Below are 115,343 nucleotides of genomic sequence, written 5' to 3' on the forward strand. Positions count from 1 at the left end.
CTGCAGCTTGATGAGGATATTTCAGGCTGGGATAAGGTGGCATAATTAATTCAATTAAGAAGTTTGTATAGGGATAGTTCTTAGCACTTATATATAGTGCAGGACTGTCCCTTATTCTTTATTTAAAATGATCAGCCATTAGCTTAGAAACATCGAGATTTTATGCTAATATGAAAGTAAAATATATACTGTTTAGCTTAGGAGGGATGTTACAATGTTAGACCAAACCATCATCTATCTCGTATCTGGTCCAATCGGGGTTGGAAAATCAACAACATCTAAAGAACTTGCTCAAAATGTTTCGAACTGTGTTCTTATTCATGGTGACTCGTTTCTGCAAATGTTTGATTATCGTTCAGATACTTCATGGGAACATCGATTAAGACTAACGTGGGAGAATATCCTTGCCATAACGAAGAACTTTACTCACCATGGCTTTAACATCGTCATTGACTTTGTAGTGGAAGATGAGCTCGAGTGGTTTTGTCAGCAGATAAACGACCTGCCAGTAACATTGAAATATATTGTCTTAAGGGCAGATAAAGAAAAACTCATCGAACGTATCCATTCGCGTGGAGATCACGAGTCAATCGACCGCTCTTTATTTTTATTAAAGAAACTGGAATCGCTTCCTTCTAATAAATCATTTTTATATGATACGACTCTAAAACATACAGGAGAAATCGTAGATACCATCCTAAACGACAATCGTTTTTCTGTTAATATATAGAGAAAAAATGGGCTTCCTTCTATATGAAAAAAGCCCATTTTTCATTATTAAATCAGTTTTATAGGTGTATCCAAATTATCATTGCGATACGATCGATACGAGACGAATTCTTTTCCGTTTAAATAACCATCCATTTGTAAGATACGTTCATTATTGGTTTCTAAATAGAAATGTTTGTCGTTAGTTTTCAGCCTGAAAAATGTATAAGTATTACCAAGCAAATTTTTCGTGCTTATCTTTGTGTCAGGGTGCATCTGAATGAACTCAGCCAGCTGCTGTACGGAAGAATAAGGGATTTCAGCCATATCATAAAAGGTTCCCTTCATATTATCTTTCAACCTACTAAATGCTGTTATGGCTTTTTCTTTTATTTTGTTCCCATCAAACTCCATAAAATCTCTCCTTGTAAGTAAGACTATTAAGAATAATCCCCAATAACCAATAAAATAAACAGAGATTTTATACAACACCATCCAAGCAACTTGATTTTCCCTGCCAATTACTTCGGATTCCACCCATTTAACACATTCTCAACAGTATAAAGTTCAGCCTCTTCATCCGTTAATTGAGGGCGTGAAAGATTTGCTCCAGGTCCCTCGTTTTGATACTCATAAAACCTCGCATCTTTTGCACTGAAGCCTGACATATCAGTCCACCCATTCTGGTGAATATGCGGTCCAAGTTCACTGTTTTTGAAGACCACACTTGCAATCGCATTCGGGTCACCTCCAGGGTGCCAAGGTCTTCCTAAATAAACCGTTCCATCTGCGGCTTCGCTTACTAATTTGCTATTGATAAACAGAAAACCATATGGTTTGTTGATGTCCGTACTTGCGGCTGTGATATAGCCATTATTTGTTTTAGAGCCTCTGTCAACTGAGACAATCTCACACTCTTCAAAAACAGCTCTTGCTCCACCAAAAATAAAATCAACATCACCTTCTATATAGCATTGACTAAAGTATTGAGTTCCATCATTTACATAAAGTGTATCCTGATTCCCTATGAAGCGTACATTATGAAACTTCATTCTTTCGCCACGTGTATAAACAGCAACCGCTTGAGAGCCACCCTCTACTAACCGTTCATCAAAGGAATTTTCCATTGTCATATTTTTGGCAGTAAAGTCATTTGCGTACAGATATACACTTGCACTGCCACTTGTGCCATATGTTCCACCTTCAGGCCTTTCCTTTTTTGCGTAGTTATCATACGTTAAAACCGTGTTCTCTGCACTTTCTCCTACTAATGTAATAAATGGTTTATTTGCCGGTACTTTTATGACCTCTTTATAAATACCGTTTTTCACAAAGATCTTAACCGGGTCTGTATTATTGGCAGGTACAGCATCAATAGCTGCTTGGACTGTTTGATAATCTCCGCTCTCATCCTTTGAAACTGTCAATTTGACATGTAGTTTCTTTAATTCCTCTGTCGCATCTTCCACTCTACTTACCTCCCCTTCAACAAGTTTTCTACCATAGGTATCCTTTAATTCATTAGGTAGAACCTCCACATAAACACGGTTTTCAAAGTATCCTGTTGTTTTTGCTATTTCTAATAGCCGCTTTGCATAGCTTCCGCCCCACGAATAGCCATCACGACGTTCTTTTTCAATTTCTTGAATGGATCGTTTAATGACACCATCTCTTCCGGAGAAAATTGGTTCATTCGTTCCAATTTCGTAAAATCGGTACCATGTCACTGCTTCCGGATCTTCAACAAAATAAACTCCATTTGGGTCCCCGCTTACGTAGCGAATTCCTTCAAGTTTTACTTCTTCAAACCATTGAAGCGCACTTAAAACCGCATGTTGTATCTCGGGAGTTTGATTAGGACGTGACATTAAAAATTTCACAATCCCCACCGATTCACTTCCAGATATCGATGGATGTTCATAAACCCTGGCATGCTGTGCTTCATACGTAGTAGGATCATGCTGCGCACACCAGGCCGTCAGTTTTCCATCTACTTTAATTTGAGATTTTAAAATATAGTCAATCCCTTTATTCATAGATCCTTCAAGCTTACTCCTTAAAGAATCATCTACTATGTTTTGATCAAAAGGATATTTTTTATTTACTATATCATCCATCAGTTGTAAAACATTAATCATCGCATTATCGTTAAATGTAACATAATTAGAATAATACACAGAGCTCTCCGGAGAATCGCCTCGCTGTGGATAAACTTGCGGCCAGCCGCCTGTTTCATATTGCATCGTAAGTAAGAAATCAATGCCTTTTAACATACTTTCTTTCAACATTTCATCATCTGTTTCCCTGTAAACCTCAGCAATATATCGTATTTCCTTTATCGTTGCATTATTGTCAATGGAACCTAATTCTTCACCATTAGGTCCAAATTGCGTTGAGCGCTTTTCCTGTCCATCCCACGGCCTGCTATACTCTTCATCCATGCTTTTAGTCCATCCGCCATGATCCATCTGCCATGACACAAGGTTTTTCGCACGTTTCGTTGCTTCTTCAAGATCTCCAGTAAACTCATTATTTTCTTCTTTCGCAATCTTTCCATCTTTTAATGGCTGCTGAAGTTCATATAAAACAACAGTATCACCAAATTTATTTTCCCCAACTGCCGCACGTGTCGGGTATACATTTTCCAAGGAAGGATTTAATCCGTTAAAAGTTCCAGTTGCGGCTTTTATTGCGAATGCTTTCACATCAAAATTCTCTACTTGTCCATCCAACATCACAACAACTAATTGAGGTGTAACAGACAATGAATTCACAACATGAATCTCGTTTGACTGCGGATTTGTTACTTTTTCTATTTTTTCAAAGATTCTCGCTGCCTCACCGATTGTGACATAATCTTTTTTACCGAAACCCGGCTTCCCTGACATGATCCCTTTGGAAACCACTGCACCTACTGCATTGTTATTGTTTCCTTTTCCAGGTGATAAGTCCAAAATTTCACTTATAATACCTGCAGCTTCTCGTCTTGTTATCTTCTCTTCTGCCTTTATGTTTTCAACTTGGTCTTGTGTGACATACCCCTCATGTGATGCTGCTTCTAATACATAGCTCCACCACGTGTTTGTTGAGAAATCTCCCTCAATGTTTTTGTAAGTTTCTTCCTTATAGAAGCCCATAACACGATTGATGGCTGCGAAAAATGCCAGTTTTGACATCTGATCGCCTTCCGTATGTGTAGAAGTATCAACCATACCTGCAGCATTTAATTTCTTCAGGGTTACTCCATTCACTAATTCCTGTAATTCTACTTGTTCTACTTCAATAGGTTTAGGGCTATCATCATCTGGATCTTCAGTAGAATTGTGAATACGCAGATGATCGATATTTGCCCCGCCGCTTGGACCTACCCCTTTTGCTACAATGGTATTATCACCAGCATTTAGGTCCACTTTAATTGAAACGGTTTGCCAATTTGTCCACTCCCCAGTTGAGTGAAAAGCCAGTTCCTCACGAACAATTTGGTCATTAACGGTGATTTCAACAGGTCTATTTTCTGCTGAACCATTTGCATAGCGGAAGACGAAAGAATATTCTCCATCGGCCTGAATATCCGGAATGGTCCATGTGATCGTCCCTCCTGGTGCATTCGGTTTATAATCAACAAAACCTGTACCAGTATAGCCTGGATGTTGGTTGTCAATGATCGCTTCTTTAATCGTAGCTTCTTCTGCTTCATAGATCGAATCAAATACACTTTCCTCACTCGCGAAAGCCCTTTCATTTTGTGGGATGCCTACTAAAGATGAGACAACCAAGGCACATGTCAATAAAATAAAAAATACCCGTCGATAACTCCCTCTCCCCTTCTTCAAAAGCTTCCTTCCTTTCTAAAGTAGATTTTGTTGCCCCCTGATTATAGGCCAAGTATTTTATCGATCGATATAATCAGTTTCTTAGAGCAGGGTATTTAGACCCTAAAAATAAGAAGAAGTAGAGAAAGTGAGCATAAAAATAAAAATGATTATAACTTTTCAGCTATTCTTCTTGTCCTATTCGAAGGTTTTAAAGGTTGTTATAAAATGAAAATAAGCGATCCTTCTGAATGAAGAATCGCCCTCATATTAAACATTACTGGATATAATATGTCGCATCTTTGAAAACTAAGATAAAGTAAAACAGTAATAGGTGATCATTGTTTTTCACCCCAAAAGTGGAGGATACAGGTATTCTTTCAGCTGCAAACCCCTTCATCAACTCAAAAAAGACCACAAGCAGCTTTTCAATTATAAAACCGATCTATCGAAAACTGAGAAATATCTATTTCATTCTTACCTGAAACAATCAAGTTGCTTAAAGCTTGTCCAACTGCACTGCTAAATTTGAATCCATGTCCTGAGAATCCCGCTGCAATGGCAACGTTGGAATACTTAGGATGTACATCAATTACAAATTTATCATCTGGAGTAAGTGTATACATACAGGTTTTCCCATACTTCAGCTGGCCAATTTCAGGGAGATATTGATTTAAAAATTGAATCAAATCCTCTCTATCTTCTACTATTTCACCAAACTGCTTCATCACTTCATCTGGATTGATACGTTCTCCTCCATCATGACGGCCTACCTTCAAACCTGCGCCATCAACACTTGGAAAGCCATAATAAAGTCCTTGCGAAGTCTCAAATGCAAAGGCCGGGAAATCGTTAGAGTTGTAGATTTTTTCAATAGTATCAAACCAGGCAAATGTCTTTCTTACCGGTGTAAGAGGAAGATCCAAATCCAGCATCGAAAGGAGATGGCCGGACCATGCTCCTGCAGCAACAACCAATGAATCCGAGTAAAAGGTCTTATCGATAGTCTTAATCGTTACCTTCTCTTCTTGAATATGAATCTCTTTCACTCTGCTATTTGAAAGAATCGTAGCACCATTCATTTCAGCAAGCTTTTGATACGCTTTTATACTTTCTTCACATTTTAGAACACCTGAAGTTGGTTCAAAACAGCCAACAAAATCATTTGGCATTGTGATACCGGACCACCGATTTTGCACTTCTTCCGGATCCATCACTTCTAGTGGCAACGAATACGTAGTAGAGCTTGAGATCGTATTTTGAATAAAATTAGACTCTTTATTCCCAACACTGAGCACTCCTGTCGGGATAAATAATGGCTTTCCTGTATCTCTTTCTAATTCATTCCATAATTCCTGTGCTTTAAGGATAAAAGGTACATATTCTTCACCCTCGGCATACGCATATCGAATGATCCGCGTTTCTCCATGATGACTACCTTTGTTGTGAGGTGGATGAAAAGAGTCTAGCAATAACGTTTTCTTTCCACTTTTTGATAGGTAATAACCTGCTGCCATCCCCATTGAACCCGCACCAATTATAATTACATCATAGTTCATATCCTTTAACCTCCATCTCCATGCATAACGATGTCATAGTTTATTAAAGTATAATGGATATTCAAACCTTGGGAAATGAATTTGTTGATAACTATGGTGAGTCTATAAGGAGAATAATGCATTACCTGTGAATTGTTTATCTTAAGACTATTTGTGGCCTAAACATCGAAGAAAAATATATACAAAAGGATGTCCAAACAACTAACGTTTAGGACACCCTTAATAAAAAACAGTCAGAATTTATCGTTTATCCAACTTATATTGTACTTGTGTCGATCACAAAACGATATTTAACATCTGAAGTTAATACTCGTTTGTAGGCTTCGTCAATTTCATCAGCTGAAATCACTTCAATCTGAGGTACAATATTATGTTTTCCACAGAAATCCAACATTTCCTGAGTCTCACGAATACCGCCAATCATTGAACCTGCAAATGAGCGGCGATGACCGATAAGAGAGAATACATTTACTGCCAATGGCTCTGCAGGAGCACCAACATTTACCAACGTACCATCTAATGTTAATAGCGAGAGGTACGCACTAATATCAATACTTGCACTTACTGTATTAATGATTAAGTCAAAAGAACCGGCAAGTTTCGTAAATGTCTCAGGATCACTTGTTGCATAGTAGTCACTGGCACCAAATTGCAGGCCATCTTCTTTTTTCTTCAATGATTGAGAAAGAACAGTAACCTCAGCACCCATGGCATGTGCAATTTTGACAGCCATATGACCAAGACCACCCAAGCCGACAACCGCTACTTTTTTACCTGGCCCGGCTCCCCAATGGTTTAATGGCGAATATGTTGTAATACCCGCACAAAGTAATGGTGCTGCTGCATCAAGTTCAATGTTGTCAGGAATTTTCACAACGAAACCTTCTGTTACAACAATGTGAGTCGAATAGCCACCTTGAGTTGGCTCACCATATTTGTCAACACCAGCGTATGTAGGGATATTTCCTTTTAAACAGTATTGTTCTTCACCTTTACGGCAGTTCTCACAGTCCCCGCAAGAGTCAACCATACATCCAACTCCTACTCTGTCACCAACCTTGTACTTTGTAACTTCTGGGCCTACATCCGTCACAATACCCGCAATCTCATGTCCGGGAACAAGCGGATAATTCACAGGACCCCATTCCCCGTGAGCAGTATGAATATCAGAATGGCATATGCCTGCAAATTTAATTTCAATTAAAACATCATGTGAATCAAGGTCACGCCGTTCAATTTCAGCTGCTCTGAATGGTTTGTCAGGACCTTCAACAGCTCTTGCTTTAGCAGTTATCATAATAAATGCCTCCTATAAATTGAATTTCCAAGAGAATGAACGTTTATTTTTTCTCTTGCAAAACAATGGTAAGCCTTATAGTTAACTCTAGGTCAAGTAATATATATAATTCTTTTTGAAAATTTCAACATTCACTTTAAATGGACTTTGACATCCACTAAATCCCGTGATAAACTTCACAAAATATAAAGTTAACTCGAGGTTCATATCCTTTAATAATAGGGGAGAGATATGATGAAAACATATTCTATCAGTGAAGTAGCAAAAGAATTAGATCTAACAGTGTATACCTTGCGTTACTATGACAAAGAGGGGCTTATGCCTTTTGTAGAACGGTCATCAAGCGGAACAAGGATTTTCAAAGACTCTGATATCAGTGCTTTAAAGGTTATTGAATGTCTTAAGTCGACAGGAATGCCTATTAAGGAAATTAAACATTTCATCGATTGGTGTTCTGACGGGGATTCCACATTACAACAAAGATATGACATGTTTATAGAACGAAAAGCCACTGTAGAAGCACAGATGGAGGAACTGAAAAAAACAATGGAGCTGATCGAACATAAATGCACTTATTACAAGACTGCGTTGGATGCCGGGACTGAAGATATTCATAAAAAGGGAAAAATAGAGATTACTAATTAACAGAAAACAAGCTGGATTTCATAGACATTGATGAAACACAGCTTGTTTTCTGCTTTATTGAGCTACTATTTTTTGTTATGTTTCAGAAAGACAGTTGGATGAAGAAAAAACAATTTATTTATTTCCCGATAATTCCTTTCCCAACGACCGTTTTCTTGTCCAAATCAACAAACACCACAAGGCTTTCGGAAGAATTCGTTTGGGAATGATTAAATGATACAGAATAAACTTCGTCCTTTTGATAGTTATCATCAATGAATGGTTCTATATCACCCGATACAGTTACTTTCTTTACAATTGAGTCTTTCGGGCTCACTGGGATTAAATCTTGTTCTTCATCTGTAAGGCTATTAAATGCAACCATCTCAATTGGTACATTTTCTTTTGATTGACAACCAAGTAAAATCATAGATAAAGAAATGAACAGTGGTAGAAGAATGAATTTGTACAATGAATACCTCCTCTTTTTAAAATTTGACGTTGATTCTTTATATTAGTTTCATCTTTCGAATTAATTAATAAATTACCTTTTCCAAGTACCCGAACATTCTCTTCTACCACAAAGCAAGTGGCTGTTTCATACTAGGTTTTGGATAGACTGAGTCTATTTGCCTCAAATCCTGCTGTGTTAAATGAATCTCAGCAGCTTTCACATTATCTATTACATGAGCAGTTTTACTAGATTGTGGGATAGCAATTGTTTTTCCATTTCGAATACACCATGCCAATAAAATTTGAAAAATAGTTGCATGATGTTTTTCAGCAATTTCCTTTAAAACTTTTTGTTTCGTTAGATTAGTACCCAATCGATCACCACGAGCAACTGGAGCATACGCGATTAATGGCATTTCAAGTTTGCTCATCATAGGTACTAAATCGAATTCAATCCCTCGATCTCCTAAATTATAACGGACTTGATTTGATTCACATTTTATTCCATCAGGTAATTTCATTATTTTTTCTAAGTCATCAACATCTAAATTAGAAACACCCCATGACTTAATTTTACCCTGACTTTTTACTTTCTCCAAGGCTTCAATCGTTTCTTCAATAGGTATAGGTCCCTTCCAATGGAGTAAGTATTGATCTACATAATCTGTATTTAATCTTTTTAAGCTATTTTCTACACTAACGGGTATTTGCTTTTTTGAGGCATTTGAAGGAAGAACTTTTGAAATGAGAAATAATTCTTCACGGTTATAAGGCTTAATAGCATGTGCAACTAATCTCTCCGCATTTCCATCTCCATACATTTCAGCAGTATCAATAACTTGAACGCCATGATCAAGACCCACTCTTATTGCTTCTACTTCTTGTTCAAATGTATCTGCTTTGTCTCCCATATTATACGTGCCTAAGCCTATGGGAAAAACTTTTCTTCCTGAAATTTTTACTTTATTCATTTTTTCACTCCTTCTAATCTCGGACCAGTACAGATTTAGAAACTTGTTTTGAAAGATTAAAACTGTAGTTTCTAAGTAAAATAATGACCAAACTTAGAATCAATGATAAGATTCCCACTAATACAACGTATTGTGTACCCATTTCTGATATAAGTAACCCACCTGCAGCTGCGCCAACTGTTGTACCTACGTTACAGGCAGATATAAATAAACCATTCGCGAAATCAGGAGCTTCTGGAGCTGAAGAAGAGATCAAATATTGATTAATATTAGCCATAATCCCTCCAGCCAATATTCCCCAAAGGAACGTGATGATGACCATAAGCACGGCAAACTCTCCAATGAAGAATAAAAGGATGTAAACGATACTCAATAATAAAGGAAAAGATAAGATGGACTTAATTGGATGATTAGTAAGCATCTTCCCAGCAACGATGTTTCCAATAATATTTGCCCCACCGAATATGAATAATGTTAAACTGATCATATTTGGAGACATTTGGGTAACAATTTCCAAGTACTCGGCAATATAACTATATACCCCAAATACGGAGGCATTTAGTAAAATGACTGCTGCTATAGAAACCCATATAATAGATTTTTTTAATACAGCAAGTTGTTCACCGTAAGATTGTCTCTCTTCAACTGGCATAGATGGTACAAAAATCAATGTAGCGACCAATACAAATACATTTACTATAGCAAAGAAGGCCATCGCCATTTCATACGAAACAGCAATATCGATAAAACTTGCAATCGGGACGCCTGCTACCATTCCAGCAGATATTCCTATGAATACTTTCGAAACAGCTTTTGGAGCTTCTTCAGGTTTTACTGAGGAAGCGGCTACTGTAAATGCCATGGAACAGTAAACAGGATGGAAAAGAGCTAGTGCGACCCGGATGATTAATAGAAAGGTAAAGTTCGTTACAAAAACGGATGCGATGTTTCCGACAACAAAAACACTTAGTACAAGTAACATGACCTTCTTCCGATTGATCCCGGATAACAATAACGGCATCGTTGGTCCGGATATAGCAATTGCTAAAGCAAAAAGACTTACCGTTAATCCTGCTGTTGCTATGCTGACATTGAAGTTGTCAGCAATGGAAGGCAATAATCCAATCACCCCCATCTCTGTATTTAAGATGCCAAAAACACCGATGGTTAATATGAAAATCAACAATTTATTACCTTTTATTAAAAATAACTCCTATCTCAAAATAAAATGCTCCCAAAAAGCATAGAGAGCATTTTATTAAAATTTTCTTTTCGAGGAATTACTCAAATATAGTAGATAACATCCTATCTTACTGTTACCTTCACCCTTCATTATTTATTCTAGCTGGGCATATTCCTTATAGCCAATACCTATATCTTATATCATGATATGCTTGATAAGCATTTGTAAAGAATTTATACTAAAACTGATAAAGGAGGAGCGTTTGGATGGAATTTAGAGTTTTGCGATATTTCCTTACGGTTGCAAGAGAAGGAAGCATTACGGGTGCTGCTGATTTTTTGCATGTTACACAACCAACATTGTCAAGACAATTAAAAGATCTTGAACAAGAGTTAGGAAAAAAACTATTTACTCGCAGTAGTCACAGTATCATCCTCACAGATGAGGGAATGCTCCTGCGAAAAAGAGCAGAAGAAATCGTTAATATGGTCGAAAAATTAGAGGCTGAATTTCATTCCATGGAAGAAACTATAAGTGGTGATGTTTACATAGGTAGTGGGGAAACAAAAGCCATGAAACAGATTGCACGGGTAGCAAAAGATTTACAAGTACGGTACCCAAATATACGGTATCACCTCTACAGTGGAAATGAAGATGATGTGACGGAACGTCTTGACAAGGGATTGCTTGATTTTTGTATTCTAATTGAACCAGCTGATTTATCAAAATACAATTATATCAATATTCCCGCCAAAGATGTTTGGGGTGTTGTGATGAGAAAAGACAGTCCTCTTGCTTCCAAAGATACTATTGGAGTAGCTGATTTATTAAATATTCCGCTAATCTTTTCACGACAGGCTATAAAACAGACCTTATCTAAGAATGAATTTGTGGATTGGTTTGGTGAAGATTTTGATAGATTAAACGTCGTGACAACATACAACCTTGCCTATAATGCTGCCATTATGGTTGATGAAGGCATAGGTTATGCAGTAACCCTTGATAAACTAGTGAATACATCTAGTGACAGTAACCTTTGTTTTAGACCGCTAAAGCCACGACTTGAAGCTGGCTTAAATATTGCTTGGAAGAAACATCAGGTTTTTTCTGCAGCAGCAGATATGTTTTTAAAAGAAATTCAGTCGAAATTTACGAATTTCTTATGATGTTTCTTCATGATAAAAAGACGCCTTATTCCTATACTACCAAGGAATGAAGGCGTCAATATCACGGTCTATTAATAAAATAAATGAATTAAATCTGCTTTTTCAATATTCCCGAAATATTTTTTAACATCAATGTTATCAAATACTGCTTTAATCGCTTCTTTTTCATAACGTGCACCAATTAATCTATTTTCCACTTCTTCAACATCAACGGCACCGAAAAAGTCACCATATATTTTACAATTTTCTATGATTCCCTTTTGTACTTCAAGTCGAATATCAATTTGACCAACTGGAAACCGGTGTGAGTGCTGATAGTTAAATTTCGGTGATTTCCCATAATTCCAATCCCAATTTTGATAACGTTCCTCTGAGATTTGATTAATTTTTTTCCAATCATCTTCTGTAAGGTCATAAGTTGGAACCGAATCAGTTCCGTCGAATATATAGCGAAGCAAAAGCTCTCTAAATTGTTCAATCGTAATGCGTTCGTTTAAATATTCGCTAATATTTGCTACTCGACTCCGAATGGATTTAATCCCCTTTGACTCAATTTTATCTTTTTTAACTTTTAACGCAGCAACGACACTATCAATTTCTGAGTCAAATAATAATGTACCATGGGAAAACATTCTTCCTTTGGTTGAAAACTGGGCATTCCCGGAAATCTTACGACCATCTCCTGCTATGATATCGTTTCTTCCACTCAACTCTGCTTTTACACCGAGTTTTCCAAGCGCTTGTACGACAGGTTCAGTAAACTTTTTAAAGTTATGAAAACTGTCTCCATCATCTTTCGTAATAAAACTAAAATTCAAATTCCCTTCATCATGGTAAACAGCACCGCCACCTGACAGCCTTCTCACAACATGAATATGATTTTCTTCCACATAAGAAGTATTAATTTCTTCAATGGTGTTTTGATTTTTCCCAATAATGATTGAAGGTTCATTTATGTAAAATAATAAATAGGTTTGATTTGGATCTAAATGTTTAACTGCATACTCCTCAATAGCTAAATTTATTCTTGGGTCTGTGATTCCTTTATTATCTATAAAAAGCATCCTATGTCCTCCATCAAGTTTATTCCAATAGTATCGGTGCCTTTGAACACAATCTTCCCTTGCTTTCTTAAATTGGTTGGCAGTATTCATATCCGTTCTACTTGTTGCCTCATTTACCGCTCCAACAATTGCACATAAAGAACGTCTTACGCAAATCTGTTTCCTTAAGTACCCTTAAGGATTCACCTTAAAGATACTGCATAATTGTACTTGGAGCAAATTTTAGAAACAGACTATTAAGAAAAGATCTTGGTGGATAAAGGAAAACTGGACGAGGAAAAGCCATTTTGCAAGACGGTAACCTTAAATTTTAAATCGTCCAACTTGTTTGAATAACGTTTCAGCTGATTTGGCTAATCGATCAGAACTTGTAGCTACTTGCTCCATTGAGGTACTTGTTTGTTGTACCGATGCAGCCGTTTGCTCAATCCCTGCTGCTGCTCCTTCCGAAACTGTTGCAATTTCTTCAATCGAATTATTGATTTCATCACTATTGTCCTCTATCGTGCTAAGATTTCCTGAGATAAATTGTACTCCTTTAGTCATTTCCAATAAGGCCTGATTAATTTTCTCGAATGTCTCGCCAGTAGATTTAATTTGATTTGTTCCCTTTTCCACTTCCCTATAACCGGACTGTAAAGAGTCTGTCATAATAGTAGATTCAGATTGAATATTCCTTACAATGAGAGTAATATCCTCCACAGACAAGGAAACTTGTTCTGCAAGTCTTCTCACTTCATTAGCAACTACTGAGAATCCCTTACCATGTTCTCCTGCTCTTGCTGCTTCTATTGCGGCATTTAGGGCAAGTAGGTTCGTTTGGTCAGCGATATCCTTAATAACTCCAACAAGTTTGGTAATTTCTTCTGACTGCTTTTCTAGTGTTTTCACTTTTTCTACTGCATCTTTTACAATAGAATGGATCATGCCCATTTGCTCAATAGAAGCGAACATTAATTTACTTCCCGTGTCTGTCAATTCAATTACATGTTGAGAAGATTGAAAAACTTCTTTCCCACTTTGGCTTGCTTCGTTTATCTTACCGGAAAAAACCTTCATTGCAGACGCTAAATCGCTTGTGGTATTAGCTTGTCCTTCCGATTCTGAAGACAGTACCTGCATAGTTAAGGCAATTTGACTGCTTCCCTCTTTTACTTCAAATGCAGATTGTGTAAGTTCTTCACTTTGTGCTGATACGGATTCTGAAACGAATTGAATCTCTTGTAACAATCCCTTAATGTTCTCACTCATTTGGTTAGTTGCAGCAAATAAACGTCCAATTTCATCGAGGGATTTCGTCTCAATTGGCTTTTGACTTAGATCTCCTTTAGCAAGTAACCCCACTCGATTTGTAACGGTTTGAATAGGCTTTGAAATAATAGATGACATGAAAAAAGCGATAATAATACCTATAAAAGCAACAACAACAGAAACCGTCAAGCCCATCTTAATGTTTGTTTCATTATTAGTAAGTAAGTTGTTCCCAGCCCCTTGGATCATTTTTTCTCGATTATTAATTTGATATCGATAACCATTCATGATTTCATCAGCAGCTACCCGAACTGCTCCCTCTAAATTCTCCTCCGCTAGCTCTTCTTTTCCACTTTTATAAACAGCAAACACTTCTTCATTAACAAGTTGTTCCCAATCTAAGCTTTTTGCTACTAATTGTTCAAAATCCTCTGAGTCATTGATTTTTAATGCTGTTTCCTCCACTGCTCGACTTTTTTCTGTATAAATATTAAATTGATCAATATACTCTTGTTTTCCTGTTAAAATATATCCTCTTACTAGCCCAATTCTTTCTGACATGTTTTGGCCTAATGTTTCATCAGCAATTAACAAAGGGATTTGGTGGTTAATGATATTCTTGGCATCGAAATTAATAGATTTAGATGCCATAAAATTATAGGCTCCAAAAGCAATCGTTAACAAAATGACAAATGAGAATCCAATTAGTATCTTTGCTCTTATTGACTTTAACTTAAATCTGTAAAAAGGATTCTTCTTCATACTAACACCTCTTTCCCTATCTATAGAAAAACCCCTTGTCCCTCATGGACAAGGGGTTTTCCCCAGCATTTATTAAATTAAGCTCTTTGTTTACGTGTCATTACGTCGAAGATTACTGCAAGCGCAAGTACTCCACCACGAATCATATATTGAGGTGCGATTCCAACACCTAATAAATTCATACCGTTTGTTAAAGTCGCCATAACGATTGCACCAATAACTGCTCCTGTTACTTTACCAACACCACCCGCAGCGGAAACCCCACCAACGAATGCTGCGGCAATCGCATCAAGCTCAAATAATGTACCAGCTGTTGTAGTAGCTGATTGTAAACGTGCTGTGAATAAAATACCAGATAAAGCCGAAAGCATACCCATTGAACCAAATACTAAAAACGTAATTTTACTTACATTAATACCAGTAAGATGTGCCGCTTCTGGGTTACTACCTACTGAATAAATATGACGGCCAATTACTGTTTTTGTTGTAATAAAGTGATAGACAAGAACAACCACGAGAATAATAATAACAGTCCATGAGAAACCATTATATCCAGCTAGTAGCCAAGTAATATAAGCCATTATTCCTGAAACAAAAAGTAATTGCAAAATAAAAATAGGTTTTGATACAACATCGAATTCGTATTTGATTTTATTTTTACGATTTGTTATCGCACTATAGATGTAAAATAAAATTCCAACTAAACCTAGAAGTAGTGATAGTAAATGAAAGCCTCCCACTTCAGCAATTGAAGGGATATATCCATTACCAATTGCATTAAACGCATCATTATCAACGATAATTGTACCTGATTTTTCTGTTGCTAATAAAATCGCACCACGATAAATTAACCAACCAGCTAAGGTAGCAACGAACGCTGGAATTCCAACTTTAGCTACTAAGAAACCTGTAACCGAACCAGCACAAATACCTAGAATTAGAATGATTGGGATGACGATAAAGACTGGCATTCCAAACTGCATTAACAAAATAGCGGCTAATGCTCCAAGAAAGCCGGCTAAAAATCCAATCGATAAGTCAATATGTCGAATAACGATAACGAGCATAACACCGACAGCTAGAACAGCAATATATCCTGCTGAATCTAGTAAATTACTAATATTTCGAGAGGACATGAAAAGTCCATTTGTAAGTATTTGAAACGTGATCATAATGACAATTAATGCGATATACATCCCATAATCACGAATATTATGCTTTACTAATCCCTTTAGCTCATTAATATATTTCATATCTTTTGCCTCCTATTGCGTCGCAAGTTCCATGATCTTTTCTTGGCTGGCTTCCTCTGAAGATAATTCACCTTTAATTTCACCTTCAGCCATTACATAAACGCGATCGCTCATACCAAGGACTTCACCAAGCTCTGATGAAATCATAATGATACTCATACCCTTATTAATCAGTTCATTCATAACTGTATAAATTTCAAATTTAGCACCAACATCAATTCCTCGTGTTGGCTCATCTAAGATTAGTAATTTTGGACCTACAAATAACCATTTTCCTAATGACACCTTCTGTTGGTTACCACCACTTAAGTTACCAACTAGCTGTAGTAAAGAAGGTGTTTTAATCCCTAGGGATTCTCTATATTCTTGTGCAATCACATTTTCTTCGTTTTCATTAACGACTCCATTTGAGGAGATCTCTTTCAAGTTTCCGATTGAAATGTTGCTTTTGATATCCTGTTGTAAAAACAGTCCGTCACCTTTTCGATCTTCGGTAACATAAGCAATTCCTGCTTTTATAGCTTCACTTGGATGTTTAAATTTTCCAGGTTGCCCTTCTATAAATAAATCACCTTGAATTTTATATTTTGCTGCATTTCCAAAAATACTTAATGCAAGTTCTGTTCTCCCTGAGCCCATTAGTCCAGCAATACCAACGATTTCCCCTTGCTTTACATGCATATTCACATTGTTGGCAACGTTTCGTCCAAGCTTTGAATCATAGGCCGTCCAGTTCGATAATTCAAGAACCTTTTCACCTAGAACTTTCTTTGGCCGTTTTGGATAAATATCTTCAATTTCACGCCCAACCATGTTTTTGATAATGGCTTCTTCGGTAATTTCTCCTTTTGATCTTTCTAACGTACAGATGGTTTGCCCATCACGTAAGACAGTTGCCTTATCCGCGATCGCGGTAACTTCTTTCAACTTGTGAGAAATCATGATGGATGTGATTCCTTGTTTTTTTAATTCTAGTAATAATTGCAGAAGGTTTTCACTATCATCTTCATTTAGTGCTGCTGTTGGTTCATCTAGAATCAATAATTTAACTTTCTTACTTAACGCTTTCGCAATTTCCACTAATTGCTGTTTCCCTACACCTAAATCTTTAATTAAGGTTTCCGGATTTACTTTCAAGCCTACTTTATCTAACATTTTCTTTGCTTCAACGATGGCTTTATTCCAATTTAAAACGCCACCTTTTTGAATCTCATTACCAGCAAATATATTTTCGTAAACAGAAAGATCAGGGAATAGCGCCAATTCTTGATAAATAATAACAATTCCCACATCTACGCTATCACTTATTTTGTTAAACTTTTGGACTTCATTATTAAAAACGATATCTCCAGAGTAGGTTCCATATGGATAAACACCACTAAGCACCTTCATAAGAGTAGACTTACCAGCTCCATTTTCTCCTACTAAAAAGTGGATTTCTCCTCTTTCCACTTTAAAATTGACATTAGAGAGCGCCTTCACACCTGTAAATTCTTTTGATATCTGGTTCATCTCTAAAATATAATCGCTCATCTTTCTGCCTCCTTAACCAGACAACTTTACAAATGAGTGTTAGACATAAGTCTAACACTCATTTCTTAAACATCTATTTTTCTATTATTCTAGTCCAGTGAATTCACTAGCATCATAGTAACTTGAATCAATTAATTCCGCTTTCACGTTTTCTTTGTTAACGACGATAACGTCTGTTTGTTTTGCATTTACATCAACACTACCGTTGTTGTAAGTACCAGTCGTTTCTGGAGTTTTTCCATCAAGAATGTCTACAGCCATACCCATAGCATCTTCAACAAGTGTACGAACATCTTTAAACACCGTCATAGATTGTTTTTCATCAATGATGTATTGGATTGAGGCTTTTTCAGCATCCTGACCAGTTATGACATAGCTAGATACAGCACTGTCTGATGCAAATACGTCAGCGATTGAACGAGAAGTACCATCGTTTGGAGCTAGAACTGCTACGTCACCTTTTAAGTCAGCACCTGCAGCTGTTAAGTTTGTTTGCGCTTTATTTTTAGCTTCGTTTGGATCCCAGTTTGTTGTAACCTGACCTAAAATTTTCCCTAATTCATCACGACTAAGAGTTGCTTTATCTTTTAAAGCTTCTGCTTCACTAGAGTTAGCGATTACAAAAGTACCATCAGCAATTTTGGGTTGAAGAACTTTCCAAGCACCTTCGAAGAATAGGAATGCATTGTTATCAGACGCTGCACCAGCAAATAAGTAAAGCGGAACACCAGTACCTTCTACATTGTCAACTAAATATTGACCCTGTGCTTCACCTACAGCAATACTGTCAAATGTTACATAATAGTCAACTGCATCTGTATCAGTAATTAAACGATCATAAGAAATAACTTTTATTCCTTCTTTTTTTGCTGCTTCTACTGCTGAACCAGCTGCTGGTCCATCATGAGGTGCGATGATTAGAACATCGATTCCTTTACTAATTAACGTTTCTACGTTTTCTTTCTCTTTTGCAGAAGAACCTTGGCTAAACAAGATTTCAGTTGTATATTCAGAGTCTGCTAGAGCTGCTTTAAATCTTTCTTCATCTTGAACCCATCTTGGCTCATCCTTTGTTGGTAATACGATCCCAACACTTACTTCACTACTTCCACCGCCTCCAGTGCTATCACTGCTACAAGCTGCTACGAAAGTAAATAAAATACCTACTAATAAGGCCGAAACTAACTTAAAACCTTTTTTCATACTTTTTCCCCCTCACATCTCTTTTGATAGTGCTTACATACAAAAGATACCATTCGTAATTAATCATGAAAACACTTACTTATAGTACTTTTTTAGTATCCATCTGTACTTTTTTAACATGACAAATAGGTAGATTATCACCTCAAACCAAAGAGGCAAGCACTTTAGTCATCCTTGATCACCATCTAACTCTTAAAAAGAGCTGGTAATCACTTTATCTTCGATTTTAGATAGTTCATCTTCGACTATTAAAATTTTTCTACGATTATTGCCTTTCAATCAACATTTCTACAAATTACTACATAATTCGCCCCCAATGTCTATATACTTAACGTACAAAAATAGAGCTTGGAAAACACTCCAAGCTCCTACTCTTTCAAACTATTTTTTTATCATCTAATTTTACTTATCCTTATTCAAGTAAACATCTTCTTTCATATGAAAACCATCCGCAATGATTGTTTCATCAACATTTGAATGATTAACAACAGTGGGGGATAAAAGAATTGAAGGTACCTCCATTTTACCGTTGTTTACTTTTACGATCTCTCCAAGCTCCCCAATCTCCTCATCCTTTGCTAGCTTTATTGCAAGTTCTGCAGCTAGCTCGGTTAACTCATTAATCGGTTTATAAATGGTCATCGCCTGTTTTCCCTCAATGATACGTTGAATGGCTGCTAGATCTGCATCTTGGCCAGCAACTGGAACTTTCCCTGCAAGTCCTTGCTCCTCCAGCGCTTCTATTACTGCACCAGCCGTTGCATCATTCGCCGCAATTACTGCATCAATATCCTGGTGATTAGCATTTAAGGCAATTTCCATATTTTCTTTTGCATTTGATGGCACCCAGTCTTTTGTCCACTGATCAAAAACAACTGTTATATCTCCCTTATCAATAAGAGGCTGGAGCACTTCAAATACCCCTTTTTTAAACATATGTGCATTATTATCCGTTTCTGCTCCACCAATATAGACATACTTTCCTTTTGGAACAAGCTTTGTAATTGCCTGTGCTTGAAGTACTCCAACCCGCTCATTATCATAGGAAACATACATTTCAACTTCTGCATTTTTCACCAGGCGATCATATGATAATACTTTAATACCAGCAGAGTGAGCTTTTTCAACAATAGCTGCAGTCGATTCAGCGTTATGTGGAACAATGACAAGCAAATCAATTCCATTGCTAATCATCGTTTCCGCTTGCCAAATTTGCAAGGCATCATCACCATGTGAAGCCATCACCTCCACCTCTGCCCCTAATGCTTCAACCGATTGTTTGAAATGATCTCTATCTTTCACCCACCGTTCCTCCGTTAATGTATCCATAGCAAATCCAATTTTGATTGGCTCATCTAAAACCTGTTTATCATTTGAGTTATAGCTGCTCGTCTTTGATTGTGCTATTGAGTCGCTGTTTCGTATCTGCGGTTCTTCACAACCAAGGAGAAATATGAATAATACGAGCATCAACAAGCCTAAGTTAGTATTAGTAAATAACTGTCTGATTTTAATCGCTCCAATACAATTGTATTATTCTACTTTTGATAACAACTTTTTACGGTACTCTTTTGGAGAAGAATGACAGATTTTTTTGAATACCTTGCTAAAATAATTCGGATCATGGTAACCAACTTCGAATGTGATTTCTTTTAAGCTTTTTAATGGATCTCTCATTAGTCTCTTCGCTTTCTCAATGCGACACTCTGTTAAAAAATTTATATAATTAATTCCTAGCTGCTCTTTAAATATTTTACTAATATATATAGGACTCAAGCCTACTTGTTGACCAACCGCTTCCAATGAGATATCCTCATGTGCATGGTCAATGATGTATTGTTTCATTTGTTGAATGGTATCCACTTCCATGTTAGCAAGATGCTTCTCATATGACTCTTGCATTCGATCTAACAGGTGCCGTGCTTCGGCTCGCAGTTGTCTATAATCGGTCGATTTGAAGGAGTACAACGGTACATCTGATTCTACTCCCATCTCGCTTAATATACGGGTGGCAATCCAAAACAGCTCCATTACTCTTTGTTGCGTTTGCTTCACCATTGTTCCTTCTTGTTCTAAACGATCGATAATATGTGCAATTCGTTGAAAAATCTCATCCCATTCTCCATTACGGATATGATCAAAATATTGCTGTTCACTTTGTTTTGTTGTTTCCTCATCAATTCCTGAAACAAGCGCGGGCAACTCTTCATAAAATTGGAATTTTCGTGGAATTGATGTATCTCTCGTCGCAATTAGTGATTCTTGATATGACTGTCTAATTTGACTCAAAGATTTGTATACGGTTCCAATTCCAACAAACCAGCCAGTAGCTTCACCGGCTGTGTTTAAGGACAAAATCTCTTTAGCCAACATGATAGCTTGAGAACGGAACGATTGATCTTGCTTTCGAAAGACAATGATAGGAAGTTGCCTGCCATATAACGCACCTACCAAACCACTACCTGTTTGATTCAACTTTTCTCTAACCTTGGAATAAGAGGCTTCAAAACCATCAGGCACAATGAGGCTAATCACAAATTTTTCTTCCGTGGCCTGTATGTCTAACATTTCTAGTAGCTTTTCCAAATGAACTTCATGAACATGGTCAAATAATAGTTGTGTTACAACATCGGTCTCAAATAAGGACATGGCTATTTGCAAAGTATTTTCCTGCTGCTTCATAGCCTCAACTCTTTGTTGTTCTCCCTTTATCTGGTTAAGCACTTTCTCAACAGTTTCCACGATCTCCTTAATTCGACTTGGTTTTACCAAATAATCGACAACACCCAGCCTCATGGCTTCCTTAGCGTAATCAAAAGTTGCGTATGCAGTTACTAATATAAATTTCATACGAGGATAATAGGACTTCATTTTTTCAATTACTTCAATACCAGTCATACCTGGCATTTGAATATCCATGAACACTAAGTCTGGTTGAAAATCTGAGGCTATCTCTATTGCCAGCCTCCCATTTTTCGCTTGTTGAATGACAATATCCGTAAAGTTCTTCTTAAGAATCATTTCTAACCCATCACGTTCGACCTCTTCATCATCTACAATAAGTATGTTAGTCATTTGTCTCGAGTCTCCTTTCCTTCAAAAGCTTTATCATCACTTTCGTACCACTTCCTTGGCTACTTTCAATCTTCATCACATCTTCCATCCCATTGAAAAGTCGAAGACGCTTCATCACATTACTTAAACCAATACCTGAGGAGTGTCCATTTGCCGTGTTTACCTTCTCTTCATATATTTCTTGAATTTTTTCTTCTGTCATACCAGGACCATTGTCTTCCACTTCTATCATGACTAGGTCTCCCTCATCTTTGATTCGAAACCAAATAATACCACCTTCTTCATGTGGCTCAACCGCATATATGACGGCATTTTCCACGAGCGGCTGCAAGGTTAGGCCAGGGATCGGGATAGGAAGACAAGATTCATCTATCTCCATTAGAAAGGTAAGTCTGTCTGTGTATCTTGTTTTTTGAATATCAATATATTGTTTCATTACATTTACTTCATCATTAAGTGTCATAGGCTTATCTAAATGTTTTAGGTTATAGCGTAATAAGCCTGCGATGCTAACTAGCAAATCACTCGTTTCTTCTGATCCTTCCATATAGGCTTTTTTAGAAAGTGTATTTAGCGTGTTAAATAAAAAATGTGGATTTATTTGACTCTGTAGATTACGCAATTGACTTTCCTTTAATAGAAGCCTATTTTGCTGTAATTCATTTTCCAGCTGTGCTTGATGATGTATTTCTGATATTAATTTATTTATATTCACACGCATTCGATCAAACATCTTTGCCAGAAATGCAATTTCATCACTCGAATTCACTTCAACTTTTAAATCAAACCGCCCTTTGGAAAGCTCATTTGCTGCATGTGTCAATTTTTCAACTGGTTTCGTAATCCGTTGAGAAAACCAATAAGTAAAGAGTAAGAGACCTACCGTAATTAAAAGGAGCAACCAAATTCCAAGCTGCTTTAGCTCTTCTGACTGACTAATCATATCTCGATAAAACATATCATATGTTTGAAGCTCTAAATCTATTAATGTCAAAGCCATTTCCGAGATATAGTTAGAAATATGAGTCGCTTCATTAAATGCTGTCATTGAGTACTCTGTTTCATCCTCAGACTGAAAAGAAATTGATAAATCAACTGACTCTACAAAACTATCAACTAAGTTCACATAATTTGTTAATGCTAATTCATTCTCCACATTTTTATATGTAGCTACTTCATTTTTCATCTTTTGAATGTCTTTCTTATTCTGAGTAATTGCTTTAAAGTTATCTTCAGATGGAAGGAGTAAATAGTTATTTAATGCTGTTACTGTATTTTCACTTTTTATCGTTATTTCATTCAATATTAAGTATCGTTCAAGGATGTTGTTATACTGATCTAACATTTTTTGATTATAGTAAGTAAGCGAAAACCAAGTTGCTGCCATTATCAAGAGAGCCACTAACACAAGGCCCCAAATTTTCTTCTGTATACTGTTCATTCGTCGTCCACCTGTTTCACCATTTGAATGTCAGTAAGATAGCCATCTAAATTAAGTGGTAATACCTCTCTGTTCAGCCAGTTCATCATTAATTCCACACTAAGCTCCCCCATCATTGATGGAGACTGCTCGATCATTCCATCTATTTTTCCTTCCTCCAATAAAGATAATGAACTAGGGTCATCGTCAAAAGAATAGATATAAAACGCTTCAACATTCGAGCGTCTATCAATTTCCTCTACCAAATCATCTGCAAATTTTGCATTTAGTGTAATAAAAGCATCAACGTCAGGTATCCGGTTTAATAAATCCTTTGTGGTGGCAATAACCTGCTCTCGTGTATCTTCCGTCTCTGCTTCAATCAGCTTAATTTCTGGATAATTGGAGAGGTATTCTTGAATTCCTTTTAATCTCTGTGCTTGATAGAATTCCTGTGTACGGTCAATCACTAAAACAACCTCGCCAGATTCTCCCATATCCTCTACCAATTGTTCCGCAATCATTCTACCAGCCAAAATCTGATCGGACCCTACATACGTCCTACGAAGGCTTTCTGCCATCGGAACATCATTGGCCACCGTGATAACTGGCACTCCATATGAAGAAGCTTTTACTTTTGTCAGCTCCTTAAATTCCTCTGTATCCACTCCCTGAACGATAATACCATCTACTTTTGAATAAATCGCTATTTCTATTTGTTTTAAGAAATCCTCTTGATTGTTGCCATAACTTCCCAATATCTCAAGCCTTGCACCAGCCTGTTCTGCCTGTTGCTTCGCTCCTGCACTAACTGAATCCCAAAATGGAGTCTCCAACTCATGAGTAATCAAGACGATTCTCTTGTCAGTAAGCTTTTCCTTTAACTCCTCTGGCAACTTCCAATTTGTATTAAATACTTTCACAGCAGAATCTAATGTAAAATAAAAAAGAATAATACATGTGATAACGCTTACAAACTTAACAATCTTTCCCATGAAGCTAACTCCTTTAAAGTAATAAACTAGTCTTATTATAGCAGACTATTAATTAATGATAATATCTTTAATACACATATTACTCCTTAGCTGTTGGTTACTACTTCCTTTAAAGAAACCAGTAAATGAGCGGGTTTCTCAAAAACCAAGAATATTTACAACCCCTTTTTTGCAAAAATGTATAGAGATCATTTTTAACAAATGGATTAGAAATATATTAACCTTGTAGTTCATCTGAGCATTTATCCATAATATATTGAAGTTCCTCTTCTGTTTCAACTCCCTCACAGACGACTTTTATATTGAGGTCGTGTGCATTAATCATAGCTGAGGTAATAGGTACATTTTCTATAGCATTAGGTACTCCCGTTACAAAAGAACGATCAATTTTGATAATAACTACTTCCAATTGTTTTAGTTAGGTAATGGATGAATTCCTTGTTCCAAAGTCGTCAATACCAAGTTTGATACAGGAAATTAATATCATCGCCGAGGCAGTAGCTTACGCTTACGTAAATATTAAAGCATTAGGTTCTGATATGCAGAAGCATTAAAAGATAATTACCAAAGTTCCAAAACTTAATTCACTGATGTTTAGATCTGTATCACCAGGTTACCGATTATTTAGCTTCTCCACCATCCCGTTATGTAACCTTATCGTTTTTGGTTGCGGTTTTGTTATATATTTTCTTATATCGGAATATAACAGGTTTTCGGGTATGGCATATGGCCGCATTTGTGTAAAAAGAAAAAGGATGACCGCCATGGTCATCCTTTTTCTTTAATTTAATTTCTCAGCTTGATAAACATCCGCTTCCAATGGAGCACCTAGCATCGCCTTAGCAGCTGCGCTGAATTTTTGGAAGTGACTGCTTGCATTATGGGCCTGGACAGCCTCCATGTCCTTCCAACTTTCAACCATAACAAAGCTGTTAGCATCTTTTGGATCCTGGAATAGGTCGTAGCTGTTATTACCAGCTTCTGCACGGCTCCCCTCCATAACTGCTTCAATTTCTTGAAGGAATTCTTCCTTTTTCTCTGGTTTAACTGACATTCTAGCATGGATGATAATCATAGTTTCTCTCTCCTTATTTCCATTCTGTAATTTGTTCTACCGGCATACGATAGGACTTGTAGCCTGTATCTACTGCTTTACCTATAGAAAGCAGCATGACTGGAACATAACGGCCCTTATCCAAATCAAATGCTTCTGCGATTTTATCTTTCTCATATCCGCCAATCGGACATGTATCGTAACCATATGCCTTTGCAGTCAGCATTAGCTGCATCGATACTAAACCACTATCAATTAAAATTGTTTCCCTATTTGCCTGTTCCGTAATAGATGAAAGCAGGTTACGGATAGAGGGTACTTGCTGATCTTTTACTTCTTGGGGCATTAGACCATGCTCTACCGCTTTACCATAAATTTCTTCCAAGTAGTCAAGGTTATTCATATCAGCAAAAACAGCTATTACTGCTGACGAGGTTTTCACTTGCTGCTGATTGAACTTGGCAAGCGGTGCAAGCTTTGCTTTTGCTTCAGGGCTTTCAATAACAACAAAACGCCAAGGCTGTAAATTGACTGATGATGGCGCCTTAGTTGCTGCTGTAAGTATTTCAGACATTTCTTCCTGACTAATTTTTACGTTTTCATCATACGTACGGATGGCACGGCGATCCTGTACGATTTGTAAAAAAGCTTCTTTATTATATATAGGTGTTTGATTCATTTGGTTTCTCCTCCTAGTTGATTCTTTGTGACACTGGACACATTTACCCTAACTTTATTCAGCATCTTCAAAAATTGTTCTAGCTCTGCTTCTGAAAAGTCAGCAAGAGTCTCATTCACGAACTGACTTTTTTCCTGATATGATTGCTCGATGTGACGCTTCGCTTCTTCCTCCAGCTTCACCCATGTAGCTCGTTGATCATCTGACTTCTTATAACGCACAATCGTACCGGCAGCTTCAAGTTGCTTTAAATGTCTGGTAACAGCTGCGGCATCTATATTGACTTCCCCTTGCAATGCTGATTGGGTAACTTCCTCATGCTGCAATAAATAATGAAGAATCTCCACACGAGAAGGGCTGGCTCCTAAGCATGACTCGAACTTTGAGCAGAGCTCCTTATTCACAGCCTGCAACTCCAAGAAAATCTGCAAACGGACGGAACAATTAGCCATCGGCATAACCTCTTTCTATATAGTTGATACCTCAATAATTGATAGATCAATGTTTGATAGGTCAATAATACATCTGAGCAATAAGTATGTCAATTCTATTGCTTCATAATATATTTCTTCACCTCATAATTCTTGAAGCTCGTCCACAGTCACAAATTTATACCCTTCGTTCGTAAGCTCCCTTAAAATATCTTCAATCGCTTGCATTTCCTCACCTGTTTGATCGTACATTGGATGCAGCAAGATTATCGATCCTGGTTTAATGTTCTCCACCACATACTTTACTTTTTCATCAGCACTTGTGTAATATGTATCCGGTTCTAAAGACCACATAATAGTTTCTTTGTTGTGCTTATTTAAATAATAAGGTAATCCCACAAATTTTTTCCCATAGGGAGGTCGAAAGTCAATTTCGCTCTTATATCCAGACTTTCTAATCAACTCATCGGTTTTTTCAATTTCTTCTTTAATAAAAGCGGGAGATTTTAAAACCATTCTTTTGTGTGAATAGGTGTGATTTCCAATTTGATGCCCTGCTTCTACCAATTTTTTTGCTTCTTCAGGGTATTTTTCAATATCATTTCCAATAAGAAAAAAAGTAGCCTTTGCCTCGTATTTATCTAATAAAGGCAGAATCTGATCCACTTTCTTTGTCGGACCGTCGTCAAATGTTAAAGCTAGAACCTTGTTTTCCGTTTCAACTTGGTATGTTAGCCCTCCAAAAAATTGAAAGGTTCTTAATTTTGTAACTTTAAAAGTTCCTGCGAATAAAAGAGCTATTAACAATAATCCAATTCCAAAAAATAATAATTTCTTTTTCATCTGTGTTTCCTTCCTTTCGAAGCCTATTATATAACGCTTGGTATTTTAACATATGCAAAATAGTTGCAGATCCATACTCCAGAAATGCACCCGATTATGAGAGATTATATATCTATCTTATTTAAGATAAGCACCTGTTAATTCAAGAAGCACCTACAAGGAAAATTAGTCATGTTATTTTTGAAGATTCTCAAAAAAGACGATCCTATTTCCGAATCGGTCTCCAATGCAAACTTCCCGAGAGTTCCAAGGAATTGTTTCGATGTCAGGACGCGCAAATTTGTATTTCTTAAATAAAATTTGAAATTATGTCGCTCTTTTGTTCAAGGTCACCTTGCTAATGCACAGTATATTTGTACTCCGCATTAAAATCAGTAGTAAAATAATTTTTTTCGGAAAAAATATCCTTATCTTTAATTTGGGAGGTGGTAAATTGAATAGCAAAACTAAATCTTTGTATGACATTTCGATCTTTGGAGTGCTTTTAACTACTATTTACACTGCAATACTCGCATCACAACTTATGGCCACTAAGCATAAGGTTGATTACCTATATTTCAAAGATAAATTCTCTGGAAATAAGTACTAATCTGATAAGACGATGTATTTTCATCGTCTTTTTTTTAAGCAAAATTCACTTCCTTTATCTCGTTTTTTAGCGAACTACGACATAACAGACCTCAACTAATTTGTATTTTATTGGAATTTTTGATCTTTTCAATCGTAAAAGTTAACGAATACAATTGTTAGGAGTTGGTATCCATTAACACGCAAATGATATGTAAGACCTGCGGTAATCAAAGTTTCTCTGAAGGATAATTAGGTAATGGTTATTCAAATTTGAACCCCACAGATAATCCCTTTTCTATTGGCTCACCTCTAATAATTACATTTTGTAAAAACTGTGGTGAAGTAGCTTCTATAAAAGTCAAAAAACCGAACAAATTTTGATCTTGTATTTTTACAGGTTTTTTTATTACTTCGCAATATCCATCTACTACGTAATAAAGAGTTACTCCACAATCTGGTCCAAAACTAAAATAAGCACTTTTCCTTGTTCCAGAAAAGCGCTTCGTAAAAGAACACAATTAATTACTATTAGCTGGTTTTGTTGAAGATTGAACTTAAACTATAGCTCTCCGTTAACTAAAGAAGCAGTAAATATTAAGCATTATTTTTAATAAGGATTTGGTTGTTAATATGATGTTCCATATGTTTAAGATAATCTTTTACAAGCCATTCTAATGTTTTCTGTTGATTATTTCCTATATCACAAAGATTTGATAATCTCTCTTTTGGAATATTCGATATAATATTTATGATTTGCTTATTTAATGCTAAAAAAAGGTCTAATATCTCATCAAGTGGTCTTTCCTGATAATTCTGAAGTATGACCCATTGGTTTTGATTATATGATTGGATAACAAATGGTTGTTCTTCGTACTGAATCTTTATAAACCTATTAATATTATTTATTGCTGAGTCGCATAAATGGCCTAAAATCTCTTTTTTGGACCATTTATTTGGTAATGGACGATTTGATATTTCTGTTTTTGACAGTGAGTTATATACCTTTGGTAATGTTTGTATCCAGTGGTTTATTCCATTAATTATATCCTCCACAAGCCTTCACCCCTTCAATATATATCTAAAAAACACTATTCGTCTAAGGCATTAATATCCCTTCTTAAGGTGATAGATTCTATCACCTTAACCTTATAAATCCTATTCCTCTATTTCAAAAATGGAATCAATGATAATCGGTAGATTGTCTCTTACAGAAACTGCACCTAAAACCGAACGAGCATGATTTCCTTTTTCTCCGAATACTTGTAACATTAATTCAGAGCAACCATTTAAAACTTTATGATGCTCTTCGAACTCAGGCGTTGCATTAACAAATCCTTGAATTTTTACTACTCTTTTAATTTTATCTAAAGAACCTAATGCCTGTTTTAATACAGCAAGGATTTCAATTCCAGTCTCACGTGCATATTCATATCCTTCCACTGTTGTAAAATCCTTACCTAACTTTCCCTTTGGATTACCCGTAGGCCCTTTTCCAGACACAAACATTAATCCATTTACTATAACAAAGTTAGAATATTTTGCTTTAGGGTTACTAGCCTCAGGCAAATTAATACCCAAGCTCTCTAGTGTTTTTGAAGCAGTCATTTCTGTCATAAAACCCCTCCTTGTCATTGGTATTAATATCCAATTTATATAGTGAATTTTAACATATATTCACAAAGATATATCTCATTTTTTGAATTTTATTAACTAATTATGCTGATCTCGATCTTTTTCAATCTTGCCCTAAAACTGAAATAAGCACTTTTCCTTGTTCCAGAAAAGCGCTCGATTGCTGAAGATGGTTATTTAATTAACGAACCCTTTTCTTGATAAATTAAAATAAATAAAGGTATGAATTTATGGATGACGATTATCTTAGTTATTTTAACCCTAACTTTGCACATAATCGATACAAAAAATATAACCCATGTAACTGTTCTTGATTACGTTTATTTAAATGCTGTTGGCACTCCTCGACAATGCTTTTTGCCCCTTGAATATCGTATTCCTCCAAATTTCTAATAAATTTTTTTAATTGAATAACTTCGAGAGAATACACAGCGTTTTGCGTAAGCTTCATGAGCAAAATTTTAATATACTGATACGAATTAAAGTAGCGATAATTATTTTCACCTCTCTTTGAATGAACATATCCTTCCTTCTCCCAATATCGAAGAGTTGATGTAGGTATATTTGTCTGAAGTGATACTTCTCCTGTAGTCATAAAATGTTCATGAGTCAATCTTTCCAGGTGTTTATACACTTGTTCAATAATCATTTTGTCTTCATAATTAGCTACTTGCGCTTTATTTATTATCCAAAGAGCAGCATCTAGTTCTTTTCGTTGCAACTTTTTTAAAGCAGCTGATGTTATGTCCATTCCAAACCCAGGAGACATAGCTACAATACACTCAAAATAGGCTATATGTTCCTCTGTATATATTCTATACCCAGTAGATGACCGTTTAGGTTTCGGTACAATTCCTCTTTCTTCATAGCTTCTTAAAGTGCTTGTACTAATATTTAATTTTTTAGCAATATCGATAGGTCTTATTTTTTTCAATGAGCACACTCCTATCTTTGATATCTGCACCTTCATGTAAAGTTTATCATATTAAACACTGTGAAATTCAGACATCTTTTCTAAAAACTTTAGAATTAGCTTTAATGTTGTAAGCTTAATTTGTACGATGAAAAATATGGAGGGATTCATATGACAACAGTAAATATTCATCCTCAGATGACCATCTATGAGTTAGGAGAAGTACTTTCCACTTATATAAAAGGTCACTGGAAGGACCTATTGAACAAGAATATCAAAGAGCTTGAACAGTTATTTCCGGAATATGAAGATGCAACATATGGCATGTATTTAGATAAACTTCTTCCGCCAATTTGGAAACTAATAAAAGAAAATGGGTTTCGATCTACAGAAAAAACGAAAGAGGATGACTTTGTTATTGGAGAGTGTCTACATTTTAGAAATTCAATGGAAAAGGCTAAATGTGGCACACCTCATCATGAAAAACGCGTGTTTTGGATTGTGATTGAAAATCAACATAAAGATAAGATAGGAACTTTACTGTTTGAGCTATCTCATTCACATATTGAGTTTAACTTGCCAGCGCCGCCAAGGTTTCTTCCTTTAGAGGAAATTAATCGAGAAGAAATCATTAAAAAAATTATTCAATTAGAAGTGAACTTGTCATGATCAAATAGACCACTTAACTAATTAGTTAAGTGGTCTATATAAAAAACTTCCAATTATTCTCTATCGAATGACTAAAACATTTTCTATAAAGAAAAGGAGGAGTTACGTGATTATAAAAATCGAAGAATACGAACTTCTTGACATAGATTCAGGCCCTTATGGAATAACCACAGGAAATGATGGTGCACTATGGTTTACACAGCATAAAGCCAATCAAATTGGACGAATGACGGTTAACGGCGAAGTCACTACTTTTGTTGTTCCTACACCCGATGCAGGTGTGCTGTCTATCGTCTCCACAGCCCAGGGGGCTTACCGCTAACTGGGGTCTTGCCCCCGTTGCCTTAAAGTGCTGAAGTTCATGCTTTCCTTTTTGCTGGGTATCCGATTAGGATAGCAATGATTCCGCAGATTCCAATGAGGATTGGATAGAATGAGTATTGCAGGATGCTCACCGGCGATATTCCGGCGACGCTTGCGGCTGCCAGAAGTTGGGCTCCGTATGGCAGAAGGCCTTGAATCGCACAGGAGAAAATATCTAATATACTTGCGGACTTTCGCGGCTCAATCCCATACTTTTCAGCAATATTTTTTGCAAGCGGGCCGGCAATCAAAATAGCAATTGTATTATTGGCCGTGGATAAACCAGTTAGGCCCACAAGACCGGCAATCCCAAATTCCGCACCCTTTTTCGATTTAATCCTTCGTGTCGCAAGATGAAGCAGAAAGTCAACTCCTCCGTTAAATTTAATAACCTCCACCATTCCAGCTATTAATATTGCAAGAAAGGCGATTTCATACATGCCTGCCATTCCTTCGCCAACCTTTTGCAAAAGGCTCATTAAATGATAGCTGCCATCCGCTAAGCCAACAACCCCGGCGAGAACAATCCCTAATGCCAGAACAAGGAAAACATTCATTCCAGCTAACGCAAAAATAATGACCAAAATATAGGGAACAATTTTTACCCAACTATAGCCTAAATGCTCCACCTGTGCCGTTTCACCCATTGTGATGACACCTAAAATAATGCCTGTTACAACAGCTGCAGGCAACACAATCCAAAAATTCACCTTAAATTTATCCTTCATTTGTACACCTTGTGAACGAACAGCTGTAATGGTTGTATCTGAAATAAAGGATAAATTATCGCCAAACATCGAACCGCCAATAATCGCCGCCATTACTAAAGCAATTGAAAGATCGGTATGCCCGCTTATCCCAACTCCAATTGGAGCCAATGCCACAATCGTTCCCATCGAAGTACCCATTGATAGGGAGATAAAGCAGGCAATAATGAACAAGCCAACAACAAGCAAGTTCTGTGGAACAACCGATAAAGCAAAGTTAACAGTGGAGTCTACTGCCCCCATGCCTTTTGCTGTTTCTGAAAAAGCCCCAGCCAAGAGAAAAATAACAACCATCAACATGACATTTAAATTACCTGCGCCTTGGCAAAAAATATCAACCTTTCGCTCAAACGATTCTTTTCGATTCATCGCCAGAGCAACAGCACCCGAAATGGCAATAGCTACAACAACAGGAAAGGCATAAAAATCACCTGTAATAACTCCTGAACCAATAAATAAAATTAAAAAAACAACAAATGGGATTAACGCCCATGGATTTCCTTTTTTCATTGTTCCACCTCCAAAAAAATAAATGGGACAGGTATGTAGACCATTCTTTGCCCCCAAAAAAGGCCTCATCTTATAACAACAAGAAGAGGCCTTATATCTATAAAACACTCTTCTCATCTATCAAGCCACTGCTTGCTGGAATTGGCACAGCAACTTAATCACTAAGTTCCGCTGCCGAGATCTCATCGGGCCAGTCCCTCCATCTCTCATAATAAGAAGAAAAATCTATTTTTTTGTCACAGTATAAAAGATTACATGATTTTTATTACTATATCAACAAAATTTTTATGGATATTTTCAGCGTCAGATAAAAACCACCCATGATGTGGTGACCCCCTAAAAGTTAGAGTTTTATATTAAGCAGCTATTTGGCTGGTATGGATACGTTTGAAAAGAAAATAAGGTTTATCTCACTTTTATTTCCCTTATTAACTCAATACGGTTAGATGAATCACATCTTATCCTATATACTCTTTATTATAGTAATCTCAATCGATACAATAAAAAGTAAGTTCGTTGCTTTAATTTACTATTGTCATATTTTCTCACATCATCATTGAAAGGATAATAGGTTACCATTTATAGTCAAATTGGAGGTTTTTTTATGGAGATTAAAAAAGATGATTTAACTGGAGTTAAAGTAGCCGAATTAATAAGGGAGCATCTTCATGGTATGACGTTGAACTCTCCCCCTGAAAGCATTCATGCTTTAAACATAGAAAAGCTAAGACAACCAAATATTACATTTTGGACGGCATGGGATGGTTCTGAATTAGCCGGAATGGGAGCATTAAAAGAACTCGACAGCTCTCATGGTGAGATTAAATCAATGAGAACTTCATCCACATATCTGCGAAAGGGTGTTGCCAGAAAATTGCTCCAGCATATCCTTGACGAAGCCAAAAATCGAGGGTATACACAACTGAGTTTAGAGACAGGATCAATGGCTGCATTTGAACCGGCAAGAAAACTATATGCAGATTTCGGATTTAAAGATTGTGAACCCTTTTCAGACTACAAGGAAGACCCGAATAGCATTTATATGACAAAGAAACTTGGGTAAGTTCTGTTATGGAATTTACCTTTTTTTCATGCGAGCAACTACTAGATCTTCCACCCCCTCTCTCTCAATTTTTCAAGAACATACAATTGGTCAATTCTTTTTAGAAAGGTTCTCTTTTATTTCATCTAACTTCTTTTCTATCATATTTAACCTATTTTTCGTATCGTTAAAGAAGTGAGCAACTCTTGAGATCAAATAAACAACAAGAACGAAAAAGAAAATAGTAAAAATAGCTCCAACAGCATCCATAGTTTCTCTCCTTTATTTTTCTAAATAACAATTCTCTCTTCAAGCACAATGTCCTCCAAAAATTCATTTTCATCAATCTATCTAAAAAGGAAAAGTGTTCTCTTTGTTAAAAGCAACACACATCTTAATGGCATTAAAAGTTTAAATAGAAAAAAAACGGGAAAGAAAAAACTAATACCATATATCAAATTCAAATTAGTATAGGGAGATGATTTTTATGACACAAGCAGTTTCTTATAAAAATACGAATGTCTCATTAAACGAAGAAGAAAAGAACGGAAAGCTAGTAAAAGGAATGGTTTTGGGAGCAGTAATTGGTGGAGCGCTAGCCATGCTTGACTCAAACACCAGACAAAAAGTCGCTTCCAATACGAAGAGTATGAAAGACTCCACAATGGAAATGGTTGGACAAGTGAAAAATGATCCATCCGGCGTTAAAAACGACTTGCAAGATCGAATGAAATCAGCTGTAACTATTTTAAAGGAAGCTATCAACGATGCTCAAAACTTATATGAAAAGGTAAATGACGATATTGTCGGCCAGGTCAACCAAGTCAAAGAGGGGTCAACTGAAATTCTTTCTTCTGCCAAAGAAGCTACTTCTGACCTTAAAGACATCGGCGGAAAGGTAAAGGAAGCTGGTGAAGAAGTTATGGATGAAAACAATAACCAATCAAGTGGCAACATGAATAGCGATTCTACTTCAAATAATAGTACTCGCTTTAACAGCTCTTCATCAGAAAGGAACGACAGCAAAATACCAGGGCAACTTGGATCATAAAACCGACCATTATTACCGGTTTCATTTGAAAAATAGAGGAAATACAAAAAGCCTAATTTCAATCAAATGCAAAGAAATTAGGCTTTTTGTATTTTTCTCTTATTAAGCATCCTCTTGTTGAATTACATACAATTCCTTCAATGCCCCGCTTTAACTGTCTGTTTTCATTTGTATGTTAAGAACTAAAGTGCCTTTTTCTTTACCTGAACTGCATCTTCTTTGCTTGGCTCCTCATCGGAAACCAAGTCCCTCGTGGATTTTTTAAATTCTTTTAATGTAGAACCAACAGCACGACCTAATTCCGGCAGTTTTGCTGGACCGAAAATAATTAATGCTAAAACAAGGACAAGGATTAATCCGGGAATGCCTATATTTGAAAGCATTTATACAGCTCCTTTAATTTGGGAATTAATTAGTGACTTTTTGTTTTTTCTTTTGTTTCTGTTTCTCATGTGCACGGTTATGTGCCCGGGTTCTGTCTTCTTCCACTTCATTCGTCTTTTGGACCCCTTCAGACACTAGTGCAGAAGAAACCTTCTTAAGGCCTGATTGATCTTTATCATAAACAAATGAAGCTCTTGTTGATATGTCTGCTCCTGGCTCGGTTACAAATGGAACAACACGGTAATCCGTCCTCCATTGCTCCGGTGTTACTGTACATCTCACATAGCCACGGTAATCATTAAAGAATTTAATGTGAGGATTCTGAGCTAAGATTTTATCAGTATCCGCACGCTTATCAGCTCCATTGCCTCCAGATGTTATGGAAGTACCGACAAATTCGACACCCACAGTTTTGGAATTAGGGTCTGAATAATCCTCTTTTAAGTTTGATGCCCAGCTTGCATGAACATCTCCTGTTAGGACAACCAAGTTTGTTATGTCATTGGAGTTTACCACTTCCATTACCCTTTCACGTGCTGCCGGATAACCGTCCCACGAATCCATACTATAGCGCGGTTCAGTTGGTGTTCCATAGTTTCTTTCAGCAAAAAAGATTTGCTGTGGTAGAACATTCCACTTAGAATTTGAATTTGACAATCCATCAACAAGCCAGTTTTCCTGTTCTGCACCGAGGAGAGTCCTGCTAGGATCCAATGATTCCTCTGTCTGCGGAGAACTTGTATCTCCGTTTGCCTGGTCATCGCGATATTGGCGGGAATCTAATACAAAGAAATTAGCAAGATCTCCATATGAGAAGCTTCGATAAAGCCTCATATCAGCCCCTTCAGGAAGTGAAGATTTCCGGAGCGGCATATGTTCATAATAAGCCTGATAAGCTGCTGCCCTGCGTTTTACAAATGCTTCAACAGATTGTCCTTTTTCCGGTATCAGATTGGCATAATTATTTTCCACCTCATGATCATCCCAGGTTACTACCCAAGGGAAAGCAGCATGGGCAGCGCGCAGGTGGACATCCGAGCGGTATTGAGCATATCTGTTTCGATAGTCTTCAATACTCATAATCTCTGGCCCACTGTGAACCCGAACATTGCCAGTCGATGAAATATATTCATTTGGTCCGTACTCATATATGTAATCGCCTAGGTGAAAGACGATATCAAGATCTTCCTTTGCCATATGCTTGTAAGCCGTAAAATAACCATGTTCAAATTGCTGGCAGGATGCAAAAGCAAATGTGAGATTCTTTACACTCGAACCCTCTGCCGGCAATGTTTTTGTTTTACCAGTCTGGCTGACCTCTCCTCCGCATATAAAACGATAGTAATAGACTTGATTTGGTTTCAAACCATCCACTTCTACATGAACACTATGTCCGAGTTCAGGTACTGCCGCCACTTTTCCTTTCTGAACCATTTTGCGGAAATTCTCATCCTTAGCCACTTCCCATTTCACTTTTACCGCTTCATTTGGCATGCCGCCACCATTTAGCGGATCTGGAGCAAGCCTTGTCCATAAAACGACACTGTCGGATAACGGATCACCAGATGCTACACCAAGAGAAAAAGGGTAATCATTGAATTTCGGAGCAGCATTAATAACCTCAAGGCCTGTTACGGATTGGGTAAGAGCAAGTCCAAGTGATAAACCGGCAAGCTTGCTGGCACCCGAGATAAAGTTCTTGCGGTCCATATTCTTCTCTAAAGCTGTCTCACTCCACCTTTTTATTAACTCATCAAAAGATCCTTCATTTGTCATTGATATCCCTCCACAAATTGAGTTACAGGGAAATTATAAAAAAAATATTTGAAGGTAGTGTTAAGAAATGTAAAGATGCAAATTCCGTTTCAGGTAAATTTATCCGGACCTATTGTAATGGTTAAATATAGATCAAAAGAAATTTAATAAATTGTAAGAGAAAATGGTTCAGTCAAACTATTTTAAATCCCGACATTTTCCCCAGAAAAAGTAATAGTAAAGTAAACAAATGTTTACATTTCAGATTTTACGTTTATTTTCACAACCTGTGTTTTGCCTTTACTTTTGAACTTTGGCGTATACTGTGGAATTAGAAATGCCTTAAGTCTATTTCGGCCAAGAGTAATAGGGAGTTTCCTCCCTCTCTTCAAAACTGTTCATTATTATATCCAACTGGAAAAGCATTAAAATACGAAATATAAAAAGAATCCATTAATAAAAATGGATTCTTTTCCTTTTTGAACCGGCTATTATACTATCGCGCTTGAATAGCTAGTTTAAAAGCTTCAATGAACTATCAAGTGTTTCCTGGATGCGTATTAAGCAGCACTATCTCCACGTAAGCGATCTAGTAATACAGCTGCAATAATAACTCCCCCTTTTACAACTAATTGCCAATAATAATTAACATCCATTAGTGTAAGTCCGTTACTAATCACTCCCATAATTAAAACCCCAATAATAGTTCCTTGAATCTTACCTCTTCCACCTACTAAACTTGTCCCTCCGAGAATAACAGCTGCAATCGCATCAAGCTCATACATTTGTCCAGCAGTCGGCTGACCAGAATATAATCTTCCAGCTAAGACAACCCCACCTAAGCCTGCTAATAATCCGCTAATTGAATAAACATTAATTAAAGATTTTTCTACTTTTATACCTGTTAATCGAGCTGCCTCTTCATTGCCACCAATTGCATAAATATGACGACCAAACATTGTATACTTCAGTATAAAAAACATCACAACATAAACTAAAAGCATAATATAGATTGGAGTTGGGATACCTATAATTGAGCCTCCTCCAATAAACTTAAACGTCTCATTTTCCAAAACAATTGGGTATCCACCACTAATAACATAAGCCAGACCACGTACATATGTGAAACTTCCAAGTGTTACAATGAAAGCTGGCAGTTTTGTCTTAGCTGTAAAAAATCCATTAATTAATCCTACTGCATAACCTACTGCTGCTCCCGATAACATGGCAATATAAGGGTTAACACCTGCAGAGGAAACCATAACTGAAATAACTCCAGATAAAGCCACTGTCGACCCTACCGATAAGTCAATACCGCCTGTTAAAATAACAATTGTCATCCCAGCAGCTAAAATAGCGATAATAGATACTTGTTTTAATACATTTAATAGATTTGCAGTATCTAAAAAGTTTGGAGCTGTGAAAGAAAGCACGATACATAATAATAATAAAATCATAATCATTCCTAAACGATTCCATAATGCATGAATAATATTCCCTATGTTTAGACCTTGAGATTGATTAGCTGTTTGAACATTTGCTTTCATTTTGTTACTCCCCTTTTGTAGCAAAGTACATGATTTTTTCTTGTGTAGCTTCTTTTCTTGATAGTTCACCAGTTAATCTTCCTTCACTCATCACAAGAATTCTATCACTTATTCCTAGCACCTCTGGTAATTCTGAAGAAATCATTAAAACGGCTAAACCTTCGTCAGCTAACTTAGAAATAATCTTATGAATCTCTGTCTTAGCACCAATATCAACTCCTCTAGTTGGTTCATCTAGTAGGAGTACTTTTGGTGAAATAGACAGCCACCGTGCAATTACTGCTTTTTGCTGATTTCCTCCACTCAGATTGGAAACAGGCTGTTCAGGAGAAGCAATTTTAATACTTAATTCCTTGATATAACGATCTGCAGTAGCATTAACGTCTTTCCAACGAACTACTCCAGATTTTGAGTGCTTCTTAAGTTCTGCCATTAAGATATTCTCTTTTACAGACATAGATAAAAATAACCCTTGTTCTTTTCTACTTTCTGGTACATGTGCAATACCATTGGATATTGCATCAATTGGTGAGTTGATTTTCACTAATTTATCATCTACATAGATTTCTCCGCTTGTTAGATTGGATGCACCGAATATGGCCCTCACTAATTCTGTTCTTCCTGCACCTACAAGTCCTGCAAGACCAACAATTTCACCTGGGTAAACCTTAAATGACACATTTTTAACTACCTTTTTATCAGATATATTTCTGAGTTCTAATACGGGTATATCCTTCTTTCGATAAGGATTAAATGCCTTGGTACGATTAAATAAATCTTTAAGGTCACGTCCAACCATAAGTTTGACAAGATGATCTGGATCAGTTTCTTCTATAGGACCACTCGCGATCCATTCACCATCTCGTAATACTGTATATCGGTTTGATATCTTAAAAATTTCTTCCATTCTGTGAGAGATATAGACAATGGCTACCCCTTGTTTTTTTAAATCATGAATAATGTCAAATAGTTTTATAATTTCTTTAACTGTTAATGAAGCTGTCGGTTCATCCATAATAAGAACCTCTGCCTTAAAGGATAGGGCACGAGCAATTTCAACCATCTGTTGCTGGGCAACACTAAGAGTTGATACTAATTGGCGTGGGTTAAGACTGGATCCCATTGAATCCAGAACCCTTTGAGCACGTTCATGAACTTCATCCCACTTTACCATTCCTAAACTATTTCTAGGAAACTTTGTACCCATTAAAATATTTTCACTGATCGTTAGGTTCGGAGAAAGATTTAATTCCTGATGAATGACACTTATTCCTTTATTTCTCGCATCGATAGGATCCTTCCACAAGACAGGTTGGCCTTTATAATAGATTTCCCCTCCATTTTGATCCGGTTGATGAATCCCTGCTAAAATCTTCATGAATGTAGATTTTCCGGCACCATTCTCTCCCATTAGTGCATGGACTTCGCCTGGATATAACTCAATTTTCACATTCTTTAATACAGTGACTCTTGAGAAGGTTTTACTTATTCCCTGCATATTCAAAACAGGGTGTTTTAGGTTAGATCGCTGCTTTACTTCTTCTTTGACAACCATAGCTTATATCATCCCTTCTATATTTGAAGAAGACTGATGAAGGAATAAAATCCTTATCAGCCTATATAAGTTTGGAGGTTTACCATCCTTTGTAAGAATCTAAAGTCTCTTGAGTTACTAGCTCAACTGGAACTTTGATTAAATCTTCTACTTCTTCTCCATTTTTCACTTTCATACCAATTTCTGCTGCTTTTTTCACCATTTCACTAGGTGATTGTGCTGAGGTTGCATAAATAGAACTGTCTTCTTTTGCCATTGCTTCTGTTGCTTCAGGGGCTCCATCTACACCTACAATGAAGAATTCATCCTTGCGTCCTGCTTGTTCTTGAGCAATTTCTACCCCGATTGCTTCTGGATCGTTAATAGCAAATACGGCATTAATTGTTCCAGATGGATTAGCTTGTAAGATGCCCTCCATAACCGTTAATGCTTTTTCACGACTTCCTTCACCATTTTGTTTTGCTACCACTTTAATATCAGATCCTTTGATTGCGTCCTCAAATCCCTTAATACGGTCTGCTACAGCAGAAACAGGAGGTCCATCGATAATAGCAATATTGCCCTTTCCACCTAATTGTTCGATTACATACTCACCAGCTAGTTGACCTGCCTGATAGTTATCTGAAGTAACGGTTGCATCCACACCTCCATCTGCATTTACATCAACTGCAATAACAGGAATTCCCGCTTCTTTTGCCTGCAGAACAGCTGCAGCTATACCTTTTGTATCAACGGCATTAAGTAAAATGACATCTACCTTTTGGGTAATAAAGTTTTCGATTTGTGATGTTTGCTTCGCCAAGTCATATTCTGCACTTTCAACAATAACTTCTGCTCCCAACTCTTTCCCTGCTTCCTCTGCACCTTTTCCCATCGCAACAAAGAAAGGATTTGCAAGTGTACCCACTGATAAAGCTATAGTTAGTTTTTCATCCTCTTTAGATTCACTACTATCACTAGAACCACTGTTTGAGCTACCGCTGCTTGTTGATTTACTTGCTCCACTACATGCTGTCATCAAAGCTAGTATTAACATCAAAACAAATACCATGAATCTCTTTGAATTACTTTTCATTATGATCCCCCTAAAACAATTTGGTTTTTTCCAAGCACAAATTAACCACTTGTAAGATTCACCAGCCGTGAAAACGCTAACATATTTGTATTTATATCACCACCTTAAAGATAGATTTCTATTAAATTATCAGTCTCAAAAAGTTAGTGGTAACGCTGTCATTTCAGATAAATAAAAATGCTGATGAAATACACTGATCATTAGTGGGAGTTTTTTTAAATTAAATATGATTATTATTGATCACTTTTGATTGATTTTGATTATATTATGTTGGGTTTATTTTGTCAATTAAACCAAAATTTGTAATTTATTATTTTAATAATCTTAAAATTTATCTAATATCTTGGAAAAATCTTAATTTATTAACATTAATAAGTATTGTTTTCTATAAGCATGTTATATCAGCACACTAATCAAAAAAATCACAAAAAATTTTTTTGAAAAAGTTCACCTCATCTTTTGATGTAAGTTACGTTTAAATTCATTAGTATGATGCTAAAAAACCCCATTTTTCAATGGGGTTGGATGCTGGCTGCTATTATTTAATTTCTTTTATCCATTCAGAAGTAACACTCACCATTTCATCTTGTTGTATCTTGATAGATATACCTGCCTCATTGTCTCCTTTCTGTTTACCGTAAACACCGAATTGAGCATGATTGCCACCTTTTATTTCATGCACTGTAGCATTTTTGGACAAAAACTTCTTAGTTTCGTTAATTTTTTCTACTGTGGTTAGGCCGTCCATTTCTGCATAGATTGATAGCATCGGAGTCTTCATTTTTGAGAAATCATTCACTTCACTAGGATAGGAACCTAATAGAAAAACTCCATCTACTTTTTTAGGATGATCATAAGCAAATTTCGCCGCTGCAACTCCTCCTAATGAATGTCCACCTATTATCCACTTTTCAACTGATGGGTAGTTCTCTATTATCTTAGTAGCTTTGTTGGAATCAAATAGTGCAAAATTAAAATGAACTTTAGGTATGGCAACCAAATACCCTTTGTTTGCTAACTGTTTTCCATAGTAGCTGTATGCTTCAGGCTCTACTTTTGCACCAGGGTATAACACAATCCCTAATTTACTTGAGTGCTGATTGAAAATGATCCAATCTTCCTCATATTGAATTTCACTTTTATCTAATAGTGTATCAAGCTCTGAAGAGGGTTTATAGGTTAGTTGTGACCATGTGAAAAAACCAAGAAATAACACGACCAGTAATAAAAAAAAGCTGAGTAGAATGTATTTCAATTTTCTATTCATCCGTGGATTCACTTCCTTTATGAAATGATAAAGGATGTGCAAAAATTCAGGCATATCCTTTTTGTTTAATTCTCTTTTTCTTGTACCCTTTTCAATTTACCTGGCCAAAAAGCAAATTTTCCTAACACGGTCGTAATCGCAGGTACAAGGAATGGACGAACAATAAATGTATCTAAAAGAACACCTAACGCAGTGATAATTCCAAACTGCACTAGAACTTGAATTGGTAATGTTGCTAAAACCGCGAAGGTAGCCGCTAGAATGATACCAGCCGAAGTGATAACACCACTTGTTTCACTTACCCCTTCTTTAATCGCTTGTTTCAACGGCATATACTTTCTTTTCTTCCAAATGCTTGAGATCATGAAGATATTATAATCTTCTCCAAGAGCTACTAGAAAAACAAACGCATATAAAGGAATGGCTCCTTGTATAGCATCCACACCCATTACATTGTGGATAATAAACCATCCTAACCCTAAAGCTGCACTATAAGATAAAACAACTGTTCCAACCAAATACAGCATGGCTACAATGGAACGTAAGTAAGCTAAGAGCAGAATCGATATGAAGACAATAATTAATGGAACAATAAGATCAGTGTCTTCATTACTGGTGATCATGGTGTCATATTGTGTTGCCGTTTGACCTCCGATCCATACTTTTGACTCTGCAGAAGAAATATCTGATTGTGTTAATGCCTGTTCCGCTGCATCTCTGAACTCCGGAATAGCTTCCATCGCCTCTGCGCTATATGGATTCACATTAAACGTAACATCATATACCTTTAAATTTTCATGATCAACACCATTTTGCGGAGCTGATACTGTATCAACAAGATTATGTTTCTGTAACTCTTTTACTACGTCTACTTCTTTTCCTTCCGTATCAATAACGACTTGAACCGGCGCTAATTCACCAGGGGAATAAGCATCAGAAATAACCTGAAAACCTTCCCTTGATGGCATATCTTCAGGGAAAGAAGATAATAAATCATAGGTATACTTGATTTGACTGGAATACATGGAGAAAGCCCCAAAGAAAACGAGACAAGCAATAATAATTATCCACGGTTTCGTTGTAACAATCGTTCCAACCCAATTTCCAAAACGACTTTTTTCTTTACGTATACGTACCGGCTTCCCTTTCTTTTTAGCCATCTCTTCCTCCATTTCAGGAGTACGGGGAATGAACGGATAAAAAGAAGCTCTTCCCATAACAGATAATAAAGCCGGAATAAGCGTTAAACTTGCTATTCCCATAACAAAAATAGATAAGCTAAATGGGATCGCAAAACGATGGTAAGCTCCATATTTCGCTACGATTAAAACAAGCAGAGCAATCACAACAGTCAACCCGCTCATCGCGATTGCACCTGAAGCTTCTTTAAATGCGTGAATAAGTGCTTTTCTTTTATCTTTTACTTTTCGAAGTTCATCGCGGTATTGAGAAATTAAAAACAAGCAGTAATCTGTTCCAGCTCCAAATAATAATACGGTCATAATGGCTATAGCTTGCGAGTCAACCGTAATCCACCCTTTATCCGCTAAAAGACCCAGAATCGGACTAAGAACCATATAGGCAAAACCTACACCAATTAAAGGAATAATCGCTAAAATTGGGGAACGGTAAATGACAAGAAGGAGAATTAATACTAATAAAACTGTTGCAATTAGTAATGTTACATCTGCTCCTTCAAAAAGGCTTGTAGCATCTACTTGTATCCCTACTGGACCTGTCACTCGAGTGCTTAATTTATCTGGATCATCGATATCTGTAGCAAAAGAATCGTAAGAAACCTTCTCTTCTACTTGCTCTTTGATCTTCTCTAAATTTTTTTCCAAGACACCAGTCTCAATGTTTTCTTCAAAGAAGATTGGTTGTACGAGTGTGGTGCCATCTTCAGAAATCATCTCTTGCAAGGCAGGTATTGGCATTTTATGCAAAGGCGGTGTAGATGATTGTCCTTCTAACGGTTTATTAGATAAATCCTCTGACAATTCTTGGACAGCTTTTAAATTTTCTTCGTTTAAACCTGCTTCATTATGCCATGTAAGCAACGCCGGCACTCCTGAAGAATTAGGGAATTCTTCTTTAATTAGATTTTCTGCCTCTACAGAAGGTGAATCTTCACTTAAGTTCGGGGCATTATTAACCTCAGTTTCGCTAACAGGCGGCCAGGCAATGGTTAATACCACAGTTACTATAATCCAGGCGGCAATAACAATCCAGCGACTTACTTTCCCTGTCATATACTGGCTGAATGTTGTTAAAGGCGATTTCTTCACATAAACTCCCTCATTTCAATGTTTGTTTGTTTTTATAATTTACATTAAAATTAATATAGAACTAAGGATAATTATATATACCGGAAGGTTAATTAATCAACTAGATTAATTGTGGCAATTTCTTGAACTAAGGAGGAACATCATGCATGACGAATAAGAGAACACCTGGCAGACCAAAAGTTAAAACTGAAATGAATATAACTAGGGAGCGAATTTCTACAACAGCCGCTCACCTATTTTTGACATATGGATACGAGAGTGTTTCAATGCAACAAGTTGCTGAAGCCAGCAATGTAACAAAAGCAAGTGTTTATTACTACTTTAAAGACAAAGCAACACTATTCACTAAAGCTGTGTCAAGCATGTTTCAGCGTATTACAGAACGTGTCGAGGAACTATTACAAAGTACAAAAGGATTAGAGAGCAGATTATATGAAGTTACGTTAGAACATCTAAAGAGACCTCATATTGATTTTGAAACATTATTACAGGAAGCTGGTTCTTCCCTCTCAAAAGATCATATCCGTGAAATTCGCGAATCAGAACAAGACATCCATAAAGCATTGGAAAATATATTTAAACAAGCAATGGAAAATGGAGAGATCGTTACAACAAGCCCATTGTTGCTTGCACATGCGTTTTCTACCGTAACAATGATTCGAAATAAAACTGAATTAATAACCGAATTAGGAGGATATGAAAAAACAGCTCGATCTTTAGTAGATCTTTTTTGGACAGGAATAGCACCTAAATAAAGCAGTGAAGGCTCCATCCCTTTTCTACAAAAGGATTGGAGCCTTCAACTTTTATGTTCTGAGACGAATTTAGCCTCTCGTCTTCTCAACGACAGATTCTTCATTATGAAAGTACTGCCTTATTCAAATAACGGATCTCAGGTGATAAGGTTTGTAGATCGTCTGATCTTAAACTGTAAGAAACTACTTTACTTTTAAACTGTTTAACTACATCAATATGATCTTCATAACAGAAAACATATAATATAATCGTTTTTTTCCCTCTTTCCATATTGACAACAATCGGAGATACATCTGTCTCTGGACTCAAGAATAACTGTTCGTTTCCAGGAAATATATAATATTTTTTCAAAAATGTGGCTTCATTAAAATAATCGGTAAATTTCATTTTCTCTTCAGATTCCAAATGTTTACCGTTATATGTCACTTTGACCTCTTTTGAATTTAACTTTGGATGTAGGGCAAACTTACTTAAAATCCAATCTACTAGATCAGATGGCATACAAGTTAACACAATTTTAATTGCAGCTAGTAAAAATGAAACAATAAAAGCAGATATCATCTACTTTTCAACTCCTTATAATGAAAACATCCATTTTTTTCAATTTTAACATCAGCTCATTCCTTATTAATTGCAAGCTGATTTAACATCCTATTTTATAAAAATATACGCACCAATAACTAAGATAGAAAGAAAAATCACAACAGCATAAATAGCTGTTAATCTACCAATATTACTTTTTGTATTTTTCCCATAACTAACCTCTGTATCTTTTGCTGCAAAGATTGTTCCAACTAATGCCAGTATGGCTAAAACAATAATTAGAATGACTGCAAATGCCATTTATATATCTCCTCTTAGAATGGATTAAGAATAGTGATCGTTCTTTTTATATAGTAACTTATGAAAGTTATAAGTTAACCATCCAATTTGCAACTATTTAACCCATCCAATTCATAAGGAAACGATTTTCCCAGGGGGCATAAAGATCGGATACGAAGCGTTTAATAACTTAATGAATGTTCTTAAACGCTTCAGCAAACCGCGAAATACCCTCTCGAATTGAGTGTTTGTTCTCTCGTCCAAACGTAAAGCGAACATAGCCTTTTTCCGTTCCGAAAATACTTCCCGGGATAAAGGCTACCCCCTTTTTCACTGATTCTTCGAGTAATTTATATTCATTAAGAGAATCATTTAATTTGCACCACATATGGATTCCTCCCTTAGGGATGAGAAACTCCATTTTGTTACCTAATAATGTTGTTAGACTATTTGTTAATTCATCTCTTTGATGTTTTAACTCTTTTCGGAGCATCGTAATGTGGGAAGTGAATTCTGTTGATCCTAAAAACTCGTTGGCTACCCATTGCGGAAAAACACTATGACCAAAGTCAACCTGTTGTTTCGCATCAGCCAGACGTTGAATAACTTTTGAGGGACCAATAATCCAGCCAATTCGTAAACCTGATGCAACAATTTTAGATAATGAACTTATATATAAAACATTTCCGTTAAGATCCATTGATTTCAAGGTAGGATTCACACTACCGTCAAAAGACGTTAAACTGTAGGGATCATCTTCAATGATTGGAATGCCAAATTCCGCAGACAGCTCTAACACACGCTTTCGACGTTCCAAAGATAGAATTGTCCCTGTTGGATTGTGATGGTCAGGATTTAAAAAGACCATTCGAATTCTATGCTTTTTATGTAAAGATACAAGATCTTCGGGATTCATCCCATTCTCATCAACAGGTAACAAAAAGGTCCTCAGTCCGGCAGATTGAAAGATCGGAAGAGAGAAGCAATATGACGGATTCTCTATAGCAACAGCATCTCCCGGCTTGAGAAGACATTGAACAATCAGATGCAGAGCCTGCTGGGCACCCGATGTAATGAGGATAGAAGAAGAACTAGTATCAATATTTTTATATTCTCTTACATGTGTGGAAATGGTCTCCCTTAAATCAGCATTTCCTTGAGGATGATCATAACCAAGATAGCCTGTGAAGGTACGGTCAGACAAAATCTTTTGAAATTGTTCAGTAGGAAATAACTGAGCTGTTAACTCACCGCTAGCCAAATTTATCAAATCATTCTTTTCTGTCTCCATCCGAATTCGTTGTACTAAAGGAAGATTCGGCACAAAGGAACCATCTTCTACATATCTGCCCCAATTCGGAATACGTTTGTGTGATAACCCCCAAATGTCTGTACTAACTCGGGTTCCGCTTCCTTTCTTTCTGCTCACAATTCCAAGTGACTGTAACTCTTCATATGCAGCGACTACTGTGCTGCGATTCACTTGTAATTCCTTTGCAAGAGTCCGTTCCGAAGGCAACATACTGTCTGGCAGAAAAATCCCTGCTGAAATCCCTTGTTCAATATAGCTGGCAATTTGTTTATAAATAGGCATTTTATCGGCCCGGTTCGGTTTCCATTCCATTTCATCAAAACCCTTTCCGTTGTCTTCATTATCGATAATTATAGAGAATTTGATTATGACAGTAAAATTTTAAAACGTTAATAAGCAATGACAATTTAGTTTCGTTGACGTGCTTAATAGACTTATGTTGGTAAAGAAAATACATAATTTAGAAAAACAATCAAAAGCTAACAACAAAGTCATTATCCGGTGGTGTGTCCATGCTTTTTTCAAGAACTCAATTATTTTTTGTCCTTATCCTTTTTATAGGAATTTCCAATCATGTGCTTCTCATGCCTCACTTGCTAGCAACAGGAAAACGTGATGCATGGGTATGTGTTTTGGTTTCTTATACCATCTTATTGTTTTGGGGATATATCCTCTATCTGATTATGAAGAAGAATCATCAGCGCTTATGTCTATATGACTGGATAAAAGCACGTACCGGAGGTTTGATTTCTCGTCTTTTGATCAGCATTTTTTCGTTTTATATTTTCGCCATTAGTGCGATTTCATTTTATGATTTAATTCAATCCATAAATATATATTTTCTGCCTCGAACACCATCCTTTGTGGTGATGCTGCCTTTTCTGCTAATCAGCGCTTGGTCGGCCTATAGTGGTTTAAAATCAATTGTCTATGTTTCAGCTGTTCTATTGCCATTTGTTTGGATGCTTGGGATATTTGTCTCTGTGTTTACTATGAAAGAAAAGGATTACTCCTATCTTTTCCCAGTCCTAGTTGATGGCTATCACCCTATTTTAAAAGGGACTATCATTATTCTTGGCGGGAGTGCAGATTTGCTTGTCCTTTTACTCCTTCAACACCATTCAAAAAAGAAATTTACATTATTGAACCTTTTCGTTCTCATTACCATTTTAGCCGGGTTAATTATAGGTCCTACTATGGGTTCTTTGTCTTCTTTTGGACCAGCTGTTGCATCTAATATGCGGTTTCCAGCTTTTGAACAATGGAGACTTATTACCTTGGGAGAATATATCTCACATGTTGACTTTTTGGCGGTATTCCAATTATTAAGCGGCGAGATTATTCGGATTTCATTAGGCCTCTATCTGCTTTGGGATATGGTTAAAGGATTTTCAAAGGTGTCTAAGAAAAAGCATGTGTTTGCTGTCTCACCACTGCTTTTAGGTTTATTCACGATCATTCCGCTAAGTGATATTTGGGTCCAAACAATCATTGGGAAATATTTTTATCCAGCTGTTTTCATAGGTGCTATGTTATTCTCATTTGCGTTACTGATTATTGGCTACCTGCCAATGAAGAAAGGAATTCAGAACATATGAGCATGAAACAATTGGAGCATTTTTTAACAAAAGGAACGTTGACTAGCCATGAGGTAGAAAAATTTTTCCTTCCATATGGAGATATTACCTTTATTCAAAATGGTAATGATGAGACTCTGCAAGTTTTTTATTGCAAAGGAATGATAGATTCAACACAGCTAAATGAGTATTATAATCAGATTATTATGTACCTTGTTAAGGGAGAAACGCGCAATCATACTGAAATACTTCCACCATTCCAGCATGTTGAAAAAATGAATAAAACAGTGAATCTTTTGTTTTCAGGATCTCTTATTGTGTTTCGAGAAGGAACTCCCTTTTTCTATGCATTTGATCTAAGCAAAATACCACAACGAAGCCCACAGGAATCAAGTACAGAGGTTTCAATTAAAGGACCAAAGGATAGTTTTACTGAGGAAATGAATGTAAACATTTCCTTGATTCGAAAACGAATGAAGTCTGAGCATCTTTATTGTGAAAGCTACACCTTAGGTTCGATGAGTCAAACAGAAGTGTCTCTTCTTTATATGAATAATAAAGCCAATCAAACGATCATTCAGGAAATAAGTAAGCGTCTTAAGACATTTCAAGGTGAAAGTGTTGTTAGCAGTGGTCAATTGGAGCAATGGCTATCAGATCGATCCTTTTCTCTATTTCCGTTACTAGATTATGTAACACGCCCGGATTTTGCCATTGAAAGCATGATGCGCGGAAGGTTTATTTTAATCGTTAATGGATCTCCTTCGGTATTGATAGGACCGATTAATATTTTCGAGTTAATTAAATCACCTGAGGATGTCCACTTTCCATTCTATCTTGTTATATTTGGTCGTTTTATTCGGATTATTGGTTTGGCTATAGCTATTTTTCTCCCGGGGTTCTGGGTTTCTCTATCAGCTGTAAATATTGATCAAATCCCTTTTGCCCTTTTGGCTACTGTTGTGGTCTCACGGGAAGGTTTGCCTTTACCAATTGGAGTTGAATCTATATTTATTCTTGCATTGTTTGAGTTGTTAAGAGAAGCGGGAGTTCGTATGCCAACTGTTCTTGGACAAACCATCTCTATTGTCGGAGGTATCATTATCGGAGATGCGGCGATTCGAGCTGGGCTTGCTTCCCCAACGATGATCGTTATCATTGCGTTAACAGCCGTTGCAAGTTATACACTTGTCAATCAATCATTGGTTGGAACTGTAAGTATTCTTCGTCTTTATACCTTGCTGTTAGCCATTTTTTTAGGAGTATACGGGGTTATTATAGGATTTTTAAGTGTACTTATTTACCTTTCTAATTTGGACTCCTTTAAAGTTGCTTATCTTGAACCAATTGCCTCGTTAACATTCAAAGAATACTTATCAGCCTTATTTACAAACCCTTTTGATCGAAAAAAATTCGGCATTTCATTTATTCAGAAGAGGAGAAAGTAGTATGAAGCAAAATCCTATTATGGTTTTCCACGCTATTCTTTTTCTTTGTTGCTTCTTTATGACCGCTTGTGAAAATGATATCAGTGAAATCGAAAAACAAAACTTCGCAACAGCTATTGGTGTGGATTATCGAGATGGGGAATATTATGTTTATATTCAGTCGATAGGGTTGAGTTCTGTTGCTAAAAGTGAAGGTGGTGAAAAAGCTCCACCTGAAGTGTATGTTTCCGAGACGAGGGGAAAAACATTTATTGATGGGTTCTTTAAAGCATATCAGACATCACAGGAACGATTTGTATGGGCAAATGTATCTGCCATTGTGTTGAGCGAAAATGTTCTGCAAAAAGGACTGGGTAGTGTTTTTGATGGTTTGACGCGTTATTATGAGTTCCGACCAACTCCGTGGATTTTTGGAACAAAGGATTCAATTGTTGATATTCTTTCAACTACAGGATTTTATAATCAAAACTCATTGGATACAATCCTCCATAATCCCAAAAGTTCCTATGAACAAAGTTCAACCATCATGCCTATAAAATTAAACCAATTTGCACGTGAGTTTTTTGAACCTGCTCACACCACTTATATTCCCTCGCTTACGATTGTAACCACACAGTGGAAGAAAAATGGAATGGAAGAGCCGAAATTAGCAATAGATGGAGCATTTTTTCTAAAAAATCATAAGTATAAGAGCTATTTTCCGTATGAGAAAATTAAAGGAATGCGTTGGCTGAATTCAGATTCCATACGAGCTTCTATATTATTACCAAATGAAAATAAATCTGAATTTCTTGCGGTGCTTGAGGACCAGATGGTTAAAATCCAACCAGAGAAGAAAAACGGAAACTTTCGCTTTACCATTCTCTACTACGCAAATGGAATAATAAGTAATCGCATGAAAAACAACACAATTAATGTGAATGCTATGGAAGAGTTCGTAAAAAAAGGGATTGCTTCAGAAGTAAGACAATTATACGAATTAGGCTTAGAACATCATATCGATTTTCTAAATTTGGAGCATCTGCTTTATAGAAAGTATCATTCCGATTGGAAAAAGTTAAAAGATCAAGATACTCTGCTTCGGGAAGACAGCATAAAATCAATTGAATCACATATTACTTTGGAGCACTCCGGGTCATTTAAAAATAGAAAAATAAAGATCAAGGAGTGATAATATATAGTAAGGTGCTTAATGGTCAATCTTTCACAATCATGATAGGAACATTTATACTATAGTTGGAGGTGTGTTCCGTTGGAGTTAAAACAATTACAATATTTTTTAGAAGCTGCAAAATATAAAAATTTTACGAAGGCATCTGAAGTCCTTCATATTTCACAACCGGCTTTAAGCAAGATGATTAAAAGTCTTGAAGATGAATTGGATATGACATTAATGGTTCGGTCCAATAAAACAAGCGAAATAACAGATGCCGGTTTTATCGTTATGCAATATGCTCAGAAAATTTTTTCGCAAATTGGTGAAATGACGACGATTTTGAATGATTTAACAGAATTACAACGAGGTACTATTAGGGTAGGAATTCCGCCGATTATTGGCAGTTTATATTTTCCAAGTGTCATGGCTGAGTTTCATAAGCAGTATCCGAATATCTCCATTAACATTACCGAATATGGCGGTGCAAAGGTTGTGAAATCTGTAGTGGAAGGTGAAATTGAATTAGGCGTTGCTGTTTTACCTGTTGACGAAGAGATGTTTAATATTTATCCGATTGTGGAAGATCAGATGAAGTTATTACTACATCATCAGCACCCATTAGCAGATCGTGACCTTATTCACCTAAAGGAACTGAAGGATGAAGAGTTTATTTTTTACCACGAGGATTTTGCCCTTCATGATATTATGTGGAACAATTTTATTAGAGAAGGATTTCAGCCAAAAATTTTATTTAAAACCTCGCAATGGGATTTAATGTCTGAAATGGTTGGGGCCGATTTAGGCGTAACCATCTTACCTGAATCGATTTGTAACCGTGTAGAAAATAAACATGTGAATATCATTGATATTGAACCCTTTACACCATGGAACTTAGCTGTCATAACAAAAAAGGATAAGTATCTCTCATTTGCTGCGAAACGGTTAATTGAATTTTTCCTTTAATTTCATTATAACTTTTAGTTATCACTTTCATAGTTATTATGTATTTTACGAATGGTAAAAAGCGTAGTACCATGTTCCATAGACTAGGATTTAAACCGGTCTAAAGAGGGGCTTGGTTTGCTCCTTCCTACACAAGGGAGGGTTATCATAAATGAAACTATTAACGATTTTTATGCAAATATTATTTATCTCTTTATTCTTTTTTCTAGGTGCAGGGATAAAAGAAATCATTTCAATTCCTCTTCCTGCTTCAATGATTGGGTTAGCATGTTTATTACTTGCTTTATTTACAGGTGTCGTGAAGTTGAAATGGATTGAAAAAGGCGGCAATTGGCTATTGGCAGAACTATTGCTTTTCTTCATTCCCTCCGCAGTCGGAATTGTCAATTATAATGAAATCATTAGCTGGCAAGGGATTGAATTGGTGTTAATTATTGCTGCCAGTACATTTATTGTCATGGCCGTAACAGCCTTTACCGCAGACTTTATTCAGAAAAGACAAAGTAGTGCTGCCAAATGAAAATTATTCTATTGACAGTGTTAACGATCATTATTTATAAGCTAATAAAGCTAACGAATAAAAAGTGGACGTTAGCTTTTTTACATCCTTTATTACTTTGTCCTATTGTCATTATTTTGTTGATTCAAGTGCTCGGTATTTCGGCTGATACGTATATGGATTCTGCAAAAGTGCTAACAGATTTACTAGGACCCGCAACAGTTGCATTTGCGATTCCAATTTACAAGCATTTTCATTTAGTTAAAAAATATATGGGTACAATTATTGTCAGTATTACAATCGGGACATTAGTTGCTATTTCCTCTACTTTTATTTTATCGATTGTTTTGCATTTAAATACAAATTTCCTAATTAGTATTTTGCCAAGGTCGATTACCACCCCGATTGCCATCGAAGTATCAAAGGAAATTGGCGGGACCCCTACATTAACAACAATCTTTGTGATTATTACAGGAATAAGCGGAGGAATTATTGGTCCCTTTACACTGAAATGGTTGGCCATTAAATCACCGATTGCAAAAGGATTATCACTTGGTATGAGTGCACATGGTGTCGGTACTTCTAAAGCAATGGAATATGGTGAACAAGAGGCTACTTTCTCCTCCCTGGCGATGATTTTCGCAGCGATTTTGACGATGGGATGGGGAAGCTTTCTCATTCCACTGTTAATGGATATGGCACATATTTAACTTGAAAAGCCAAAACTGTGGTGAATATAAATAAGAATAGATCTAACACAAAAACGCATGAATGATCCGTTCATGCGTTTTACATTTACTTGCTTTTTTCTACATAAAGCCTCGCTTATTTTAACTCTTTTATATACCAAGCATCACAAGCATTATGATCTGACCCATCCAGTGCCTTATCAAGCTGTTGGAAACCAAATTTGAGGTAAAGATGATTTGCTGTTTGGAGTTTCTTCAACGTTTCTAAATAACAGTATGTATAGTGTTCCTTGGCGAAGTCGAGTGCTACTTTCATTAACTTTTTCGATAGTCCTACTCCTTGAGCTTCAGGTGATATGTATAACTTTTGCAACTCGCAAATCCCGCTCCCCTGTCCAAATGGTGCAATACCTACACCACCTACCACTTCATTTTTATCATTCACAGCAACCCAATATTTCGCATTTGTTTGGTGCATGTAGTATTGTGCAAGAGTACTTAACTGGGGATCAAAGTAGGCTGTCCCTGGAATATTTAAGTGATATGATTCTAATGAGTGCTTAATAATTTGCTCTATTTTTTGATTGTCCTTTTCTTCCATTTCACGAATATGCATTGCTCTTCCCCTATCTTCATTATTAATATATTCTACTATTATTTTCATGTCATAAGGAACCTAGTCTTAAGCCATAATGTCATATATCTACTTTAAGATCCAATATGCACAATCAACTTCTGTTACTAGATTACGATCTCTACAAGTGAATATTCTTGTTTCCTTAAAACACCATTTAATGTATAATAATTACAAATTTGGGCGTAATTATTAAAATGATATTTGTTATATAAGGTGGTATCCCCTCATGAGTACAGCTCTTAATCTAATCGGAAGCATGCTATTCGTTATGATAGGTTTTTTTTCTTATCTTCGGTCATTAAGAATCTCCAATAAGGATTGGAGAGAATTAGCAATGATTTCTTCTTTGATTTTCATTGTTTTTGGGTTATCTACTTATATCTATTTAACGATCTCACACTGAGGTTTAGAGATGAAACGATAACCTTTTAAGGTTTTCCTGACAGTATTTAAAAATCATAAACTCTCTGAAAACATAAAAAAGACGCTACTGATTAGCGCCTTATTTACAGTGTTATTCGGTTACCAATTCTCCCTGAATGATATACCGATCAGGGGCAGAACCAATAAAGTCAAACGGATAGCAGGTCGTAAGTGTCAAAGTTGGTTTATCTTTTTTCACAATAACAGTTCGGTCATTTTCATCTGTAACCCAGATTTTTTTTATCTCATAATCGAAAGATTCACCTTCATATTCAACTGTCATGATATCTCCCTGTTCAAGCTCACCCAATTCTGTAAAAACGGTATCCCGATGTCCGCTTAAAACAGTATGACCTCCGATATCATTTGGGATTGTTGTCCATTCACTCACATACATCCCGACACCTTTATCAAGTGTTGATTCATCTGTATTCCAAAAAACATCAAAGCTTGAATCTATTTTTGGAATTTGTAAACTCGCTACATTTTTTCCATTCTCTACAGAATAGTTTAATGTTGACATATCTTCTATTGTTTTTTCATTCTTTTTTTCAAGCGCCTTTTTAGGCTGTAACTCGGTACTTTTTGTTGTAATGGCTTGGGTCTCATTCATGGCTTTTACAGATTTTTTACTGTCATTCCATTGATATAAATTCCAAGCAGAATAGGAGATTCCGCCAATAACGAATACAGCTGCAATAAATCCAATGATTCGGGACATTGTTACCCTCCCAATCTAAAAATCTTAAAGAGGACGAAAATCGCCCTCTTCACTTATTTATGTTGAAATAATCTCTTTCTCACTGCAAGTAAGGCTGCACCAAATGCTGCGATTGCCCCGCCCATTAATACACCAACAGGGTTCGTTCCAGCTGTTTTTGGCAGTTTACCACCTTGTTCACTATCTGAATCATCATCATTATCAGCCGGTGTTACTTTAAGATCGCTATCATTGTTATCATTAGCTTTTCCACTATTATTACTGTTGTTAGATGAATTGTTACCTTTATCAGAGTTAGTTGGAGTTGGCTTATTTACAACAGGTGTTGTACCACCATCATTGTCTGAACCGTTATCTGTGTCACCTGAATCGTTGCCTGATCCATTGTCCGAGTCATCATCATTACCTTCATATTTTACTAATTCAATTGGTGTTGTAAATGATTCAACTGCTTCATTACCGCTAAATAAGGTAATTTTCACTTTCAAGTTTTTAATATCTTCAAAGCTTAAACTGCTTTCCCCAATTGCTGAGAAGAAGCCTTGATAACCGCCAGCTGCTTCTATTGCACCAATATCAACAAAAGCGGTATTTCCATTCCAATCAAGATTTAATCGGCTGGATCCAAGTCCCAAACTTCCACCACCTAAGAAATCATCAAGCGCGTCAGGGATTTCACCCTCTTGATAGCTATCAGGTTCATGAATGGTTACACCGTTTGGTACGATAAACTCAATTTTAACGTTATCAATGCTTTCAATTTGTAAATTTTGAACTTTAAAACCAAATTGCATACCAAATTGATTATCCGCTAAACCTGGAAAATCAGTCACTGCCTGTGCTCTTCCTTCAAAGAATGTTGCTTCACTCATTGTGCTGAATGATAGATTGCTTGATCCGGAAATTTGACCAACTGGTGAGTAACTTCCATCAATCACATATGCATTTAAGGTTTGAAGTAAATTAGCTCCAGCTGTTTTTCCGATAACAGGGATGTTAATGGAAACATTTTTTGTTTCTCCAGCTTTCACTTCGCCAAATGGAATGGCTAATTCTGTTTCTTCACCTGATAAAAGATAAATATCCTGAGGAGTTTCGTCCGTATCAAGCACCATAATATCATCAGGAATATCTACACCTGTATAAAAGTTCGCTATTGCTTGTTCAGAATCATTTGTAACAGTGGCATTAATTGTTAATGTATAGTAGCCTTTTTCTTTATCAAACTCAGAAACTTGTCCATTTACTGATCCTTCCATTTGTGCAACGATTTCTTCAGACGTTAAACCAGGCAGCTGTTCTTCTTCATCCTCATCAACAACATCCTCTTCATTTGCTGATGAATCCTCTTCTGTTCCCTCTTCTTCACCTGCTACTGGATCTTCTTCTGATCCTTCTTCTTCATTTGCTGCTGGATCTTCTTCTACTACCTCTTCTTCACCTGCTACTGGATTTTCTTCTACTACTACTTCTTCACCTGCTGCTGGATCTTCTTCTATTACTTCTTCTTCACTAGCTGCTGGATCCTCTTCTGTTGGGGTTTCGCTCGGTTCGCTTGAAGTTGGCTCGTCGGCTACAGCTTCTGAATCACTAGTTTCATCTGCTGGAACAACGACATTGGCAGCGTCTGTTGCAGTTTCTTCACTTGCTTTATCTACAACGGCTTGTTGCTTAACACTTTCACTACCTTCTTCAGCTGCTACTGAGATTCCTGGAGTAATTGCTACTGCTAATCCTAATGTGACGATTGATGCTTTTCTTAACAAAAAATCCACTCCCTTTTGACTATGTGTTTTTGTACCATTTCCGGTTTTTCATACTTTTTATTCAATAAAGTAATAATATTTATCTATCACTTAACTTCAAAATATTAGTATAAAAGCCTGAATATGGTAGTTTAAGATATCCAAAAAACATCATAAGCCATTCGCAATATGCATATCAATTGGCTCAAAGGAAAATGGCTATTTGGTCACAGGTTGCAAAACTATCTTTTCTACAATATTTTACAATTTCAAACAAAAGGAAAACATTGTCATTTCAAGGTTAACTAAATAATTAAAGATCTGGAATATTTATTTCACTATAGTAAAAACAGCTATTATATCCTAACTACTTCTAAACCTTTTTACTTAATGTTAAGAATTCATGGGTGAAAGGTGTTGTTTTGTGATTATTACACACCCTCAAAAATACCTAATAAGGGCGTGGTATCTAGATGAATAACACTTTTCATCCATCTTTAAATAAAACTACTTTTTACCTATTTTCGAACTCCCTCTTAATAAGACTTTTTTCGCACTAATTCTTTTATAAAAAATAGCTATTTGTTATTCGCTACATGTAAAAAAACACGAATGAATCATTTCTGTGACATTCTTCCATAATGATAGATATCTACTCCTAAAATCATATATGATTATATACAATATCATTGTTTTATTAGAGCACTCATTAAATAAATACGCCTCTAGAAAGGAGAGCATCTTCATATTGAAATTATTAACCGTTGAACATTTGGTTCAAAAATTTGCATTAAAGGTTCTTGCTGGTGAAGAACAACTCCAAAAAGCTATTACACAACCTAGATCTCATCGTCCTGGTTTAGAGTTCGTTGGTCACTTTGATTTTTTTCCAACAGAACGAGTTCAAATACTAGGAAGCAAAGAGATTACCTATTTACATAAATTAAGCTTGGATGAGCGTCAATTTCGGATAGGGAATATTGTAAAATATCACCCACCTTGTTTCATTGTTACGGCTGGTGAAGAAGGACTAACCTACTTAACACAATACTGTCTTGAAGAGGGAATCCCTCTATTATGTACGGATACACCACAACCAACCTCTGAATTTATTACAAAACTTGATGCTTATATGGTTAAAGCATTAGCACCTGAAACTGCGATCCATGGAGTTTGTATTAATGTCTATGGAATGGGGATTTTAATTCGAGGAAAATCCGGTGTTGGGAAAAGTGAAACAGCACATACGTTGATTGGGCGGGGACATCGACTTGTTGCAGATGATATTGTCGTGTTAAAAAAGCTTAGTCCGACCACCATTCTTGGCACACATGACGAGAAAACAAAGGAATTTCTTTCACTGCGAAGTATTGGGCTTTTAAATGTTGTCCGATTATATGGAAGAAAAGCGTTTCAAGATGAAACAAGAATTGCGTTAGATATTGAATTGACTAAATGGCAAAAAGATACCCTAAATAATGAATTAGAGCAGGAATCGAAATTCACAGAATATATGGGGGTAAAAATTCCTCATATTGAAATCCAATTGCAGCCTGGACGTGATGTTGCAGGGTTAATTGAAGCAGCTGCTAATAATTGGCTTTTGAAACAACAAGGATATAGTGCTGCAGAAGAATTTATCAAACGCCTTGAATCTGAGTTTTGATGTAAACTTACATAATGCAATTTTCTAAGAGTCGCTGTACTTTACCTAAAAAGTATAGCGACTCTTTTGACGCAGCCAAATACCACATCATTACTTACTTATAATAATCGTTAATTTATAGTTCGCATGTTGATTCAAATCTTCTAAAAATTGATTTAACACTTCATTAGATGGAAACTTACACTCAAGCAGGTAACAACCATCCCCACTAATTTTATAATTGTTTAAAACAAATGATTTCTGAGCTTTAATAAATGAAAGATATGAATCATGATGAGGACTTTTTGTATAAATATTGATCATCGCATGAATCAGGCAGCCTAATTTTGTCTGGTTCATTCTAATTGTATACCCCTCAATAACTCCATTATCCTCTAACTTTGCTACTCTTGTGGCAGCTGCTTGGCCAGTCAAATGAACCTTCTCACCCAATTCCTTCATCGTGATCCGACTGTTCTTGGATAGTTCTTCAAGGATACGCATATCTGTGTGATCTAACATTTATTCAACTCCTTTCAATAATCAAGTTAAACCGCCAAAAGACTTGATTTTATCTATGTAAATGATAGCTGGTCATCATTTAAACTATATCTAATTCAAAGAAAAGGAGCAAAAAAAATGAAGATACAACAAATTCGCAACGCGACGATCGTTGTTCAATATGCAGGAAAGAAATTTTTAGTTGATCCATTTTTAGCAGAAAAAGGGACTTATCCTCCTTTCCCTAATTCATTAAGACAAAATCAGCAAAATCCATTAGTCAGTTTACCAGTTTCCATTGACGAACTGATTCATGAAGTGGATGCTGTTATTGTCACACATCTCCATTTAGATCATTACGATGATACAGCGAAAAATGTCATACCGAAACACATAACAATGTTTGTGCAAAATGAAGATGATGCTGCAGTTGTTAAAAGTGACGGCTTTCAACATGTTGAAGTTTTAACAGAAGACACGACACTTGAAGGGATTCAAATAATCAAAACGAAAGGCGAGCATGGCAGAGGAGACATTTTAAAAATGGCCGGAGACGTTTGTGGTGTTGTTTTTAAGCACCCTTCTGAAAAAACATTATACATTGCAGGTGATACGGTTTGGTATGAAGGAACACAGGAAGTGATCAATACTCATAATCCTGAAATTATAGTTGTAAACGGTGGAGATAACCAATTCCTAGAAGGCGGATCTTTAGTTATGGGGAAAGAAGATATCTTTGAAGTGTATAAAGCTGCCCCTAACGCAACGATTGTTTCTGTCCATATGGAAGCCGTTAATCATTGGACATTATCCAGAAAAGAATTAAAAAGCTTTGTTCAGGAAAAAGAAATCTCATCTCAGGTACTCGTTCCTGATGACGGTGAATCTTATACATTTTAACAGCTCATAAAACATATTTTTCAAAAAATCTTTTTCATTTTCAATTTTGACCATTAACAGTAATATATTGGTAAGGGCTCATGAATGTATTGTTCTTCTCATGAGCTCTTTCTAATTAGGATGAAGCATTTTAAGGAGGTGCAAAGGATGAAAAATGAAACACAACAGCATCCAAGTTGGGTGCAGGAATACATTGATTCACCTGAGAAACAACAAATGCTTTACAAAAAAACATTAAAAATCGTGATCTTGTCACAAATTTTTGGTGGAGCAGGGCTTGCTGCAGGGATAACAGTTGGTGCCCTTCTAGCCCAGGATATGATTGGGACAGAAAGTGCTGCAGGCCTTCCGGTTGCATTGCTCACATTAGGATCTGCAGGGGCTGCATTGCTAGTTGGCCGACTTTCACAGCGTTTTGGACGGAGAATAGGTCTTGCAGCAGGTTTCTTCGCTGGTGGTCTTGGAGCCATTGGTATTATCACAGCCTCTTTACTTAACAGTATTTTGCTATTATTCCTATCTCTTCTTATTTATGGAGCTGGTACCGCTACAAATCTATTAGCCAGATATGCTGGTACAGACTTAGCAACACCTAAACAAAGGGCCACTGCTGTGAGCATGGCAATGGTATCAACTACTTTTGGTGCTGTAGCAGGTCCAAACCTTGTTGATGTAATGGGAAATTTTGCACAATCAATTGGTATTCCTCCATTAGCAGGTCCTTTTATCTTAGCTGCTGCTGCCTTTATTCTCGCCGGAACAGTTCTCTTCATTTTTCTTCGTCCGGATCCATTGATTGTATCGACAGCTGTTGCGAAGGCACAGGAAAAAGCGAATCGTGTACAGAAAAAGCAAACTTTAGATAACCCGAACACAAATAAAAGCGGCATCGTCGTTGGTGCAACCATTATGGTGTTAACGCAGCTCGTGATGGTGGCAATTATGACGATGACACCTATCCATATGGAACACTATGGTCATGGGCTCAGAGCAGTAGGGTTAGTCATCGGATTCCATATAGGTGCTATGTATCTACCTTCACTTTTCACCGGAGTATTAGTAGATAAAGTGGGACGCACGGCTATGGCGATTGCTTCCGGTGCCACTCTATTATTCTCAGGCTTGGTTGCAGCTTTTGCACCTGGCCATTCAATGGGATTACTTATTTTTGCACTCATTTTGCTTGGGGTTGGTTGGAACTTTGGCTTAATAAGTGGAACAGCCCTAATCATTGATGCCACACATCCAACTACCCGTGCCAAAACACAAGGATCTGTTGATGTATTGGTTGCACTATCAGGGGCCTCCGGCAGTGCGTTATCAGGAATGGTCGTCGCACATTCCAGTTATACTGCGCTATCTCTTTCCGGAGCTGTACTCTCACTTTTACTTATACCTGTCGTTGCTTGGTCTCATGCGATTCAAAGGAAAGAAAAGGTCAACTCGTTAAGCTAACGTAAAAAGACAAGATCTCTAATCGAAGATCTTGTCTTTTTTTAAAATTTTATACACTTACTACCTTAGTAGATTTAACATATTTAACAAATAAAAAGCGAACCAGCGGTCCCATAATAATGATCTGTAGAGGCAATGCCATCATAAAGTTCTTACCGAATACAGATAAATAATCTGACAAAATTGAACTCGCAGTAAATCCGTTGTGAATATACGTTGTAACAAGGCCATAAATAGACATAAAGAAAGCCATCCCTATCACCATACAGATAGAAATTGATAGAATTGTATAAACCTTATTATTCGTCTTAGCTGTTATTTTCAAAGCTATTTTTTTGGCATTTGGCCCAACGATAAACAAATCTAGTATGAATGCAATAACAAACCCAATAAGAAAATCAGAAATCCCCTCTATAAGTGTAAGTTCCCCTATCATTCCATTGAGATAAAAATTATAGATCGTCATAAAGAATACCATTCCAAAACACATCATAAAACCAAATTGAACACTTTCCTTCTTTGTTGTTGGCATTTTTTGTTCCTCCTTTTTCATACCTCTGTATTATAGAGAGTATAAAAATCCCTCGTAAGTGAACATTTTGTGAACCTTGTTTTAAAGGGTGGAGGAACAACCAACTCTTAACCTCTAATGCGTAAAGTAACAATATAGTTGTTTAATTTTTGATATTAGATCCTTCACCGTGCTTAAAAATATATCAATAAAGTCGTTTAAAAATCTAATTTGGCGTAGTTAGCAAGTGTTTTGTCGCAATTTGCTAGTTACAAGGCATCATTGGAGAGATACTATTAAACTGTACCATTAGTAAAGAAGGACACAAATTACGCTTAAAAATACTTATGTAAATAGATAAAGGAGGCATATATATGACGTTGAATACCTCTGATCGTATTAAAATTCCGGCAGGATTTTGGGCAGGATTACGTCAATTGGGGATTGTCGCCCACGAGGTGGTTCGAAAAGCACAATTGCCAATCACCATTATTTCTGATCCAGTTGTCACCACAGCTCAATATTTCGCGATCTGGCAGGCTTATTCCGATCTCATTGATGACACTGCCACAGGAATCATCAAGCTCGCGACATCCTTTGAAACAGATCATTTCCCCCCGACTGTCTTAGCAACTTACCATGCTCGTGACTACCGTGATGCTTTAAAGCGAATGGCCAGGTACAAACAACTGTGCCCTCCTGAAAGCATACATATCACCGAGGAAGGTGAACACTGCACAATTGAAATAAAATCATTGCATAGTGAACAACCCGGTCTGCCCATTCTAATTGGTATTACGTTGGCATTTCTACTCGAGCTTGGACGCAGGGGCACAGGTCAACCACTGGCAGCAAAGTTCGTCGAATTTTCTCCCGATTCTATTGGCGACCTACAGATACTTGAAGATTACTTCGGCTGCCGAATTCAGATCGGTACAAATTGTAACCGGTTGACTTTACATCGAGCAGATCTGGATCGTCCCTTTGTCTCGTACAATGCAGAATTGCTGGAGATACTGACTCCCGTACTGGAACAGTCGTTGAATGAGCAGGCACGCAGCACATCAATTACTGAGACGGTCAAGTGGATCATGAAATGTAGTCTAACAGGAGGTCGCCCTGACATTCAGACTATTGCGAGCGAGTTAGGGATAAGCGATCGTACCTTGCAGCGGCGTCTTACTGAAGAAGGCACGAGCTTCAAGCATTTGTTAACAAAAGTTCGACATGAGCAGGCAAGAGAGTACCTGGCAGACCCGTCACTTGATATTAAAGAGGTCGCCTTTTTGATTGGATATGAAGACCAAAACTCATTCTACCGCGCCTTTCACCTTTGGGAAGGTGCTACCCCTTTAAAATGGCGTACTAAACATCTCGGTTTAAACTTGATTAATTGACTAGTTTACTTTTTGACACTGTATGAACAGCCGGATAACTTAATAATAACTAACACAATAAAAGGATTATTTTTTTAAACTAAAAGGAGCAATGTATTATGGATATGGATTTGAAAAATAAAACAGCTTTAGTCACTGGATCAACAAGAGGGATCGGTAAAGCAATTGCCATTGAACTTGCAAAAGAAGGTGTTAATGTACTAATTAATGGGCGAAATGACGAAGAGGTAGAACGAACCGTAAAAGAAATTAAGTTAGAGTTCCCTGATACCGTCCCTCAAAATGCTACTGCCGATATTGTAGATATTCAACAAAGGGAAGCATTATTTAAAAAACATCCCCAAATCGATATCTTAGTTAACAATATGGGGATTTATGAAATTATGAAATATGAGGAAGTCGACGATGAAGTATGGGAAAAGTATATCCGTACTAATGTTCTTTCCGCAAATGGATTATCTAAATTTTACTTACCTAAAATGATAAAAAATAATTTTGGTCGAATTATCTTTATTGCGAGTGAGGAAGCAGTTATGCCTTCGGGACAAATGCCTCAATATTGTATGACAAAATCAATGCTATTATCATTGTCAAAAAGCCTCTCTAAATTAACAATAGGAAAAGAAGTTACTGTCAATACGATTATGCCGGGACCATCACTCTCCGAAAATGTGCAACAAATAATTGAGAGGATATACCCTAATGAAAATATGACTTTTTCAGAAAAAGAGAAAGAATTTATGACTACAAATCTACCTCAGTCTGAAATCCAACGATTTATCAAGCCAACTGAGATAGGTAGATTAACTGCCTTTATATGTAGCCCTTATGCATCCGCTTTTAAAGGTTCTCCGATTCGTATGGATGGAGGCATGGTACCGACTATTTTCTAGCACTTTTTCTTTTACTTTTATGGTGCTTTAGATGCATCACTGTGCATACTTGCTGATAAAATATTCTGTTCAGTTTGTAAAAAATAAGGTGAGTCATTAACTCATCTTTTTTCATCTCCTTATGTCGTAATTTATTTTAATTCAATATTTTCTAAAGCAGAAATAAGCACTTTTCATTGTTCTGGATTTTTCTGGACTCTTCGTTCCGAAACCTCTATACTAATTTATATAAATGGGGGTGTTGTAAATTGGGTAGAAAGATTAGTTTTAACAAAGAACATGCTTTGAATAAAGCTATGTATTTATTTTGGGAGAAAGGTTATGACGCTACATATATCTCAGATCTTATTGAAACGATGGGAATAAGTCGATCTACTCTCTACGATAGTTTTGGAGATAAGGATGAACTATTTAAACTGGTTTTAGAACATTATAAAAACTATGGCTATCGAAGAAGAAATTTACTTTTTAGTGGTATAAACACTAAAGCATCACTTAAATCCTTTTTTTATCAACAAATTGAAAAATGCTATTCAGATGACATTCCCAAAAGTTGTATTATCACTAATTCTTCACTGCTTATTGGACATATTGATCCTTCCATAGAAGAAATACTTATAAATGATTTTAATGAACTTGAAAAAGTGTTTAAGAAAGTCATTGAAGAAGGGAAAAAGAAAGGAGAAATTTCACAAGAGGCTAACTCTGAATTAGTTGCATATTCTTTATTAAGTTTAAATCATAGCATTAATTTAATGTCCAGATACAAAAAAGAGAAAAATCTAGCCTATCATCTAGTGGATAAGACTATTGCAGACCTATAGTCTTTCTTTTTTAAGTATTTCGGAACGAACGTACCAAAAAGATAAAAATAAACAAAAGGAATGATAACGTTGACTAAAAAGACAAATTTTTTAATTTTTATTTTGGCAATTAGTTGCGGATCACTTGCTACTAATATTTATTATGCTCAACCAATTGTACAATTTATTGCAAAAGATCTGAACATCTCTTCTGGTTTATCTGGATTGCTCACTACTTTGACCCAAATTGGGTATGGATTGGGATTATTTTTTATCGTACCCATGGCTGACTTATTTAAAAGTAAGAAAATAATTATTATTCTTATCGGGCTTTCTATCTTTTCATTAATTGGTGCTCTTATTTCCACAAATGGAATTGTTTTTTTACTATTAACAACCATAATTGGCATTGGAGCCTGTGCGGCTCAAATATTAGTTCCACTAACAATGAGGGTTGTGCCCATTGAAGAGACAGGTAAATATGTAGGGAAAGTGATGAGTGGTTTATTGATTGGGATTATGATTGCTCGCCCATTATCTATCGGAATTACTGACTGGTTCGGCTGGAGGATGGTATTTCTATTTTCATTAATAACGCTAGTTGCCGTATTACTGTTAATTATAAAATTTTTGCCTAACTATGAAGTTGTCTCAAATAGTAACATGTCATATTCACATTTAATTGCTTCTATGGTGAAGCTACTAATAAATACATCTCCTTTACAACAAAGAGCTTTTTATCACGCATGTTTATTTGCAGCATTTAGTCTTTATTGGACAGTACTCCCAATTTTATTAAGGTCTGAACCATTACATTTTTCAAATAATGAAATTGCATTAATTGGATTTGTTGCAATAGCTGGAGCTTTATTAACTCCTACTATTGGTAAAATTGCAGATAAAGGTTATATTTTTTCAATGACTAATGTATCAATGGCGCTCGTACTTCTATCTATTGTACTTTTATTCTTTGTTCAAGATCATTCACTATTGAGTGTAATTTTAATCCTTATCTCTGGAATTAGCATCGATATTGGGGTATCAGGAAATTTATTATTAGGTCAAAAAGTTATCTTTGGGTTAAATCCCGAGATAAGAAACAGACTTAATGGATTATATATGACTATTTTCTTTTTTGGAGGAGCCTTTGGTTCTTGGATTGGAAGTTATTCTTACTATAAAATTAATAGTGAAGTAACTTTACTCATTGGAGCAGCTTTGCCTTTAATTTCCTTATTAGTTCATTTAATAAAAAATAATACAAAAAATTTATCAAAAACCACCAAAAGTAAATACATGTTATAAATATTAATGTACCCCAAAGGTTAGAGTGAAATTTTCGGGTACATACAGTAGCATTATTATATACATTAGGAGCAAAATCGTTTATCTTTATACGTTTTGGCCTATGCTAAAAATATGATTATAACCAATACACCTCATACATCTCTCCAATGCCTTATTGCAGAATATAGTAACTGGAGCTTTTAGCCTTAATACTTTTTTAAAAAATAGTATTTGATATACAAATGCTGTAACAAAACGATCGTTTTTTGTTACAGCCAGTCAGATAAATACCTAATGAGAGCAAGGGGGTTATATGATTCCAGTTTCTTATTGCAGTTCATAGTAGCTTCGCTGGTATTTTGCCTTATTGGATGTCCTGCAAGAAAGTATTAATTTATATAATGAGGTATTATCAGAAATAAAAATGGAGATGTAATTTTGCTACTTTTCCAAGGTAACAAATCACTAATATTTGTGGTTCCTTAATATCATATGTTTAAATTCATTTATTGAAATGGACATGTGTTGCTTTTGTTTATAGGTATTGGGAATGGATTGGTACAAGCTTAAACTGTATATATATTTTATAAGAATTTAGTTCACATAAGTGAAGTTATCGGTAATTAACAAGGTTAATTATTTTTTGTCTCTACCTTTTTAAGGAGGTTGCAAAAACAACCTCCCACTTTCCCTTTGTTAAAGGGGAAATGTGAGGTTATGTTCCAAGTAAACGTTTAATCTACGACATTCACGTTCATTTCAACGCAAGCTCTATAAATATATTAATGGTTTGGGAACATGGATGTTTTTATTTTTATCTGTGCTAGTTTCTTTTTCATCCATTACAAGAGAAGTACAGGTATTTGAGAAGTCGAAAGAAATAAACTGATTGTAATCGTCAGGAAAAATATCTGCATTTAGGAAATTTTCAAATGGATGATCGATGGGTTTTAGATCACTATCACGTTGTGTTTTTAGGTGATTCACAATAACTGTTCCAATAAACCTCCCTAATTTTAGTCCTTCATCGTTATCTGCAGGAAAATGAACACCTGCATACAAACGACTAAGAGCATTGTCGTTAGCAATTTCCCGAAGCTTTTTTGCTTCCTTTGGAAAGAAGTAGCTTAGCACGACTTGTGCACATCCTGACATAGTGGCATGACCGGATGGATAAGTTGGAAAACGAGGTGTGCATAATAATGTTCTCATTTTTGGGTCATATTGATTTGGCCTTGCTACATCCCATCGATATTTTAAGTTCCACACTATGATCATTGTGTCATTTACAGCACCCTGTACAGTAGCTAATATCCTTGCTGCATCTGTTGGACCAACTCCATACGTATCAATTAAGCGATCGATAACAGGAGTCCACTGTTTGGTAGGGACCCCTGTTCCATAATAAATCCCAATCTTTTTTTGATTAGGGGTAAGTCTCTTTAAAGTATTTTGGACGATAAGTAACTCTCTATTGAAGTCAATCAGGTTGGGATGTGTGATAGGAAGTTTCATTTTCCTTCCGTTAGGGTTAAGAAAATTTCCGTTCCTGTCTCTTTTTAAATAAACCAGAGGCCATGAGCCTGCCAAAGGGGTAACCGAATTAGAAGGTTGTTTCGCTTCTCCCGCATAAGGCACCTCAGACCATCGTAAATATTTTGTGCTCATCACTAAATTACCTCACATTCTTAATTTCTAAATAATTCATAGTATGAGAGAAAAGAAGAAAAGTATAGGCAAATAGGAACTAGACAGTAACTTAATTACCTCGCTTTCTTGTTCCATTTTTTCTAATTGTTTTTTATATACCTATTAGTTAACATAACAATTCCGAGAATAATGGAATAACCAACTGATGTTTTTAAACAACTTTAAAATGTTTTAAAAGACTTTAATATCACTTAATTTAATGGTGGCCTTCATGACCACCACTCTGTGGTTTTTCATGACTTTCTAAAAATTTCACATCTTTCTCAGTTAACTTTCCAACAACAAATTGCTTTTGCGGCATGATGATGGAACCCTCGTTACTTGCATGAACTTGTACAAAATAAAGACCATCTTCATTAAAATCTTTCCTTACACTGTATATCCCATTTTTCTCTTTCTTAGCTTGCTCCATTTCATAATGAACAGTACCTTCTTGATTCCAAATTTCAAAATGGACATAATCCGCATCTTCCACCGGCTCTCCTGCTTGTGTAAGCTTTACTTTTATCGTCTCTTGTTGATTGTCAGTAAATGTTTCCGGTATATAAATGTCCAGATGAATAGGTTTTTCTTGTTTATATAATGTCACGACATCCTGTTCATTTGAACATGCCGTTAAGATCATGACAAACAAAGCAGCGATTGAATAACTAAAACTTTTTCTCATTCTACCTCTCCCCTTAAGCATGAAAGAACTGCTTTAATTTTGGGATTCTTTGAATGAAAAGCCAATCAATCAGCCAAACAACAATGATCGATACCCCGACCAACGGGAAAATAATACCTAATATAATTAATAGAATCAGAAATCCTTTTACTTTCCTTGCGCTGGGTGCTTTTGGCGCACTAAGATCATGTTTCCTTTTTCGAATTAGCCACAAATAATAGCCGCTAAATGCCACAAAGATAATTCCCCAGCAAATGATAAGACTAATTAATTGATTGAACCAGCCAAACTGTGTCCCTTTATGAAGAGTAACTCCCAAAGCCACTACTTTGCCAATGAATCCATAATTATCAAACCGATAGTCCGTTAAAACTGCACCCGTATATTGATCCACATGCATCGTTAACTCATCCTGTGCTTTTGGTGGATAAGCTGATAATGTATAAACTCCAGTTGAATCACTTGGCATATAGATCGTATAGCTTGGATGAATTCCTTCACGTTCTGCAACTGTAACCACTTCATCAATCGGTATTGGAATAAATCCCTCTACTTCTGAAGAGGGGATTTCAAGGTTTTCAGCGGCCCATGGTACGTCTGCAATCTCCTTTGTTTGGATCGTTGAAGTTGGCGCACTTCCGAAATAAATGGAAGGCGGGTATCCTACACCTGTTTGTGTGGCGAAGTTTTGGAAATGACCTCCCCAGAACCCTGACCAAGGCAGTCCTGTCAAGATTAAGAACAGCATACCAGCTGTGATCCAGAATCCTGGCACAGCATGCAAGTCCCTCACGAGGATCTTTTTGCCCTTTTTAAATCGGGGAATAACAACTCCTGAAATGGTGAATTTTTTCTTAGGCATCCACAAATAAAAACCAGTAATAACAAGGATAACAGCCCAACATGCCACTAACTCAACGATTCGGTCACCAACTGTACCTGCCATTAATTCACCATGGAACTCTTCTATTTTATCCATGATTCGATCTTCGTTGTTCAATTCTCCGATAACGTTTCCTGTATAAGGGTCACTAAAAATGGTAAGTGATTCATCATGATTCATAATGCCAACTTCACTCGAACGATTTTCTGACTCTCCAGGTCGAAATGTTGTTACAACCGCATCAGGATAGTGTTTTTTCACTTCCTCAATCTGAGAAGTTGGTGAAATTCTCTCATCCTGCGGAGTTACCTCATAAAGGTCTTTATAGAGAAAATTCTCAATCTGTGGCTTATATAAATAAATCGAACCCGTAACTGCTAGAATAATAAGAAACGGGGCAATGAGCAGCCCTGCATAAAAATGCCATCTCCACACCGTCTTATACAGAGAAGGTCGTGTTTGCTTATCTGTTTTCATCACTTCTGTAACTCCTCTTCCATTATTTTTTTCTTTAGATATCATAATAAAAGAAAAATGTGTGGGAATTGTGAAGAAAACTATTTTCTGAACAGTAGACTATTAAAACTCACAAAAACTTCACAACTTAAAAGTAAAATGATATGTATGATAGATAATCATAGTGTAAATAAGTGAGGGACATCGGATGAGTGTAACCATAATGATTATTGAAGACGAAGACCAAATGAGACAACTGGTCAAAACCTTTCTACTAAAAGAAGGATACTCGGTACTAGAAGCCTCAAATGGAATTGATGCACTTTCCAAAATCAAACACAATATACCTGACCTTTTACTAGTCGATGTCATGATGCCCTATATGGACGGATTCACATTTGCAAATGAAGTGAAAAAAACCCATGACATTCCACTGATCTTTTTAACCGCAAAAGGAGAAGAATGGGATAAAATCCATGGGTTAAAATTAGGCGGTGATGACTATATTGTAAAGCCGTTCCATCCCGGAGAATTATTAGCAAGAATCGAATCGGTTTTAAGAAGGGCAAAAGTAGCCACTACACCAGCTTCCAGAAAATCAATCGGTCCGCTTACATTAGATTTAGATTCACACTCTGCTATGATAGATGGTCAATCCCTATCTTTAACATTAAAGGAATATGAGCTATTGCTTCTGCTTGCAACAAATAACGGGAAAGTTTTTTCGAGAGAACAGCTATTACAATCCATTTGGGGTTATTCTTATACTGGCAGTGAACGAACAGTTGATACACATATTAAGACACTTCGTTTGAAACTAAAGCAACATGGCACTCTTATTCAAACTGTTTGGGGAAAAGGCTATAAAGTAAGACTTCCATAAGTGGGGGTTTTCTTCATCCCCCACTTATGGTTAGCGAAACTTATCACGCCCAAAGCGCCACATCCTGTGGCTCCGCCTGACTTGGACGTCCTGTCCTTCGTCGGATCTTTACGGGCAGTCTCCCACTTATATTCTTTGGTTTCTCTCGAATCTTGAAGTCGGAGTCATACTGCCCGTTAAGAATGGGATAAAGTAGAGGTGTAAAGGTGAGAACTTTATCTTTAAGTCAGAAAGTATTTTTACTAATTTTAATCAGTATTGGGAGCACCATTTTGTTTTCATTTTTCTTTTTACATTTTTTATACAAAGATCTATACCTGGACAGCATCCGTGAATCTGTTATTTACCAAGGAGAAAACACTGCCTCCCATTATCATTACGGCTCATTAAACGAAGAAATTATCGAAAAGATCCATTGGTTTAATATTGTATCAGAATATGAAGTATTAGTTGTTGATACATTTGATGAGCTTCAGGAGTATTTTCCTTATCAAATTGGTAATGAGTCGTTGATAAATTATGAGGATAAAGAAACATTATCTCAAGGAAATTATATTTTAAAAGAAGGCTATGTAAAAGAATTTGACCGGAATATCGTTGGTGCTATGTTTCCTATTCAAAACGAAACAGAACTAATCGGAATTGTCTATATCTATGTCCCGTTAGCCGCGATGCAGGAAGTATTTGAAGGCAGTTTACCTATTCTTATTTTAGCAGGAATGATCTTTTTCATTTTGTTGTTAATTATCGTCAATAGAATCAGGCATTCACTCTTCAAGCCGTTAACAGATATGCAGGTATTATCCAAAGAGGTGGCAAAAGGAAATTACTCAAGCAGGCTTCCATTAACAAGTTCTGATGAAGTTGGACAACTAGCCGATGCATTCAATCTTATGAGTTCATCACTGGAAGAGCAGGAAAAAAGAAAAAAGGAGTTTCTTTCAAATGTTGTCCATGAACTCAGGACACCTCTCACCTATATTGCCGGCTATACACAAGCATTAAAGCAGCAGCTATATTCTTCTAAGGAAGAAGCAGACAGCTATTTAACAACGATCGAAAAAGAAACAGATCGACTGAACAAAATTGTTCACGACCTTATTGAACTCAGTCATTTAGAAGCAAATTTATATGTGTTAGAACAAGAACCTATTGCTATGGCACAATTGCTGTATGATACGGTTGACCTTTTTAAAATTCGCTTGGCCCAAAAAAAGATTCAATACTCAACAAAAGTTCAAGAAGATGTAATCATCGTTGGCGATATTAAACGGATTGAACAAGTCTTGTATAACGTGATTGATAATGCGATCAAATACTCACCTTTACATAGCGAAGTATTGATTGATTTAGGGACGGATCATGACAAGATGGTCCTTACTGTTACTAATAAGGGGCATGTGATTGACAAGGAGGATATTCAAAGAATCGGCGAGCGTTTCTTCCGCACGGATAAAGCAAGAAATCGTTCGACAGGTGGAACAGGCTTAGGTCTCTCAATCGTCAAACAAATCGTCACCTTGCATAACGGCACCTTTTCGATCACAAGTGACAATCAAACCGGTACAGTTGTAACTGTCCGAATTCCATTATTATCTGAGGAGAACACATCATGAAAAAAGTTTCCCTTTTCGTCATCATATGCTGTATGTTTTTATCGGCATGCAGCGCGAAAGACGAGCCATCTTTTCAAATGAAATCTTTTTCATATACAGATCAAAATGGACAACCCTTCGGATCCGAAAACCTAAAAGATAAGGTTTGGATCGCGAACTTTATTTTTACAAGTTGTGAGACGGTTTGTCCTCCAATGACAGCAAGCATGTCTGCCCTGCAAAAGGAACTAAAAAACCAAAATCTTGACGTTGAACTTGTTTCCTTCAGTGTTGATCCAACGATTGATACTGTGGATGTCTTAAAAACTTTTATGGAGAAATTCACAGTAGATTCATCAAACTGGCATATGCTGACAGGCTACAGTCAAAAAGAAATAGAGGAATTTGCAAGAGAGGAATTTCAAACTCTTGTTCAAAAGCCGTCATCATCTGACCAGGTGATTCATTCAACAAGCTTTTATGTAGTCGATAAAAATGGAGAAGTTGTGAGCAACTTTGGGTTTCAGCAGAGTCATTTTGATGAGTTAATTCCGGAAGTAAAGAAACTACTGAAGTCATAAATGAATGTTTTCATTTAGCATACTAAGGAGTAAACCCTAATTAGATTAAAAATATCTGGACGAAATTTGCTGATCTACTAACCAATTTCGATTATTATTGGGCTAGAGAGGTTCGATACCATGTACTATCCAGCTTCATTTAGTAAAGAATTCTAACAAACATTTAGATTTTAGGATCTTTATCACAACAGTGAACAAGCATTAATTTTAGTAGTAAAGATGGAGGCAAAAACATGAGATTTCTAAGTTTTCAATGCATTTTTATTTTCCATATGGACACAACCCTTAAGGTAGAAACATGTTAATACTTAACTAAGTTGTGTCCAAAACCATACTAGCTTTATTCCGCACCTACATTTATGTTCGAAATAGGAACAATAAAGCCAAGGCGTGATATGTTGATGAATAATATTTTTGTGATCTTAAGAAATAGAACCATACAAACAAAAAACTAATCCTCATCCTCAGTATAAGTGTGTTTGCTATTAATTAGTGTCTGTAAATCTGATCTAAAGAATATATCTTTCAATTCCTCTAGTTTAAATGGAATCACCGGGGACAGAAAGGGAACTCCAATTGATTTAAGACTCACCATATAAATAATTTGAATAGTTGCAGCAATGATCATTCCGCTAAATCCAAAAAAATTAGCAACTATCATAAAAAGAAATCTTAAAATATTTTCAGCCGCTAGCGTTCCTCTGTTAGCGAGTAAATAACTACAAATAGCTGTTATACCTACTATTATGAGGCTAACTGGATGAACTAATTTTGCCGTAACAGCCGTTTCGCCTACTACAATGGTTCCAATTAAGGAAAGCAAAATCACAGCACTCTTAGGAATCCGAAATGAAGAATCGAATAATATTCTTATGAAGAATAATAGAAACACCATTTCCCAAAAGGTTGGCATTAACTCATCCTTAGTTATTAAAGCCTTTGAAACATTGTTAGGTAACCCCTTTTTGTGAAAATTTGCTATCGCAATATATACACCAGGTAAGTATACAGCTAAGATAAAGGCAATCATTCTTATGATTCGATTTGTAAACCATCCCATTTTTATATGGAATTCATCTGGCGACTGAAACATCTCCATAAAAAGTGTGGGTGCAATGATAGCATGAGGGATACCATCTACTATAATAGCTACTCTTCCCTCATATAATGAAGATGTTACTCCATCAATTCGTACTGTAGTTCTTACTAGATTGAAAAATGTTTTTGGTTTACCTTCCAATGCATCTTCCACAACTTTTGAATTGAGTAAATATTTTACTTTAAGGTTTTTTAACCGTTTACGTACTTCCATTAAGATCCCTTTATCAACAGTACCTTCTATAAATAATATTGAAACAGCGCTCTTCGAAATTGTTCCAAATTCCATTGCCTCTACGCATAAGTCCGGCGTTTTTATTGAACTTCTTATTAAATTAATATTTGTTTTCATTTGCTCTGTTAGCCCAACAACCGGCCCCCTTGGTGACCGTTCTCCTAGTGATTCTTCCAGGCTTCGTTCCTTCCACTTTGCGGAAGGAACGATAATTCCTTTCTGATACCCATTAATCAAAATAACGGTATTTCCTTGTACGATAGCATCTATTAAGTCATTATACTGATTTGTGATATTCACATCCGCTGCTTCAATAAATCTTTCGATCATTTCGTCAATAAGTGATTCATTAAACTCTACAGTTTTAAAAGGCTTTAATAAAGGTTTGACTACATATTCCTGTATGCAGTCTGTATCAATAATTCCGTCTAAATAGACAATACTGATTTCGAAAGAACTTTTGATATCAGTTTTTATTTTTCTTGCGATAAGGTCAGAGGTATGATGAAATGTATTTTTTATATTGCTAATATTTTCTTGAAGGCAATCTTTCAATTCTTGCTTAACCATAAATTTCACCCTTAAAGTTTTTTTCTCTATTTTAGTTTGTGGAAATATCTAAAATTTCATCCATATTTGTGAATATAAAAAGCACTATTCTTATTCAAGAACAGTGCTCGATTGCTTATAAACAAAGAAATTCATTTATTATTGTCTGGTATTACTTTTTAAACTTGTATTGAAAACTAATCTTGATATACTTTTTGTGTTTCATATTTAAATCCATGATACTGATAGTTTTGTTTTTTGTATATTTCTCTAGGGGTATCTTTTCCGTCGGCTACTAATATGACAATTTTCTCGGGAAATGATTCCATTACAAATCTTTGTAACCTGCTCCCTATTCCTTTGTTTTGATTATCAATTTCTGCTGTCCCTCAAATAAGCTTCAGCATCTTGAAATTCAGTTAAAGATGCTGAAGTTTTTTTGATACGTCTAGACCTACGAATTTTATGGTATCCTTCATAATAACTAGCTCCTTCCGTAATGTAGCTCTAATTTGGTTTTTTGTTTACTTACCAATAAACATTCTTACAAAATTAACCTACGAATTTACGAGTAAGGAGCTAGTTTCGTTCATGATAACTCGTCTTTCGCCTACGTGGTCTCAGCCTTTCCTCGACTCCCACAGAAGTCGAGTGTCTTCCGCTACATTCCACTATAGAGTTGAAACAATTGTATTAAACAACAATATTTGCGGATATAGAGGAAGAAAAATATCAAATTTAATATTCTTCATTCAGCCTCTGCATTCTGATACATAAGAGGAATCAATGTTCTATTAAAAAGTCTATCATCCTGTTATATGCATTTTTTGAAGATTCACTATGATAGTTTGTAGAGTATGGATCACTAAAACCATGATAACCGTTAAATTTATATGTAGGTATCTTCTTTTCTTCTAAGCTGCTTATCAATTTATCAACATCAAAAGATTGCTCTTCTTGAGGGAAAATTAGGATGGTAGGACAAAGTGGGACTACATCTAAAAAGTCTCGAATTCGTGATCCATAATAACCTACAACACCGCTAACAGATTCTTTATCACTGCACAACCATGCAATAGTTGCTCCTACACTAAAACCGACAATGAAGACTTTTTGATAGTTGCCTTTTACTTCTACTAATAATTTTGTCATGATATCTGAAGCTTTAGAAAATCCAATGTTGCTTATAAAATTTCTATAAGCTTCATCCGCCTGTGAATATTCAAAAGCTTCTTCTTGACCTAGCAAGTCAGGGCAAATAACATCGTATCCTGCTTTATAAAGTGATTTGCACACTTCCTCTATATGGAGATTAATCCCATATATCTCATGAATAACTATAATAACAGCCTCTGAATTTTGATGTTTTAATCTCACGTTAAACCTCACATATTTTTTATTGATTATAACAAAAAAGCACATTCCTTTTAATGAAATTCGGTCTCGATTGTTGGAAGTTTTTATTCTTACCATAAAATAAATAGGGTTATACTTTATAGCAATTTAAGTTAGATAATTTTGACATATGTAAATGAACGCCATGATAAAATAAAGTAGACTAATAGTGAAATTTTTCATCAATATTGGGGTGAGATGGTTGGAGATTAATTGGGATATTGAGCTAAATACAATTGGGTTGGCTTGTACAATTCTTGCCTGGATGCTCCTTGCCTTTTGGTTATGGCGTACATACAATTTACAACATATCGAGGAAAGGCCGGATCTTTGGAAAGTAATGATTACTGTGTTTATTGGACTTTTTTCTTTTTCTCTTAACCTACCATTATTTGATGAGGTTCTTTCTTTAGCTGTTCTTCCTCTCGGGGTTTGGATTTCATATGGGATATTAAAGAGAAATGAGCGCTGGCAAGCGTATCGAAAATATGCTTGGATAGGCTTCCTTGGGAACTATATCTTTTTCGGAGCTGCGATACTGGCAATTGGATTATCAGGACTGTTTTATCCGAAAGATTCAATCGAGACATATCTTGCTGATGTTTCCAAAGTTGTGTTAATACCTATACACCCGTCAGGAAAAGAAGTTGACCTTAACATAACGAAACTAGAAGAATCTTTAGTTTCTTTTGAACGTGAACATGCGAATGTTGTTCAGTGGTATGAAGAAATTAGAGAGCAAAAATTGCCGACCGAGGAGAACATAGAACCGGAGAAAGCCCAAGAAAAGTTTCCCTATCTGTTAACAGGTGTGGAAGCAAAAGCAGGAGAACATGTTCAGGTATATGTAGAATTAGATGGAAAAGGGTTACTGGTTACAACTGAAGATCGCCAATACTATTTTCGTTCTAACACAGCCTCCTTCCTGAAGGAAAGGGGGAGTGAAGAATGAGAAAAAAGATGCTAGCGCTTCTTGTCATTATTGTTGGATTTGTTGCAGTAAGTACGTATATTATTTACAGATTGATCGTTCCTCAAGATTTTTATACAAAAGAAGAGCTTTTAGAGAAAATCCCAATATCAACATCTGAAAAGGAGATTCAAGACATTGTCCAACTAGATGAGGAAACCCATTTTGTTCCTTTTTTATCCGAAGATGGTTCTTATGGTTTGAGTATATGGGTATGGAGAATTGGAAAATGGGAATGTGTAGGGGCGGATTCTGCTTCTGGTCCTCAAATCGTAACGAATAACGGAAACTCCTATGTTTATTGGAATGTCCATCCTCAAGATAAGGTTCAGAAGTGGGATATCTATTTAACTTCTGAGAGAAATTATTCTGTAACCAATGGAAATCGTGCGGAACAATTGGAGGTTTACTTTCCGAAAATACAAGTGAAACACTCGATAGAAGTTGGGAAAGAGAGCTACGGATATGTTGAGATGCCATCGCAGTGGAAGGAAGTAATCGGTTCATTTGACCTAAATCCGGCAGAAACAGGGCTCTTGCCATCTAGTCATTCCTTTCTATTTCAATGGCAGGCATATAATGGTAACCAAGAACCGATAAACCTTGAACATACGTTTCGTAACGGTGGAGGCGGTACTTATACAGGAGATTATATTCAACACATGCAACAGTTGAATCCTGGAGAATTAGAATAATAGATGGCTTATTCACTTAATTACACAGTAGTTTCTCTTGTGACCTGTTTATAAGATAGAGCGTTTTACTCTTCATCTTGTAAACAGGTTAATTTTTATTCCATTCCATCAAAAACTCCGGCATATCAGTCTGCTCATCTATCAGTTCTTCTTTGATAACAAAGCCGTTATTTTGATAAAAACGCAGTGCAGATGAGTTATCCTTATATACCTTCAATTCGATCACTTCTCTTTGATCTTGTATAAAGTGCAACAATTCTCTTCCTGCCCCATTATTTTGAAAAGATACATCAACAAAAAGAGCTGCTAAATAGTTGTCCAGCATTGAAATAAAACCTATGACCCTTGATTGGTGAGTCTTCACATATGTCTCAGACATCGGAATATATTTTTCTTTCATCTCACTCAATTGAGATCTCCAGTAATTTGGTTGAATAAAACTGTGTGATTGTAATGAACCTTTGTACCAAATATCGACCAATGTATCAATATCTGTACGTTTATATTTTCTTATCATAATATTCTCCTCTTTTTTTAACTGACATCTTCTAAATAATAGTTTAAATATATAACAGAAACACGTTAAAAAGAAATAAGTCTGGGTAAATGAGGGACTTGCTAAAATTATAGAACAAATTGATCATACTAAAGGTGAAAACTTTACTTTAGAAAACAGCTCCTATATTTGTAATTAGTTAAACACAAAATCATATTTATACCTTCTCTTACTAACAGAAATTCCCTTTATTTTATTACAAATTTATAAAATGACATCCGATAGATAAAAAAAAGTATTAACAAGAACGTTAATACTTTTTTGAGTTTACTTATTATTATTAAATATTAAATAAATTTCTCAATATCTCCTTTTTATCACATTCATCAAAATCAACATACTAAACGAAATGAATAAAATCACAAAAACCCAGGACCACGCTAACTTCATATTTCCCGAATCCATCGCAACATAAATCGCCGTAGGAATGGTCTGTGTTTTTCCAGGGATATTTCCGGCAAACATAAGTGTCGCACCGAATTCACCAAGTGCCCGAGCAAAGCTTAATATAGCTCCCGTAATGATAGCATTTGAAGCTAATGGCAGGGTGATTAATGTGAAAACTCTAAATTCATTTGCTCCATCCACTCGTGAAGCATCTTCAATATCCGAGTCAATTGTTTCAAACCCTGTTTTAGCTGATTGATACATAAGGGGAAAAGCGACAACTACCGCAGAAATAACAGCTGCCCACCAGGTGAAAATGATGGATTGAGTAAAGACCTGCTCAATTGCCTGTCCTAAGAATGATCTGTTCCCAAATATAACGATCAATAAAAACCCAACAACAGAAGGAGGTAAAACCAGTGGTAATAGCAATATTGTTTCAATAATTGATTTCCCTTTAAATGTTTTATTAGCCATGAATTTTGCGGCTACTATTCCAACAATGAGTACGATGAAGAGTGAAAAAGAAGCAACTTCTAATGAAAGTTTAACAGGTGACCAAAACGTATCATTTCCGATCATTTTACTAAATTTGAAAACCCGTATTCTTCTAGAATGGCTAACGCTTTTTCAGATTGCATATAGTCATAAAATACTTTTGCTTCTTTTTGATGGTCACTCTCATTCAGGATGCCTAATGGATAATCAATTGGCGTGTGTGTCCCTTCTTCTGCTGTTTCGATCACATTTACTTTAGATGAAATGAAAGCATCTGTATTATACACAATACCTGCATCCACATTTCCTGTTTCTACATATGTTAAAACTTGTCTTACGTCTTTAGCAAAAACCATTTTATCCTTAACCTCATCCCACTCATCTATATTTTCCAACATCTCTTGAGCATATTTTCCGGCAGGAACTGTCTCAGGGGTACCGATCGAAATCTTTTGGACCTTATCTAGATCTTGAAATGATTGAATATCATTTTTGCCTTCTTTGGAAGTTATTAAAACAAGTTGATTTCCGACTAAATTGATTCCATTCTTCTCATCAATCAAGCCTTCACTTACCAACACATCAAACTTATCCTCTGCTGCTGAGAAAAAAAGATCAGCCGGTGCTCCCTGCAGGATTTGTTGCTGCAATGTACCGGAGCTTCCGAAGTTATATATAACCTTAATGTTAGGATATTCTTTTTCAAATGATGCTGTAATGTCATGTAAGGCATCCGTTAAACTAGCTGCTGCTGACACGGTTATGTCTACATTTTTAGGTTCTGCTGTATCCTGTCCCGAAGATGTACATCCTGCGGCAAATAACATGATGATAGATACAAGTATCAAAAGAGATAACTTTTTCATTAAATCTGATCCCTTTCTATATTAATTAGAATTAGTTATAACTAAATATATCTAATTATAACGAATATTCATTTTTATTGTTAGATTTATTTCCATTCTTTTTTATACTTGTTTTCTAATGAGCGATTTATCGTTACAATAACTTTGAGGTGGTTAACGAATGACAAGTCAAATTTCCTATACAGTTGAAGAAGTAGCAAACCTATTAAAAGTTTCAAAACTTACGGTTTATGATCTGTTAAAAAAAGGGGAAATCCCTTCATTCAAGGTTGGAAGACAAATGAGAATCAATTCGAAGGATTTAGATTCTTTTATTAGTGGAAAAAAGACAGAACCGCCTGCTGAAACACTGCCTCCTTCTACTTCAAGAAAAAATCAGGTAAACGATACAGGGACACGAAATCTCTTAATTAGTGGTCAAGATATGGTGTTGGACATTCTAGGAAAACATTTGGAAAGTAAAGGCAATTATAAAGCCTTAAGATCGTATGAGGGAAGTTTAAACAGTCTTCTTGCGATGTATAAAGGGGAATGTGATATTGTCAGTTTACATATATTCGATGGTGATACAAACGAATACAATGTACCCTATGTTAGAAAAATATTAATTGGTTATCAGTATACTATCATAAATTTAATCTCCCGAAAAGCGGGGTTTATGGTACAAAAGGGAAATCCCCTTAACATCACAAATTGGCCTGATTTAAACAAGAAAAATATTCGCTTAATCAACCGTGAAATAGGTTCAGGAGCAAGAATACTTCTAGAAGAACAATTAAGAATTCATCACTTATCAGGTTCAGATATTGCAGGATATGATCGTATAGAAACAAGCCATTTGAGTGTTGCATCATCTATTTCTTCAGGTGAAGCAGATGTAGGGGTAGGCACGGAAAAAGCCGCAAAAATTGTGGGATTGGATTTCATCCCTTTAATTACTGAAAGATACGACCTTGTCATGATAAACAATAAAGAGAATAATGAAATACTTAACATCTTAACAGACGTTTTAAATTCAGCATCATTCAAAAAGGAAATTCAAGCTTTAGGAGATTATGATATCTCACAAACTGGACAAATCATCTATAAGACAAGCTAGGGAGCTGTGTTATTTTCCAGAACCCTAGCTTTGTGGCTCTATAAATCTTCAGGTAAATGTTGCGTATATAGCTCGTATGCATCATGATTTTCTTTTAATGCAGCTACTGTTTTTTCGTTCGGCTTTAGATAAATCATTGGATAGTCCTTCTCATCAACTTCTTCATTTACCGAAAACGCTAATTTTTCTTGATCGATCGAAAATTGAGCATCAACACCCGGTTTATTTCCGCGAGCATCTAACCGTACCCATTTTCCTAAAGATTTAAGATAAACAGCATTCAATGCATGAAGTGAATATCCCTTTTCAGGTGTATCAAACAACATTAATCGCTGATAACAAAAACCTGTTGGAATTCCTTGGGAGCGCAATAATGCCGCTAATAAATTGGATTTTGCATAACAAATTCCTTCACCATATGTTAATACATCTGACGCTATACACGTAACGCGTGTTCCTTGGATATCCCAGGAATGTGGAATTTCATCGCGAACAAATTCAAAAGCAGTTCTTGCTTTTTCTACATCTGATTGAGTAGGACTAAAAAGTTCCTCCGCTTTCTCTTTAATTATATGATGAGAAAAGTCGACATCCTCTAATTCTAGTAAATAATCTTCCAATTTGTCAGATTCACAAACTAAATTCATTAACCATTTTCCTCCTGGCCCTAATAAAATTTTTGCTGTTTTCGTGTACATTGTTGTTATTTTAATGCAGGTAAAGGTGAAAATTAGTTCGCTCCATTCCGCTATCGAGTGAAAAATTTGTTTTCAAGAACAACACCCCATTGTGAAAACAGCCTAAGTACTTAATTTATATCCTTTATAAACTACATCCAAATTAAGAGGCCTAGCCATTCTATTTTCAACCTCCCCTAATGGCTTAAAGCCAAATTGACTATAAAGAGAGTGTGCATCTTTGGTTGCAAGTTGAAAACTGGTTCCTTTTAATTTAGGGTGTTCTGTAATGACATGTAATAACCATTTGCTAAGTCCACGCCCTCTATATTCTGGAATGACAAAGACATCACCTAGCCAGGAAAAGCGAACAAGGTCAGATACAACTCTTGCAAAACCAACCTGTTTAGCCGGACCATTATTTGGATTACCCTCATACACTCCATAGCAGAGAATCGAACTTTCAATTGATGCTTCTACTAATTCTTTAGCCATTCCCTTTACCCAATAAGATTCATTACTAAGAAAATGATAGATTAGTTCAATATCTAAAAACCTTTTATTGATACTAATGGTAAACCCTTCATTATTTGTCCAAATTGTTTGTTCACTATCTAGCATTTCACTTCCTCCAATAATTTAACTATGTATATTTATACCACCAATTGGTTATTTATTCAATCCCTGGTTTTTTATGTTAGGCGCAAATATGGCGCTTCAATATAAAAAGCACTATTCTAATTCAAGAACAGTGCTCGATTGCTTGTAAACAATGAAATTCATTTTTTGCTGGTATTACTTGTTAAACCTTGTATTGAAAACTAAACTTGATATACTTTTTGAGTTTCATATCTAAATCCATGGTAGTAATAGTTTTGTTTTTTGTACATTTCTCTTGGGGTATCTTCTCCGTCGGCTACTAATATGACAGTTTTCTCAGGAAATGATTCCATTACATATTTTTGTAATCTGCTCCCTATTCCTTTTTTTTGATAAAGCTCATCAACAGTTAGATTATCGATTTCTGCTGTTTCACTAGAAATAATGACATCTACAAAACCTGCTGGAGTCCCCTTATAAAAGGCTAAAAGCTGCTGAATATTTTGATCTTCAAAGTGACGTTTTATAAGATCGGCCTTCTGACCAGCAAATTCACTTCCATAGTTTAAGTCATGTTTGTAGTGTAGAGCAAGAAGAGCTTCTAAACTTTTATCCGTCACTACTTGAATGTCTATATCCGGGTTGTCTTTCACTTCAGGAAAGTGTTCCGGCTGAATAGCATATAGTTCTAGAAAACCTACTTCATACCCCATATCAGTCAGGTAAGCAACTAGTTCTCCTGTTGGCTTTATATTTGCAGGAAAATAGAACTTCACATGTTTTTGGCCCTTCCTCAGATGATATTCCCTCAAATAAGCTTCAGCATCTTGAAATTCAGGTAAAGATGGTAAATTTTTAAATTCAATGAAATTACTATCATACCTAGTTAGCATCTTAGGATAATGATAGTGTCTATATAGATCATTTTCAGCGACTATTATTCCTAGCTTATAAATGTGTTCAAATGTAATTTGCTTCATTATGCTTCTCCTCTTATTCTTAGTTTTGAAGCCCCATTGAAGATGTAATAGTTCCAAATATGGATTGATAATTATTTCTCTACTTCTTCCACACCATTTCTTGCTGCTTATTAAACACTAACCACCCTTTTCCGAGAATTCATTATTAGCAATATAGCAGGTAATTTAACAATATAGTCATTGATTTTAAAAGGAGTTAAAAGTAATGATCTAACATTAGTATAATAGTAATTTTGTTAAAGATTATTACTAAAGTAAATTCAAATAGGTCATACCTCACTGAAATATTTACAATCCTCTAACATTACCCGGACCAATTTTCTTATTTTTTTCGATTAATCCATTGATTTTACAATATTCATCTCTTTAAAAAAGCCTTCATAAATACTAAATGTGTCATTAATAAAGTGTTTACATAGTAGAGTTATACTTTTTATGTAATACATAACAAGGAGGAGATTGAGTTGAAAAAAGTATTAAATCCAGTTTTTTTATTGGCAATTGTAACCCTGTTGATTGCCAGTGTCTTTTCATCAACATCAAGTGTGTCAGCTTCTGAAAAAGCAGGACAAGTCACTGAGGTAGATTTAAAGGTGATGACTTATAATTTAAGGTATTTAAATAACAATGATCCCTCACCTCATACCTGGGCAGAAAGAGTTCCGGCTATCAAAAAACTTATTCGCAAGGAACGACCTGATATTTTTGGTACTCAGGAAGTTTTATACCAACAACTTAAGGACCTTGAAACGAATCTAAAAAATTATGCCTGGATTGGCTTAGGTCGTGAGGGAGGAAGCAAAGGCGAATACTCAGCTATTTTTTATAATGAAAAGCAATTTACTCCTCTAGAGTACGATCACTTCTGGCTATCTGATACTCCAGATGTGATTGGATCCAAGTCATGGGGTAACAATATTCCTCGAATGGTAACGTGGGCAAAATTCCTTGATAATAAGAGCAAGGAAAGCTTTTATGTTGTGAATACTCATTTCGACCATCAATCTGCAAATGCTAGAGAAAAGAGTGCAGAATTAATTATTGAAAAAATAAATGAATTTGATCCAGAACTTCCAATTATCTTAACAGGAGATTTTAATACAAGCCCTGATAGTGTCCCACATCAAACACTAACAAGTGAAGAAGCTTTTGTTGATTTATGGAATACTGCTGAGGTTAGAATCAATGAAATCCTCGGAACCTTTAACGGATTCAATGATCCGACTGGTGGCGGGCCCGAAAAGCGAATTGATTGGGTTCTTGCGAAAGGAAACGTATTTACACATAAAATTGAGATTTTAAATGATTATAAAAATGGACAATTCCCTAGTGATCATTACCCAGTTAGTGCAGATGTAACATTGTCATACTAATACCTCATCAAGAGTCTCAATCCACTTTTTTAAAAGGGTTGAGACTCTTTTCTTTTGGCTATTTTCGTACACTTTGTTGTTTTTAATCAGGAAAGGGTAAGTATTAGTTCGTTCCATTGCGCTTCAGACACTCCATGCGCCGGGGAGGAAGCTGAGCCTCTTCGGCTTCGCCTGTGGGGTCTCAGCCTTTCCTCTACTTCCCGCAGGAGTCGAGTGTCTTCCACTTCATTCCACTATAGATTTAAAATAGTATCCAAAAGTACCCATCCTTACGAAAGCAGCATTTTTTAACGGTTAACACATAATATTATCTCTCTTTTTTTGCAATATCATATTTAACAAATCATTATACTTCTATTATTGTACCTAGTCTTAAGTATTCTCTCCATTTAAAAGTTCACCTCTTCTATTCTTTTCAGTTGGTTGGCTTCATTTTGTTAGAGTTAGTTTAGTAATTCGTCACACCTGATTAAAAATTGGTGTAAAGGGTAGTATACCTCTATAAACATTAATGAGGTGATGGAAATGTCTAACATGATGAATCAAGAAGAAATGGAAACATTAAGAGAGTTAATCAAAGACGTAGACACCGCCATGCTGACTACGGTTACTGAAGAAGGGCTTATTTCTCGTCCTATGAAAACACAAGAAGTTGAGTTTGATGGTGACTTATGGTTTTTCACTAAAAAAGAGACGAATAAATATGAAGAAATTTTACATGATCATGATGTTAATGTGTCTTATGCAGGTAAATCCTATGTCTCCGTTCGTGGGAGAGCGGAAATCGTTGAGGATTTAGACAAGAAAAAGGAATTGTGGAATAAAGCATATGAGAAATTTTTGCAAACTTCTTATGATGATCCTAACGTTGTCTTGATTAAGATAAAAGCAGAAGCAGCCGAATATTGGGAAACCGGTAATTTCACCAAGAAAATCGCCTTTTTCTATAAACGCATGACAGGACAAAGTTCTAAATCGACAGATATTAATGAAACGATTGAATTGAATAAATAGCAGCAAAAATGGATTGTCTGGTTATAGGACAATCCATTTTTGTATGTACACAAATGTTAAAATAAGTAAAATTATGTTAAAATAAAAATAAAAGGGGTGTAAAGATGATTTGGTTTTTAATTGCCTTATTACCTGTAATGATCATAGGTGGTATTTGCGTTTATTTTGAAAAGAAGTCCGGTATGGGTGTTCCGGATGATAGTAAACAATCAATTAGTCCAATAGGACATACATTTAAATCAAATTAATGGAATAGCTCATTTATTTTCTTTTAAACACTGCAACTTTGACCCACACCATGGGCAATAATCAATCCCTATCCTTGAAGAACCTCCATCATGAATAATTAATCCATAGTCATCATTGCTTACATCATAAATAATGATTTGATCAGGACAGTCAAATGGATTATTATGAAGATTGCATTTGAAATTAGCATGATAATCCATATCGTCACAACAATGATTTTTCATATTTTCATTTTTTCTCCTTATAGATTTCAAGCTCTAGTGAATAAGTACATTATTTTTTATTACTCTCTATTACTTCACGTAATTTTTTTATCTCTTCTGTTTGGTCCAATATATTGTTATTAACTTTTCTTAAAGCATCAAACACGGCAAAAATTCCTGCAAATATTAAAATACCAAAAAGGATCATCATTTTTACACCTTCTTACATTGAATTGAATATAGTTATAAACAAAAGAAGTAATACAGACATTCTTGAAGAATTGCTCACGATTGTAGAAAGAAATAAAGCTTCTAATAAGATTGATATCTATTATTCTTTACTTATGAATCTTAATCTTGTATCCATTGTTCATTAGGATATTGCTGCTTAAGTCTTTTTAGTAATTCTATTTTTATTTCTTTGTGATCAATTAATTCCTCGTTAAGTAATTCTTTATAAATAATTACAGGTTCAGAACGATTATTTCGAATTGCATCAGCAAATTCAGATGTATAATGAGTTTCCCCATTGTACTTTCTAATTGCCTCTTCTGCCATTTCTGCATATTTTAAGGAATCCTCAAGGCTTTTTAATAGAGATAACTCTGACATCATATAAAGTTCACTAATATCAGTTTCCTTCATTTTTTTAAGCGTATCCATTGCCTTCTCGAATTCACCTTGTTTTATATATACATAAGATAAGCTTCGCTCAACATACACATCGTACGGATCCAAACTAGCAATCTTTAAATATAAATTCTCAGCAACTTTAAATTCCTTCTTTATTTCTGCTTCACCTGCTTGTTCGAATAGAACGTTTATCTCTTCTCGTCTATTTAAAAATGTTGTTTGAAACTCTTTTATTTTCATGCCTGTTGTTTCTTGGAAGGCTGCATAGAAATCCTTATCATTTTTTGTACGGATGAGAATGCTTGGGATAACGTCCTTTCCATGTTCAAGAACAAGTTCTCTGACTGCAAAATAACTTTGAAGATATGGTTCAAACCCATCTCGTCTTGCTTCATGAAAATCGTTATTCGTATCAATATCTTTAAAATTTATCTCTTTATTAAGATCTATGTCGACAAACGTATGCATGTTCATAACATATTCTGATATACCTTCATTAAACCATTGTGGAATACTTGTACTTGAAATATGATGATGTTTTAAAAATTGATCTGTACGATAATGAGTATATTCATGAGTAAAGGAATCTTGAAATTCGTAGGGTGCACCACTTTTCTCACTTACTATATGAATGGATTGGTTACTTGGAAGATAAAATCCACTTAACTTCTCCTTATTTGTTCGAGAATTTAGTTCATCAACACTTTCATAAATCATGATGGTTAAATCGACTGGGTTATCAGCACCGTATAGTAGATCTAGTTCTTCTTTTACTTTTGGATATAAACTCTTTATTGTATCAATGGATGTCTCTTCCCCTTTAGGAAAGCGAAAAGTAATTCCATTATATTCTTCAGTAAGTAACCCTTCTTTATATGCAATTGGAATAAAGACATTTGTTACAGCAAGAACACTTTCTTTTAAACTCGGAACTTCATCTTTAGACGTTTCTTCTAGAATAATATTTAATAATCCTAACGCAATTACAAACAAAAGATAAAAAATAGAAACAGCAAATAGTACAAAGGAACCTATTCTCTTCCGAATCTTCAACATAGCAATATTTCCTTTAATCATTCCATACAAACTGATACTAATAGGAATAATAAGTAACATACTTATTACGAAACTAATTGCTAAGCCCTCTACGTCATTTAGTGATAACACAATAAAATACAATACTATCGCTAGGGAAATTAAGAGAGATAATAACGAGATAACTTTTAAAAATGCCTTCATTTATAACTCCTCAAAACATTTTTTTGTACCAATGGTTCAGCAAATCTTCAAGAACTTTACTAAATACCTGACACATTAAAATCTATCGTTTTATTTTTTGTATAAAAACCCTATATCTTCCTAATTTTAACATAAATTTTGATCATTGTTGTTCAACTATGTCGCCTACAACATGAAAAAAGGCGCAATTCCCCATATGAGCGCCCCCCTTATTGAAAATTCATGTCCATTCTGATCCATATTTACGGATAAATGTAATATCCTTTTCATAGTGTTCAAGATGTCCTTCATCTATCATCTTTTGGAACGCAAGGTCCCCTTCACTAGCCTTTCTATTAATTGTTTTACATAACCCTTCTACTCTTTTTATTACCATTTCTAAATAATCTTCTTCTCGTTCCTCACCATAAGCTTCAAAAAACAATCTGATTCTTTGTTTTATTCGATTAGCATGCCGTTGTGTTTGATAATGGATTTCCTCACCTGTTTCAGAAAGGTAGAATCTGCTTAAGGGTACACACGTATAGAGAGTATAGGCTATATCCCAAATTCTAGGACCAGGTGCAGCAACATCGAAGTCAATAATACCTACTGGTTTTTCTTTATTAAAAATAATATTGTATCTAGCAAAATCATTGTGGCATAATACTTCCACTTTATTTGGTGTATTGTCTAACGGTTTCCATTCTTCAGTCAATGGGAAATCACTTACAGCTTCATGATAGAAACGGAGCATTTTAGCTATATCTATTAAGGCATCATCAGACCACATATATTCTTTTAAAGGATCGTTCCCAGCTTCTCCTTCAATAAAGGACAATATTTCTCTTCCTTTTTCATCAATACCTAAAAACTTTGGCGCGTAATTAAATCTCTTTTTCTCCAAGTGCTTTAGCAGCTTGTGGACTCTAGAGCTTTCAGGCTTTAAGTCTCGTCGAACAGTATCCCCCGAACGATAAATGCTGGAGACATTGCCCCCTTTTAGCTTTTCTTCGCTTTCCTGATCGTTCATTTACCATCACCCCTTCTCATCTAATAACTATCTTATCAATTGTATCTATTTATTGTTCTTCCTTTATCTACACCTTATATGGAATGTCTTATCATTTGCCTAGTGAGAACCCCTCAAACAAACGTCCACCATGCGGTTCTAATACCTTATCAACTAATTGAACAACTTTATCTTTCTCACCTGTTAGATAAAAGGCATTAAAGGCTTCTACAAACTCTTCTGTAAATTTCTCATCATATTGATTCAGAGCGCGAATAATCCATTTCGAAGAACCAATCCACTGACGATTTGTCCTTAAAACAAACTCGTGAACTTGATCAGCTATGGTATTAGCTATAAATATTTCTTCAGCTCGGTTCATACTCCCTAAAAAATCATCAAGTGCATCCGTTATAAAATATCGCTTCGTCCTTATCATTTCTTCAGACCATATTTCAGGGCCCTTCTCTAGTATATCTTTTGCTTCCTTTTTTATAGATTTTAAGATTCCTTCATCTTTTATAATAATTCCTTCAGAAATCATTCTTGGCATAGAAGGCCTCGCTGCTTTGCAGTCCATTTCAATAAAGTATTTATAAGAAGATAAATTATGGACAAAAATCTCTATTGCCCAACCAAAATCAATCATTGACTCCCTATATGATGAAGGAAGTCTTTTATCAAAAATAACGATATCTAGATCAGATGTTTCTGTTGCCTCTCCCCTCACTACACTTCCTGCTAATATAGCCCCTTGGCAATTTGAAAAGTACTTATCAACAAATTGATTCGCTGCTTTTATTGGATCTAATTTCTCTCGCTGCACAGCAAGCACCACCTTAATCACAATCTTTTCCTAATTTTAACATATCCTTCTTGCTAGTTATTCAATATATTGGTCGTCGCTGAGGAAGAAAGAATGGTTTTACTAAAAAAATTGCGGAATAGAAAAGAGACTAACTCAGGGTGCCAGATAACCTTAAGTTAGTCTCTTTTTTAAATGGAGTGAAAAATTATATCATATACATAATAAAGTCAGAGCATTTTGGCCATATAAAAAAATAACACTTGCAGTTGCTTTTTATTGATTATAAATTTGTAATGACTTATAAAGTTGTTAAGCAATTATATTTGTAGAATGATCATGAAGAATACATTATTTAGTTAAAAGGAGTTTATACATGAACAAAAATAATAAGACATTCCGAATGGTCCTATTAGGGATGCTTTCTGCCATCATCATTATTCAAACGACAATCCCGTTTTTAGGATATATCCCGATTGGACCGCTTAGCTTGACGATTATTCAGGTAACCGTCATTATTGCAGCAATCGTCCTCGGAACGAAGGAAGGAGCCATTGTAGGCGGCATATGGGGAATCATCACGTTTATAAGGGCCTTTATCGCTCCGACAAGCGTAATAGCACCAATTGTTTTCACGAATCCGCTTGTGTCCGTTTTGCCTCGTATTTTAATTGGTGTGGTTGCGGCATATGTGTTCCACAGAATACTCAACGGGAAGCTCAATGAAACAGTAAGAATGAGCGTTGCCGGTGTGCTGGGCTCATTAACAAATACTGTGTTAGTGCTTGGATTCATTTATTTATTTTATCGGGAGCCTTATGCAAACTTTTTGGAGTTGGACATGGAGCAGCTCTTGCCTGCGCTGATGACCATTGTAGCCACTAATGGAATTACTGAAGCGATTCTTTCAGGTGTATTGGCGCCGATTATTTCAAAACCGTTACTAAAATCGATAAAAAAATAGCGCCATTGGCGGCTTAAGGCTGCCGAAAAACTTAAATGTATTAAAGTTTTTCGGCAGTCTTTTATCTCGGTTGATATCAGGAAAGGAAACCACCTCAATTACTAAAAACGGGAGAAATGGTGAATATTCTGCCAACTTATTTCGTTCACAAAGATTATATACTTCTATATTAAAACTTCAAATTTCCTTTCCTCAATTACATAGCAATGTACCATTATAAATGAAAAAGAGCACCATCCTTATTCAAGAATGGGCTTGTTCGTGTAAGATTGCATTACACCAAAATAAATATAAACAGTTAAATATTTACTTTACAATACCATGTTGAACAATTTCCGCATTGACATTGGTAATAAATTTTATCTCTTGAAAATATTTATCTTGCTCTTTCCTTTTCCAAACATCATTGTGAAAGGCAAATAGTTGTCTTCCTATTCCGAATCCATCACAATTTGCTTCTTGAAGTTGTTTAATTATTTTATTGGCGTTTTCACTTAAAACATTAGATAGTTTTTTATTCAATTCATTTCTATCCTTCGGAACATTTCCTTTAGGGTATTCTTCAACTATTAATCTAAGCCCTAAATTTAAATCAACAGTAATATCACCAGATTGATTCACCTTAACTTTTAGCTTACGGTCAGATTTTTCAACATTGACAGTAATATAATTGTTCATATCATACTCTTCATCATCATCCACTTTTAACGTGAACCTAGCCTCTTTTCCCATTTTATCAGCTAGTAATAAAAAAAGTGTTGTATCTTCTGATGATAAGTCTCCGGTTACTTTTCTCTCATTAAATAATGCAAGACCTGTAATATCTATTGTTCCTTCAGTTTCTGAAAAACTGAGCAATGGCAAGACAAAGTCCTCACCAGGATCTAAAATTTCCGAAGCAAGGGTTTGGATACTTTGTTTTGGAATAATTGTTGTTACTTCATTACTAGTTATTAAACTCAAAATATTCAGGCTTATATCTGATTCAGCCCTCACTTTTATATTGAGGATATTCCGTGCACTTCCCTTTACAACAGCAAGTTTAGCACTTAATGAGCTTCTAGGATCTCTCCATATTACGTCTAATGGTGGGTAAATATCACCTTTTGCAAATTCCTCTCCAAATAGTATTAATTTGTTTTTTGATGCATCTAAACGACCAGGTATCTCTCTATTTAGCTTCATCCTGCCTTCGCGGGGTGTATTAGATACTGATGATAAGATTATACTTTGGGTGTTCATTTGGCTTGAGTCATTTTGAGACTTATTGTAAGTTGGCAGTAAAACACCCAATTCCATTTTTTCATCCTCTGTATTATCAAACGTTATGGTTCTGATTAAGATAGCATCTTTCATTAAATGTTGGTCCCAGCAGCCTACCAAGACGAATGAAGTTAATATAATATATAAGTATTTTTTCACTCTTTCATCTCTCCAACTTTTATTTTAGATAAACCAAAGGAGATAACTAATAAAAAAAAAGGAAAAATAACAAGAAAAAAGTAATGAGCAGGATTTAATAACTTATTAAACGTTTCAATATTAGTCTCATTTATAGGAAATAGTGTTATTAAGAAAAAAGATAAACCCATATATGGAATATATTTGTTGTGATTTGGTTTTTGTAAAATAGTTTTTAACGCATTTGCAGATAGCAATAGCCAACTTCCAATCGATGTTGCTACGCATACAATCCAAATAGATAAAAAGAATAGATCAGTTCGCTCAAGTATTTGAAAAGAATAAGCTTTAATCATATACAATAATGGTTGAGGAGTTAAAAATAGGTCCTGGCTTGTTTCAAAATAAATTAAGCTGGAAAAAACAAGGTAACTGTATAGCAATGTAACAATAATGTTTGCAACACTCATCCCTTTAAGCTTTTTCGAATTAGACTCTCTTAATAAGGGATAAAGAAGAAAGACGATTTCAAAACCAATCATTGCAAATGTTGCTTCTTTTGACCCTTTTATAATATTAGAGAAACCATTTATCCCTATAGGGAAGATATAAAGTATATTTGAATCTTTTAATGAGTAGGTGATTAAAGCCACAAATATTAGGAGTAAAGGAGTAACAAAAACATAAAATCGTGCGATGGCTCTGAAAGACCCTTTTACAATATACATGCAAACAATAATCATTAATAAGATCATTACCCACTTAGGTGTTTTTTGTAGAATCCATATATTAATTACCTGGCTATACCTAATGAGAACAAAACTTCCTGTGAGAACAAAATAGGCGATGTAAAACAAAATAAATAATTTCCCTATTTTCTTTCCTAATAATTCAATGATAATTTCGTAAAAAGTTAGATTGGGAAACCTCTTAAAAAGGCTCCAGAGGATGAAAATGATTACCTGAACAACCACACCTGCTATTAAAGTGGAAATCCATCCATCATTCTTTGAAACTAGAGCAACATCATGAGGAAGTGATAAGATACCTACCCCAATTTGAGTCTGAACAATCATACATATTAATTGGAGATATGATATTTTATCTTTTTTTTCTTTGCCCATATTTCCATCCCCTTTTTACGAAACTCTGAATCATATCTTTTGGTTTGGGATCAAGAGGTCTTGTGTTCATTTTCCAAATTGGTAGGCGCATAAAAGTATCTTTTAAGTCTTTCATTCTAAATGGTGCAAAAGGTGCAAAGTATGGCGTGCCAAAGGATTCCAATTTGCACAAATGAGCTAACACCACAATAAAACCAAATGATATTCCAATAAACCCAAACGATGATGCAAGTAGCATAAATGGGAATCTTAATAGACGAACAGCATCACTCATTCCATGTGAAGGTACAGAATATGAGGAGATTGCTGTTAAGGCTACTACTACTATCATTGTTGTAGATATTAATCCTGCTTGAACGATTGCATCACCTATAACTAGTCCTCCTACAATTCCAATTGTTTGACCAATTCTAGAGGGAAGACGTATACCTGCTTCTCGTATTAGTTCAATTGTTAATTCCATAAACAAAGCTTCAATTAAAGGAGGGAAAGGTATGTTCTCTATAGAACTTCCTACCGGACTAACTAGTTCATCAGGTAATACTTCAAAATGAAATCCAATCACGGCAATATAATATGCTGGCAATAGTATAGAAATTAAAAAACTAGCATGTCTTATTGCTCTTATAAATGTTCCCATTAACCAACGAGAATTATAATCATCTGGTGATTGATAGAAAGCTGAAAAGGTTACTGGCAATATCAATGCAGTAGGATTCCCTTCTATAAATAATGCAATCCTGCCTTCATTTAGGTGCCCAATAACACGGTCAACTCTCTCAGTATTTAATATTTGGGGAAATGGGGTAATAGATGAATCCTCAATGAGTTCCTCTAAAAAACTCATATTTAAAACCATTTCCATGGAGATATTTTTTAACCTTCTTTCTACTTCAACAATAATTTCCTCATTTGTAAGATCAATTAAATAAGTTAGCGCAACCTTTGTTTTGATTTTTTCTCCGACTGGAAAATACTTAATATTAAGTTTTGAGCTTTGTAGTCTTTTTCTTAAAAGATAAAGATTTGTTGAAAGGTTCTCTATAAAACCGTCATGTGCACCTTGTACGGTCTTTTCATTCTCTGGTTCAGTTACAGCTCTTTCCTTAGAATTTGAAATATCTTGGGCAAAAAATAAATCGCAACCCTCAATAAAGATAATACATGACCCTGATAATAGATTTTTTTCTATTCTTCCTATTTCTGACGAACCATTAGCTTGAATAGCTAAAAATTCAGTTACACTTTGATCACTTTTTTGATTTATCGTTAAAATAAACTTTTGTAATTTTTCTATTTCAACTATGTTTTCTATATAGAGAACAGCATACCTTTCGGATCCTTTATGAACTTCTCTTATAATCAAATCATCTGTGTTAGAAAACTGTTGCCTTATTAATGAAATATTATCATCTAAGTTTTTTTGGACAAACTTTGGAAGAGGTTTTTGGAAGGAAGAAATATCATTAATAGGTTTATTATTAGACGAATTCATTACTAACTCCCTAACAATTGTTTTTTAATAAATTGTCCTAAAAAAGAAAATAATACTCAGAATTCACTTAATATCATTTTTTATATTAAAATAAATCATACATAAAACTCCCATATCCTAATTTCTAATTCAACATATTAGAAAAACCCCTTACAATAAAAACATAGCTATTTTCAGAACAAAAGCACAAGCGCCTGATCAGCCTCAGGCAAATAAAACGATTTAGAGTAGAAGGTGTTCTTTGCCTTCAATTCTAAATTGGCTTATGACATCGATGCAGTCAAAAGAGCGACGTCCTGTCCGCAAAAACTGCACTTGCACATCCTGTGCTTCGGAGCTGGATGTCGATCGCTTATCCACAGTTCAAAGAATTTTATAGTTTCTTAAACAATAAAAAAACACAAATGTTATTAACATTTGCGCTTCTATTATGGAGGATCACCTCAACTGCTATTTTCAATATTTCACCTACACATTCCTGAGAATGAGGAACATCAATTGGTTTTTGTTCAAATTCTTCTCTCCTTTCCAGAATAATCCTTATAAAAAGCCACTCCTATTTTAGAGTTAATAGAAGTGGCTCTTATTAATGAAATTAAAAATTATAGATAACTTTATACTACCTCTTTAGAAAGACTAGAAATTCTCTAAAACAACTTTCCCAATCATTTGGCCAGTTTCCACCATTGCATGAGCCTTACGAAGATTATAGGCATTAATTGGAGAGATTGTTTCTTTTAATGTAGTACGAAACTTACCTTCTTCAATTAACTGGCTTAATGAGGTTAATAATTCATGCTGTTTAACCATATCAGCAGTATGATACATTGCTCTTGTAAACATGAACTCCCAAACAAATGTAGCACTTTTACTTTTTAAAACGTTTAGATCAAGTGGTTTACTGTTTTCAACAATTGAACAAATTTTACCTTGAGGAATAATGGCGTCACCCATACTTTCCCAGTGTTGATCAGTATTATTTAAGCAAAAGATATAGTCAACTTCTCTATAACCAAACTTTTCTAATTGGAATCGGAATGATTGATGATGATTAATCACTAAATCTGATCCTAGTTCTTTAACCCATTTTGTGCTTTCTTCTCTAGAAGCTGTTGAGATAACTGTTAGCCCAGCCAATTTAGCCAACTGAATAGCAGCAGACCCCACTCCACCAGCTCCACCAATAATTAGAATAGTCTTGTTCGTATTCTCTTGTTTGTAATTCAAATCAATACCTAATCGATCAAAAAGACCTTCCCATGCGGTAATGGCAGTTAAAGGTAAAGCAGCTGCTTCTGCATCACTTAATGTTTCTGGTTTTTTTCCAACAATTCTTTCGTCTACTAACTGAAATTCACTATAACTTCCTGGTCTAGTGATACTACCTGCATAATAAACCTTATCTCCCGGTTTAAAGATTGAGCAATCCGGACCCATCTCTTCAACTACACCACAAGCATCCCAACCAAGAATTTTCAGAGCTTCTTCTTCCTTTTCTTTAGGTGAACGAAACCTTACATCAACTGGGTTAATGGAAATTGCGTTGATTTTTACAAGTAAGTCACGCTGAGTAGGTACTGGTCTATCGATATTTTCCTCAATAAGACTCTCCTTATGTTCAATCGGTAAGTATTTGTATAAACCTATAGCTTTCATTGTAAGTGCCTCCCATATAAGTAATTTCAGCTTCAATTATAGTAATTAAGGTGGTGACACGTAAGTAGGCACAATTATGTGAGATAGTTACATTAATGTTAGTTATGGTAAAACCTTAGGAGTAAGCAGTTACTAAAGCTTTTAAGGAACGGAAGTAATAAAAGAGTGGATAAATTGGAAGAAAATATAAAATGAGTTTTATTTTTTCCTTGATTATAATTATTAATTAAATTTTGCAAAACTAAAGAATTAAATGAGAAGGTAGAAAGTGAGCTGGAGTTACTTGTAAAAGAGTTCCCTAATTTAGAGGAATTTCAAATCATGTAGGATAGTATCACTTTTTTATACATAAGCAAATTTTCATTAATTAATAAGCCCTAAATCGATATGTACTCACTTTGTTTTGGGAGATTTTATTAAATATGGTAAAATTAGTATGTTCTAAAACAGTATTATGTATCTAATAGATTGAGAGAAAAACTATTGTTGTAGGAGTGACAGAGAAATGAGAAATAGAAAAAGTGGATATGGTTGTCCTGAAGGATGTCCCGTAGAAGCAACTCTGGATGTAATTGGGGGAAAATGGAAAGGTGTTATCTTATTCCACCTTATTGATGAAAAGAAACGTTTTAATAAACTTAGATCATTAATGCCAGGTATTACTCAAAGAATGTTATCGTTACAGTTAAGGGAATTGGAAAATGATAGGATTATCCATAGAGAAGTGTACCCAGAAATTCCCCCTAAAGTTGAATATTCTTTAACAGACTTTGGGAGAACGTTAGAACCAATTATTGTCTTAATGAAAGACTGGGGAGAAAATTATAAAAAACATATGGGAGAGGATAAACAGAAGAATACTAATTAGAGTGTAAAAATCTTAAATTGTTCTTCAAAAAAGCCTTCTTTGAGCGAGTTTTTACAATTTAATCCAATTACTCATAACCTTTGTAGAATTTTTACTACACAGGTATTTTTTATAATTTTTTTGGAGGTTAAAAATTATGGATACATAGCATGGAACCAAGTTTTTCTTCACTTCAAAAACGTGTTAATAACACGTTTCGTTCTTTACAGATATAATGAGAAAAACGTCTCATTCCATTATTAACAAGGAATTCAGACGTTTATATCACTCTGGCAATGGTGCCATTTACGCTTATACAGTACCTAAACAAATGGGATGTTATATTTTATTCTCATATCTGCTTCACTAGTAACTGCTGAAGTAATTCCCGCACCTCACTTCCATCTCTCTTCAACACATCCTTCACATTCCCTCCAAACCATTCTAACGAAGCGTTAATATCCATTGTATCAATAGCTTCGCTTAAAAACTCAAGGTAGTCTACCTGGCCGTGAAATAGAGGCACCATTCCTTCTCTTGACCCTGCAGCAGCGTAGACATTGTCTGGTGCAAATACTGATAGCTTTTCACGTGACGAGATGTTTTTCAGATGAAAATGGGAGATATAAGGCTGAAGCTCTCTCAATGCATGAATCGGATGTATCCCAGATTCCCACATATGAAGAACATCAAAGTTAATCCGTAGTGCCGGATGATGAACCTCTTGTAATAGTTTTAGCGTTGAAGCGAGTTGATCTGCCAGTGTATTTGGATGAGTTTCTACTAGAAGATATTGTCCTTTCGTGTGTAGTTCTTCACAAATAAGGCGGATTTTTTGCACAAGTTCTTTTCGCTCTTGATGGCTTGTTTGTTCACTTCCCTTTTGTCCGACAAATGTTCGAATTTTGTTTGTGCCCCAATGCTTCGCGATGTTTGAAAGATTGTTTGTCTCCTTGATCAACGTGTCAATATTGGCATCTAAAGGAAGGTAATCACTTATCATACTTGTTTCCAAACCGTAGGCGCTGAGCCATTCTTCGCCATAGTGGGAATCGTCTCGCAAATTTTTCGCATGTACTCCCCAAAGTTCTATTCCGTCAAACTGTTGTGACTTTGCCCAATGAGCAATTTGATCAATTGAATAAAGATGATGTCGAAAAGAAATGGTACAAATTGAAAGCTTCATCGTACAGGTTCACCTTCTTTTTGAGAAAGGTTTTGCATTTGTAACCATTTGTTGAAACAAACCTGTAAACCTTTCTTTATTTTAAATTCCAGTTCATTTTGTTCTTGCAGTTTTTCTTCTATCAAATCAAGAATAAAAGGTTCTTTCGTTACTTCATACTTCATTGCGCGGTATTGGATCGTGGTGAATCCTTTAACAAGATGTTCGATTTCTGTACACCACTGTTCAAATCCTTCTTCCTCCAGATCGAGGGCTTCCCAGAAATAAGCAAAAGCATGTTCATACGCATATTTTCTAATCGCTAAAACAGGCAGCTGTTTTAAGGCTTGCGAAAGCTTTATTTGGTGAGGATTTCCTGTCGTGACATCACGGATGATCTCATCAATTGCCTCTGTTATCGGGTTTACATCATATTTGATGCATGTATGAAAATAAGCTTGAATTGTTTCTTTCGTTGGCGGTTTAATATCCGACGCGTGAAAATAATAACCACCTTCAACACTCGGTTCATTAATGGCTTGAAGAATTCTTTCTTTTGGGAGGATGCCTTCCCATCGAAAGTCAGGGTCATACATGAACCACTCATCTTCTCTTTCTGTCTTTTCAAGCATGACATAATGAGGAAACGGTCTTTGATGAAATTTATTCTCTCGTTCCGGCAGCATCGATAAATCAAGCATCACCATGACAGATGTGTGGTTGTTTTTTTGTTCTATCAATCTTTGGAGTTCTATTATATTTGCTGATTTAGACTTCTTTTCGTCATACCATTTAAACAGCTTCACACCATAAAGCAGTTCATACCATTCCTGAAAGAACTCATGGTCAATTTGATCGGAATGATAGGTTAACTTTCCGTTTACCACATCAAAATCCGCATCCCACACACCAAAATAATAGGGTCTATGATCGACCCCTTTCGTTTTCTTGATCACTTCACAAACACAGCTAACAAAGCAATGAACCTTTATCATTTTATTCCTCCAAGTGCTTCACATTGTTGACGTTTAATAAACTCAATTACTGTATGGATGGTTTGAAAATCCTTTGGAACAAGCATTTCATCTGGAACTTTAATGCCGAAGTCCAATTCGATATACAAAATGAGCTCAAGAATCATCACCGAATCCATGTATAAATCTTCATTTAAACGTGCTTCCTCATGAAATGACGCCATTGTGGGAAGCTCCAGTTTATCTTTTAAAATGTGATAAATCATTTCAATTATTTCTTCTCTCTTCATATATGTAACTCCGCTAATTGGTTTCTGCTAATCTTTCCGTTTTGCAGCTTCCCAATCTCCTCTACCTGTTTAAATTCCAATGGTATTTGATGTGGAGCAAGAAATCGGCTGCACCAATCTCTTAACTCAGACTCTTCAATTCTTTCATTTGAAACATATTGAGCACATACCCGCTCACCTGAGAGTTTGTTTTTCATTTTATAAACAACAGCCTCGCTGATTCTTGGTTCCTCCAGTAGAACATTTTCAATATCATGTGGATATACATTTAAGCCAGCGACATTAATGGTGTCATCGATTCTGGATAGAAAAACGAGAATTCCTTCTTTTAGATAGCCCAAATCACGTGTGTAAATCGACTTATCAAAGGTATGAATGACAACTTCTCCAGGGTTGTCTTCTTCACCGGCTTCTATTTTCACATGTTGCAATGGGAACCCCATTTCAGCAGGATGTTTTAGTTCAGAATGAATAGCAACACATCCCGCTTCCGAACAACCATACTGCTGAAAAACTTTCTGTGATACAGCTTTTATGGAATTCAGCCAATTGGACGGCATAACCGTACCGGAAGTCATCACACAATCCATTAGTTCACCATTCTTCATTAAACGACTTAATGTATGAAGCAAAGGGGGTGCAGCATAAAGTATATGTTTTTTGTGTTGATGCAGTTTTTTGATCACATATTTTGGATTCAAATTTGTGATCACGATAGGCTCTACCCCTCTTTTTAAACAAGCCAACACACCGCTAATTAGTCCATATGAATGGGTAATCGGACATGCCACAATTGAAGATGTTCCTTGTTCAACAGGCAATGAGGCAACATAGCTATTTAGCTCTTCCTCAATTGAATGCCATGTACGTTCGATTATTTTCGGAGATCCTGTTGTTCCTGAGCTCATCTGAATAAGCCCCCCAGTTGCTTCATACCTAACACTTGATAGTTCAATAACCGAATCAAGAGTTTGGAAGAATAATAGATCTCTACCTGCTTTCTCTGCTAGACGAATGGCCCCGTCCTTTGGGGTGGATGGATGAATCGGAAACACAGATGCCCCTTTTTCCCGAATATACAGGAGAAGTGACAGCCACTGAAAAGCATCTGTCAGACAAACCGCTAAACGGTGATTCTTACAATCTCTTATATATGGTATTTGATCAAATAAACGAAACTGCTCTTGTACATCTTTTATCGTGTAATGTTGGTCATTCACATAGAACATGAATTATTCCTCCCGCTAATCAATTTGACTAAACACATTTTTCACTAAATGACGATATTCTTTTTGCTCGTTTTGAAGCTTCTTTGTTACTAGAGATTCAACATAAATATCTGGTTTTACAGACTCGATTTTTTGATGACGTTCTTGTAATACAGGATGTTTCTTCAAATGGTTTGAGATCGCCATTTTTATTTTCTTCCAAAATAGTTCTTCATTGAGGCTAGTTTTTTCTTCAAGAAGATACGCCAGCTCACTAAAATGAAAAACAAACAGTGTATCCATCACTAATTCTCTCAATGCTTCTACAGATGACATCCAATAATAGTGGTCTGCAGATGCATTTCGGTATTCTCTATGAATCTTCTCAAAATCTGGAACAAGCCGAGAATCTGAGACAAATTCGTTTGTATATTCAATACTTTCATGAAAATCACGTAACACAATTCGCGTTGGCCACCCGTTTCTGTGAAGCAAAATCATATTCTGTGCATGTGCCTCAAAGGCAATTCCGTGCGCGACTAACAAATGCCACACTGGCACTACACATACTTCAACTAAACGCTCCACCCAGTTTTCGGCTCCATATTGAGTCAGCCAATTATCAATAAACAATTGTCCATCTTGTTCAATCATCATAAGTGCTGTAAATGGGACGGCCTCTTCGTCTTCATTCATATATGTTCTAATACTTTCCCGCCAAATCACGCCAAGCTGACCATGTAACTTAGAGCTTTCCTTACATTCAACACTAATTCCGGCATATTCCTTTAACATTACAAGTTCAGCATCATGAGCTAAGTAAGGATCAGATTGTAGTATCTTTTCCAGCCATTCTGAAATAAAAGGTGCTGCACAAATAGATGGAGATGATATGGTTCTTAACGATGAAGTATTGACCATATTCATCGGCAGTTTAAGATACGCCTTGTTCGGATTAGATTGATTCCATAGTGTACGTACTGATTGTGTAGCTCTGTATTGATCACCTTTATCAGATAATAGAATCAGGTCACCTGTTGCTAGTAAATGAGTTACTTGCGGATATAGTGATTGCCATTGCCATGGATGGATAGGAAGAAATGTGTACTCTTCAAATGTTGCACCTGCTTGAGTAAGTTGCTCATTTAACTCATGCCACATGTCTTCTCCCAATTCCCGCTTCCAAAACTTCTGTTCATCCTCAAGTAATGACACATGTACAATATTTCTTTTTGCGGCTGTCCACTTTAGTGTAAAAACCTGTTTTGCCTCCGGACCATATGCTTCATGATCTTCTAATGTGAAACCTGTTCGGGATTTAAAACAAGGATGATAAGGATGTCCTTCAACAACCTCAGACTCCAGTTCCTCATAACTTGAATACCTTCTAGATAAAGGTAACGTTAAGTGTTTTTCATTCCATTCACATAGCTTGATTGTTTGAGAGAGTTCATGGTAAACACGCTTATAAACGTGTTCGTCATTGGTGCACTCTTTTAGCAGCTCATCGATTGTTACTTCTTTTTCCTGATCGTCAGGTAAAAGTTGAATGATGTTTGATTCATTTAGGCGAATTCGATCAAATGCACTCTTTCTTCCATTGCAACAATATGTCCGCTTCTTACCATAAAGGTGAAAAACTCCATTGCTTACCTCGTCATAATCGATTAATCCTTCATACATCATCGCTTCAACCAACTGCTTCTTTACTCGATTAGATATCTTGTTAGAAGGTATATGATAGGATTTTTGCATCTTTTTCCTCCTTATGATGTGCGAATAGTGGATTGGCAATTTGAGTGTAAATGGCTTGCTCTAGGTCAGCTGTTAATTCGTCTACATTATGAAATCTCGTTAATAAGTTTGCTTTATGTGACAGCTTTTCTTCATGAAGTAATTTGTGAACAAACCTTTTTCCTTGCCCTGTTAGATTCTTTTTTAGCTCATGTAATTTTTGGACTGTTATGTTGATCAGGGCTGTTTCGATTAAGAGTTGATCTGCTCCAAAGCGATAAATCACAGAAAATAGTTGATTGACCACTAAGTAGTAAGTAAATCTCTCTTGAATCATGTTATCGTTGTAAAATAACTCAGATGTTTCGAAAAGACCCGGTTCTATGAAAAGAAGTTCTTTTTGACGTGATGATGAGAGATAGTAGCCTTGATTGTCACGATAATAGTAATGTTCCGGATAACCTGTTGATACATTCAGTACACTATTTTGTTGGTGTGCTTCCAACGCAATTCCATGTTCATCATAAAGTCGGATCAACGGTTCAATTGAACAAGTCCAATACTTATCAAACCATTCCAAGCTCACTTCTTCCAATGACCTGCCTTCTCTATGTGCATTCATCACAATCATGTGATGAAGTTGCGATTTTTGGTGAGGAAAAGGATCCTGAACAATGGAAGCAATTGAACTGATTCCTTTGTTGTCGCCTTCTTTGAAGCGGTTTGACCTCATAATGACCTCAAATCCTGACTCTTTTTTAAAAGGAAAATCCACAGTCATATAGGCAGGATCTTCAATAATTGAAAAAGAAGGATACTTGTCCGAGAATGGGAGCTTTTTAAGAAGACTCGACATGACAACTCCTGCTTTAAGCTCGTGCTTTTTATTAACCCTTAACGAATTTGTTACTTTAACAGGAATCGAGAATTTATACATCCAGTCTTCCTTCTCACAGTACACCGTTCTTATTGAAGATGTTGCGGTAAAGTGAGGTCCCAACACGCCAAGATCTTTTATCGTTCCTGTTCCCATGGCCTTTTTCACTTCATCCTGCTGCAGCAGCCATTGAGCTTGAAGTGGATGCATGGGAATCAAACAAGTTCCCCCTTCGATTGTGAAAGATGGCAGATCCTTCACTACGGATTGAAGGATGATGGTACTTGCACATTCTGACATGCTTGATGATTCTGTGATAAGATCCCGATCAACTTGAAAGTAATGCAGCTGAAACTTGCCTTTTAATTCAGGTGCAAAGCTTTGTTGCTGCCAGTTAGACATCCCTTGCCTGCTTTTAGGGGTAGGGTGAAGCCAATGTCCAAATAAAAGCGACTGTTCATTCTCAATAAATGTTGAATCTCCTTCAGATAAAAGAGGCAGATCTTCTTTTCTTTCTTCAATATAGTGAGTCATCGTTTGATAGCTTTCTATGACCCGAAGAATAAGTTCATCATAATGTGATGCAAGTTCATAGCATCCATTTGCCCTTGCCATTAGGTGAAGTTCTTGAATAAGGTTCATCATGATGTTTAATCTGTCTACTGTTTTCCATCTGTTTTCCTTTGGACAATATTTAAGGGATATGCCAATCTGGTGTTTTCCAACTTGAGATTGATAAAGTACCTCAAATGCATATTTATCACTTTGCATGTGTAAATGCAGTTCAACCATATCGCATCCATTAAGAAAACAAGAGAAACTATTTTCTTTTTTCCATTTCTCTGCTTCTATCCAGAACCCACTATCAACTTCACGCAAATAACAATTAAGAAATGCTTGTAATGTTGCTTCTACTGCAATCTGTTTGGCGGTTAAATCCATTATTACACCTCTTTTTAGAGTCTTTAGTCCTAATAACTGATAATCATTCTCAATGACAGGGAGGAAAATAGTCTTCCTTTACAGAAGACTATTTGATTACTAGCGGTTTCGGTTTCGTATTTATTTTTTACATTGAAGCGATTATTCACCTACTAATAATGTCTCAATTTCTTTCAACCCTTTTTGACGTTCGATCGGATCCCAGAAGCCCCATGTTGTTGTAAGGGTATGAACGTTTTTATTTTTCACAGCCTCCAGGTTATTCCATACTTCACCTTCTGTAACGGAATCATAATAGTCTCCACTATTAAAATAGGTAACATCTAAAATATGATCAGGGTTGTACTTAACTAATCCCTCAATTGATATATTCTCACCGAAATCTTCTGGAAGATTTTCTGCAGGTGTTAGTTTTAAATCATCAAATAATAATGAATTTGTTGCATGATTAGTTGTTCCAAATACACGAATATCTTTCTTATTAATAGCTACTGCCATAAATGTTTCATCGCCGACTTTTTCTTTAATACGCTGACCGATTTTTTCAGCTTCTTTTTCCATCTCTTCAATGACTTTTTGTCCTTCTTCTAATTTCCCGGCTGCTTCAGCGACTTTTAGATGATCTTCCTTCCAATCTCCCCCAACTTCCACAACCACAGTTGGAATTGTTTCAGCTAATTGATCATACAGAGGCTTGTAACGATCACTAATAATTAATAAGTCCGGATTTAACTTTACAATTTCCTCTGGATCAATTTCATCTGCATATGGAAGAGCTGTTACTCCCTCTAATTCTTCAGTTAAGTGCGGAGGGAATTCATTGTCATATGCCATGACTGCATGTGGTTTTACCCCGACTGATACGAGTGAACCCTCCCATGAGACATGTGATAAAAGAACAATTTTTTCCGGGTTCATCGGCACCTCTGCTTCACCATATAAATGTTCAACCGTACGAGTTTCAGCAACGGTTTCCTGCTGTTCCTCAAGTTTTGAATTTTCCTCTTTATTAGCTTCTCCCGTCGAAGCCGTTTTCTCTCCACCTGAGCACGCTGCTAATACTAAAAGCAATAGCACCATACTCCATGAAGTTATGTGTTTCACCATGTTTACTTCCTCCTAAATGATAATGAATTTCATTCATAATGATAACAATTATCAATTAAAGGGAACATGGACATTTCTGTCTTTTTTCATGGACAAATTAGACAATCAGCTTTGAATGTTGAAGCTCTGACGCAAACTGAACTAGCATATGCTTTCTTCCCAATGGTCCCCACGGATCCCATTCCTGACTTTTAGGGTAATATACTTCCTTTGTTTGGACCGCTCTCAACGTTTTCCATTCTTTCGTTTGTACGACTCGCCATACATCTTTTTCATGACTCCACAGAATGAGAAGCTTATCACAATCCAAGTTTGCCAGATCCTCCACCGTCACAACCTGATATCCTGTATCAGGTACATCCGGATGTGGCTCAAATCCTAGTTTTTGATAAAACAAATCAAGACATGCATGATGCTTTCGCCCATATAGACGTATTTCTTCCTGTCGAATCCATATGACTGCCCAATTTCCTTTCCTTGTTAATGGGCATAATTCATCTCTCACTTTTGTTTCCAAACAAGTTATTTCATTTTCAATTCCATCTACCAAGCTTTCTACATGAAACAACCTGGCAATTTCTCTAAGGTAGGCATTCCAATCTTTTTGCAAAGATATATGCTCGATTTTTTGTTGATGTGATAAAAGAACTGACTGAATTTCCCCGTTATGCAACGGTGTTTTAATAATTCGATCCGGTTGTGAGAAAAGAATTTCCTCTGGTTGAAACAGCTTTTCTGCGTTTAGTAGTCTTGTCCCGTGCAACTCTGATTTCAAATAACTAGGAATCCCTTTAGTAGCGGGATATTCCGTGGGATAAGCAGGCGCTGCAACAGGCTGAATTCCTAATGAAAGCAAGTGATCTTGTAAAAAGAGTTGACTCACGACAGCTACTCTTTCCTTTGTTCTTTTCATATAGATCGTTGGTGGCTGTCCTACCTTTTGTTTGAAGATCCGACTAAAATAAAACTCATCTTGCAGCCCTACCTTTAAGGCAACTTCTTTTGCTGTGATTCCCTTATTTTGCAGCATGAGTGTTTTTGCAGCTTTCATGCGCTCCATAATTAAGTATTCCTTTGGCGACATGCCTACTTGTTTCTTAAAAGCTCTTGTAAAAGAACTCGGTGTCATTTTGGCTTTCTCTGCAAGAGCTGTTACCGTATAAGGATTTGTCAAACGGTTTTTTATAAATGCTTTTGATTCTTCAATTCGATCTACCTCTGTTTGATCTGTTAGCAAAGAAAGAAGATTCCATACAATAGCCTGAAATTTACATAGATCAGACATGGACGTTCTGTTTTGACATTCAATTGCTTCCTCCCATAGTGGTACAACTTTTGCCGGAGCTTGATCAGCTAGTGGAAGAGATTGTGGCAAATTGAAATCACTTCTTGTTTTGTTCCATGACAAAGCATAAACAGTGAGAAGCTGCCCGGATAAAGATGTGATGTTATATTCCTCAGTCATGATATAGCTTTTACCCTCTGTCACCTTTCGCTGATCGGTTTTATTAGATATATGACCAATACCTGCTGCAATATAAATAAGAGTGTTCGTTCGGTTTAAAAGGCTTATTCTTTTAACAACGCCCTCCCTTATTTTTAAAGCAGAAATGCTAAAGCAACATTCAATCAACGGCTTTACAGTAAACATATCATTCACCTTCCTTATGTTTGTGCGTTATTAGTTTCTTTAACAGAATGTTGAAAAAGAATTGACAAAAAACCTTTTTCAATAGTAGATTTATAAGCAATTATGTTCTAATTGAAAATGATGATCATTTTCATGTAACGAAGGGATGGATAGAATGGATAAACCGATTAACCCCACTGTGATACATCTGCAAACAGATTCATCTATGCGAAAAAAAGCAATGCTTGTCGGTGGAGCAGGATTATTGTTCGTTTTTCTTTTTTTACTTGTTTCGATTGGGCTTGGCGCTGTTTGGATTTCTCCTTCGGTTATAGCTGATTCTCTTTTTTCGTTCCAAAACAGTCATATTGAGCACCAACTTATAAGAGAGGTTCGAATCCCACGTGCTTTGACAGCTGCATTGGTGGGGGCTGCTTTAGCGGTGGCTGGTGCCATTATGCAAGGCCTTACTCGTAATCCTCTTGCAGATCCATCCATTATTGGCATTACAAGCGGGGCCGGCTTGGCGATTGCTGTGTCGCTTGCGTTTGTGGGATCAGGATCATATTGGAATTTACTGTTCTGGTCTTTTGCCGGTTCTGCATTAGGAGCCTGTCTTGTCTTTGTTTTTTCTGTTATAGCTAAGGACCGAGTTTCCCCTGTGACACTTACATTAGCCGGTGCAGCTCTAAGTACGCTTTTTAGTGCCCTTTCGACTGGGATTGCTTTATATTTTCAAGTATCACAAGATCTTAGTTTTTGGATTGCCGGAGGATTATCAGGTACAAAATGGGTACACGTCATGATTTTGGTACCAACAGTTTTGATTGGTCTCATTCTTTCACTTTTTATTAGTCGCTCTTTAACAATCCTGGCAATGGGAGAAGAAGTAGCGACAGGGCTTGGACAATCTCTTGCCAACGTACGTTGGATCGGGATCATCACCGTTGTCCTCTTATCCGGTGTTGCCGTCTCAATTGCCGGTGCGGTAGGGTTTATAGGACTTGTGATTCCACATATCATTCGACTCCTACTAGGATCGAACTACCAACTCGTGATTCCATTAAGTGCCATAGCAGGTGCCTTGCTCCTAATTGTTGCTGATATTGGGGCCCGAATGATCAATCCTCCATTTGAAACTCCGGTAAGTGCGATTACAGCATTAGTTGGTGTACCGTTCTTCCTTTATTTATCACGTACGAAAAGAGGGTATATGTAATGGATTGGAAAGAAGCGGTCCTTCGTTCAAAAGTATGGTTGATCACGATTTTAATCTTCATTTTCAGCGTATTTATCATAAGTCTTTCAACAGGGAGTCTCCCTATTAATCTAATCGAAGTAGTCACTACCTTTGCCGGAAATGGAACTCCACAACAAGAACTAGTCCTATACCAGCTTCGTTTACCTAGAATGCTCATTGCATTATTAATAGGTGCAGGGCTCGCTCTATCAGGTGCTATATTACAAGGTCTTTCCCGCAATTCTTTAGCTGATCCGGGAATATTAGGTATTAATGCAGGTGCCGGGTTGACTGTTGTGTTTTGTATCTTTCTGATTGGAGAAAATAAAGATTCCATTTTGTCTGCACCAGGTCTATTACCTGTCTTTGCGTTTATTGGTGCCCTCACGATTGCATTGCTTATTTATAGTTTTTCATGGAAAGGCGGTATCGAGCCTGGCCGGTTACTTCTCATGGGACTTGGCTTCAATGCTTTATGTGGCGCACTCTTGATTATTCTTCAATTAAAAATGGATCCAAAAGACTTTCAACAAGCAACCATCTGGTTAACCGGTAGCATATGGGGAACACAGTGGCCATATGTTTGGGCATTGCTCCCTTGGATTGTCATTTTATCTCCTCTTGCTTTTTTTAAGGCAAGATCCATGAATCTTCTCCAATTCACGGAGTCCGTTCCTGTTGTATTAGGTATAAACGTGGAGTCAGAACGGCGAATTCTTTTATGTTTATCTGCTGCATTGGCTGGAGCATGTGTTGCAGTTGGCGGTGGCATTTCATTCATCGGCTTACTGGCGCCACATCTTGCAAGACGACTTTGCGGTGCAAATTATTTTTCTGTTTTACCCGTTTCAGCATTGATTGGTGCTTTATTATTACTTGTTGCGGATATGATAGGGAAAAATTTATTAGCACCTGCTGATATTCCAGTTGGAATTGTAATTTCAGTGATTGGTGCCCCTTATTTGATTTTTATGCTCATCACAAGAAAGGGGACTGGGATGGCTCATTGAATCATCAATCGCCCAAAACAATAGTGTGTTGGGCGATCACTTTTTTAAAATATTATTGGATATGAGAAGGCTCTCTATATTTTTTCGTGCTCAAGACGCGATACACATCTTGGGAGCTTTCAATAATATATGATGGTGATGGCTTTCCACGCTTTTCCCTGTGTCCTGCTAGATGTATGTCACTCGTCTCCCAAGCTTTCCAATCACTTTCAGATTCCCAGCGAATCATAATGACAACTTCTTCGTCACCTCTTCTTTGTTTCTTTTTCAAAACACTTAAATCAACAAATCCCTTTTGCTGTTCAATGATTCCCTCTCCAGAAAAACGTTCTACCATTTTCTCCGCATTACCCTCAGTAACAATTACCGTCTTCAATTGTATAAACATTCCATTTCCTCCTTTTTCATTCTTTTTAACAGTATAAATGGTAATGATAATCATTTTCAATATAAAATAGAAAAATAAAGAGATATTCCTATATAAAAGATAGAAATCCTTCTAAATGCAAAAAAGCACGAACTATAGAGTTCGCGCCTTATCTTGTTTCGTATCAGCAGTACTAATGGTCTTAATTTTATAAATGAAATAATAATGTTTATAAAGAGCAAGGACAATTAATGTGATTTTCAAAATAAGAATATCGATATAAATAACAGAAATGAGGATAAAGAAATCTGCAATAATATTGATGCGGATTTTTTCTTTGCGTGTCATCCCTTTTTTCTGTAAAAAGGCCAAAACATATTTTTCATATATAGAAGTGCTCTTAAACCAATTTTCAACTGATTTAGAACTTTTGGTGAAGCAAAAGAGCGCAAATAGATAAAAAGGACCTCCTGGTAGAATAGGTAAAACCGTTCCAGCTATACCGATTGCTAAGGAAATAAAACCAAGAAGCATAAACAAGACACGTTTAATATTTTTAATTTCTTTCACCCACCCTTTCAGTCTGTCTAATACCTAGGTATTATTTTACCATTTTCTTTTGAAACGGGCTTGTTGTTTTTTATAAGAAATGCGTAAGCGCCTTGATCAGCCTAGGGCAAATAAGACGCATATGAATAAAAGACGTTCTTTGTCTTCAATTCATTTGTGGCTAGATCCTAGAGGGGCTAGGCGCTGGAGCTGGACACCAAACTAAGTACATATTTTATATTTCTTAGTCTATAAAAAAAGGGTGGGTTAATTTCATTGAATTAACCCACCCTCTGAATTCATTTATCTTATTAAGAACCCTTTTCTTCCAATGGCTTCTTGGAAGGTGCAAACCAACCGATTAGGGCAATTGCAACTAAAACTCCGTAGAAGACCAGAGTCCAACCTGTGCTGTGAGGAAAATGATGATCTAGGATCCCGATATCCTCATGAGCAAGGGTAATTACAGCCAATTTAACACCTACCCATGCAACAATTGCATATGCTGTCGTTTCCAATGCCGGACGTTTTGCAAGAAGTGCTACAAACCATGTTGCAGCAAATTTAATCAAGACAAGACCTGCGATACCACCAAGAAGAACAACTATGAATTGTCCTCCATCCATTCCACCGAAATTGCCAAGTGGTGAATCTGGAAGACCTAGGGCAAGAGCAACGGCAGCCAGAATTGAATCGATGGCAAAAGCAAGATCAGCTAATCCAATCTTCCCTACTGTTGGCCAGAAACCTTTTCCACGTGATTCCTTTTCTTTTTCCTCACGAATATTTTCATTTTCTTTCCCGAATTTAGCTTGAATGACATGCTTTAATCCCAGGTAGAGAAGATATGCTGCTCCAATCGCCTGTATTTGCCAGACGTTTGCAATAAATGAAATGGCAAATAGTGCACCAAATCTAAATACAAATGCCATTAAAATTCCGTAATTTATTGCCCTTTTTTTCTGATCTTCAGGTAAATGCTTGGCGATTACTGCTAATACCAGAGCGTTGTCAGCGGATAATAATCCTTCCAACCCGATCAGTATTAACAGAGCCCAAGCATATTCTAACCAAATTGACTCCATCTACCTCTCTCCTTACATCATAAAGAATTATATATAAATTTTTCTATACCTATAGGCTTCCCGATTAAGTGACTGGTACTCTAAGATAGGAATGCTAATAATTGTTATTCAGTTACTATTCGGTTTTTTTGTTAAAAGCTGTTTTTCGCAACTTTTTCTTGTAATAAGTATGGAGATGGTTGATTGGAGCTCCAGGATGCTCGCTCCAATCAACCTACATAGTTTTGTAAAAAGAACTTATTAAAAACAATTAGTAATAAGATCTTTAAATAAGAAATAATCAATTTAGTACTTTGTCCACTACTTCCCTTTTTTTGTAGGAACAAAACAGGATTTGACGATGATATTAATATATTGCCTTCTGTTTGACTCAATAATTTTAGCATATTTATCCACAAAAAGGGGGATAAATTATACAATTTTGATCTAATGCTGACAGGCGTGAACAAATTTAGTTCACGCCTGATGTCATGTAACTTTAGGATTAACATCATTAATAATGATGAATGCTACTCTTTTACCGTCACTTCAATATCCTTTACATAAACTGCACTTCCGGAGATTTCTATGTCAACATCATCTTCTGTCTTTGTTACTTGTACATTAACTCTGCCGTCTTTTCCCATTTCATGACCTTGTTCAACGATTAGATGTAAAGGATTTCCTTGTTTGGTGTTTATATAGCTGGCATAATAAGCTCCCATCACCCCAGAAGCAGTTCCCGTTACTGCATCCTCAATTGTCCCCGAAAATGGAGAAGAGAAATGGCGGGCATGCATATCAGCTTTTAGGTCGATCGTTTCCAAACAAAAAGGATGGATAGATGCTCGTGGCATTTCCTTTAGTATATTTGGGAATAGCTTATTATTAGGTCTCATTTTTCCAAACGCAGACAGATTCGAGATTGGAATTAGTAATGTCCAAGTTCCTGTACTACCGTATAGAATGGGTAATCCGGAATCAATATCATTCTTTGATATTCCCATTGAATGGGCTAATTCCTCTGTTGAACCTTTGAATTCCTTAAACTGTGGTGATGCCTGTTTCATTGTTATGTATAGATCACCATCTGCAGTAGTATCAATCTTTATCGGTAATACACCGGCTTTGGTTTCAATTGTGATCTTCCGTTTTTCCCCTAACATCCCTCTTGAACATAACGCATATACAGTCGCGATTGTAGCATGTCCACATAGATTCATTTCATGTCCAGGTGTAAAATAACGGATTCTAATATCCGCAACTGCTGATTTAACAGGAAATGCTGTCTCATTAAATCCTACTTTAAACGCTACTTCCTGCATCTGTTCATCTGTTAAATCCTCTCCATTGAGAACAACACCTGCCGGATTACCTTTATTAGGTTCCTTGCTAAACGCATCATAATGATAAACATTCACTGATTTCATTTATATCCCCCCATAAAACAGTAGATATTTCCAATTCATCACATTTTATCATAAACTTATTCTCTCTTTTCAGAATTATATAAAATTAAAATAGGGCCAAACCATTTAAGAAGGTTTGTGCCCATTTTTCAAGATGTAAAATTCTTTTTACTTTCTTTTAAGAACCCAGTCTTTTCCCTAAAAGGATCCGATAAAAATGATCGATTCCCTAGAATGATCCCCACTAAAATGACAAGTACACCTACCCATTGTATCCATTGAACTTGTTCTGATAAGACAAACATTGAGAGTAGAACAACCACCGGCAATTCGGAAGCTGTTAAAATCGAGCCTGTTCCAGGACCTACTTTTGGCATCCCTACGGCAAATAATATTGGAGGAATAACAACTCCGAATAAACCTAATAAAACTCCATATGGGGCAATATTTATCATCGTCTCAGCATTCATCCATGATAATGGGTTGGCAATAAGTAATACAATGATCATAGATCCAGTCGAAAGAATGGCACTTCGTTGAATAGCCGGTACTTCTTTTTCAACCATACCACTTGTTAAGAGAAAGAGTGAATAAGATAGAGCTGCAAGGACACCCCACATTGCACCTGACAAATCAATTGTTTTTTCTCCGGAAGTCAAGATACCTGCTGCCATAACAGAACCGGTTAACACGATTATAATGGACAAGATCTTTTGGATGGAAGGTTTTCTTTTTAAAATGATCCAATCTGCAATAGCACCGATCCATATAAATTGAAATAAAAAGATGATGGCTAGTGATGCATCTAAAGTCTCTAAAGAATAATAATAAAAGATACCTGTTAACCCCATTGGAAAACCGCTTATTGCCAACTTTATGATCTGTTTTTTAGTTACCTTCTGCTTTTTAACAAACAAAGCAAGAACCCAAATCATTATGGTCCCAATTATTGCCTGGCTTCCCGTTACTTCAAACATAGTAAACCCGGCTTCATATGCCAGTTTTACAAACGTGGAAAGAACTCCAAAGCTGCAACCTCCAAGAAATACGCACATGACATAAAACCATGCTTTCATCTTAGTTCCCCCTCATTTTTGATTTTTTTCACAAATAAAAAGCCACACAATTATCTACTGATAATTGTGTGGCGAAAAAAGAAATATTCTTTAAAAATCCACAGCGTGAAAATTTTAGCTATTTAATTCAACAGTATTATAACAAGGAAATGATTAATTAGACAAGAGCAATAACCTTGTACATAACATCAACCAAAAATAAAGACTTATATTTACCTTTAAATTTTCCTATAGTAACGTAAGAAGACTCTATACAAAGATCGAGAGGGAATGCTATGAAAATTGATTCGCCTACCATACAACATGATTTACCTCTAAAAAATTTCAATGATATCTTTTATGAAGAAGATCCTGAATTAGAATTGTGCCAACTACAGGATGCTGTATTTGATAATGAAGTATTGCCTAGAGTTCGTTTTTATAAGATGGTTTTAAAAAATTGCAAGTTCCAAAATACTGACTT

General features: G+C 36.0%; 112 protein-coding genes and 1 riboswitch (2 of these 113 cut by a window edge). Of the genes, 37 read left to right on the plus strand and 75 right to left on the minus strand.

The window, feature by feature from the left end; translation table 11 throughout:
- Both BK577_RS02830 and BK577_RS02835 read left to right on the plus strand, forming a co-directional pair.
- On the plus strand, positions 1-45 hold the final stretch of the coding sequence (locus BK577_RS02830; RefSeq protein WP_026560915.1) for a carbon starvation CstA family protein. It extends 1,407 nt beyond the left edge of the window; only the last 45 of its 1,452 coding nucleotides appear in the window; the start codon falls outside the window, past its left edge; the stop codon is at positions 43-45.
- 169 nt (positions 46-214) lie between these two features.
- A complete protein-coding gene (locus tag BK577_RS02835; protein ID WP_078431524.1) occupies positions 215-730 on the plus strand; it encodes a P-loop nucleotide/nucleoside kinase family protein in 516 nt (171 codons plus the stop codon).
- A 47-nt stretch (positions 731-777) separates the two neighbouring features.
- Here the strand turns inward: BK577_RS02835 and BK577_RS02840 are convergent, their stop codons facing one another.
- From BK577_RS02840 to BK577_RS02855, 4 genes are all read right to left on the minus strand, one after another.
- Positions 778-1,122, minus strand: a complete 345-nt coding sequence (locus BK577_RS02840) for a hypothetical protein (RefSeq protein ID WP_078431525.1) — start codon at positions 1,120-1,122, stop codon at positions 778-780.
- A gap of 107 nt (positions 1,123-1,229) precedes the next feature.
- Positions 1,230-4,541 carry a pectate lyase gene (gene pelA, locus BK577_RS02845; protein ID WP_078431526.1) on the minus strand — a complete coding sequence of 1,104 codons (3,312 nt, stop codon included), beginning with the start codon at positions 4,539-4,541 and terminating at the stop codon, positions 1,230-1,232.
- A gap of 407 nt (positions 4,542-4,948) precedes the next feature.
- Positions 4,949-6,079, minus strand: coding sequence for an N-methyl-L-tryptophan oxidase (gene solA, locus BK577_RS02850; protein WP_078431527.1), 1,131 nt, complete (start codon positions 6,077-6,079; stop codon positions 4,949-4,951).
- A gap of 256 nt (positions 6,080-6,335) precedes the next feature.
- On the minus strand, positions 6,336-7,376 hold the full coding sequence (locus BK577_RS02855; RefSeq protein ID WP_078431528.1) for an NAD(P)-dependent alcohol dehydrogenase: 1,041 nt from the start codon (positions 7,374-7,376) through the stop codon (positions 6,336-6,338).
- 234 nt (positions 7,377-7,610) lie between these two features.
- Between BK577_RS02855 and BK577_RS02860 the strand changes: the two genes are divergently transcribed.
- A complete protein-coding gene (locus tag BK577_RS02860) occupies positions 7,611-8,021 on the plus strand; it encodes a MerR family transcriptional regulator (RefSeq protein WP_078431529.1) in 411 nt (136 codons plus the stop codon).
- A 118-nt stretch (positions 8,022-8,139) separates the two neighbouring features.
- On the opposite strand, the gene BK577_RS02865 is transcribed toward BK577_RS02860, so the two are convergent.
- From BK577_RS02865 to BK577_RS02875, 3 genes are all read right to left on the minus strand, one after another.
- The gene (locus tag BK577_RS02865) at positions 8,140-8,472 is read right to left on the minus strand and encodes a hypothetical protein (RefSeq protein WP_078431530.1); all 333 of its coding nucleotides are present in this window, start codon (positions 8,470-8,472) and stop codon (positions 8,140-8,142) included.
- Between the two features lie 103 nt (positions 8,473-8,575).
- Entirely contained in the window at positions 8,576-9,424 is an 849-nt protein-coding gene (locus BK577_RS02870; protein ID WP_078431531.1) for an aldo/keto reductase, read from the minus strand.
- A gap of 13 nt (positions 9,425-9,437) precedes the next feature.
- Complete coding sequence (locus tag BK577_RS02875) at positions 9,438-10,610, minus strand: MFS transporter (RefSeq protein WP_245823417.1); 1,173 nt, start codon at positions 10,608-10,610, stop codon at positions 9,438-9,440.
- 263 nt (positions 10,611-10,873) lie between these two features.
- Here BK577_RS02875 and BK577_RS02880 point away from each other — a divergent pair, with 263 nt between their 5' ends.
- Positions 10,874-11,773, plus strand: a complete 900-nt coding sequence (locus BK577_RS02880) for a LysR family transcriptional regulator (protein ID WP_078431532.1) — start codon at positions 10,874-10,876, stop codon at positions 11,771-11,773.
- A gap of 71 nt (positions 11,774-11,844) precedes the next feature.
- Here the strand turns inward: BK577_RS02880 and lplA are convergent, their stop codons facing one another.
- The 18 genes from lplA to BK577_RS02970 form a co-directional block, all read right to left on the minus strand.
- Positions 11,845-12,837 carry a lipoate--protein ligase gene (lplA, locus tag BK577_RS02885; protein ID WP_078431533.1) on the minus strand — a complete coding sequence of 331 codons (993 nt, stop codon included), beginning with the start codon at positions 12,835-12,837 and terminating at the stop codon, positions 11,845-11,847.
- A 303-nt stretch (positions 12,838-13,140) separates the two neighbouring features.
- Positions 13,141-14,850 (minus strand): methyl-accepting chemotaxis protein, encoded by a 1,710-nt coding sequence (locus BK577_RS02890; protein WP_078431534.1) that lies wholly within the window; start codon positions 14,848-14,850, stop codon positions 13,141-13,143.
- A gap of 77 nt (positions 14,851-14,927) precedes the next feature.
- Positions 14,928-16,103 carry a sugar ABC transporter permease gene (locus BK577_RS02895; RefSeq protein WP_026560903.1) on the minus strand — a complete coding sequence of 392 codons (1,176 nt, stop codon included), beginning with the start codon at positions 16,101-16,103 and terminating at the stop codon, positions 14,928-14,930.
- Between the two features lie 12 nt (positions 16,104-16,115).
- Entirely contained in the window at positions 16,116-17,636 is a 1,521-nt protein-coding gene (locus tag BK577_RS02900) for a sugar ABC transporter ATP-binding protein (RefSeq protein ID WP_078431535.1), read from the minus strand.
- Between the two features lie 84 nt (positions 17,637-17,720).
- Positions 17,721-18,839 (minus strand): sugar ABC transporter substrate-binding protein, encoded by a 1,119-nt coding sequence (locus BK577_RS02905; protein WP_026560901.1) that lies wholly within the window; start codon positions 18,837-18,839, stop codon positions 17,721-17,723.
- Between the two features lie 402 nt (positions 18,840-19,241).
- Complete coding sequence (locus tag BK577_RS02910) at positions 19,242-20,309, minus strand: sugar ABC transporter substrate-binding protein (RefSeq protein WP_078431536.1); 1,068 nt, start codon at positions 20,307-20,309, stop codon at positions 19,242-19,244.
- Between the two features lie 63 nt (positions 20,310-20,372).
- Positions 20,373-21,914, minus strand: coding sequence for a response regulator (locus BK577_RS02915; RefSeq protein WP_078431537.1), 1,542 nt, complete (start codon positions 21,912-21,914; stop codon positions 20,373-20,375).
- On the minus strand, positions 21,907-23,355 hold the full coding sequence (locus tag BK577_RS02920) for a sensor histidine kinase (RefSeq protein ID WP_078431538.1): 1,449 nt from the start codon (positions 23,353-23,355) through the stop codon (positions 21,907-21,909). The genes BK577_RS02915 and BK577_RS02920 overlap by 8 nt, the downstream gene beginning before the upstream one ends.
- A complete protein-coding gene (locus tag BK577_RS02925) occupies positions 23,352-24,329 on the minus strand; it encodes a sugar ABC transporter substrate-binding protein (RefSeq protein ID WP_078431539.1) in 978 nt (325 codons plus the stop codon). The genes BK577_RS02920 and BK577_RS02925 overlap by 4 nt, the downstream gene beginning before the upstream one ends.
- Before the next feature lie 217 nt (positions 24,330-24,546).
- Positions 24,547-24,738 (minus strand): EAL domain-containing protein, encoded by a 192-nt coding sequence (locus BK577_RS26775; protein ID WP_078431540.1) that lies wholly within the window; start codon positions 24,736-24,738, stop codon positions 24,547-24,549.
- Positions 24,739-25,110: 372 nt separating this feature from the next.
- Positions 25,111-25,404: a putative quinol monooxygenase gene (locus BK577_RS02935; RefSeq protein ID WP_078431541.1), complete on the minus strand. Its 294-nt coding sequence runs from the start codon at positions 25,402-25,404 to the stop codon at positions 25,111-25,113.
- A gap of 13 nt (positions 25,405-25,417) precedes the next feature.
- Positions 25,418-26,062 (minus strand): nitroreductase family protein, encoded by a 645-nt coding sequence (locus BK577_RS02940; RefSeq protein ID WP_078431542.1) that lies wholly within the window; start codon positions 26,060-26,062, stop codon positions 25,418-25,420.
- Positions 26,059-26,514 carry a MarR family winged helix-turn-helix transcriptional regulator gene (locus tag BK577_RS02945; RefSeq protein ID WP_078431543.1) on the minus strand — a complete coding sequence of 152 codons (456 nt, stop codon included), beginning with the start codon at positions 26,512-26,514 and terminating at the stop codon, positions 26,059-26,061. Before BK577_RS02945 ends, BK577_RS02940 begins: the two co-directional genes overlap by 4 nt.
- A gap of 123 nt (positions 26,515-26,637) precedes the next feature.
- Positions 26,638-27,336 (minus strand): polysaccharide deacetylase family protein, encoded by a 699-nt coding sequence (locus BK577_RS02950; RefSeq protein ID WP_078431544.1) that lies wholly within the window; start codon positions 27,334-27,336, stop codon positions 26,638-26,640.
- A gap of 174 nt (positions 27,337-27,510) precedes the next feature.
- Complete coding sequence (locus BK577_RS26570; protein ID WP_281252591.1) at positions 27,511-27,636, minus strand: glyoxalase superfamily protein; 126 nt, start codon at positions 27,634-27,636, stop codon at positions 27,511-27,513.
- An 864-nt stretch (positions 27,637-28,500) separates the two neighbouring features.
- A complete protein-coding gene (locus tag BK577_RS02960; RefSeq protein WP_078431545.1) occupies positions 28,501-28,959 on the minus strand; it encodes a DinB family protein in 459 nt (152 codons plus the stop codon).
- A 102-nt stretch (positions 28,960-29,061) separates the two neighbouring features.
- Positions 29,062-29,511 (minus strand): RidA family protein, encoded by a 450-nt coding sequence (locus BK577_RS02965; RefSeq protein WP_425435934.1) that lies wholly within the window; start codon positions 29,509-29,511, stop codon positions 29,062-29,064.
- A gap of 277 nt (positions 29,512-29,788) precedes the next feature.
- A complete protein-coding gene (locus BK577_RS02970) occupies positions 29,789-30,472 on the minus strand; it encodes a MerR family DNA-binding transcriptional regulator (protein ID WP_169908071.1) in 684 nt (227 codons plus the stop codon).
- A gap of 150 nt (positions 30,473-30,622) precedes the next feature.
- Here BK577_RS02970 and BK577_RS02975 point away from each other — a divergent pair, with 150 nt between their 5' ends.
- Together BK577_RS02975 and BK577_RS02980 are read left to right on the plus strand one after the other, a co-directional pair.
- The gene (locus BK577_RS02975; RefSeq protein WP_078431548.1) at positions 30,623-31,120 is read left to right on the plus strand and encodes a DUF6022 family protein; all 498 of its coding nucleotides are present in this window, start codon (positions 30,623-30,625) and stop codon (positions 31,118-31,120) included.
- 106 nt (positions 31,121-31,226) lie between these two features.
- Positions 31,227-31,442, plus strand: a complete 216-nt coding sequence (locus BK577_RS02980) for a virginiamycin B lyase family protein (protein WP_245823418.1) — start codon at positions 31,227-31,229, stop codon at positions 31,440-31,442.
- 37 nt (positions 31,443-31,479) lie between these two features.
- Here BK577_RS02980 and BK577_RS02985 read toward each other — a convergent pair whose 3' ends face one another.
- The gene (locus tag BK577_RS02985; protein WP_078431549.1) at positions 31,480-32,760 is read right to left on the minus strand and encodes a Na+/H+ antiporter NhaC family protein; all 1,281 of its coding nucleotides are present in this window, start codon (positions 32,758-32,760) and stop codon (positions 31,480-31,482) included.
- A gap of 110 nt (positions 32,761-32,870) precedes the next feature.
- A riboswitch (SAM riboswitch) is annotated at positions 32,871-32,978 on the minus strand.
- Between the two features lie 386 nt (positions 32,979-33,364).
- Here BK577_RS02985 and BK577_RS02990 point away from each other — a divergent pair.
- Positions 33,365-33,823, plus strand: a complete 459-nt coding sequence (locus BK577_RS02990; RefSeq protein ID WP_078431550.1) for a GNAT family N-acetyltransferase — start codon at positions 33,365-33,367, stop codon at positions 33,821-33,823.
- A 90-nt stretch (positions 33,824-33,913) separates the two neighbouring features.
- On the opposite strand, the gene BK577_RS25860 is transcribed toward BK577_RS02990, so the two are convergent.
- A complete protein-coding gene (locus BK577_RS25860) occupies positions 33,914-34,072 on the minus strand; it encodes a hypothetical protein (protein WP_169908073.1) in 159 nt (52 codons plus the stop codon).
- 217 nt (positions 34,073-34,289) lie between these two features.
- Here BK577_RS25860 and BK577_RS02995 point away from each other — a divergent pair, with 217 nt between their 5' ends.
- Positions 34,290-34,853 (plus strand): YtxH domain-containing protein, encoded by a 564-nt coding sequence (locus BK577_RS02995; protein WP_078431551.1) that lies wholly within the window; start codon positions 34,290-34,292, stop codon positions 34,851-34,853.
- A 182-nt stretch (positions 34,854-35,035) separates the two neighbouring features.
- On the opposite strand, the gene BK577_RS03000 is transcribed toward BK577_RS02995, so the two are convergent.
- The 7 genes from BK577_RS03000 to BK577_RS03030 form a co-directional block, all read right to left on the minus strand.
- Positions 35,036-35,236 (minus strand): twin-arginine translocase TatA/TatE family subunit, encoded by a 201-nt coding sequence (locus BK577_RS03000; RefSeq protein ID WP_078431552.1) that lies wholly within the window; start codon positions 35,234-35,236, stop codon positions 35,036-35,038.
- A 25-nt stretch (positions 35,237-35,261) separates the two neighbouring features.
- Positions 35,262-37,013 carry an alkaline phosphatase D family protein gene (locus BK577_RS03005; protein WP_078431553.1) on the minus strand — a complete coding sequence of 584 codons (1,752 nt, stop codon included), beginning with the start codon at positions 37,011-37,013 and terminating at the stop codon, positions 35,262-35,264.
- Positions 37,014-37,552: 539 nt separating this feature from the next.
- A complete protein-coding gene (locus tag BK577_RS03010; RefSeq protein ID WP_078431554.1) occupies positions 37,553-38,539 on the minus strand; it encodes an ABC transporter permease in 987 nt (328 codons plus the stop codon).
- A gap of 4 nt (positions 38,540-38,543) precedes the next feature.
- Positions 38,544-40,094, minus strand: a complete 1,551-nt coding sequence (locus BK577_RS03015) for a sugar ABC transporter ATP-binding protein (protein ID WP_078431555.1) — start codon at positions 40,092-40,094, stop codon at positions 38,544-38,546.
- A 79-nt stretch (positions 40,095-40,173) separates the two neighbouring features.
- Complete coding sequence (locus BK577_RS03020; RefSeq protein ID WP_078431556.1) at positions 40,174-41,169, minus strand: ABC transporter substrate-binding protein; 996 nt, start codon at positions 41,167-41,169, stop codon at positions 40,174-40,176.
- Between the two features lie 538 nt (positions 41,170-41,707).
- Positions 41,708-42,436 carry an alpha/beta fold hydrolase gene (locus BK577_RS03025; RefSeq protein ID WP_078431557.1) on the minus strand — a complete coding sequence of 243 codons (729 nt, stop codon included), beginning with the start codon at positions 42,434-42,436 and terminating at the stop codon, positions 41,708-41,710.
- Between the two features lie 65 nt (positions 42,437-42,501).
- A complete protein-coding gene (locus tag BK577_RS03030) occupies positions 42,502-44,724 on the minus strand; it encodes an MMPL family transporter (protein WP_078431558.1) in 2,223 nt (740 codons plus the stop codon).
- A 146-nt stretch (positions 44,725-44,870) separates the two neighbouring features.
- Between BK577_RS03030 and BK577_RS03035 the strand changes: the two genes are divergently transcribed.
- The gene (locus BK577_RS03035) at positions 44,871-45,479 is read left to right on the plus strand and encodes a TetR/AcrR family transcriptional regulator (RefSeq protein WP_078431559.1); all 609 of its coding nucleotides are present in this window, start codon (positions 44,871-44,873) and stop codon (positions 45,477-45,479) included.
- A gap of 103 nt (positions 45,480-45,582) precedes the next feature.
- Here the strand turns inward: BK577_RS03035 and BK577_RS03040 are convergent, their stop codons facing one another.
- The 3 genes from BK577_RS03040 to pdxR all read right to left on the minus strand — a co-directional run bounded on the left by BK577_RS03040 (position 45,583) and on the right by pdxR (position 47,926).
- Complete coding sequence (locus BK577_RS03040; protein ID WP_078431560.1) at positions 45,583-46,041, minus strand: YfmQ family protein; 459 nt, start codon at positions 46,039-46,041, stop codon at positions 45,583-45,585.
- 90 nt (positions 46,042-46,131) lie between these two features.
- Positions 46,132-46,323, minus strand: coding sequence for a hypothetical protein (locus BK577_RS03045; protein WP_078431561.1), 192 nt, complete (start codon positions 46,321-46,323; stop codon positions 46,132-46,134).
- 169 nt (positions 46,324-46,492) lie between these two features.
- A complete protein-coding gene (gene pdxR / locus BK577_RS03050) occupies positions 46,493-47,926 on the minus strand; it encodes a MocR-like pyridoxine biosynthesis transcription factor PdxR (RefSeq protein ID WP_078431562.1) in 1,434 nt (477 codons plus the stop codon).
- Between the two features lie 200 nt (positions 47,927-48,126).
- On the opposite strand from pdxR, the gene BK577_RS03055 reads away from it, so the two are divergent.
- The 6 genes from BK577_RS03055 to BK577_RS03080 all read left to right on the plus strand — a co-directional run bounded on the left by BK577_RS03055 (position 48,127) and on the right by BK577_RS03080 (position 53,967).
- On the plus strand, positions 48,127-49,212 hold the full coding sequence (locus BK577_RS03055; protein ID WP_078431563.1) for a GerAB/ArcD/ProY family transporter: 1,086 nt from the start codon (positions 48,127-48,129) through the stop codon (positions 49,210-49,212).
- Positions 49,209-50,639 (plus strand): spore germination protein, encoded by a 1,431-nt coding sequence (locus BK577_RS03060; protein ID WP_078431564.1) that lies wholly within the window; start codon positions 49,209-49,211, stop codon positions 50,637-50,639. Before BK577_RS03055 ends, BK577_RS03060 begins: the two co-directional genes overlap by 4 nt.
- A gap of 1 nt (position 50,640) precedes the next feature.
- Positions 50,641-51,810 carry a Ger(x)C family spore germination protein gene (locus BK577_RS03065; protein WP_078431565.1) on the plus strand — a complete coding sequence of 390 codons (1,170 nt, stop codon included), beginning with the start codon at positions 50,641-50,643 and terminating at the stop codon, positions 51,808-51,810.
- An 81-nt stretch (positions 51,811-51,891) separates the two neighbouring features.
- Positions 51,892-52,758 carry a LysR family transcriptional regulator gene (locus tag BK577_RS03070; RefSeq protein WP_078431566.1) on the plus strand — a complete coding sequence of 289 codons (867 nt, stop codon included), beginning with the start codon at positions 51,892-51,894 and terminating at the stop codon, positions 52,756-52,758.
- A gap of 151 nt (positions 52,759-52,909) precedes the next feature.
- Positions 52,910-53,278: a CidA/LrgA family protein gene (locus BK577_RS03075; protein ID WP_078431567.1), complete on the plus strand. Its 369-nt coding sequence runs from the start codon at positions 52,910-52,912 to the stop codon at positions 53,276-53,278.
- Entirely contained in the window at positions 53,275-53,967 is a 693-nt protein-coding gene (locus tag BK577_RS03080; protein ID WP_078431568.1) for an LrgB family protein, read from the plus strand. The genes BK577_RS03075 and BK577_RS03080 overlap by 4 nt, the downstream gene beginning before the upstream one ends.
- A gap of 115 nt (positions 53,968-54,082) precedes the next feature.
- Here the strand turns inward: BK577_RS03080 and BK577_RS03085 are convergent, their stop codons facing one another.
- Positions 54,083-54,562 carry a GNAT family N-acetyltransferase gene (locus BK577_RS03085; protein WP_078431569.1) on the minus strand — a complete coding sequence of 160 codons (480 nt, stop codon included), beginning with the start codon at positions 54,560-54,562 and terminating at the stop codon, positions 54,083-54,085.
- Between the two features lie 247 nt (positions 54,563-54,809).
- On the opposite strand from BK577_RS03085, the gene BK577_RS25865 reads away from it, so the two are divergent.
- Positions 54,810-54,986, plus strand: a complete 177-nt coding sequence (locus BK577_RS25865; protein ID WP_169908075.1) for a hypothetical protein — start codon at positions 54,810-54,812, stop codon at positions 54,984-54,986.
- Between the two features lie 111 nt (positions 54,987-55,097).
- Here BK577_RS25865 and BK577_RS03090 read toward each other — a convergent pair whose 3' ends face one another.
- Positions 55,098-55,727 (minus strand): class D sortase, encoded by a 630-nt coding sequence (locus BK577_RS03090; protein ID WP_078431570.1) that lies wholly within the window; start codon positions 55,725-55,727, stop codon positions 55,098-55,100.
- Positions 55,728-55,780: 53 nt separating this feature from the next.
- Positions 55,781-57,493 carry an ICP22 family protein gene (locus BK577_RS03095; RefSeq protein WP_139367256.1) on the minus strand — a complete coding sequence of 571 codons (1,713 nt, stop codon included), beginning with the start codon at positions 57,491-57,493 and terminating at the stop codon, positions 55,781-55,783.
- A gap of 727 nt (positions 57,494-58,220) precedes the next feature.
- On the opposite strand from BK577_RS03095, the gene hprK reads away from it, so the two are divergent.
- Positions 58,221-59,138, plus strand: coding sequence for an HPr(Ser) kinase/phosphatase (gene hprK, locus BK577_RS03105; protein WP_139367257.1), 918 nt, complete (start codon positions 58,221-58,223; stop codon positions 59,136-59,138).
- A 90-nt stretch (positions 59,139-59,228) separates the two neighbouring features.
- Here hprK and BK577_RS03110 read toward each other — a convergent pair whose 3' ends face one another.
- Positions 59,229-59,639, minus strand: a complete 411-nt coding sequence (locus BK577_RS03110; RefSeq protein WP_078431572.1) for an Lrp/AsnC family transcriptional regulator — start codon at positions 59,637-59,639, stop codon at positions 59,229-59,231.
- 117 nt (positions 59,640-59,756) lie between these two features.
- Here BK577_RS03110 and BK577_RS03115 point away from each other — a divergent pair, with 117 nt between their 5' ends.
- Together BK577_RS03115 and BK577_RS03120 are read left to right on the plus strand one after the other, a co-directional pair.
- The gene (locus tag BK577_RS03115) at positions 59,757-60,518 is read left to right on the plus strand and encodes an MBL fold metallo-hydrolase (RefSeq protein WP_078431573.1); all 762 of its coding nucleotides are present in this window, start codon (positions 59,757-59,759) and stop codon (positions 60,516-60,518) included.
- 147 nt (positions 60,519-60,665) lie between these two features.
- Complete coding sequence (locus tag BK577_RS03120; RefSeq protein WP_078431574.1) at positions 60,666-61,973, plus strand: MFS transporter; 1,308 nt, start codon at positions 60,666-60,668, stop codon at positions 61,971-61,973.
- A 49-nt stretch (positions 61,974-62,022) separates the two neighbouring features.
- Here BK577_RS03120 and BK577_RS03125 read toward each other — a convergent pair whose 3' ends face one another.
- Entirely contained in the window at positions 62,023-62,505 is a 483-nt protein-coding gene (locus BK577_RS03125; protein ID WP_078431575.1) for a DUF2798 domain-containing protein, read from the minus strand.
- 353 nt (positions 62,506-62,858) lie between these two features.
- Here BK577_RS03125 and BK577_RS03130 point away from each other — a divergent pair, with 353 nt between their 5' ends.
- The 4 genes from BK577_RS03130 to BK577_RS03145 all read left to right on the plus strand — a co-directional run bounded on the left by BK577_RS03130 (position 62,859) and on the right by BK577_RS03145 (position 66,882).
- Positions 62,859-63,881, plus strand: coding sequence for an AraC family transcriptional regulator (locus BK577_RS03130; protein ID WP_078431576.1), 1,023 nt, complete (start codon positions 62,859-62,861; stop codon positions 63,879-63,881).
- Between the two features lie 98 nt (positions 63,882-63,979).
- Entirely contained in the window at positions 63,980-64,774 is a 795-nt protein-coding gene (locus BK577_RS03135) for an SDR family NAD(P)-dependent oxidoreductase (protein ID WP_078431577.1), read from the plus strand.
- A 248-nt stretch (positions 64,775-65,022) separates the two neighbouring features.
- The gene (locus BK577_RS03140; RefSeq protein ID WP_078431578.1) at positions 65,023-65,598 is read left to right on the plus strand and encodes a TetR/AcrR family transcriptional regulator; all 576 of its coding nucleotides are present in this window, start codon (positions 65,023-65,025) and stop codon (positions 65,596-65,598) included.
- A gap of 60 nt (positions 65,599-65,658) precedes the next feature.
- Positions 65,659-66,882, plus strand: coding sequence for an MFS transporter (locus BK577_RS03145; protein WP_180321200.1), 1,224 nt, complete (start codon positions 65,659-65,661; stop codon positions 66,880-66,882).
- Between the two features lie 753 nt (positions 66,883-67,635).
- Here the strand turns inward: BK577_RS03145 and BK577_RS03150 are convergent.
- The 3 genes from BK577_RS03150 to BK577_RS03160 all read right to left on the minus strand — a co-directional run bounded on the left by BK577_RS03150 (position 67,636) and on the right by BK577_RS03160 (position 70,601).
- Positions 67,636-68,532, minus strand: coding sequence for a vanadium-dependent haloperoxidase (locus tag BK577_RS03150; protein WP_078431580.1), 897 nt, complete (start codon positions 68,530-68,532; stop codon positions 67,636-67,638).
- 238 nt (positions 68,533-68,770) lie between these two features.
- Positions 68,771-69,241: a FixH family protein gene (locus BK577_RS03155; protein WP_078431581.1), complete on the minus strand. Its 471-nt coding sequence runs from the start codon at positions 69,239-69,241 to the stop codon at positions 68,771-68,773.
- 13 nt (positions 69,242-69,254) lie between these two features.
- Positions 69,255-70,601: a PepSY-associated TM helix domain-containing protein gene (locus BK577_RS03160; protein ID WP_078431582.1), complete on the minus strand. Its 1,347-nt coding sequence runs from the start codon at positions 70,599-70,601 to the stop codon at positions 69,255-69,257.
- Positions 70,602-70,788: 187 nt separating this feature from the next.
- On the opposite strand from BK577_RS03160, the gene BK577_RS03165 reads away from it, so the two are divergent.
- From BK577_RS03165 to BK577_RS03175, 3 genes are all read left to right on the plus strand, one after another.
- On the plus strand, positions 70,789-71,463 hold the full coding sequence (locus BK577_RS03165; RefSeq protein ID WP_078431583.1) for a response regulator transcription factor: 675 nt from the start codon (positions 70,789-70,791) through the stop codon (positions 71,461-71,463).
- Positions 71,464-71,669: 206 nt separating this feature from the next.
- Positions 71,670-73,079, plus strand: a complete 1,410-nt coding sequence (locus BK577_RS03170; RefSeq protein ID WP_078431584.1) for a sensor histidine kinase — start codon at positions 71,670-71,672, stop codon at positions 73,077-73,079.
- On the plus strand, positions 73,076-73,639 hold the full coding sequence (locus tag BK577_RS03175) for an SCO family protein (protein WP_078431585.1): 564 nt from the start codon (positions 73,076-73,078) through the stop codon (positions 73,637-73,639). The genes BK577_RS03170 and BK577_RS03175 overlap by 4 nt, the downstream gene beginning before the upstream one ends.
- A gap of 451 nt (positions 73,640-74,090) precedes the next feature.
- On the opposite strand, the gene BK577_RS03180 is transcribed toward BK577_RS03175, so the two are convergent.
- Positions 74,091-75,542 (minus strand): spore germination protein, encoded by a 1,452-nt coding sequence (locus BK577_RS03180; RefSeq protein ID WP_078431586.1) that lies wholly within the window; start codon positions 75,540-75,542, stop codon positions 74,091-74,093.
- A 762-nt stretch (positions 75,543-76,304) separates the two neighbouring features.
- Positions 76,305-76,898 (minus strand): dienelactone hydrolase family protein, encoded by a 594-nt coding sequence (locus tag BK577_RS03185; RefSeq protein WP_245823419.1) that lies wholly within the window; start codon positions 76,896-76,898, stop codon positions 76,305-76,307.
- Positions 76,899-77,118: 220 nt separating this feature from the next.
- Here BK577_RS03185 and BK577_RS03190 point away from each other — a divergent pair, with 220 nt between their 5' ends.
- Positions 77,119-77,868 (plus strand): hypothetical protein, encoded by a 750-nt coding sequence (locus tag BK577_RS03190; RefSeq protein WP_078431588.1) that lies wholly within the window; start codon positions 77,119-77,121, stop codon positions 77,866-77,868.
- A complete protein-coding gene (locus BK577_RS03195) occupies positions 77,865-78,581 on the plus strand; it encodes a hypothetical protein (RefSeq protein WP_078431589.1) in 717 nt (238 codons plus the stop codon). Before BK577_RS03190 ends, BK577_RS03195 begins: the two co-directional genes overlap by 4 nt.
- Positions 78,582-78,669: 88 nt before the next feature.
- Here the strand turns inward: BK577_RS03195 and BK577_RS03200 are convergent, their stop codons facing one another.
- The 3 genes from BK577_RS03200 to modA all read right to left on the minus strand — a co-directional run bounded on the left by BK577_RS03200 (position 78,670) and on the right by modA (position 80,888).
- Positions 78,670-79,098, minus strand: a complete 429-nt coding sequence (locus BK577_RS03200; RefSeq protein WP_078431590.1) for an N-acetyltransferase — start codon at positions 79,096-79,098, stop codon at positions 78,670-78,672.
- Positions 79,099-79,437: 339 nt separating this feature from the next.
- The gene (gene modB / locus BK577_RS03205) at positions 79,438-80,106 is read right to left on the minus strand and encodes a molybdate ABC transporter permease subunit (RefSeq protein WP_078431591.1); all 669 of its coding nucleotides are present in this window, start codon (positions 80,104-80,106) and stop codon (positions 79,438-79,440) included.
- Complete coding sequence (gene modA / locus BK577_RS03210; protein ID WP_078431592.1) at positions 80,103-80,888, minus strand: molybdate ABC transporter substrate-binding protein; 786 nt, start codon at positions 80,886-80,888, stop codon at positions 80,103-80,105. Before modA ends, modB begins: the two co-directional genes overlap by 4 nt.
- Before the next feature lie 160 nt (positions 80,889-81,048).
- Here modA and BK577_RS03215 point away from each other — a divergent pair, with 160 nt between their 5' ends.
- A complete protein-coding gene (locus BK577_RS03215) occupies positions 81,049-81,987 on the plus strand; it encodes a helix-turn-helix transcriptional regulator (protein ID WP_078431593.1) in 939 nt (312 codons plus the stop codon).
- Positions 81,988-82,025: 38 nt separating this feature from the next.
- Here BK577_RS03215 and BK577_RS03220 read toward each other — a convergent pair whose 3' ends face one another.
- From BK577_RS03220 to BK577_RS03230, 3 genes are all read right to left on the minus strand, one after another.
- Positions 82,026-82,634 carry a transglutaminase-like domain-containing protein gene (locus BK577_RS03220; protein ID WP_078431594.1) on the minus strand — a complete coding sequence of 203 codons (609 nt, stop codon included), beginning with the start codon at positions 82,632-82,634 and terminating at the stop codon, positions 82,026-82,028.
- 153 nt (positions 82,635-82,787) lie between these two features.
- On the minus strand, positions 82,788-83,285 hold the full coding sequence (locus tag BK577_RS03225) for a GNAT family N-acetyltransferase (RefSeq protein WP_078431595.1): 498 nt from the start codon (positions 83,283-83,285) through the stop codon (positions 82,788-82,790).
- A 200-nt stretch (positions 83,286-83,485) separates the two neighbouring features.
- Complete coding sequence (locus tag BK577_RS03230; protein ID WP_078431596.1) at positions 83,486-84,244, minus strand: GNAT family N-acetyltransferase; 759 nt, start codon at positions 84,242-84,244, stop codon at positions 83,486-83,488.
- Between the two features lie 464 nt (positions 84,245-84,708).
- On the opposite strand from BK577_RS03230, the gene BK577_RS03235 reads away from it, so the two are divergent.
- From BK577_RS03235 to BK577_RS25870, 3 genes are all read left to right on the plus strand, one after another.
- On the plus strand, positions 84,709-85,617 hold the full coding sequence (locus tag BK577_RS03235; RefSeq protein WP_078431597.1) for an endonuclease/exonuclease/phosphatase family protein: 909 nt from the start codon (positions 84,709-84,711) through the stop codon (positions 85,615-85,617).
- Positions 85,618-86,142: 525 nt separating this feature from the next.
- Positions 86,143-86,631: a pyridoxamine 5'-phosphate oxidase family protein gene (locus BK577_RS03240; protein WP_078431598.1), complete on the plus strand. Its 489-nt coding sequence runs from the start codon at positions 86,143-86,145 to the stop codon at positions 86,629-86,631.
- A gap of 104 nt (positions 86,632-86,735) precedes the next feature.
- Positions 86,736-86,879, plus strand: coding sequence for a hypothetical protein (locus BK577_RS25870; protein WP_169908077.1), 144 nt, complete (start codon positions 86,736-86,738; stop codon positions 86,877-86,879).
- A 9-nt stretch (positions 86,880-86,888) separates the two neighbouring features.
- Here the strand turns inward: BK577_RS25870 and BK577_RS26780 are convergent, their stop codons facing one another.
- From BK577_RS26780 to BK577_RS03260, 5 genes are all read right to left on the minus strand, one after another.
- On the minus strand, positions 86,889-87,104 hold the full coding sequence (locus tag BK577_RS26780; RefSeq protein WP_078431599.1) for a DUF6980 family protein: 216 nt from the start codon (positions 87,102-87,104) through the stop codon (positions 86,889-86,891).
- Positions 87,105-87,153: 49 nt separating this feature from the next.
- A complete protein-coding gene (locus tag BK577_RS25875; protein WP_169908079.1) occupies positions 87,154-87,294 on the minus strand; it encodes a hypothetical protein in 141 nt (46 codons plus the stop codon).
- A gap of 140 nt (positions 87,295-87,434) precedes the next feature.
- Entirely contained in the window at positions 87,435-88,955 is a 1,521-nt protein-coding gene (locus BK577_RS03250; protein WP_078431600.1) for a hypothetical protein, read from the minus strand.
- 220 nt (positions 88,956-89,175) lie between these two features.
- Positions 89,176-89,967: a phosphotransferase gene (locus BK577_RS03255; protein ID WP_078431601.1), complete on the minus strand. Its 792-nt coding sequence runs from the start codon at positions 89,965-89,967 to the stop codon at positions 89,176-89,178.
- 91 nt (positions 89,968-90,058) lie between these two features.
- Positions 90,059-90,772, minus strand: a complete 714-nt coding sequence (locus tag BK577_RS03260) for a nucleotidyltransferase domain-containing protein (RefSeq protein WP_078431602.1) — start codon at positions 90,770-90,772, stop codon at positions 90,059-90,061.
- Positions 90,773-91,127: 355 nt separating this feature from the next.
- On the opposite strand from BK577_RS03260, the gene BK577_RS03265 reads away from it, so the two are divergent.
- Positions 91,128-91,715, plus strand: a complete 588-nt coding sequence (locus tag BK577_RS03265) for an ECF transporter S component (protein ID WP_078431603.1) — start codon at positions 91,128-91,130, stop codon at positions 91,713-91,715.
- Between the two features lie 306 nt (positions 91,716-92,021).
- On the opposite strand, the gene BK577_RS03270 is transcribed toward BK577_RS03265, so the two are convergent.
- From BK577_RS03270 to BK577_RS03285, 4 genes are all read right to left on the minus strand, one after another.
- Positions 92,022-93,137: a Ger(x)C family spore germination protein gene (locus tag BK577_RS03270; RefSeq protein WP_078431604.1), complete on the minus strand. Its 1,116-nt coding sequence runs from the start codon at positions 93,135-93,137 to the stop codon at positions 92,022-92,024.
- Positions 93,134-94,240, minus strand: a complete 1,107-nt coding sequence (locus BK577_RS03275; protein ID WP_078431605.1) for a GerAB/ArcD/ProY family transporter — start codon at positions 94,238-94,240, stop codon at positions 93,134-93,136. Before BK577_RS03275 ends, BK577_RS03270 begins: the two co-directional genes overlap by 4 nt.
- Entirely contained in the window at positions 94,218-95,735 is a 1,518-nt protein-coding gene (locus BK577_RS03280) for a spore germination protein (protein ID WP_078431606.1), read from the minus strand. Before BK577_RS03280 ends, BK577_RS03275 begins: the two co-directional genes overlap by 23 nt.
- A 636-nt stretch (positions 95,736-96,371) precedes the next feature.
- A complete protein-coding gene (locus tag BK577_RS03285; RefSeq protein WP_078431607.1) occupies positions 96,372-97,391 on the minus strand; it encodes a zinc-binding alcohol dehydrogenase family protein in 1,020 nt (339 codons plus the stop codon).
- Positions 97,392-97,896: 505 nt separating this feature from the next.
- Here BK577_RS03285 and BK577_RS03290 point away from each other — a divergent pair.
- Positions 97,897-98,259, plus strand: a complete 363-nt coding sequence (locus BK577_RS03290) for a winged helix-turn-helix transcriptional regulator (protein WP_078431608.1) — start codon at positions 97,897-97,899, stop codon at positions 98,257-98,259.
- A 331-nt stretch (positions 98,260-98,590) separates the two neighbouring features.
- Here BK577_RS03290 and BK577_RS03295 read toward each other — a convergent pair whose 3' ends face one another.
- The 8 genes from BK577_RS03295 to BK577_RS03330 form a co-directional block, all read right to left on the minus strand.
- Positions 98,591-99,424, minus strand: coding sequence for a sugar phosphate isomerase/epimerase family protein (locus BK577_RS03295; RefSeq protein ID WP_078431609.1), 834 nt, complete (start codon positions 99,422-99,424; stop codon positions 98,591-98,593).
- A complete protein-coding gene (locus BK577_RS03300) occupies positions 99,421-100,398 on the minus strand; it encodes a DUF6005 family protein (RefSeq protein ID WP_078431610.1) in 978 nt (325 codons plus the stop codon). Before BK577_RS03300 ends, BK577_RS03295 begins: the two co-directional genes overlap by 4 nt.
- Positions 100,395-100,667: a petrobactin biosynthesis protein AsbD gene (gene asbD / locus BK577_RS03305; RefSeq protein ID WP_078431611.1), complete on the minus strand. Its 273-nt coding sequence runs from the start codon at positions 100,665-100,667 to the stop codon at positions 100,395-100,397. Before asbD ends, BK577_RS03300 begins: the two co-directional genes overlap by 4 nt.
- Positions 100,664-101,896, minus strand: coding sequence for an AMP-binding protein (locus BK577_RS03310; protein WP_078431612.1), 1,233 nt, complete (start codon positions 101,894-101,896; stop codon positions 100,664-100,666). Before BK577_RS03310 ends, asbD begins: the two co-directional genes overlap by 4 nt.
- A 15-nt stretch (positions 101,897-101,911) precedes the next feature.
- Positions 101,912-103,630, minus strand: a complete 1,719-nt coding sequence (locus tag BK577_RS03315) for an IucA/IucC family protein (RefSeq protein WP_078431613.1) — start codon at positions 103,628-103,630, stop codon at positions 101,912-101,914.
- Entirely contained in the window at positions 103,602-105,428 is a 1,827-nt protein-coding gene (locus tag BK577_RS03320; protein WP_078431614.1) for an IucA/IucC family protein, read from the minus strand. The genes BK577_RS03315 and BK577_RS03320 overlap by 29 nt, the downstream gene beginning before the upstream one ends.
- A gap of 141 nt (positions 105,429-105,569) precedes the next feature.
- On the minus strand, positions 105,570-106,535 hold the full coding sequence (locus BK577_RS03325) for an ABC transporter substrate-binding protein (RefSeq protein WP_078431615.1): 966 nt from the start codon (positions 106,533-106,535) through the stop codon (positions 105,570-105,572).
- A gap of 97 nt (positions 106,536-106,632) precedes the next feature.
- Positions 106,633-108,186 carry a helix-turn-helix domain-containing protein gene (locus tag BK577_RS03330; RefSeq protein ID WP_078431616.1) on the minus strand — a complete coding sequence of 518 codons (1,554 nt, stop codon included), beginning with the start codon at positions 108,184-108,186 and terminating at the stop codon, positions 106,633-106,635.
- 205 nt (positions 108,187-108,391) lie between these two features.
- On the opposite strand from BK577_RS03330, the gene BK577_RS03335 reads away from it, so the two are divergent.
- Together BK577_RS03335 and BK577_RS03340 are read left to right on the plus strand one after the other, a co-directional pair.
- On the plus strand, positions 108,392-109,384 hold the full coding sequence (locus BK577_RS03335) for a FecCD family ABC transporter permease (RefSeq protein WP_078433444.1): 993 nt from the start codon (positions 108,392-108,394) through the stop codon (positions 109,382-109,384).
- Positions 109,384-110,415, plus strand: a complete 1,032-nt coding sequence (locus tag BK577_RS03340) for a FecCD family ABC transporter permease (protein WP_078431617.1) — start codon at positions 109,384-109,386, stop codon at positions 110,413-110,415. The genes BK577_RS03335 and BK577_RS03340 overlap by 1 nt, the downstream gene beginning before the upstream one ends.
- Before the next feature lie 52 nt (positions 110,416-110,467).
- Here BK577_RS03340 and BK577_RS03345 read toward each other — a convergent pair whose 3' ends face one another.
- The 5 genes from BK577_RS03345 to BK577_RS03365 form a co-directional block, all read right to left on the minus strand.
- Positions 110,468-110,803, minus strand: coding sequence for an antibiotic biosynthesis monooxygenase (locus BK577_RS03345; RefSeq protein ID WP_078431618.1), 336 nt, complete (start codon positions 110,801-110,803; stop codon positions 110,468-110,470).
- A gap of 132 nt (positions 110,804-110,935) precedes the next feature.
- Entirely contained in the window at positions 110,936-111,352 is a 417-nt protein-coding gene (locus BK577_RS03350) for a YbaN family protein (protein WP_245823421.1), read from the minus strand.
- A gap of 290 nt (positions 111,353-111,642) precedes the next feature.
- On the minus strand, positions 111,643-112,416 hold the full coding sequence (locus BK577_RS03355) for a TerC family protein (protein ID WP_078431619.1): 774 nt from the start codon (positions 112,414-112,416) through the stop codon (positions 111,643-111,645).
- 509 nt (positions 112,417-112,925) lie between these two features.
- Entirely contained in the window at positions 112,926-113,825 is a 900-nt protein-coding gene (locus tag BK577_RS03360; RefSeq protein ID WP_078431620.1) for a PhzF family phenazine biosynthesis protein, read from the minus strand.
- A 128-nt stretch (positions 113,826-113,953) separates the two neighbouring features.
- On the minus strand, positions 113,954-114,880 hold the full coding sequence (locus BK577_RS03365; protein WP_078431621.1) for an EamA family transporter: 927 nt from the start codon (positions 114,878-114,880) through the stop codon (positions 113,954-113,956).
- A gap of 275 nt (positions 114,881-115,155) precedes the next feature.
- Between BK577_RS03365 and BK577_RS03370 the strand changes: the two genes are divergently transcribed.
- Positions 115,156-115,343 carry the 5' portion of a pentapeptide repeat-containing protein gene (locus BK577_RS03370; RefSeq protein ID WP_078431622.1) on the plus strand. The gene runs 448 nt beyond the window's last position, so 188 of the gene's 636 nt are visible here — the first part of the coding sequence; it begins with the start codon at positions 115,156-115,158; the stop codon falls past the right edge of the window.

It is taken from the genome of Metabacillus halosaccharovorans (genome assembly GCF_002019635.1).
In the GTDB taxonomy this organism is placed as follows: domain Bacteria; phylum Bacillota; class Bacilli; order Bacillales; family Bacillaceae; genus Metabacillus; species Metabacillus halosaccharovorans.

What these genes read in the sequence shown, in the direction of transcription:
- BK577_RS02835 (WP_078431524.1), top strand. Translation starts at nt 215, where the DNA reads ATGTTAGACCAAACCATCATCTATCTCGTATCTGGTCCAATCGGGGTT.
- BK577_RS02840 (WP_078431525.1), bottom strand. Translation starts at nt 1,122, where the DNA reads ATGGAGTTTGATGGGAACAAAATAAAAGAAAAAGCCATAACAGCATTT.
- solA (WP_078431527.1), bottom strand. Translation starts at nt 6,079, where the DNA reads ATGAACTATGATGTAATTATAATTGGTGCGGGTTCAATGGGGATGGCA.
- BK577_RS02855 (WP_078431528.1), bottom strand. Translation starts at nt 7,376, where the DNA reads ATGATAACTGCTAAAGCAAGAGCTGTTGAAGGTCCTGACAAACCATTC.
- BK577_RS02860 (WP_078431529.1), top strand. Translation starts at nt 7,611, where the DNA reads ATGAAAACATATTCTATCAGTGAAGTAGCAAAAGAATTAGATCTAACA.
- BK577_RS02870 (WP_078431531.1), bottom strand. Translation starts at nt 9,424, where the DNA reads ATGAATAAAGTAAAAATTTCAGGAAGAAAAGTTTTTCCCATAGGCTTA.
- BK577_RS02880 (WP_078431532.1), top strand. Translation starts at nt 10,874, where the DNA reads ATGGAATTTAGAGTTTTGCGATATTTCCTTACGGTTGCAAGAGAAGGA.
- lplA (WP_078431533.1), bottom strand. Translation starts at nt 12,837, where the DNA reads ATGCTTTTTATAGATAATAAAGGAATCACAGACCCAAGAATAAATTTA.
- BK577_RS02890 (WP_078431534.1), bottom strand. Translation starts at nt 14,850, where the DNA reads ATGAAGAAGAATCCTTTTTACAGATTTAAGTTAAAGTCAATAAGAGCA.
- BK577_RS02895 (WP_026560903.1), bottom strand. Translation starts at nt 16,103, where the DNA reads ATGAAATATATTAATGAGCTAAAGGGATTAGTAAAGCATAATATTCGT.
- BK577_RS02900 (WP_078431535.1), bottom strand. Translation starts at nt 17,636, where the DNA reads ATGAGCGATTATATTTTAGAGATGAACCAGATATCAAAAGAATTTACA.
- BK577_RS02905 (WP_026560901.1), bottom strand. Translation starts at nt 18,839, where the DNA reads ATGAAAAAAGGTTTTAAGTTAGTTTCGGCCTTATTAGTAGGTATTTTA.
- BK577_RS02910 (WP_078431536.1), bottom strand. Translation starts at nt 20,309, where the DNA reads ATGCTCGTATTATTCATATTTCTCCTTGGTTGTGAAGAACCGCAGATA.
- BK577_RS02915 (WP_078431537.1), bottom strand. Translation starts at nt 21,914, where the DNA reads ATGACTAACATACTTATTGTAGATGATGAAGAGGTCGAACGTGATGGG.
- BK577_RS02920 (WP_078431538.1), bottom strand. Translation starts at nt 23,355, where the DNA reads ATGAACAGTATACAGAAGAAAATTTGGGGCCTTGTGTTAGTGGCTCTC.
- BK577_RS02925 (WP_078431539.1), bottom strand. Translation starts at nt 24,329, where the DNA reads ATGGGAAAGATTGTTAAGTTTGTAAGCGTTATCACATGTATTATTCTT.
- BK577_RS02935 (WP_078431541.1), bottom strand. Translation starts at nt 25,404, where the DNA reads ATGATTATCATCCATGCTAGAATGTCAGTTAAACCAGAGAAAAAGGAA.
- BK577_RS02940 (WP_078431542.1), bottom strand. Translation starts at nt 26,062, where the DNA reads ATGAATCAAACACCTATATATAATAAAGAAGCTTTTTTACAAATCGTA.
- BK577_RS02945 (WP_078431543.1), bottom strand. Translation starts at nt 26,514, where the DNA reads ATGGCTAATTGTTCCGTCCGTTTGCAGATTTTCTTGGAGTTGCAGGCT.
- BK577_RS02950 (WP_078431544.1), bottom strand. Translation starts at nt 27,336, where the DNA reads ATGAAAAAGAAATTATTATTTTTTGGAATTGGATTATTGTTAATAGCT.
- BK577_RS02965 (WP_425435934.1), bottom strand. Translation starts at nt 29,511, where the DNA reads ATGACTGCTTCAAAAACACTAGAGAGCTTGGGTATTAATTTGCCTGAG.
- BK577_RS02975 (WP_078431548.1), top strand. Translation starts at nt 30,623, where the DNA reads ATGACAACAGTAAATATTCATCCTCAGATGACCATCTATGAGTTAGGA.
- BK577_RS02985 (WP_078431549.1), bottom strand. Translation starts at nt 32,760, where the DNA reads ATGAAAAAAGGAAATCCATGGGCGTTAATCCCATTTGTTGTTTTTTTA.
- BK577_RS02990 (WP_078431550.1), top strand. Translation starts at nt 33,365, where the DNA reads ATGGAGATTAAAAAAGATGATTTAACTGGAGTTAAAGTAGCCGAATTA.
- BK577_RS25860 (WP_169908073.1), bottom strand. Translation starts at nt 34,072, where the DNA reads ATGGATGCTGTTGGAGCTATTTTTACTATTTTCTTTTTCGTTCTTGTT.
- BK577_RS02995 (WP_078431551.1), top strand. Translation starts at nt 34,290, where the DNA reads ATGACACAAGCAGTTTCTTATAAAAATACGAATGTCTCATTAAACGAA.
- BK577_RS03000 (WP_078431552.1), bottom strand. Translation starts at nt 35,236, where the DNA reads ATGCTTTCAAATATAGGCATTCCCGGATTAATCCTTGTCCTTGTTTTA.
- BK577_RS03005 (WP_078431553.1), bottom strand. Translation starts at nt 37,013, where the DNA reads ATGACAAATGAAGGATCTTTTGATGAGTTAATAAAAAGGTGGAGTGAG.
- BK577_RS03010 (WP_078431554.1), bottom strand. Translation starts at nt 38,539, where the DNA reads ATGAAAGCAAATGTTCAAACAGCTAATCAATCTCAAGGTCTAAACATA.
- BK577_RS03015 (WP_078431555.1), bottom strand. Translation starts at nt 40,094, where the DNA reads ATGGTTGTCAAAGAAGAAGTAAAGCAGCGATCTAACCTAAAACACCCT.
- BK577_RS03020 (WP_078431556.1), bottom strand. Translation starts at nt 41,169, where the DNA reads ATGAAAAGTAATTCAAAGAGATTCATGGTATTTGTTTTGATGTTAATA.
- BK577_RS03025 (WP_078431557.1), bottom strand. Translation starts at nt 42,436, where the DNA reads ATGAATAGAAAATTGAAATACATTCTACTCAGCTTTTTTTTATTACTG.
- BK577_RS03035 (WP_078431559.1), top strand. Translation starts at nt 44,871, where the DNA reads ATGACGAATAAGAGAACACCTGGCAGACCAAAAGTTAAAACTGAAATG.
- BK577_RS03040 (WP_078431560.1), bottom strand. Translation starts at nt 46,041, where the DNA reads ATGATATCTGCTTTTATTGTTTCATTTTTACTAGCTGCAATTAAAATT.
- BK577_RS03045 (WP_078431561.1), bottom strand. Translation starts at nt 46,323, where the DNA reads ATGGCATTTGCAGTCATTCTAATTATTGTTTTAGCCATACTGGCATTA.
- pdxR (WP_078431562.1), bottom strand. Translation starts at nt 47,926, where the DNA reads ATGGAATGGAAACCGAACCGGGCCGATAAAATGCCTATTTATAAACAA.
- BK577_RS03055 (WP_078431563.1), top strand. Translation starts at nt 48,127, where the DNA reads ATGCTTTTTTCAAGAACTCAATTATTTTTTGTCCTTATCCTTTTTATA.
- BK577_RS03060 (WP_078431564.1), top strand. Translation starts at nt 49,209, where the DNA reads ATGAGCATGAAACAATTGGAGCATTTTTTAACAAAAGGAACGTTGACT.
- BK577_RS03065 (WP_078431565.1), top strand. Translation starts at nt 50,641, where the DNA reads ATGAAGCAAAATCCTATTATGGTTTTCCACGCTATTCTTTTTCTTTGT.
- BK577_RS03075 (WP_078431567.1), top strand. Translation starts at nt 52,910, where the DNA reads ATGAAACTATTAACGATTTTTATGCAAATATTATTTATCTCTTTATTC.
- BK577_RS03080 (WP_078431568.1), top strand. Translation starts at nt 53,275, where the DNA reads ATGAAAATTATTCTATTGACAGTGTTAACGATCATTATTTATAAGCTA.
- BK577_RS03085 (WP_078431569.1), bottom strand. Translation starts at nt 54,562, where the DNA reads ATGCATATTCGTGAAATGGAAGAAAAGGACAATCAAAAAATAGAGCAA.
- BK577_RS25865 (WP_169908075.1), top strand. Translation starts at nt 54,810, where the DNA reads ATGAGTACAGCTCTTAATCTAATCGGAAGCATGCTATTCGTTATGATA.
- BK577_RS03090 (WP_078431570.1), bottom strand. Translation starts at nt 55,727, where the DNA reads ATGTCCCGAATCATTGGATTTATTGCAGCTGTATTCGTTATTGGCGGA.
- BK577_RS03110 (WP_078431572.1), bottom strand. Translation starts at nt 59,639, where the DNA reads ATGTTAGATCACACAGATATGCGTATCCTTGAAGAACTATCCAAGAAC.
- BK577_RS03115 (WP_078431573.1), top strand. Translation starts at nt 59,757, where the DNA reads ATGAAGATACAACAAATTCGCAACGCGACGATCGTTGTTCAATATGCA.
- BK577_RS03120 (WP_078431574.1), top strand. Translation starts at nt 60,666, where the DNA reads ATGAAAAATGAAACACAACAGCATCCAAGTTGGGTGCAGGAATACATT.
- BK577_RS03125 (WP_078431575.1), bottom strand. Translation starts at nt 62,505, where the DNA reads ATGCCAACAACAAAGAAGGAAAGTGTTCAATTTGGTTTTATGATGTGT.
- BK577_RS03130 (WP_078431576.1), top strand. Translation starts at nt 62,859, where the DNA reads ATGACGTTGAATACCTCTGATCGTATTAAAATTCCGGCAGGATTTTGG.
- BK577_RS03135 (WP_078431577.1), top strand. Translation starts at nt 63,980, where the DNA reads ATGGATATGGATTTGAAAAATAAAACAGCTTTAGTCACTGGATCAACA.
- BK577_RS03145 (WP_180321200.1), top strand. Translation starts at nt 65,659, where the DNA reads ATGATAACGTTGACTAAAAAGACAAATTTTTTAATTTTTATTTTGGCA.
- BK577_RS03150 (WP_078431580.1), bottom strand. Translation starts at nt 68,532, where the DNA reads ATGAGCACAAAATATTTACGATGGTCTGAGGTGCCTTATGCGGGAGAA.
- BK577_RS03155 (WP_078431581.1), bottom strand. Translation starts at nt 69,241, where the DNA reads ATGAGAAAAAGTTTTAGTTATTCAATCGCTGCTTTGTTTGTCATGATC.
- BK577_RS03160 (WP_078431582.1), bottom strand. Translation starts at nt 70,601, where the DNA reads ATGAAAACAGATAAGCAAACACGACCTTCTCTGTATAAGACGGTGTGG.
- BK577_RS03165 (WP_078431583.1), top strand. Translation starts at nt 70,789, where the DNA reads ATGAGTGTAACCATAATGATTATTGAAGACGAAGACCAAATGAGACAA.
- BK577_RS03175 (WP_078431585.1), top strand. Translation starts at nt 73,076, where the DNA reads ATGAAAAAAGTTTCCCTTTTCGTCATCATATGCTGTATGTTTTTATCG.
- BK577_RS03180 (WP_078431586.1), bottom strand. Translation starts at nt 75,542, where the DNA reads ATGGTTAAGCAAGAATTGAAAGATTGCCTTCAAGAAAATATTAGCAAT.
- BK577_RS03195 (WP_078431589.1), top strand. Translation starts at nt 77,865, where the DNA reads ATGAGAAAAAAGATGCTAGCGCTTCTTGTCATTATTGTTGGATTTGTT.
- BK577_RS03200 (WP_078431590.1), bottom strand. Translation starts at nt 79,098, where the DNA reads ATGATAAGAAAATATAAACGTACAGATATTGATACATTGGTCGATATT.
- modB (WP_078431591.1), bottom strand. Translation starts at nt 80,106, where the DNA reads ATGATCGGAAATGATACGTTTTGGTCACCTGTTAAACTTTCATTAGAA.
- modA (WP_078431592.1), bottom strand. Translation starts at nt 80,888, where the DNA reads ATGAAAAAGTTATCTCTTTTGATACTTGTATCTATCATCATGTTATTT.
- BK577_RS03215 (WP_078431593.1), top strand. Translation starts at nt 81,049, where the DNA reads ATGACAAGTCAAATTTCCTATACAGTTGAAGAAGTAGCAAACCTATTA.
- BK577_RS03220 (WP_078431594.1), bottom strand. Translation starts at nt 82,634, where the DNA reads ATGAATTTAGTTTGTGAATCTGACAAATTGGAAGATTATTTACTAGAA.
- BK577_RS03225 (WP_078431595.1), bottom strand. Translation starts at nt 83,285, where the DNA reads ATGCTAGATAGTGAACAAACAATTTGGACAAATAATGAAGGGTTTACC.
- BK577_RS03230 (WP_078431596.1), bottom strand. Translation starts at nt 84,244, where the DNA reads ATGAAGCAAATTACATTTGAACACATTTATAAGCTAGGAATAATAGTC.
- BK577_RS03240 (WP_078431598.1), top strand. Translation starts at nt 86,143, where the DNA reads ATGTCTAACATGATGAATCAAGAAGAAATGGAAACATTAAGAGAGTTA.
- BK577_RS25870 (WP_169908077.1), top strand. Translation starts at nt 86,736, where the DNA reads ATGATTTGGTTTTTAATTGCCTTATTACCTGTAATGATCATAGGTGGT.
- BK577_RS26780 (WP_078431599.1), bottom strand. Translation starts at nt 87,104, where the DNA reads ATGAAAAATCATTGTTGTGACGATATGGATTATCATGCTAATTTCAAA.
- BK577_RS25875 (WP_169908079.1), bottom strand. Translation starts at nt 87,294, where the DNA reads ATGATGATCCTTTTTGGTATTTTAATATTTGCAGGAATTTTTGCCGTG.
- BK577_RS03250 (WP_078431600.1), bottom strand. Translation starts at nt 88,955, where the DNA reads ATGAAGGCATTTTTAAAAGTTATCTCGTTATTATCTCTCTTAATTTCC.
- BK577_RS03255 (WP_078431601.1), bottom strand. Translation starts at nt 89,967, where the DNA reads ATGAACGATCAGGAAAGCGAAGAAAAGCTAAAAGGGGGCAATGTCTCC.
- BK577_RS03265 (WP_078431603.1), top strand. Translation starts at nt 91,128, where the DNA reads ATGAACAAAAATAATAAGACATTCCGAATGGTCCTATTAGGGATGCTT.
- BK577_RS03275 (WP_078431605.1), bottom strand. Translation starts at nt 94,240, where the DNA reads ATGGGCAAAGAAAAAAAAGATAAAATATCATATCTCCAATTAATATGT.
- BK577_RS03280 (WP_078431606.1), bottom strand. Translation starts at nt 95,735, where the DNA reads ATGAATTCGTCTAATAATAAACCTATTAATGATATTTCTTCCTTCCAA.
- BK577_RS03285 (WP_078431607.1), bottom strand. Translation starts at nt 97,391, where the DNA reads ATGAAAGCTATAGGTTTATACAAATACTTACCGATTGAACATAAGGAG.
- BK577_RS03290 (WP_078431608.1), top strand. Translation starts at nt 97,897, where the DNA reads ATGAGAAATAGAAAAAGTGGATATGGTTGTCCTGAAGGATGTCCCGTA.
- BK577_RS03295 (WP_078431609.1), bottom strand. Translation starts at nt 99,424, where the DNA reads ATGAAGCTTTCAATTTGTACCATTTCTTTTCGACATCATCTTTATTCA.
- BK577_RS03300 (WP_078431610.1), bottom strand. Translation starts at nt 100,398, where the DNA reads ATGATAAAGGTTCATTGCTTTGTTAGCTGTGTTTGTGAAGTGATCAAG.
- asbD (WP_078431611.1), bottom strand. Translation starts at nt 100,667, where the DNA reads ATGAAGAGAGAAGAAATAATTGAAATGATTTATCACATTTTAAAAGAT.
- BK577_RS03310 (WP_078431612.1), bottom strand. Translation starts at nt 101,896, where the DNA reads ATGTTCTATGTGAATGACCAACATTACACGATAAAAGATGTACAAGAG.
- BK577_RS03315 (WP_078431613.1), bottom strand. Translation starts at nt 103,630, where the DNA reads ATGCAAAAATCCTATCATATACCTTCTAACAAGATATCTAATCGAGTA.
- BK577_RS03320 (WP_078431614.1), bottom strand. Translation starts at nt 105,428, where the DNA reads ATGGATTTAACCGCCAAACAGATTGCAGTAGAAGCAACATTACAAGCA.
- BK577_RS03325 (WP_078431615.1), bottom strand. Translation starts at nt 106,535, where the DNA reads ATGGTGAAACACATAACTTCATGGAGTATGGTGCTATTGCTTTTAGTA.
- BK577_RS03330 (WP_078431616.1), bottom strand. Translation starts at nt 108,186, where the DNA reads ATGTTTACTGTAAAGCCGTTGATTGAATGTTGCTTTAGCATTTCTGCT.
- BK577_RS03335 (WP_078433444.1), top strand. Translation starts at nt 108,392, where the DNA reads ATGCGAAAAAAAGCAATGCTTGTCGGTGGAGCAGGATTATTGTTCGTT.
- BK577_RS03340 (WP_078431617.1), top strand. Translation starts at nt 109,384, where the DNA reads ATGGATTGGAAAGAAGCGGTCCTTCGTTCAAAAGTATGGTTGATCACG.
- BK577_RS03345 (WP_078431618.1), bottom strand. Translation starts at nt 110,803, where the DNA reads ATGTTTATACAATTGAAGACGGTAATTGTTACTGAGGGTAATGCGGAG.
- BK577_RS03355 (WP_078431619.1), bottom strand. Translation starts at nt 112,416, where the DNA reads ATGGAGTCAATTTGGTTAGAATATGCTTGGGCTCTGTTAATACTGATC.
- BK577_RS03360 (WP_078431620.1), bottom strand. Translation starts at nt 113,825, where the DNA reads ATGAAATCAGTGAATGTTTATCATTATGATGCGTTTAGCAAGGAACCT.
- BK577_RS03365 (WP_078431621.1), bottom strand. Translation starts at nt 114,880, where the DNA reads ATGAAAGCATGGTTTTATGTCATGTGCGTATTTCTTGGAGGTTGCAGC.